This window comes from Cupriavidus lacunae (assembly GCF_003353055.1).
Lineage (GTDB): Bacteria > Pseudomonadota > Gammaproteobacteria > Burkholderiales > Burkholderiaceae > Cupriavidus > Cupriavidus lacunae.
Genome location: NZ_QKWJ01000024.1, coordinates 1 through 108,698, shown reverse-complemented (window position 1 = coordinate 108,698; position 108,698 = coordinate 1). Strand labels below are relative to the sequence as shown.

The following is a 108,698-nucleotide window of genomic DNA, read 5'->3' as shown; positions in this document are numbered from 1 at the left end:
GTCCCTCAAATCTCCCAGGATTCGAATCAGATTCATATTCGATCTGGGAGTTCGGCACGCAGCGAAATTCTTGCTAAGCCTTGCTGCGTCTTACTCTTCGGCATTCCGCAGGGACGACTATTTATTTATTTTGAAAGCGGGCTCCTTCGCAAGATCAGAATGCGTAAGAGACAGATACCCCAAACAGCAAGGCCCTTCGGTACGCTGGCGGACACGCAGGCAAGGCGTGGTACGCAAGGGGGAGAGTCGCATGCATTGAGCCTTCCGACCGGATCTGACCATAAACAAATAAATATCGCGGACTGTTCGCTGGCGGACGGCGCCCGACTCAGGTGTGAACTATATATAAATTCGATGCAGTGCTCGCTGCCGAATGGGCCTACGCAGAATCCGTATTCAATACTGGTCGGCAACACTCCATTATTTACACTCCGGATTAATATGGCCAGATCATTCACATGACTGGCCAGTCTCTTTGCACTGGACCTTTATGCCTATATGAAGTGATTTCCCCCGCGGTCTACGGGTATCGTATCGCCCCCCTTGAAATGGTAAGGAAAATGCCAACAGATTATCCCACTACCGTCATCGTCATTTATCACGACAGCCCCCGCAATTGGTACTTTGCGGAGGTTGACCCGACGGCGTGCATCTGCCGGCTTGGCCCGTTCGACAGTGAAAATGCAATTCGTGAAGTCCTTTCTGTCATCTACCCTGCTGATCTGCGCCGTGAAATCATCGACGCCCCCGGCGACTACGACGACGTCGCAATCCTGCGCTCAGCAAAAGGGGCTGTCGCTGTCTCGTTCGTCAGCCATTGCCCGACTGGAGAAGCAGGAGCAGGGACATCCACTTCCTGGTGGAGACTTCTCTTCGGCCGTCACGCTCCCGCGCATGGCGCTCTTCCTGCACTAGGATCGAACAACTAGAACCCATCAGAAAAGGGGACGGTAATGCAACGACGTATCACTGTTGGTGACCTTTCCGCGAGCCAAAGGCACGTAACGACATTGCGACGTTATAGCCGCTACCCCGCTGTCCGGCATGCGCAGTGGTCGAAACCCCGCTTCGGATTTCAAGGCCCCGACAGGTCAGGCAACAAGCGATCGAACTCCCACTTCACGACCGCGTAGCACTCACACACTCGTTATTCCAGGCCCATCCGGTCGAGTACCGCAATATGCCCATGGCTGTAGCGGATCAGGCCTGCGGCCTGGAGCTTCAAGGCGGCCTCGGTCACGCCGGAGCGCCGCACCCCGAGCATGTTGGCAATGAGTTCCTGTGTCATCGTCAGGTCGTTGGAGGGCAGTCGGTCGATGCTCAGCAGCAGCCATCGGCACAGTTGCTGGTCGATGGAGTGATGGCGGTTGCATACCGCGGCTTGCGCCATCTGGGTGATGAGCGCCTGCGTATAGCGCAGCAACAGGCGCTGCAGCGATCCGCCCCGCACGAACTCCTGCTTCAGGATCGTTGCGCTCAGACGGTATCCATGGCCGGCGCTTTGCACGATGGCGCGGCTCGGGGTCGTTTCGCCCCCCATGAAAATGGCAATCCCGACCATCCCCTCATTGCCTACGATTGCAATCTCGGCGGAGGCCCCGTCTTCCATCACGTACAGTAGCGAAATGATCGAATCGGTCGGGAAATAGACGTAGCCCTGTTGATCTCCTGACTCGTACACGACATGGGCCAGCGGCAGCGACACCAGCGTCAGTTGTGGTGCGAGGCGCTCCCAGTCGACGGCCGGCAGCGCAGCGAGAAGGTGATTGGACTTCGGATCGTGCGTGACGCGCATGACTGCATCTCACCGCTCAGAACAGGTTGATATCGGTGCCTCCGACCTTGCCCAGGGCCTGGCGCCCAGGCTACGGGACGGTAGAGGATCACTTGCCTTTGTCAATACAGGTCAGCGACTGGACAAGGCAAATGCCGGACAAGGGTGCACTGCACAGCATGCTGACTTGAGCGGATGTGCGCTCTCGAGTTCTGCCCTGCGCGCTCGGGCGATCCGACTGCAATGGAATAAAAGTCCCGGTCCGTACGCCTGCGGACGGCATTTCCCCTCTAGCTGGCTCATATTCCACAGCGACACGCATCGTTCAAGCATCCTGAAATAAGGCCAGGGCTGACGCAAAGCTCCCGCGGCAACAATGGTGCCACGGCGTCTTTTTGCTTCCCGGACCGCTGAATGGTCTCCTCCATGAACCTGAAGCTGAATCTCACCTTCCCGCTGCGCGCATTCGACGCGCCCGGCGTGCCGTCACCCTGGGACAGCACAGCGCCGGTACGAGAGGAATTGTTCGGCATTGAACGGCTGGAGCAGCACGCGCAAAGCCTCGCCGCGGCACAGGCAATCACCGCGCAGCCGCCACACGTTTTGCCCCTGCGCAGCCGGCTCAGGGACAATGCCGCTGTCCTGCTGGCCGCCTATAGGGCAAGCGCTGCCGAGTTGGAAGGCGGCACCGAGGTAGCGCCGGCGGCGGAATGGCTGCTGGACAACTATCACATCGTCGAGGAACAGATCCGCGAGATCCGGGACGACCTGTCCCCCGGCTACTATCGCCAGCTGCCCAAGCTCGCCGAGGGGCCATTCACGGGCTATCCGCGCGTCTTCGGGCTGGCCTGGGCCTTTGTGGCCCACACGGACAGCTACCTCGATCCAGACATACTGCGCCGCTTTATAGCCGCCTATCAGCGCGTCCAGCCGCTGACGATTGGCGAACTGTGGGCGGTGGCGATCACGCTGCGCATTGTGCTGGTCGAGAACCTGCGCAGACTCACCGGGCAAATCACGGCCGGCCGGGTTGCGCGCGCCGATGCGGATGCGCTGGCCGGGCGGTTGCTAGCTACAGGGGGCGCCCGCACGGCACTCGAAACGGATATTGCCGCACGCCCCGCTGCGCCACTGTCCGAACTGTTCGCCGCGCAACTCGCCAGACGCCTGCGTGACCAGGACCCGAGAGCCATGCCGGCACTGGGCTGGCTCGAGGAGCGCCTCGGACTGCAAGGCACTTCGGTCGACGAGGTGGTGCTGCACGCGCAGCAGCGGCAAGGCGCCTCGAACGTGACGGTGCGCAACATCATCACGAGCATGCGGCTGATTTCTGATATTGACTGGGCTGAGTGGTTCGAGAGCGTCAGCCTGGTCGACGCGCAGCTGCGCGCCGGCAGCGACTTTGCCGAGATGGATTTTCCGACCCGCAACCTGTATCGCAATGCCATCGAGGAACTCGCGCGCGGCGCCTCGTGCCCGGAGCTCAGGGTTGCCGAGCTGGCGCTCAGCGCCATGCCAATACCGGCGTCCTCAGCGGACGAAGTGACTGATAGGGTCGACGCGACCGAGGACGCCCGTCGAGTCGATCCGGGCTATCACCTGATCGGCGCAGGCCGCAGTGCGCTCGAACGTGCCATCGGGTTTCGTGCGCCGCCCCGCTTGTGGGTCAGCCGCTGCTGCAAGCAGCTGGGCCTCGGCGGCTATGTCGGCGCGCTCGTGCTGGTCATGGCCGGCCTGCTGGCGCTCGCGCTATGGCTCTTGCCTGCCGGCCTGGCGCTCGGCTGGCTTGTGCTGCTGGTGCTGTGCTGGATCGTGCCGGCCAGCGAGGTCGCCAGCACGCTGGTCAACCGCGCGCTTGCCGGGCGGCTGGGGGCGACGATCCTGCCCGGCCTGGAGCTCAAGGCCGGCGTTCCGCCCTCGCTGCGGACGGTGGTGGTGGTGCCGACCCTGCTGACCAGCGAGGCCGACCTGTGTGAGCAGATTGAGCGGCTGGAGGTGCATCACCTCGCCGGCGCAGGCGGCAACCTGAGCTTTGCCTTGTTGACCGATGGCGTCGACGCGGACCAGGAGGTGCTGCCTGGCGACGCCCATCTGCTTGCCGTGGCCAGCGCGGCGATCGCCCGGCTAAACCAGCGCCATGGGCCGGGTCCGGCCGGCGATCGCTTTCTGCTGCTTCACCGCCGACGCGTGTTCAACACCGAGCAAGGCCAGTGGATGGGTTGGGAGCGCAAGCGCGGCAAGCTGCATGAACTGAACCAGCTGCTCCGCGGCGCCAGCGACACCAGCTACGTGGCCGTCGACGGCCGGGCACCGCAAGTGCCGGCCGGCGTGCGCTACGTCATCACCCTCGACGCCGACACGCGGCTGCCACGCGACGCCGCGTTGCGGCTGATTGGCAAGATCGCCCATCCGCTGAACCGGCCACGGTTCGATGCGGCCCGGCAGCGCGTCGTGGGCGGCTACGGCATTCTCCAGCCGCGCGTCACGCCATCGCTGCCGATTGGCCGTGAGGGTTCGCTCTACCAGCGGGTCTTCTCCGGGCCGGGCGGCATCGACCCCTACGCGGCGGCCGCCTCCGACGTCTACCAGGATCTCTTTGGCCAGGGTTCCTATACGGGCAAAGGCATCTATGATGTCGATGCCTTTGAAGCGGCGCTCAGCGGCCGGGTCCCGGAGAACACGCTGCTCAGCCACGACCTGTTCGAAGGGGTATTTGCCCGTGCCGGGCTGGCCTCCGATGTTGAGGTAGTCGAGGAGTTTCCCGCGCGCTACGACGTGGCGGCCAGGCGCCAGCATCGGTGGACGCGTGGCGACTGGCAACTGCTTGGCTGGATCTTCGGGCAGCATAAGGGCATCCACGCGGTGCCGGCCATCGGCCGCTGGAAGATGCTGGACAACCTGCGCCGCTCGCTGCTCGCGCCCCTGTTGCTGCTGAGTCTGGTGCTGTGCTGGCTCCTGCCCTGGCCGGCGGGGCCGCTGGCGACTGCCCTGCCGCTGGCTGCGATTGCGATTCCGGCCGTGCTGCCTGGCGTCCTGTCCGGGCTGCGACACCGCAGCGGCATGCGCCTGCGCAACCATATGCAGGCGCTGCTCGCAGACCTGCGGCTAGCCGCCACACAGACCCTGCTGGTGCTCGCGTTCGTGCCCGACCAGACCTGGCGCGCGGGTGACGCCATCGCCAGAACGCTGGCACGGCTGTATTCCACGCACCGCCACCTGCTCGAGTGGACCACGGCTGCGCAGTCCGCCACGCGCCCGCGGCTGGACCTGGCCGGCTTTTACCGGCTGATGGCCGGCGGCACTCTGCTCGCGCTGTCGATGGCCGCCGCCGGCGTGGGACTATTGCCATCATCATGGCCGCTTGTGCTGCCCTTTGTCCTGCTATGGCTGACGGCGCCGGCCCTTGCTCTATGGGCCAGCCGCGCGCCGGCCGTTGCGCGCCGGCTCGCCCTGCCGGAGGCCGACGCGCTGGCGCTGCGCCTCACGGCGCGCCGCACTTGGCGCTTCTTCGAGACTTTCGTCACGCCAGTGGACAACATGCTGCCGCCGGACAACTTCCAGGAGACGCCCAGGGCCGTGGTCGCGCACCGGACCTCGCCAACCAATATCGGCCTCTACCTGCTGTCGGCCATCGCCGCACGCGACTTCGGCTGGGCCGGGACCACCGAATCGGTCGAGCGCATGGAAGCGGCGTTCGGCACGATGCGCAAGCTGCCGCGCTACCGGGGCCACTTCCACAACTGGTACGAGACGCTGAGCCTGCAACCGCTGCATCCCGCCTATATCTCGTCGGTCGACAGCGGCAACCTGGCCGCGCACCTGATCGTGGTCGCCAACGCTTGCGAGGAATGGAAAAACGCTGCCGCGCCAGATCCCCGCCACGGCCTGGCGGACACTGCGCGGCTGGCAAACGAGGCTCTGGCGGCGCTGCCCCTCGCACACAGCGAACGCGGACGACAACTTGGCGGACTTCTGGCCGAGATCGCCACCGTGCTGACCGGCGCGCCCGCCACGGAGATCCGGGCGCCGGCGCTCAGGCGCCTGACGGATAAGGCCTTCAGGTTGGTGCATGACATCCAGCCTGACGCTGACAATGACAGCTTTTCCGACCTGGCCTTCTGGGCCGGCGCGCTGCAGCACGCCGTAACCGAGCGTGAGCGCGACCAGCTGCAGCAGGCTGAAGCGCCGCAGGCGCTGGCCGGCAGGCTGACAGCGCTCGCCCACACTGCGCGCGAACTGGCGCTGGCGATGGACTTTGCCTTCCTGCTCGATCCGGCGCGCAAGCTACTGTCGATCGGCTATTCGCTTGCCGACAACCGGCCCGATGCCAGTTGCTACGACCTGCTCGCCTCCGAAGCGCGGCTCGCCAGCCTGTTCGCCATTGCCAAGGGGGACGTGTCGACCCCGCACTGGTTCCGGCTGGGGCGCATGGCGACGCCGCTTGGCAGGGGCTCGGCATTGATCTCGTGGTCGGGCTCGATGTTCGAATACCTGATGCCGTCGCTGGTGATGCGCGCGCCCGCCGGCAGCCTCATTGAACAGACCTCGCGCCTGGTGGTGGCGCGCCAGCAGGCCTATGGGCAGTCGCTGGGAATTCCCTGGGGCGTATCCGAATCGGCGTACAACGCGCGCGACAGGGAGTTCACCTACCAGTATTCAAACTTCGGCGTCCCCGGTCTCGGGCTCAAGCGGGGCCTGTCCGAGAACGCGGTGATCGCCCCCTATGCCACCGGGCTGGCGGTCATGGTCGATCCGCAGGCCGCACGCGACAACTACCGCCGCCTGGCCGAACTCGGCGCCCTTGGACGCTACGGCTTCTACGAGGCGCTGGACTACACGCGCGCTCGCCTGGCCGAGAACGAGACCGTCGCCATCGTGCGCAGCTTCATGGCGCACCACCAGGGCATGACCATCGTTGCCATTGCCAACGCCCTGCACAATGGCCTGATGCGCGCGCGCTTCCATCGCGAGCCGATGATCCAGGCCTGCGAACTGCTGCTGCAGGAACGCATGCCGCGCAACGTCGCCGTGGCGCATCCCCGCGCTGAGGAAGTGAAGGCCTCGGCCGCGGCGGTACTGCCCCAGGACTCTGCGGTGCGGCGGTTCACGGCACCGCCAGCTGGCAACCCAGTCACCCATTTGCTGTCTAACGGCCGCTACACCGTGATGTTGACCACCACGGGAATGGGCTACAGCCGCTGGCGAGACCTGGCAGTGACGCGATGGCGGGAAGATGCCACCCGCGACGATTCGGGCTCCTTCATCTTCCTGCGCGATACGCAGAATGGCATCACCTGGTCTGCCAGCGCGCCGATGGCCACCGATGGCGAGCGCGGCGGCGAAGTGGTTTTCACCGAAGATTGCGCCGAGTTCGTCCGCCACGACGGCAGCCTGACAACCATCCTGGAAATCCTGGTTTCCGGCGAGGACGACGGCGAGGTCCGCCGCGTATCGCTGGTCAACAACGGGCGCCGCCCGCGCGAGATCGAACTCACTTCCTATGCTGAAGTGGTGCTCGCCACGCGCGCGTCCTATGACGCGCATCCGGCCTTCTCCAGGATGTTCATCCAGACCGCTCACTTGGCCAAGTCCGGTGCGCTGACCGCGACACGCCGCCTGCGTTCGCCCGAGGAGCCGCCGGTCTGGGCCGCCCACTTCAGCGTGGTGGAAGGCGACGTTGTCGCCGATCCGCAGTTCGAGACCGACCGCGCACGCTTCCTGGAAGACCGCCGCGCGCCCGCAGCGTGCGCCGTCGTCACGGCCGGACTGCCGCTCTCGAACACGGTCGGTACGGTCCTCGACCCGATCTTCGCGCTCAGGCAGCGCGTGCGGATTGCGCCCGGGGGCAGCGCGCGGGTGGCCTTCTGGACCGTCATTGCGACGTCGCATGCCGATCTGCTGGCCCTGATCGACAAGCACCAGGACCGCAACGCATTCGACCGGGCCAAGACCCTGGCCTGGACACAGGCCCAGGTCGAGCTGCGCCACCTTGACGTCGATGCGGCGGAAGCGGCCGACTTCCAGCGCCTGGCTGCGCCACTGCTCTATGCCGATGCCCGCTTCAGGGCCCCGCCGGACGCGATCCTGCGCGGCGCGGGTCCGCAGTCGGCATTGTGGCCGCTGGCGATTTCCGGCGACTTGCCGGTTGTCCTCCTGCGCATCGACGAGGTCGAGGACATCGTCCAGGTGCGCCAGCTGTTGCGCGCCCACGAATACTGGCGCATGAAGGGGCTTGGCGTCGATCTGGTCATCGTCAACGAGCGCGCCTCGTCTTATATCCAGGACCTGCAGATGGCGATCGAGACCGCGGTACGCAGCAGCCATTCGCAAAGCCACGCGGGCGAGGAAGGGGGCCACGACTCGGTCCACGGCTCGGTCTACACCTTGCGTGCCGACATGATGCAGCCCGAAGCCCGCTCCCTGCTCCAGTCGGTCGCACGTGTCGCGCTGATTGCCCGACGCGGCTCCATCGCGGAGCAGCTCGCCCGCCTGCCCGCAGTGGCGGCCCCGCTTCCTGTACCTGTCCGGCGCCGCAAGCCCGCGCCACAGTCACTTCCGCCGGTGCCGGCGCAGCCCGGGCTAGAGTTCTTCAACGGCCTGGGCGGCTTCGACCAGGACGGCCGGGAATATGTGGTGGTGCTGAACGCGGGCCAGGCGACCCCTGTCCCATGGATCAACGTGATCGCCAATCCCGGCTTCGGCTTCCAGGCATCGGCCAGCGGCAGCGGCTACACCTGGGCAGAGAACAGTCGCGATAACCAGTTGACGCCGTGGTCCAACGATGCCGTTGCGGACCCGTGCGGCGAGGCGATCTATGTCCGCGACGAGGACAGCTTCCAGATCTGGAGCGCCACCGCGCAACCGATCCGGGACAACGGCACCTATACGGCCCGCCATGGGCACGGCTACAGCTGCTTTACACATGAAGCCAACGAGATTTCGCTGGCGTTGGTGCAGTACGTTCCGCTGGACGATCCGATCAAGATTTCGCGCCTGACGCTGCGCAATCTCTCCGGCACCCCGCGCCGGCTTTCCGTGACGGCCTATACGGAATGGGTGCTCGGCACGTCCCGGGGTGCTTCGGCGCCGTTCATCGCGACGGCGCCAGACGAAGCCACCGGCGCCATCCTGATCCGCAATCTGTGGAGCACAGCGTTCCCGGGTCGCGTGGCCTTTGCCGATCTTGGCGGCAGGCAGACCGCCTGGACCGCGGACCGTACCGAATTCCTTGGCCGGAATGGCGGCCCGGAAGCGCCTGCGGCGCTGCTCGGCAAGGCGCCCTTGTCCGGCACGACCGGAGCTGGCCTGGACCCCTGCACGACCTTGCAGTGCAGTGTCGAGCTGGCGGCCGGCGAGACCGTCGAAGTCGTTTCGTTTATCGGACAATGCGCTTCCGCGGCCGAGGCCAGCGCGCTGCTTGCGCGCTATCGCAAGACCGATCTCGACACCGTGCTGGCGACCGTAACCCGGCACTGGCAGGGCCTGCTTGGCGCGGTACAGGTCAGGACGCCGGATCGTGCCATGGACATCATGCTCAACGGCTGGCTTCTCTATCAGACGCTCGCCTGCCGCATCTGGGCGCGCTCGGCCTTCTACCAGGCTAGCGGGGCCTACGGATTCCGCGACCAGTTGCAGGACCACATGGCGCTCGCCCTTGCCAGTCCCGACGCCACGCGGCGGCATCTGCTGCGCGCCGCCGGGCGACAGTTTGTCGAAGGCGACGTTCAGCACTGGTGGTTGCCCCATTCCGGGCAAGGCGTGCGATCAAGGATCTCCGATGACCGCGTGTGGCTCGCGTTTGCGACCGCCAGCTATATCGCCAGCTCGCATGACACCGAAGTGCTGGACGAGATGGTGCCATTCCTTGAAGGCCAGCTCCTGGGTCCCGCCGAAGCCGACGCCTTCTTCGAGCCGATGGTCTCGGACAGCTCTGCCTCGCTGTTCGAACATTGCGCACGCGGCATCGACAGTTGCATGGCTCTGTCCGGCGCGCACGGGCTGCCGCTGATCGGCGGCGGTGACTGGAACGATGGCATGAACCTTGTCGGGGCCGGCGGCAGGGGCGAAAGCGTCTGGCTAGGCTGGCTGCTGGTACGCACCCTCGCCATGTTTGCCCCGCTGGCGCAGACCCGCGATGCCGGGCGCGCCCGCCGCTGGCAGGCGCATGCGGCCTTGCTGCGCGAAGCGCTGGAGCGAGAGGCCTGGGATGGCGACTGGTATTGCCGCGCGACCTTCGACGACGGCACCTGGCTCGGCTCCAAAGACCGTGAGGAATGCCGTATCGACGCCATTGCGCAGTCCTGGGCCGTGCTGTCGGGCGCGGCGGATCCCACTCGTGCCCGTGCCGCGATGGCGTCGCTGGAAAAGTACCTGGTGCGCCACGAAGACGGGCTGGCGCTGCTGTTCACCCCTCCCTTTGACAAAGCCCCCCTCGACCCCGGCTACATCAAGGGCTACCCGCCCGGCCTGCGCGAGAACGGCGGGCAATACAGCCATGCCGCGATGTGGGCAGTACTCGCATTTGCCAGGCTCGGCGCGGCAGACAAGGCCGTCGAACTGTTCTCCCTGCTCAACCCGATCAACCATGCGCTGACACCCTTAGCGGTCGCGCGCTACAAGGTCGAGCCCTATGTGGTTGCGGCCGATGTCTACTCGGTGCCGCCCCACACTGGTCGCGGCGGCTGGACCTGGTACACGGGTGCCGCGGGATGGATGTATCGCGCTGGGATGGAAGGCATCCTGGGCATCCGGAAAGAAGGAGATCGGCTGGTCGTCGCCCCTTGCATTCCAGCCTCGTGGCCAGGCTTCAAGGCCACCGTGAACGTGCTGTCGACCCGCTACCAGATCAGCGTGGAAACACCATTGCACTGCGTCGGCGGTGTCTCGCAGGCACTCCTCGACGGCGTCCGTATCCCCTGTACCAACGATCAGGTTAGCGTCCCTCTGGATGGTGCCGAGCACACGCTGGTAGTCCTGCTCTAGTGCCCTGCCCGCCCGTGTCCCCCTATGTACCTGGGGCAACGCCTGAATTTCTCTCTTCTACCCCTGCAGTTTCGTTGAGCAGGGGGAAGACCGGAATGCTGGAACGCGCCTTCCCGATGCGTACGGCACCGGACTGACTTGAGAATCCGTCACCACTATCCTCTGGGCAGGATGAGGATGTTCCTAACGATACGAAGTAGCAGCAACAAGTACTCCAGCGAATCCCTCGCATCGGTGTTCAGGATTCCATGGCATGGCCATCGACAACGCGATCCGCTAGAACGGCTGCCCTCCGCCCGGCTGAATCAGCGGAAGGCATGTTTTCTCAGAACCAGGAGCGCATCATGTCAATTGGACTCTTACTGTTGATTGTCTTGGCCATCTTCCTCGTTGGGGCAATTCCCACCTGGTCATACAGTAGCGGATGGGGCTACGCGCCATCAGGCACACTCGGGGTGCTTTTGGTTGTAGTCCTTGTCCTGTTGCTGCTAGGCAGACTCTGATGCCGGCGTCGGGAACGTTCCAGACGCCTGCCGCCATTGCAAGGCAGATTCATCGCCGGCTTCCTGAATCGCCGAAATCCAATCTGAGGAGCGCGCGCAACCGGGCACGCGCCCGGTGACAACCTGATTGCCACCTGTCATCGCGCGGCCAGGTTGCCTCAGCATCTGGCTCGCAACACCAATGAAGAGGGATACATCATGAACAAGGACCAAGTGAAGGGCCGCGTCACAGAGGCCGCCGGTAAAGTCAAGGAAGCTTTTGGCAAGATGACTGGAAACAAGCAAACGCAAGTTGCCGGAACCCTGAAGAAGGATGTTGGCAAGACGCAGGCGGCGTACGGCGACGTCAAGGCGGATATCAAAAAGGCGGAGTAACAGGATATGGAGAGGGCGACGCCGGTTCGCCGGAAGTGGAAATTGAGATTGAGATTGAGTGAGGTAACACCATGCGTACGCTGCTGTATTTCAGGCTGGAGGACGTCATCACGGCGAGGCTGGCGCAAGCTCGATTAGACGAGCTGGCCGGTACATCTGCACTAGTCGCGGGACCGTGGTTTGTCCAGCGCGACAATACCGGGCCAGTTGCTGATGATTGCCAGTTGCGACTCGAAATCCAAGGAATCCACGAAGCGGATGATCAACGAACTGGGCTGCATCAGTATTGACGAGCACAGCGACGTGATGCCGAACTTCAGGTGGGTATGATTGCCAGAACGGATCTGCCGATGTACGGCCTCGGAAATATACGGTACGCGGCTAAAACAAAGAGGGCCAGTCCGAGCTGACCCCAAGAAATTGGACGGTTAAATCGCTAGGCGCCTAAGGGCTGGATCCTGTATTTTCACGGGACTCAGCCCTTCTAGCTTCAGCTTGATGTGCTCTTGATTGTAGTGGATCTACCTGGTCTGCCTGAAGCGGGTCCAGATCGGCGATCACTGCCAAAACGCCCTCAACGTCATGGCCATTATCGCTGCCCTCGTCGGCCAACCTGGCTTCGATGATCAACCGCATGGTTTGCTCCCCCCGTTGCGATACCGATCAGCGTAGTCCACACGGAGCCGGCGCGGCGCCCCGATGCTCGAGCGGCCCTCCCTTGGGGGCCTCCCCAACTTTTGCACGCTCTCAGGCGTCAGGCGCGTCGACACGCCAAGCGAATAGCATTTCCGCACCGATCGGGGACACCTCCGAGATTGACGCCCAGCCTGATCGCGGCCCTCTACTCTTCCCGCCAGGCATGCTGTCCCCTGGCCTGATCCGTGTCGATCTGGGTCGCATGGGTCGCCGCCTGTTCGAGCCAAGGCGCATGCGCCTTGGGAACGACCAGCATCGTCAAACCCAGTCCATCCAGCACACGCAGGGCGTGCTCGAGATTGACGCCCTTGCCGTTCTCCAGCTTGGACAGCATGCCAATGGAGACCCCGCAATGCCTCGCCGCCTGATCAATGGGCATCCCTTGCCCTGCGCGCGTAGCTCGAATGCGGTCGCCCAGTTGGTGGATGCTGCGAATTGTCGCGCGCGAAGGTGGCGTCGGATCAGGTAGTGGTCGCGGCATGGAGGCCCGTCTCCGTGACAAAGGGAAGTCAGCGTGGAGGCTGCTCGCCAAGTTATTTCATGATAATGAAATTATACTCCGCAACGCTGATGGCTGTCCTCTATTCCGAGGGGGAAACCGCCTCATGCCAGCCAGCACTTGCAGACCCGGCAGCTCCTTCACGTCCTTACTGCGACACCCCCAGGAGTTGTGTAGACGATGCCTGACACAGCGGTTGCGCGAGACGGATACGTTGTTGTTCGCCGTACTGCCGCGGAATCCTCCGGCCCCGCCACCGTTCAAATATTTCGAATAAGTAGTTGACTATCGCTTTCATACACTCTCGAATTCAGGCCTATCATTCAGTCCACGCAGAGCACAGCGTCATTCACACAGTTTGATGAATGGCCTCTATCTTTGGTTAACTTTGGAGCACATCATGAATTCCGCCCCCACCCCCCTTTACCCTGCCGGCCGCGCCCTTCTTGGCGCTCTCTTCCTGATTTCCGGTCTCCTGAAGATCGGTGGATTTGGAGGGACTGCCGCATGGATGGCCAGCGCCGGCCTACCTCTCGCGAGCCTCCTGCTCGTGCTCACAATCGCGGTCGAGATTGGAGGTGGCCTGACACTCATCACCGGCTGGAACGCCCGTTGGGGCGCGCTGACTCTGGCGCTATTCCTTGTGCCGGTAAGCCTGGTCTTTCACGGTTTTTGGAGCGCTGACGCTGTGAATTACCAGAATCAGTTCAATCACTTCTTCAAGAATATCGCCATCCTGGGAGGCATGCTGGTTGTATTCGCTATGGAATCGGCACGCGCGCAGGTCAAGGCCCAATGACCGACCTGAGAGAGCTGACCCTTTCCGCGGGCCATCTCTGCCATGTGCCTTGTCTCCGCAAGGCTCATCAGCGGCGCCTGCGCTGCAAAACCAGGCGCCGCATTCTTCCGCTGGCTTGAAGACTGTTTTCCTCAAACACTATTTCCCTGCAGCACCAGGAAATATATGGTTCTGCCAATCCTACGCAATCAGCCTTTGGCAGGCACGAGATCATGCAACCTTCTCATTCATTCGTCTATGAGGCACACGCGTCCCGTGTCGTGTTTGGCACGGGCGCGTCGAACCAGGTTGCCGCCGAAGTCGAAAAGCTGGGCGCCGGCCGCGCCATCGTGCTTTGCACACCGAACCAGAAGGCCGAGGCGACACGCATATCCGATCTCCTGGGGCCACTTTCTGCCGGCATCTATGCCGGTGCAATCATGCATGTTCCGGTAGAAGCCGCGCGCGAAGCGGTTGCGCGTGCGCGTGGCGCCGGGGCCGGCTGCGCAGTGGCCATCGGCGGTGGCTCCACCACGGGGCTGGGCAAGGCCATTGCACTGGAAACTGGCATGCCTGTCGTGGCCATTCCAACCAGCTATGCCGGGTCCGAGATGACGCCAATCTATGGACTCACGGAAGCTGGCCAGAAAAAAACTGGCAGAGATCTGCGCGTACTGCCGCGCACGGTCATCTACGACCCCGCACTGACGGTTGGACTGCCGGCGGGACTCACGGTGACCAGCGGCCTGAACGCGATCGCTCATGCCGCCGAGGGCCTGTATGCGCGCGACACGAATCCCGTGATGTCGCTGATGGCCGAGGAAGGCATCCGTGCCCTGGCGAGCGGCATTCCCGCCGTGATCCGCGCGCCGGCCGATCTCGACGCCCGCGCGCAATGCCTGTACGGCGCTTGGCTCTGCGGCACCGTGCTCGGTAGCGTGGGCATGGCGCTGCATCACAAGCTGTGCCACACGCTTGGAGGCAGTTTCAACCTGCCCCATGCCGAGACTCACACCATCGTGCTGCCTCATGTGCTGGCCTACAACGCGTCGGCCGCGCCCGAGGCGATGGCCCGGATCCAGCGCGCCATTGCCGCCACGGGGCAATCCGCGGCAGCGGGTCTGTTCGACCTGGCCGCAAATAATGGCGTGCCGGTTGCATTGCGCGACATCGGCATGTGTGAGCAGGACCTGGACCGGGCCGCTGACATCGCGCTGGCCAACCCCTACTGGAATCCCCGCCCGATCGAGCGCGAGCCGATCCGGGCGTTGCTGCAGGCCGCTTTCGACGGCCTGCGGCCCGCATGACCCAAATCACCGCGAACACGCGCGAAGAACAGATCGGAGCAGACCTCATGAAGATTGGCTTTATCGGAACCGGCAAGATGGGCTTGCCGATGGCGCGCCACCTCGCCAACGCGGGGCATGACGTTGTGGCCTACGACATTGCAGGGGATCAGGTAGCGGCCGCACGCCAGGCAGGCCTCGCCGTCGCCGCATCGCTCGCCGAAGCGGTGGGTACCGCCGAAGTGATATTCAGCTCGATGCCGCACGATGCGGCGTTTACGTCGGTAGCCAGCCAGATTGCCGCGGCTGCCACGCCCGGCGCGCTCTATATCGACACCAGCACGATCTCCCCGACGGCTTCGGCAGCGGCCGCACCGCAGCTTGCCGCACGCGATATCGCCTATCTGCGGGTTACCGTATCGGGCAACAACCACATGGCAGAGGCCGCAAAGCTGACCGCGATGGTGTCGGGGCCATCCACCGCCTATGAGCGCGTCAGGCCCCTGCTGGCCGCGCTGGGCCCCACGCAGTTTTACCTGGGCGACGCCGAGCAGGCGCGCCTGATGAAACTCGTCGTCAACCTGTTGATCGCGCTGACCTCCGGCATGCTGGCAGAGGCGCTGACCCTGGGCAAGAAAGGCGGCCTCGACTGGCAATCGATGTGGAACGTGATCACCGCAAGCGCCGTGGCCTCGCCGATCGTCAAGGCGAAATCGGAGCAGTTGGCCGTGCACGACTACACGCCGACGTTTACGGTCGAGCAGATGCTCAAGGATGTCGGCCTGATCCTTGACGCGGGCGCGGACCTGCACGTACCCATGGGTCTAACCGCCCTCCTCGGCCAGATGCTGCACGGCGCCGCCGCGCAGGGCATGGCCGGGGACGACTATGCAGCGATCATCAAATCCGCCGCGCTGGCCGCCGGCACGCAGCCAGGCCAGCAATGATCCTGCCCGCCTGCCATCCACCCGGCAGGCGGATTCGTCACGACGTCCACTTGCGCTCGTAGTCCATGCGCTCGAAGTGCGATGTCAGGAACTCGATGAACAACCGCACCCGTGCAGGCATATGAGTTCGGTTCTGGAAGGCGATATTGATGGTCAGCCTGGGGAGATCCCAGTCATAGAGCACCGGGATCAGCCGGCCGGCGACGATGTCGTCATAAAGGATGTACTTGGGCTGCACCAGGATGCCCATGCCTTCCAGCGCCGCGGCGCGCAGCACCTGCCCGTCGTTGGATTCCATCTTGCTGCTCACCGTGATCACGCGCTTCTCGTCGCCCTTGGTGAATGAGAGCTCATTGGGGCGATTGGCGTACGAGTAGATCAGCATGGAATGCGCCGCGAGGTCTTCGACCGTGTGCGGGATACCGTGACTGTCCAGGTAACGCGGCGTGGCGGCCAGCACGCGGCGCGTCTGCGCCAGGCGGCGCACCGTCAGGTTCGAGTCCGGCTCGAACTCGCGCGTGCGGATGGCCAGGTCCGTGCCGCTGTCCATGATGTCGTAGTACCGGTTGGCCGCGAGCACATTGACGTTCACCTTCGGGTAGCGCGACGTGAACTCCGGCACCAGCGGCGCCAGGTGCTTCATGGCAAACGACAGCGACGCCGTGATTGTCAGCGTGCCGCCTGGTTCCAGTACGGCGGCGCTGACGTCGGCTTCCGCTTCCTTCATCTCCGCCAGCAATTCCTTGCAGCGCCTGAAGTACTGCTCGCCTACCTGGGTCAGGTAGAGCCGGCGTGTATTGCGCTCGATCAGGCGCGCCGACAGTCGCCGCTCCAGCGAGCTCAGGTAGCGGCTTGCTGCGGCGTTGGAAATCTCGAGGCTCTCGGCTGCGCGGGTGATGCTGCCGAACTCCGCGGTTTGTACGAACAATTCAATCTCGGTCCAGCGATCCATGCGTTGTCTCCACCGCTTGATGCGCCTGCCGAGTTTCTCGCCAAGTGGAAGAAAGATTTCCTCGGGCGGCGTTTTTTATCGTTCCGGGGGAGTATAGACTCGTCTCCGTCCCGTTTGCAAACGTTTGCCTAAGCGACAGGACTGCAATACACGACAAGAACAAAACGACAGGAACGCAGCAGGCGAATGCGGCGCCGCCGCTACGCCAAGGAGACAGTCTGTATGACGCGCACCCTGATTCGCGGGGCCACGCTCGTCACGATGGAAGCCGCCCATGGCGAGTTCATTGGCGACTTGCTGATCGAAGACGATCGGATTGCCGCGCTGGCGCCACATATCGAGGCGCCCGAGGCCGAGCAGATCGATGCACGCGGCTTCATCGTGGCACCGGGCTTCATCAATGCCCACATGCATACCTGGCAGACCGCGCTGCGCGGCGTGGCCGGCGGCTGGACGCTGACGGAGTACTTCCGGCAAATGCATGCGGGGCTGGCGACACGGTTCACGCCGGAAGATATCTACGTCGCCACGCTGGCGGGTGCGTGGAACCAGCTGGACTGCGGCACCACCACGCTGGTCGACTGGTGCCACAACAACCCTACCCCGGCACATAGCAATGCGGCGATTGAGGCGCTCGCGCATGCCGGCATCCGCGCCGCCTTCCTGCACGGCTCGCCCAAGCCCGATCCCAGGCCCGGCGTGGCTCCCTTCTGGGAAACACCGCATCCGCGTCACGAGATCGAACGTCTTGCGCAGCGCCTGCAGGGATCTGGCCTGGTGAGCCTTGGCCTGGCTATCCTCGGGCCGCACTACTCCACGCTGGAGGTGGCCCTGCACGATTTCGCGCTGGCGCGCGAGTTCGGGCTGCTGGCCAGTATGCACCAAGGCGGCGGCCCTGCCCGCACACCAGACGGCTGGGCGCGCCTCGAGGCAGCCGGATTGCTGGGGCCACATATCAATATCGTCCATGGTAATGACCTGAGCGATGCGCAGCTTGCACGCTTTGTCGATGCCGGGGTGAGCTTCTCGCTGACGCCCGAGAACGAACTGACGCAAGGCCATGGCTTCCCGATCACCGGCCGGCTGCGCAAGCTGGGCGTGGCGCCATCGCTCGGCGTGGACCTTGAATCAGGCTTGTCCGGCGAGATGTTCACCGCCGCGCGCGTCGCGCTTGGCGTCCAGCGCGCGCTGGACCATGCCGCCCACCGGGCCGAACACGGTGCCATTGCCCCTTGCCACGACGTGAGCTGCCGCGAGGCTCTGGAATGGATCACGCTGGCCGGCGCGCGCATGCTCGGCATGGCGGACCGCATCGGCTCGCTCGCTGCCGGCAAGCAGGCCGACCTGGTCTTGATCGACGCGCGGCGGCTCAACATGATGCCGGTGCACGACCCCATCAACGCCATCGTGATGCAGGCCAGTCTGGCCAATATCGACAGCGTGTTCGTGGCCGGCGTGGCACGCAAGCGACACGGCCGCCTGCTGGCCGACGGCGTGCCGCAGACGCTCGAAATGCTGCGCGCATCCGGCGAGCGCCTGCTCGGCGCCCACGCATAGGAGACACCCGTGAATGCAATGACCCAAGTCAGGCCGCTGCTGGAGATGCGTGGCATCTGCAAGACGTTTCCCGGCGTCAAGGCGCTGGACGACGTGTCTTTCGAGATCCACCCCGGCGAGGTCCACATGCTCCTCGGCGAGAACGGAGCCGGCAAGTCGTCGCTGATGAAGGTGCTGTGCGGCGTCTATGTGGCGGACGCCGGCGAGTTTCACCATCAGGGCGAGCGCGTCGAAGTAGCCGGCCCGGCCGACACGATGCGGCTCGGCATCGCCGTGATCTTCCAGGAGTTCTCGCTGGTGCCTTACCTGGATATCGCGCAGAACATCTTTCTGGGACGCGAGCCCCGCGGACGCGTACCCGGTTCGGTCGACCATGCCCGCATGCACGCCGAGGCCCGGCGCCTGCTCGACACGCTGGGCATGGACCTGAGCACGCACACGCCCGTGCATCGCCTCGGCGTGGCGCAGCAGCAGATGGTGGAGATTGCCAAGGCGCTGTCGCAGAAGGCGCGCATCCTGGTGCTGGACGAGCCCACCGCTGCGCTTTCCGAACGCGAGACCGAGAAGCTGTTCGGCGTCATCGCGCGGCTCAAGGCCGACGGCGTATCGATGATCTACATCTCGCACCGCATGGCCGAAGTCTTTGCGCTGGGGGACCGGATCACCGTCATGCGCGATGGTCGCAAGGTTGGCAGCTACCTGCCCGGCGAGGCCACGCCCGATGAACTCGTGGCGCGCATGGTCGGACGCAAGGTCGACATGGGCTATACCCGCACGCGCGGCGGCCCTGTCGGCGAGGTCGCACTCGAGATGCGTGGCGTCAGCGCCGACCACGGTATTGAAGACGTCAGCCTTCAAGTGCGCGCCGGCGAAATCGTCGGCCTGGCCGGCCTGGTCGGATCGGGGCGCAGCGAGGTCGCGCGCGCCGTGTTCGGCGCCGACCCGGTTCGCCAGGGCGAGATCCGCATCTTCGGCAAGCCCATGCGGGGCGGTCCCGACAAGGCGCGCGCGCTCGGCGCGGCACTGATTCCCGAGAGCCGCAAGACCGAAGGCCTCGCGCTGATCCGCTCGGTGCGCGACAACCTGCTGCTGGCCGGCCTGCGCCGCGCCTTCCCCGCGCATTGGTACCGCAGCGGCAAGGCGGCCGAACTGTCCACGCGCGAGATTGGCCGCCTGCGTATTGCCACGCCGAACGGTGAGCAGCTCGCGCAGTTCCTGTCGGGCGGCAACCAGCAAAAGATCGTGATCGGCAAATGGCTGGTCGCCGAGTCGCGCCTGTTCATTTTCGATGAACCCACACGCGGGATCGACGTCGGCGCCAAGGCCGAGATCTTCGCGCTGATCGACGGACTGGTGAAGCAGGGTGCCGCAGTGCTGCTGATCAGCTCCGAACTGCCCGAGATCATCAACGTGTGCGACCGCACCTATGTCATGCGCGGCGGCCGCGTCGCTGGCGAAGTCGCGCATGAAGACATGACCGAGGAAAGCATTCTGCAACTGGGGATGAACGATGCCTGATACCACCGCTACCCGCGCCCTGCCCTTGCCATTCGCGCCGCTGCTCGGCAGGCTGCCCGGCGCCGCCTGGGTCCTGCTGCTGCTCGCGCTGGCCTTCGCGGTGCTCGGCCAGGGCTTCCTGTCGACGGCCAACCTGCTCAATATCGGCACGCAGTCCACCATCCTGCTGCTGATCGCACTGCCCATGACGCTCATCATCATGACCGAGGGGCTGGACCTCTCAATGGGCGCCGTGCTTGCGCTCTGTGGCGTGGTGCTGGCCATGGTGATGGTGGCCACGGGGTCGCTGCTGCTTGCGCTGGCCGCGGCAATCGGGGTCGGGCTGGCCTTTGGCCTTCTTAACGGCCTGCTGGTGGCCCGGCTGGGCATCCCGCCGTTCGTGTCGACGCTGGGCACGCTGGGCGTAGCCCAGGGCCTGGCATTGGTGCTGACCGACGGCCAGAGCGTGGTCGGCGTCGGCGACACGATCCCGCTGTTCTATTCGGGCGAGCTGCTGGGCATTCCGGTGCCGCTCTGGCTGGCCGTTGCCACCTACGCCCTCTTCCACTGGCTGCTGTACCGCACGCGCTTCGGCGCCTATGTCTTCGCGCTGGGAGGCAACCGCGAGGCGCTCAAGTTCGCCGGGGTTTCGGTCAATCGCTGGCTGGTGGCCGTCTATATGCTGGGCGGGGCCATGGCGGGGGTTGCGGCGCTGCTGCTGACGGCACGCATGAACGCTGGGCACCCGACCGCGTCCATCGGGCTGGAATTCGAAGCCATTGCCGCCGTAGCGGTGGGCGGGACGACCTTCGACCGCGGCAACGGCTGGCTACCCGGTACGGTGCTCGGCGTGCTGGCGGTTGGCGTGCTGCGCAACGGCCTGAACCTGATCGGGGTGCAGTCCTCGGTGCAGGTGGCGGCCATCGGCCTGCTGGTGCTGGTCGTCCTGCTGATCGAATCTTTCAAGGGGAAAGCATGAACTCCGCCCTCCTGAACATGCCGCTGTCGGCGGATTCCCGTGCCTTTGCCGGCCGCTTGCTGGCGCTGGCGGTCCTGTGCGCCCTGCTATCCGTGTCGTCGGACGCGTTCCTGACGCTGGGCAACCTTCTCAATGTGCTGCGCCAGGCCAGCCTGCTGTTCCTGCTGGCTTCCGGGCTGACGCTGGTGATCCTGACCGGTGGCCTCGACCTGTCGGTAGGCGCCAACGTGGCCATGTCGGCCTGCCTGGCGGCCAGTGTCATGAAGGCGACCGGCTCGACCACGCTCGGCGTGGGTGTCGGGTTGGGCTGCGGTGTGCTGATCGGCCTGGCCAACGGCCTGCTCGTGGCCGCGCTGCGCATCCCGCCGTTTATCGCAACGTACGGCATGCTGTGGGTGCTGCATGGCCTGACGTACTGGTTCATGGCGGGTGAGACCATCCACGGCTTTGCGCCTGAATTTCGCGCCATCGGCAGTGGTTACCTCTGGGGCGTACCGGTGCCTGTGTTCCTGATGCTGGCTTTCCTGATGGCCGGCACGGTGATCTCGCAGAAGACCACGTACGGCCAGGAGATCTACGCCATCGGCGCCAACCCCGTCGCCGCAAGGCTTTCGGGCGTGCCCGTGACGCGCCGCCTGCTGCTGGTCTACGTGGTGAGCGGCGCCATGGCCGGACTGGCCAGCCTCGTGTTCCTGGCGCGCCTGAACTCGGCCGAGGGCGATATCGGCGAAACGCTAACGCTGCCGGCCATCGCGGCCGTGCTGATCGGCGGCACCTCGTTGTTCGGGGGCGTGGGTCGGGTGTCGGGCACGCTGGTCGGCGCCATCATCCTGACACTGGTGCTCAACGGCATGAACCTGCTCACGATCAGCGCCAACTGGCAGCCGCTGGTGACCGGGGTCATCGTGGTGCTGGCAGTTTTTCTCGATACGCTGTCCCGCCGCCGTCTCGGCAAACAGTAGCGCAAGACCCGGCAGTGCAACGCGCCAGCCCGTGCCGGACCGCACCGGACCGCAACCACGGGCGGCATTCCAAAGACCAAGGAGACAAGACATGCAATCACGCAACCTGACATCCCTCTGCGCCCTGCTCGCCTTTGGCCTGCTGGCAACGCCCGCCGCCCATGCCGACGGCGAACGCATCGCGGTCTTCACGAAGAACCAGACAAACCCCTACTTCCAGGTCCTGCGCCAGGGGGCCGACGCGGCCGCCAAGAGCATGAACGCGCGCGTCACCCACTACATCCCGACCAAGCCCGACAGCATTCCGGAGCAGATGAGCCAGATCGAGGATGTCATCGTGAAGAAGGCCGACGCCGTGGTATTCGTGCCGGTCGACTACAAGGCGATGGGGCCCGGCGTGAAGAAGATCAATGCCGCCAACATCCCGGTGGTCAACGTCACCGACCGCAGCGACGTGGGCAATTTTGTTTCATTCGTCGGGGCCAGCGACTATGACCTTGGCCTGAAGACCGCCACTTACCTGTTCAGGACCATGGGGGGCAAGGGCAACGTGGTGGTGCTCGAGGGCATCAAGGGTTCGCTGACCAATGTCGACCGCATCCGCGGCGTGCAGGACGCGCTCAAGGCCTTCCCCGGCATCAAGGTCCTGGCGACCCAGCCCGCCAACTACCAGCGTCTGCAGGCGCTGCAGGTCATGGAAAACCTGATGCAGTCGTTCCCACAGATCGATGCCGTCTTCGCCGCCAATGACGCCATGGCCATCGGCGCCATCGAAGCGCTGCAGGGCGCCAACCGCAAGGCGCTCGTGACCGGCATCAACGGCACCAAGGAGGCCATCGACGCCGTCAAGGCCGGCACGCTGCTGGCCACGGGCGACTATAACGGATTCATGCAGGGGTGCCTTGGCACCATGGCCGCCATCCGCAAGCTGCGCGGCCTGCCGGTTAAGCATGACATCGTCTTGCCCGCCACTGTGATCGACAAGACCAACTACCAGCCTCTCGACGTGCCCGCCGACAAACGCGCCTGCCCCCGCTGGGAAGACGCGACCAAGGCCTGACACGCGCGCGGGCTTCCCCAGGAGTCAACACGATGCGCAATCTCGACGAAGAAACCATCACCCAGGCGGTGCTGGCACGCAATGCCGATATGAAGGACCGGCGCCTAAAGGAGGTCATGACGAGCCTGATCCAGCACCTGCACGCCTTTGCGCGGGACGTCAAGCTGACCGAGGAAGAATGGGCGGCGGGCATCCAGTTCCTGACCGAGGTGGGCCACACCTGCAACCCCAGCCGGCAGGAGTTCATCCTGCTGTCGGACACGCTTGGCCTGTCCACGCTGGTGACCGCGCAGAACCACCGCAAACCGCGCGGCTGTACCGAGGCCACGGTGTTCGGCCCGTTCTATGTGGACGATGCACCTGAGTATGAACTCGGCGACGACGTGGGCAACGGCATGCACGGCGAGCCATGCTATGTCAGCGGCCAGGTTCGCAGCATCACCGGCGAGGCCGTGCCGGGCGCGAAGATCGAGGTCTGGCAGGCGGATGCCGAAGGCTTCTACGACGTGCAGAACCCCGAGCGCGCCCACGCACAAGGCCGCGGCACGCTGACCGCCGATGGCGCCGGCAACTTCCGCTTCAAGTCCATCGTGGCCGAGTGTTACCCGATCCCGCACGACGGCCCGGTCGGCCGCATGCTCGACGCCATGGGGCGGCACCCGTGGCGCCCGGCCCACCTGCATTTCATGATATCGGCCCCGGGCTACGAGACGCTGGTCACGCATGTGTTCCGCAACGGCAGCGACTACCTCGATTCGGATGCGGTGTTCGGCGTGCGTTCATCGCTGGTGGCGGACTGGGTCCGTCATGAGGCGGGCAGCACGCCCGACGGCGGCGAGACTGCCGTGCCCTTTTATACGCTCGACTACGACTTCGTGCTCAACCCGGCTGCGCCGGCAACGGCAAATACCCATCACACAGCGAGATAATTTCCATGCTCTATGCGTTTCACCTCATCGACAAGCCCGGTGTCGGCGAACTGCGCCTGCAGGTCCGCCCCGAACACAAGCTCTACCTGGGCGCGGTCAAGGACCAGATTGCCTTTGCCGGCCCGTTGCTTGCCGAAGACGGCGAGACCATGGTCGGCAGCCTGCTGGTGATCGACTTCCCGTCGCTCGCGGCAGCGAGCGAGTGGCTGTCCGGCGAGCCGTTCACGCGCGCTGGCATCTATGCCACCAGCAGCGTCCTCGCCTTCAACAATATGTGGCCGCAGAAGACCGGCTTTCCCGCCGTCTGAGCCGCGCGGCGCCCCAAACCTTCCATCAGCCAGGGAGTCGATCTTGGAAGTCGTCAAACATATCGTGATGTGGAACCTGCGCGGGGAAACCGAGCATGAGAAGCGCGATGCCATCGCGCAGCTCAAGGCCGCTTTCGAGAGCCTGCGTGGCCGGATCCCGGGCATGCGCCATCTGGAAATCGGCGTGGATTCCAGTCGGGTCGACTATGCCTGCGACGTGGTGCTGTACACGGAATTCGATTCGCATCATGCGCTGGAGGCGTACACGAGCCACCCGGAGCACCTGCGCGTCAAGCGCGAGCTTGGCGACCTGCGCATTGCCCGGCATCAGGTCGACTACAGCGCCGGTCCGTGCAGGCGGAGTGAGTCCACGATCCTGCCCATCAAAAATCAAGACAGCGAGGAGACAGATCGTGAACGTTGCCGTAGCAGGCCTCGGGTGGTGGGGCAAGCAGATCATCCAATCGCTGGCGACCAGCGAGAAGCTGAATGTCGTGGTCGCCGTTGACCCGGTTGTCACGGAAGAAGGCACGGCATTTGCCCGCGACGCCGGCGTGGAGCTGGTGGCCGACCTGGCCGAAGCACTCGGTCGCAGCGACATCGATGCGGTGATCCTGGCCACGCCGCACGCCGTCCATGAACAGCAGGCGCTGTCCGCGTTCGAGGCCGGCAAGCACGTGTTTTGCGAGAAGCCGCTCGCCATGACGGCGGCAGGCGCACAGCGCATGGTCAATGCGGCCGCGCGCAGCGGCAAGGTGCTCGGTGTCGGGCACGAGCGCCGTTTCGAGCCGGCCATCGCCGAACTGATGCGCATGGTGCGTGCCGGCGCGCTCGGCCGGCTGCTCCATTTGGAGGCCAACGTCAGCCACGACCTGTTCCGCAAGCTCGATCCGTCGAACTGGCGCCTCGACGCAAAGCATGCGCCGGCTGGCATGCTGACGGCGGTCGGCATTCACGTCACGGACATATTCGTGGCATTGGCCGGCCCGGCGCGCGGCGTGCAGGCACGTTCGGAATCGCTCGTCATGCCGGCGCCGGTACGCGACTTTACCACCGCCACGCTGGCTTTCGGGTCCGGCGCGCGGGCCACCATCAGCTTTCTCTCGGTCACGCCGTTCCATGGACGCATTGCGGTGTTCGGGGACCAGGGTTGGGTGGAGATCGTATCGGAGGGCAATGTCGACCAGGGCCTGCCGACGCGCCTGATCCATTGCAGCGGCACAAGCCTGCCACGCACGGAGCGCGTTTTCGAGGCGACCGACGCGGTGCTGGTCAATTTCGAGGCGTGGGCGGATGCGGTCGCGGGCACGCGGTCCTACCCATTCACCGCTGCCGAGCTGGTCGGCAACATCCAGTTGTTCGAGGCGATCGTGCAATCGTGCGAACGCGGTGGGGAAACCGTGCTGCTGCACTGAACGGCGCATCGTACGCAGGAAGCTGCCCGGCCTTGGCGCCGGGTGGCTCCCTTTTGTCCCTGCAGTCCCTACTCCGCGCGAATGTCGGCCCGCGCCGCCACCGCCCGCATTTCAGGGAGAGTTCCCGTTTCGTCCCGCGCTCTGGTGACGCGGCCATCCAGGCGCGAACGAAGCAACTCCTTGAGCCGGCGCACCTGCCAGGGCGCGAGCGTAGCGCCGGCCAATACCGGACCGTAGTGAGCCACAGCTGTGCAGCAAGTGCGAATGGAGCGCCAGCGCCATGTGGTCTATGAGCAGCGCGCCGACTCGCTCGGGGTTTTCCAACCCAGGCAACAGGCTCAGACCGATGTGGTGGACGACAGGATCCCAATGCTCAGGTGGGGCGGAGGCCCGTCGCCCAAGGCCTGCGAAACGATGGTCTGGCGCACGTCGGTACGCATGAACTCCGGATAGTGATGCGGTACTTGAGCAGCAACCGCATGCGCTGCAGTAAGAGTAAAAGCGCGGGCTTCGCAGCCTCGCCTTGCCAAATGCGGTGCGATAGACCAAGGATTTTGTGTCCTTGATGCCAAGCCTGCCCCCGCACAGTTGACAGCGACCGGTAATCCGGATGAACTGGTCCACCTGCTCGGTCAAGACCACAGTCTGAGGCTGTCGCAGGATCTCTTGTGACTCGCGAATGAACAGGCCCAGTCCTGAGGCCGGAGCGACATCGGCATTGCGCTCGATGACCGCAACTTCAATCACCTTAGAGGGCTGTTCGCCCGCCCGCTCAATACAGGCTTGGATCGAGATGCGCATGGCGGTCTCCGGTAGTCTCAGTACACCATAGACCCCTTTCCTGACGGATTTGCCCCCCGTTTTTGGCCACTCCCAGGCGCTGCGTTCGGCCCTCCGGCCAAAAGGATGGTGCCCGAGTATTGGCTTGCCCGCCTATAAATATAAATATCTAGCAATCAAGAAAAAAAGGCGGGGGCATAAGGATCATTGCGGAGTGTCCTACCGTCGCCAGTCTGCAGTCCTTCCACGAAGGCCAGCGTCGGAATGGTAGATGAGGCTGCGACCCGGCAAAAGACATCGATAGCAAGGCCGTCACCGTGGAGGTGGTATAGATGTATCAACTAACGAATTTGCGGAAAAATCTGTGGGCAACGATCCTTGGTGCGTCATTGGTCGCTCCGCCCATTGGCGCGACACCAAGCATCAACTCTGATAATGACGCCTGCTCAAGCGCAGCAGCGGAAGCCAGGCTGAAGCAGCGAGAAACCGCTCTGTTAGGCCCGAGCCACGCCGAGGCTCATGCCAAGGCACGTGCCTATAAGTGCAGAGTGGCAAAGGGCCTGGAAACGGTGGCCACGCCGGATGCCCAGGTGCTTGCCGCCGCCAGAGCCCAGCCGGGCAATTCGACTGGCCAGTGGAGCGCACCTTTCGTAATCCCTGTGGTAGGAATTACCTCGGTGTTACTAAATAACGGCAAGGTTTTGTTTTGGTCGTATGAGCCGACGCAGTACCTGAACCCGAACGCAAGTAATACGGGTGTCGCCTACATTTGGGATCCTGTTACCAGAACAGGACACTCCATTACGCCGCCGGAGAACATCTGGTGTGGCGGACAGACGATATTAAGCGACGGCAGGGTGTACGTTGCCGGTGGTAATTTACGATATCCAGACCCGAATGCGGCACCGGGGCAGGACGGTTTCCAAGGGTCACTTAGTAACTATACTTTCAATCCTGTTACGGAGACCTGGACCGCGCAGCCAAATATGGCAACAGGCCGATGGTATCCGACTGTCACTCAGCTCGCCGACAACAGCGCCGTAGTCACCAGCGGTTTCGACCAAACCGGTGCCGGGGATATTACGACGGTTGTAGAGTTGTTCACGCCTGCGGCGAGTATGGATGGAGTCGGCTCCATTAGCACTATTTCTTTTCACGATCCGGCGGGCCTCTATCCCTACCAGCAGCTGATATTGTCCGGTCAAATGCTGCAAGCTGGCCCCGGCTCAACCAATACCGCGCTGCTGACGCCGGGTACCTGGTCATGGAGCAACATCCCAAACATGCTTAGCTCACATTATGGCTTGGGAAACGGTATTCTTTATACCGATGCCTCTGTGACGCCCATAGGGCAAGTATTCATGATTGCGGGTGGCGCTGAGGGCAGCACGGTAATCGCCAATAACGAATGGTTTGATGTCGCCAATCCCGACGCAGGCTGGAGGCAGTATCCGCAATGGCTGCAGGCTCGGCATAACGCTAATACGGTTATTTTGCCGGATGGCACGCTGTTCACGGTAGGCGGGAATAGCCTGACTTCGAGCTATGACGCACCGCTCTTCGAAAGCGAGCGCTACAACAAGCCAGCCAATGATCCAACCGGCAGCTGGGTACAGATGAGTCCAAATACAATACAGGCTGCGTACCACTCGAGTGCCATTCTCTTGCCTGACGCTACGGTCTTGCTGTCCCAGGATGACAATGATCCCTCGGCAGCCAGCACGCACCAGGCACAAATTTATTCTCCTCCATACTTGTTCTACGGCACTCGTCCAAATATCACCAACGTACCGAGTACATTAAGCCTGGGACAAACATTCTCCGTCACGACGAGCACCTCCAATATTGCCAGCGTCGCGTTAGTTGCCCCCGGTGCTGTAACGCATGGTAATGACATGCATCAGCGCTTCATCAAATTGCAATATAAAAAAAATGGCCCCAAAGGTCTGAGGGTTACCCTACCCAAATCCAGTTCATTGGTGCCACCAGGTTACTATATGCTTTTTATTGTCGACTCCCTTGGGGTACCGTCTGTCGCAACATTTGTTCATATTTCTTGATGTCGGCGGGCGGGCGCGGCGGCTGCCCGAGCCGGCCGCCGCGCACATCTAGTGTCCTGAGTCAGAAATTCGTATACAAAATCGCCTGATGCTGGCGAGGATGTCATCGGCCGAAAGGACTTACATACACACAGATCCGCGAGACTCATTGCGGCGATAAGCCTTGCCAGAGGCGGCCGCGAGCCCTGCTACCGCCATTTTTTACACGGAAAGTACGATCCCCTTACTTGGCCCGCCGGTCGCCTCCACGCGGATCAACGATGATCATTGTGCGATCCAGTACCCCCCGGTCATCAAAGTAGGCACTGAAGTGAGCCGGCTGATAGCCACTCGCATAGAGCCGGTACGACCAAGCCTCGCGCTTCATAAGCGCGTAGTACTGGACAGGCTCGCGCGGCAGGCCGAAGCGCTCGGCCACGTCGCGCTTGGTCCAGACGCCCGGCTTTGCCTCGTAGATCTCCTTCTCGGTCAACATCTGACGGAAGCTGACCAGCTTTCCGTTCGCGTCAAAATCTGCGGCATATACGTCATACCCCAGAGGCTGGTGCGAATAGATCCAGCGGCTGGTGCCGTTGGCAAACTGATAGGTCTCCGTGGGCGCGCCAAAGGTCTCACGCACGGAGCTTGCCGGACTGCCGATCATTTTCTGTGCAGTCTGGAGCGGTTGCAGGGACGCACAGGCAGCCAGCGCAACCGCGCTGCTGGCCAGCCACATGGCGAAACGATATTGCATGACCATCCTCCAATACCGAAAGGTGCAGTTTCTGTCGGCTGGCATTCGATCCAAGCATGATCCACCGGCTACATTCCGGACCCGGACCCTGCCCCGCCGGCGCCTGCGCCACCACCGCCGCCCCCGGTGCCTGGCGTAGGCTGGGATCCGGGAGCGCTTCCCGACGAGGCGCCGCCCGTCATGCCCGCCCCCGACCCGGCAGTGGTGCCGGAATCGTCCTCGCCTCCACCACAAGCCGCAAGAAGGAGCGCGGCAAGCAACGCCGCAACAATTCGGGTCGACATACAGTTCTCCTGTGTTGCATTGGTGAACAAACCCCTGGTACTGCTCAGCCCGTCAAGGTCCATGCACGAACTCCACCTGGATATTCATGTGCACGGCATCGCCCACAATAGGGAACCATGCTGACAGCCCAAACTCCCGGCGGCTGACTTCCCCGGCCGCGGAGAAGGCAAGCGTGCCGTCGCGCCGCGGGCTTCCGATGGCGCCGCCGGGTGTCACGAGAAGTCTGACCGGGCGCGTAGTACCGTGGATAGTAAGGTTGCCGAAAAGCCACCCACTGCCTTCCCCGGTCCGTACAAAGCGGGTACTGACAAAGCGGATCTCCGGATAGCGGGCCACATCGAGCATGCCGCCGCCCCGGATGATCAGGGACAGAAAGCGCGGGTGCGCCTCAACGCTTGAGGCATCGATCGTCACCGTCACGCGGCCTGAGTCAAGGCCGGCCTGCGTCCCTTCAAGCTGCGCATGCATGCGGTGAAAACGCATCTTGATATGCGAGTCCGAAAAGGCGTCGACGTCGAACGTGACGCTCGAGCGTTGTGGCTCCAGCACGTACTGATCTGGCCACCCGTCCGCTTCGGCTGGCTGGGCCTGGCAGACGGCACCCGTTATCGATGCGAAAATGGCGAGCACAAGTTTGGCAATCGCGTGTCCGCGAGTGGCCAGGAACCGGTGTGGCGAATCGCGCACGACCCCTCCTCGGCAGAAAAACGATGGTCCATTTGACTAAACGCCTGGCGGCCATGATTTATTCCATTGCGCGCCGCTCAGGGCTCTGGTGCAAATCAGAGGGGCCGGCGGGTTACGTTCTTGTTTTTGACAAGCACGAGCCAGCAATGAGTACGCTGAGAGACATCGACTAGTTGGCATCGCATTCGAAAAGGTCGGTTCAACCTCACAAAGCTGCGCCTCGAAGATGCCGCTGCGCCTGCTGTTTGGAAGGCAGTCCTTTCAGCAGGACGATGTAGCGGCGAATACGCCGTTTTTCAATCGCGCCAGTAATTTGCACCAGAGCCCAGGAGGCTGGATGCGTGCGCAGAAAGTGCTACCGTAAGAACAGGCCCGGCACTTAAGCCACTTGCGCCAATCTTGCCGGCAGACCTGCGGGCGAGCCGGTTCGTATGCGCACGATGGCATTGGCGGCGACCAAATCCTGCGGTGGCAAGGGCGTGTCGCCGCAGGTCTCGTGGTCGAAGCCTAGCTTGCCAATGCTCATGCCTGCCGCCATCCATTCCCCCTTGATTCCGTACTTATAAGTACGGAATTTAGAGTAACCCTTGGGCAAACAGGTTCAAGGAGACGGGCGTGGAAAAACTCCCGGGAAAAGGCTCGCTGATTGCAAGCGTGCTGGCCGCCATCGGCGCATCTGTATGCTGCGTGGGCCCGCTCGTGCTGCTCGCGCTCGGTATTGGCGGCTCATGGGTCAGCATTCTGACAACGATGGAGCCGCATCGGCCCTTCTTTGTCGGGCTGACGCTACTGTTCCTCGCGCAGGCCTTCCGCAAGCTCGGCGTGGCACCACAGATGTGCGCATCCGGCACGCCCTGCGGCAATCCGCACACGATTAGGCGGCAGCGACTTCTGTTCTGGATCGTCGCCGCGCTACTGCTCGCGTTGCTGGCCGGGCCGTGGCTCGCCCCAGAGCGGTGTGGAGGCAAACAGGTCTCACAAGGCTTCATCCTACCAAGGTGGTGATTGCTACAGCACGCGACAAGCTCAGCTAGTCATGCCGCCATCCACCGACAAGGTTGCACCCGTGACATAGGCTGCCTTGTCCGAGAGCAGCCACAAAACGGCTTCGGCGACTTCCTCCGGCTGACCGATCCGCTGCATCGGAATCATGTCGTCAAGCAGATGCACATCGCCATTGGTCGAGCGCATGTAGTTTGGCGTCTGCGTCGCACCTGGGCACACCGCGTTGATGCGGATACCCTGGCCGGCATACTCCTTTGCGACAGCCTTTGTGAGGCCGACAACCGCGTGCTTGCTCGCCACGTAATGGGCGATTCCATTCATTCCGCGTAGCCCGAAAATCGAAGCGTTGTTGACGATGGCGCCGCCGCCGTGGCGTAGCATCGCTTCGACCTGGTATTTGACGCCGTAGTAAACGCCCTTGAAGTTCAGGTCGATCACCCACTCCGATTCATCTACCGAAGTCTGGTCGATGGGCTTGAAATCGGCATGGCCACCGGCGTTGTTGAAGGCGAAGTCCAATCGCCCGAAGCGGGATTCGATAAACGCTACGAGCTGTTCATTGTCTTCGCGACGCGATGCGTCGGTGATCCTGATCTCAACCTGTCCCGCGTTCCTGAGGATCTCGTCGCGTACGGCGGCGAGCTTTTCTTCGGAGCGTCCTGCCAGCACGACATGCGCGCCTTCACGCGCCAGCGCCAGCGCAGCCGCCCGCCCCATGCCTGAGCCACCGCCGGTCACCAGGCCGATCTTTCCCTTCATTAGCATGTTCGCCTCCTATTGACAAACCAACTGCTGCCAGTCTGCATTGATTCACACATACGACAAGGACCAGGCCGGCGGCTTCATCACGGCTAACGGTCGACGGCCAGGTCCGAGTCTTCGGGGCCACCACAAACTTGCGCCCTCCCCACGCCGCAGGAGGCTTCAATGGGCGAGGAAATCAACCACCATCCGGTTGAATGCCTCGGCATGCTCCCATTGCGCCCAATGCCCGCACCGGTTGAAGATATGCATCCGCGCATCCGGAATACCGGCGAGCAGGCGCAGGCCCACATCCATCGGCACGAAGCGGTCGTCCCGGCCCCAGACGACAAGCGTTGGCGCGGCAATCTCGCCCAGACGCGCACCGTAGTCGTTGAACTGCCTGGGATTCGCTACCAGGCTCTTGACGAAGTTCTCGAGGTGATCGCGCCGCGCCAGCATATTGTCCAGGCGGGCCCGAGCTGGCGCTGGACCGCGAGCGAGGTCAGCCCGATCCGGGCGGCGGCCTGCGCACGCTCGACTTCAGCAAGAATCTCCGGCGCAGGGTCGAAATAACCCGTGCAGCGGGGTGTGCGAGAGGCATTCAAGGTGAAGTGGCATGCTTAGGCTCCTGCCTCGGCGTGACGCTGGTCTGCGTGGAGATCGCGCCGGAGCACGACCGGTGCACCACCGTAGGTCTTCTTGTTGACCCAGGCGGACAACGCCGAATCCATATAGGCTGCGTGCGCGGGAAACCAGTCCGCCAACGCCTTGGCCAGCCGCCTGATGTCCTGCAGCCCGAGTTCGCCGAGCAGCAGCTTGGCGTTGACTTTCTGCACGGCGTCGATGACACGCTCGTGCTCGTCGATATGGCAATCGGCGGCTGGGAAATCCGTCTTCTCCATCCACGCCTTCTCGACGGCGAAATGCGAATGCACGTGCGCCTCCAGGTCCTGCAGGCACGCTGCCGCCGTGTCCGCCGAGCAGTTGGCCAGTGCGTTCACCACCTCAACGAACTCCTGGTGCTCCGCGTCGATCGGCCCATGGCCCACCAGCATGGCATCCGTCCATGCGAGTTCCAGGCACTCGTCCGCGGTGGGCGGCGGCGTGCCGATATCCGATGTATCTTTCATTGCAAACCCTCCCGGCAAGCTCGCCAGCGGCACCGATATGCCGCGGCTTGGGATCGGTGGCACTGGCGCCACCGATCCCAACGTGAGCTGCTTCAGCCTTTACCTCTTTACCTGTCGGCCCCAACCAGCACCGCCACCATGACGGCTGGCTGCTCGCTGCGGTTGCGCCAGGCGTGCCGCGTGCCGTTCTGGATGACGATATCGCCCGCCTTGAGGTGACGGGTTTCCCCGCCATCCACTTCCAGCCAGAGCTCACCCGAAACGATGATGTCGTAGTCGACCGACCGGGTCTTGTGCATGCCGGAGCCATCCGGCTCGAAGGCTTCTGCCAGCCCGGGCAGGTGGCGCGCATATTCCTCGCCTGCCGCCACGGGATCGAACTGCGGCGATGCCATCACGCTGTCGGGCGGGAACTGCACGACGATCAGGCGCGTTCCGTGCGGGTCGGGCGTGACCGACCTGACCGTCGCGACCGGATCGGTGCCGTCCTGCGGCAGCGACGGCACGGCCTGCGTGGCCCACGCCAGCGTGGTCTGGAAGCCGGGGACCGCGGCATAGTCGTGCGTCGTGGATACGGGGCCGTCCGAGACAATCACGGAACGGCCGTCGCGCTCGCCGGTGACGATGCGTCTTACCATTGCTTGCTCCTGAATCCGTTGAAGATCGGTTGCCGGTTCATTGCACGACAACCACGTTGACAAACCCGCCCGCGCGCTTCTCGGCGGTGGAGAGGGCTTCGTTGACCTGGTGCAGGCCGAAGCGCTGGTGCTCGAAGACCGTGAGGTCAAGCGTGCCTGCCGCAGCCATAGCGGCGAGTTCCTGGCCTTCGGCCACCGAGAACCAGAGTGATCCGACCAGGCTGACCTGCGCGCACATCAGTTGGTGCAGGTTGACGGGCAACGGGTCTGACATCGCCCCGATTTCCACCATGCGGCCGCCACGCCGGAGGCCCGCAATACCGTCCAGCGTGATCTGGTGCGAGGCGCCGGGGCCAATGGCATCGACAAAGGCATCGGCGCCAATGCCGTCCGTCTCGGCGCGAACCCAGTCGGCGAGCGGTTGCGTGCCATAGGAAAGGATGCGAATACGCTGCGGGTCCAGCGCGCGGACGCGTTCCAGCAAGTCGACATTGCGCGCCACGCACAGGATCCGGGTAGCACCCATGGCCCGCGCGATCTGCACGGCGCCGAGCCCGAGCGTGCCGGTAGCGCCGCTGATCAATACCGTGCGGCCTGCCGCAACGCCGGCCTTGCGCAGGCCGGAGTACGCCGTACCCAGGTAGCCGAAACGCGCGGCCTGTTCGAAGGTGATCGCGTCGGGCAGCTTGACCAAGCCATCCGCAGGCGCGGTGGCGAATTCACTGAAGCCGCCATATGGATACTGCTGGTACATCCGCTTCGACTCCGGCCCGAAGCCGAAATAGCCCTGGAAGGTGTAGGCCGTGCAATTGATCGGCTCGCCGGTCCGGCACGCATGGCAGGAACCGCACGAGCGCCCCGGGTTGATATAGACGCGGTCGCCGGGGACCACGCCGGTTACCTGGCTGCCCACTTCCGCCACGACGCCGGCGGTATCCAGGCCGTAGATCGCGGGCAGGTCCGGTACGGTCAGGTAGGCGCGTTCGCCGTAGTTGCTCATCACGTTGCGGAGGTTGGGCACCAGGCCCGCCGCCTTCACGTCGATCAGCACATCGGTGGGTCGCAGCAAGATTGGGCGTGCAATCGTGTCGAGCCGGAACCGGCCACCCGGTTCATGGACACGCGCGGCCTGGATGGTGGACTGATGAGGGTCCTTCATTCGTTCATCTCCTCCAACGTTATCCAAATGTTTATCAGTTGAATATCAATTGATTGTCGACTGATGCAGTCAAAAAAATTTGACCGGTCAGAACGCATGCAGCACGCCAATATTGGCCGCCACCTGCGTGGCGCCGGACGAAGGTCCTGGGGCCAGGCTGATCCAGGCCTTCCCCGCTCCCGATGCCTTCTGATAGACGAGATCGGTGTAGACGCTGGTGCGCTTCGAGAACGAATAAAGCAGGGTCAGTGTTCCCTGCATGGCGCTCTGCCGGTCCAGCGTGTCATTGCCTTTCATGTACTGGTAGGCGGCATTCAGGTGCCAGGCGGGGGAAAAAGCCCAGGTCACATCGCCCTCATAGACCGCAACCCGTGCGCCGGTCGCCGTGTTTTCCGTATTGGTGTACATCAGCGCGGCCACCGCGGGCCCGATCACGTAGGAGGCGCCTAATCCGAAGTTCCTGATGCCATCGTTGCCGGCATTCAACTGCGGATATTTGACGTACGTGTAGGCACCGTTCAGCCGCAGGTTGCCGACGTGGTAATTCACGCCGGCACTCTGGCCACTGCTGTTCCCAAACGAACCGGGCTGCCCGCCAAGACTGTATTGCGCACCGACCGACAGGCCGCCGAAGTCCGGGCTCTGGTATTTGACCGAGTTCGGCATGGCAAGGCCCGCCACCCGGTCAAAGTCGAAGGAGCCGCCCGGCGTGTTGGGCACGCCCAGGCCGGAGAACGGCCCCTGCCGAAGGCTGATGCAGTTGATGAACGGAAACGCCGAGCCCCAGTGATCGAGCGCCAGCGAATAGAACATGAAGTCGATCTGATTCCCGAGCGTGAGCGTCCCGAGCTTGTCGTCACGCAAGCCGACATAGCTTTCGTGCCCGAACAGGTTCCCGATGGACTGGCCGTTCTTCATGGAAAACTGGCCCTGCAGTTTGAACACGGCCTGCAGGCCGCCGCCAAGCGCTTCCGTGCCCCTGAAGCCGAACAGCGTTGGCGCCTGGGTTCCCGGATCCGCAACCAGGTTGCTGCTCCCGCCCTGGTTGGACACATACATCACACCGGTATTGACGATGCCGTATGCCTGCACGCTGCCCTCTGCATGCGCCGCGCCCACCAGGCCAACGCTGCAGGCGGCAATCGCCTTCAGTCTCCTCATTGGATGTCTCCCCGTTTCTTGATTTGGAAGGCAGTGTCTGGCGTATTCGATCAGGGTTAACCCTTGGCGCGCGCCAATCCACCGCTTTTGAGCGTCTATCTCTACACAATCAATCATTTATCGATCCATTGTGAATCGAAGTTTGATTGAACTTCGATTGACAGTCAATTCGAGATTTCGGTAATCTTCGATCGCGCCCTTGGCACACGACCAGGGTTGCAGCCCACCAAGCCCATATCGAGGAGAACCTGAAGATGAGCGACAAGCCCGTCATCCGCCGGCGCAGCAGCGAGACAAAAAACGAGATCAGCAACGCACGCGTCAACGACGCCAAGGTGCAGAGCCAGTACCAACCCTACAAGGACGCGGCCTGGGGGTTTATCAACCACTGGTACCCGGCCCTGTTCAGCAAGGAACTCCCGGAGGACGGTGTGGAGGGCATCCAGATCTGCGGCATTCCGATCGTGCTGCGCCGCGTGGACGGCAAGATCTTTGCCCTCAAGGACCAGTGCGTTCACCGCGGCGTCCGTCTCTCGGCCAAGCCGATGTGCCTCACCAAGGACACCATCAGCTGCTGGTACCACGGCTTTACCTTCGACCTGGAGAGCGGCAACCTGTCGACCATCGCCGGCAACCCCGATGACAAGCTGATCGGCACCACCGGCCTCACCACCTACCCGGTGCAGGAAGTCGCCGGCATGATCTTTGTTTTCGTGCGCGAGGACGATTACCCGGACGAAGACGTGCCGCCGCTGTCGCATGACCTGCCGTTCCGCTTCCCCGAGAACAGCGAGAAATTCCCGCACCCGCTGTGGCCGTCGGCGCCGAGCCTGCTCGACGAGAACGTCGTCGCCCACGGCATGCACCGTACCGGCTATGCCAACTGGCGCATCGCCTGCGAGAACGGCTTCGACAATGCGCACATCCTGGTCCACAAGGACAACGCCATCATCCACGCCAAGGACTGGGTGCTGCCGCTGGGCATCGTGCCGACCGCCGACGACTGCATTGCCGTGGTCGAGGACGACAACGGCCCCAAGGGGCTGGTGCAGTGGCTGTTCACCGAGAAGTGGAAGCCTGTCCTCGAAAACGAGAAGGTCGGCCTCAAGGTGGAAAACCTGAACGCGCGTCCTTATCGCACCTCCGTTGTCCTGCCGGGCGTCCTGATGGTGGAGAACTGGCCGGAAGAGCATGTGGTCCAGTACGAGTGGTATGTGCCGATCACCGACGACACCTATGAATACTGGGAAGTCCTGGTCAAGGTCTGCAACACGGAGCAGGAGCGCAAGGACTACCAGTACCGCTTCGACTATCTGTACAAGCCCCTGTGCCTGCACGGTTTCAATGATTGCGACCTCTATGCGCGCGAAGCGATGCAAGACTTCTACGCGGATGGCACCGGCTGGGATAACGAGCAGCTGATGGCAACGGATATTTCCCCGATCACCTGGCGCAAGCTGGCATCGCGCTGGAACCGTGGCATTGCCAAGCCGGGGCGCGGCGTGGATGGCGCCGTCAAGGCGTCGGCCATGCGGCTGAAGAAGGCGTCGGAAGGCAAGCAGGCCACGGCGTACTTCGTCACGAAGATCGAAGCAGACGAGTAATCCAGGCGGCAACCGAGGTATCTGAATGTCTACTGTCAAGAACGTCGCACTGCGTTTTCGCGACGGAACCACCCGATCGGTTGCCGTGCCGCACGGCGAGAGCGTGCTTGACGCCGCTCTCGCCGCCGGCGTGCCGCTGATCCACCAGTGCCGCTCCGGCAGCTGTTCAAGTTGCACGGCGCGGCTGGCCGAAGGCCAGGCGGGCATGCGCGCCGGCGCCAGCTCGACGCTGCTGCGCAGCGAATACGAGGCGGGCGAGCGCCTGCTGTGCCTGATCGAGCCCGAAACCGACTGTACCTTCGACCTGAACTACGAGAGCGATGCCGGCGCCGGGCGTGCTGTCAAGGTCAACGCCTTTGTCGACAGTGTCGAAAAGGTCGCGCCCAATGTCGTGCGCCTCACGCTGGAGCTGGCCGAAGGCGAGACCTTCGACTTCAAGCCGGGCCAGTTCATTCAGGTCCGCGTTCCCGGCACCGACATCGTGCGCAGCTATTCGCCTGCCAGCACTGCTGCGGAGCTGCCGAAGATCGAACTGCTGATCCGCCTGCTGCATGACGGCGTCATGTCCGGCTATCTGGAACATCGCGCCGCGCGCGACGACGTGCTGGAGCTTGAAGGTCCTTATGGCAGCTTCTTCCTGCGGGAGAAGGTGCGGGCGCCGCACATCATGGTGGCGGGCGGGACCGGCCTGGCGCCGATCCTGTCCATGATCGACACCATCCGCAACACGTCGGGCCGCAAGCCGCCTGTGATGCTCAGCTTTGGCTGCGCCACGCCGGATACGCTGTTCTGCCTGGATGACATCGCGCTGCGCGAGCAATGGCTGCCCGGCCTGTCGGCGCGAATCTCGGTGGACCGGGGTGCGACGGGAGACTTGCTGAGCGGCAACCCGGTCGATGCCATCCGGGAAGACGATGCCATGCACGCCGACACCGTCGCCTATCTGTGCGGCCCCCCCGCGATGATCGAGGCGGCCACGCGCCGCCTCGCCCAGATCGGGGTCCGCCCGGAAAACATTTACGCCGAGCAGTTTGCACCGTCGAACTAGCGGATCACCACAGGAGACAGCCATCGTGGAGCCCACCATTGCCCTTCCCTTTTCGCCAGAGCAGCAAGGCTGGTACGAAAAGGCCTGCGCCCGGATCGATGCCAGGCGCCTGCAGCAACTTCTGTCCAACCTGACGGACATCCATAGCCCGACCGGCGCTGTGCGCGACATCAACCAGTTCATGGCCGGCTATATGTCCAGCGTGGGCCTGAGCTCGGCATACCGCCCGATGAATGCCGGTACGGGCAATGCCGTCGGGGAAAAGCGCGGCAGCGGCGGCGGCGCCGCGCTGATGCTATACGCACCGATCGATACACATCTGGAAGGCGATGCCAGTGACCAGCCATGGACAGGCACCACCGCCGACCATGTCGACCTGCAGCCTGCCGCAAAAACGGTGGGAGACTGGGTCTATGGCCTCGGCTCGTCCAACCCGAAGGCCATGGTGGCGACGCTGACGGAGGTCGCGGCGGCGCTGATCGAGGCCGACGTGCCACTGGTCGGCGACCTGATCCTGGCGACGGCCGACGGCGGCATGCCCGCCGATATCGCCGACCGGGACCATGCCGGCATGTCAGGGGGCATCACGCACTTGCTGTCCCGCGGTGTGGCGCCGGACTTCGCCATCATCATGAAGCCGTGGAACTGGGTCTACCACGAAGAGCCAGGAATGGGCTGGTTCAAGCTGCGGGTGAAGGGGACGCTGGGCTATGCGGGCGTTCCGCGCGGCACGCCGGGCTTCCGCAGCTCGGTGGTGCCGGCCGCGCATGTCATCCTGGAACTGGAGCAATGGCTGGTCGACTACGCGGAACGCAATACCTCCGGCGTGGTCAAGCCGCACGGCTGGATCGCCGGCGTGCGCGCCGGCTGGCCAGAGCGGCCGGCGTTTCCTTCGGCGGTCACCGAGATCTTCTTCGACGTTCGCATCAATCCGCGCACCAGCCCGGGCGAGGTCAAAGCCCAGTTCGCGCAGTTCGTTGCGGACTTGCGTGCCCGGCATCCGGAACTGGATCTGGACTGGGAGATGTACGGCTCCGTTCCGGGCGGCACCACCTCGCCCTCCAACTGGATCGTCCAGTCGGCCAGGCGCGGATGGGAACATATCGAAGCGCGCCCTCACGGCATCCCTGAACTGCTTGGCGGACAGACCGACGGCGCGGCCCTGCGCCGCTTCGGCATTCCAACCGCACGCATCGGCTGGCCATGGCCGGCGCAGGGTTCGCCCGAAAGCGTGGCCGAGGGCCTGGGCGGCATGGGTGCCACCTATGTCCCGGACCTGCTGCCTTGCGCGCGCAAGATCATGTACGCCGTGATCGATACGCTGACGCGCGGACGCGCGGAACTCGGCTTGCGCTGAGGACTCCCGACAAACTTCCGACCCATTGCTTATGCCGAACGCAGACCTCCACTACTGGGAAGCCGCGGAGCTTGCACGCAAGATCCGCGCGCGCGACATCTCGCCTGTAGAAGTTACCGAAGCCATCCTTGAACGAATCTCCGACCTCGATCCGGCGCTGCACAGCTACGCCCTGGTCCTGCCTGAACAGGCGCTGGAACAGGCACGCGACGCCGAACGGGCGCTGATGCGCGGCGGCCCGCTCGGCGCGCTGCACGGCGTGCCGGTGGCGGTCAAGGATCTCTGCTGGCAGGCAGGATCGCCAACCGCCGCCGGTACCACGATCCATAAGGACTTTATCCCGACGGAAGATGCCACCGTCGTGCGCAAGCTGCGGGATGCCGGCGCCATCGTGCTGGGCAAGCTGCAGCTGACCGAAGGCGCCTTCGCCACCCATCACCCGAGCATACCGGAGCCGGTCAATCCCTGGCACCCCAACCACTGGGCCGGCGCCTCTTCCAGCGGCTCCGGTGTCGCCACGGCCGCCGGGCTTTGCTACGCATCGATCGGCACGGACACCGGCGGCTCGATCCGCTTCCCGGCGGCAGCCAATGGCCTGACCGGCATCAAGCCGACGTGGGGCCGGGTCAGCCGCCACGGGGTATTCGAGCTCGGTGCGAGCCTTGATCATGTGGGTCCGATTGCACGCAGCGCAGCCGATGCCGCGCTGATGCTAGGGACCATTGCCGGCCACGATCCACTGGATCCGACTTCGCTGCCACCCTCGCACCTCGATTTACCTGCCGAGGGGAGCGACCTGCGCGGTCTGCGCATCGGTGTCGATGTGCAATGGAACAGCGATGGCACGGATGACGTCATCAGCCAGGCCATCGACCGGGCCATCGACGTGCTCAAGGCGCTTGACGGGCAGGTCCGGGAGGTTCGCTTTCCCGCAGTGCGCACCGTGGTCGACGAATGGGAAATCAACTGCGGCGTCGAAGTCGCCGTGGCGCATGCGGGGACGTTCCCGCGCCTGTCGGCGGAATATGGGCCAGCGCTGACCCGGCTGATCGAGATTGGTCGCAATACCAGCGGCATGCGCTATCAGCAAGCCTTGCTGAACCGTGCTGCCTTCCGTGGCAAGGTCAACAAGCTGATGCAGGACATCGATCTGCTGATCGTCCCGGTACAGCCTTTCGCCGCACCGACGCATGAACAGCTGGGTGCGCTGGCGCAAGATCCGGAACTGAACAGCCGGCTGATCCAGTTCACGGCGCCGTTCAACTCCACCGGGCATCCCGCGATCACGCTGCCATGTGGATTCACGGCGGACGGCATGCCGATCGCATTCCAGCTGGTGGCGCGCCATAGTGAGGAAGCGCTGCTGTGCCGTGCCGGCATGGCATTCCAGCAGGCCACCGACTGGCACCGCTACCATCCGGAGATTGGCGTCAGGCGCGCTGACGCTGCGTGATGAGATCAGGCCGGGCAATGCCGGCCTGATCTCAATCCTGCCCGTCTTCCCGCAACGGTGTGATCGTTGCCGAATCGCGCGCGGCTTCCTCATAGATGCCGGTCAGCAGCGAAAGGAAGCGTGATGCCCTTTCAAATTTCTCCGACACCTCGCTGATTTCTTCCAGCCGTTTCACCAGGATCTCGGCCCTGACCTTGTAATACTCGTCTGTCAGCTTGACTCCCAGCGCACTGACGGTGTACGCAAAGGTCTTGCTGTTCTTTTCTCGCTGCTTTTCGATCAGACCGGCTGCTTCCAGCTTGCGCAAGCTGTACTGAATATTCGGGATATCGTCGCGGTTCATCAGGCGCGCAATGGTGGCACTATTCTTTGGCCGGTCCTGCATCCTGATGACGTGGAGAATGACGTGCTCCTCGTACTTGATATCCACGTCGGCGGCAATCGTCACCATCCCGGTGGACAGCACGAACCTGGAAAACGATTCATGGAACCGGATCAAGGCCCACTCGAACTCGGTGGCCTTCTGCTCCAGGTCGGTTTTTGCGAGATGCCACCCGCGTTGAAATTTCGGTTCCATGAGTTGACTGCGCCTATTGATTTCAGAGCCGCCTGGCGGAGGCGGCAGAAGAGCAAGACTGGATTATCCCACAACGCTGAGGCGTACTTGGAAGCAGACAGGCTGCCGGACAGCGGATTGTGCCGACCGCCTTTCATTGCACCTGATAGAGTTTGATAGAGAACACCCAGGTGAATTGATGCTGAACACCAGGCACTGGTCATCCTCAATGCGGCTCACCGAGGCGGGCAACTTGCCGGCAAGCCGCTCGTCCTCGCCCGCCGCCGGCGCAACCCAACCCACCCGCGCAGTGCTGCTGCGCAGCGGTGAAACAGCAAAGGGCGTGTAGGTTGTCACAGAGGACTCTGGCACCGAAGTCCTGCCGACCATCAAAGCCCTCCAGAGCCTGGCCGACCCACTTCCCACGCCGCTCGAGCGCCTGCATCTGCCACCAGTGCTGTCCGGCGCCGCCGGCACCAACCGCGCGCCGCCTGTCGGCGCCCGAATCGCCGCGGGCGATGATCTGGCCGCCGTGACGGTGTGGCTGGCACGCTATGCCGACAGCACGGCGACGCTGGCCACCTATCGCCGCGAGGTCGAGCGGCTAATCCTGTGGGCCGTGCTCCAACTGGGCAAGCCTTTGTCCTCGCTGACCCATGAGGACCTGCTCGCCTACGAGCGCTTCCTCGCCGATCCGCACCCGGCCGCGCGCTGGGTGCTGGCCGGCAACAAAAAGCTCGCACGCAATTCATCGGGACTGGCGCCCGTTCGCCGGGCCACTATCGCCTGGCAGCGTGCGCCAGGCGATAGTGATCCTGAACGCGCTGTTCGCCTGGCTGAGCGAGGCGGGCTACCTGGCCGGCAACCCGCTCGCCCTCGCCCGTCGCCGGCGCGCCCCCACCCAGGCGCGCATCGCCCGCTATCTGAGCCACGACCTGTGGGAGACGGTCAAAGACACCGTCGCGGCAATGCCGACCGAGACGGCGCGGGAACGCCTGCACGCGGCGCGCTGCCGCTGGGTGCTGACGGTGCTCTATCTGGGCGGCTTGCGCGCCTCCGAGCTGACAGCCACCACCATGGGCGCGTTCTTCTGCCGGCGCAACACCAAGGGGGGCGAGCGCTGATGGCTGGAGGTGACCGGCAAGGGCAACAAGCTCCGGCTAATGCCGGCCACCAACGCGACGCCAATGAAGCCGACCGTGACGCCAGCCATCCTGCAACTGGAAGACCTGAGCTGACATGCACGCTCGGAATTTTTCACTTTGGGGACTGTCTTATCGGTGCCTATTCTCTTGTCAGGCAGCATGGGAGACAGCGGAGGTCCAGGATGACCACCTACAGAAAAGAGACGCAGCAACCACCGGATACCGCCGAACTCTATCCGGACACCGCGGTCTATGCGCGCGTGGATTCGGTGGACCTGACGACCAAGGTGGCCTATGGCAATTGGTCGCCGAATGCCGATCTGGCCGCCCGGCTCGAATGTCCGATTTCGGCGCTCAACCCACAGGATTATCACTTCCTCGTCGTACCTCCCGAGGCCACCATCCTCGGCCAGAGCCTGGTGCGCGCCGTGCCGAAGTAACGGCAGACTGTCATCGCAGGTTTCAGCCAGGGCGGCATCATGAGCGCCGGCCTGGCGCTGACGCAGCCACGCCAGGTCAGCGGCTTCGGCCTGCTGTCCGGGCGGATCCTGCCCGAGATTGCGCCGCTGATCGCCGCGGCTGGGGAACTTCAGGCCATCGAGGGCTTTGTCTCCCATGGCGAGCGCGACGACAAGCTGCCGCTCGAGTGGGCGCACAAGGCTGACGCCTGGTTGCGTCAACTCGGCGTGCGAAAACGGCTTCGCCTGAATAAGTGGGATATCGGGAAGCAACCGCGGTGGCGTAGCGCCGCCCTAGCCGGGCAAAAGGCAGGCGTCCAGATACCTGCCCGGGCTGCCTACGCCGCCATGGCGCGGCGCTCATCGTCGTCCAGTTGCGGGCCATCCAGCGTGACACGCGAATGGTCTGTGCGGAACTTCTGGATAATCGGCTTGAGCTCTTCCTTCACGTGCGCCTCGCTGTAGCCGTTGAACAGGTGGCCGATCAGGCCGCGGCGCAGGTCCGTCGTGTCCATCAGCCAGTCGGCGATCGGGAAGGTGAGGTTCATGTTGTACTTCATCATGATCCCCATGTTGTGGTGCGCCGTATGGTGGCGGCGAATCGTATTGATGAACGGCGTGTTGCGCACGAACCAGTTGTCATGGACGTGACAGCAATAATGGAATGTCTCATAGATGAGGTACTGCCCCACCATCGTGCTGAACACAACGTAGCCGGCGTTGGTATTGATCAGCAGTGACACCAGATAGCCCAGGCCGCCGCCGCCCACGCCGAGCGTCACCAGCACGCGCCATGGGAAGAACACGATGCGGAACTCGCGCGTAGTATCGATCGTCGCCTCCTGGTCCGTGAAGTACTGGTGATGCTGGCGCGTATGGCGCTCATAGATGGCGCGCAGCGCGAACACGTCGATCCGGCGATGCATGACATAGCGGTGCAGGAACCATTCGACAAAGTTGCCGGCCAGGAATACCGGCAGCACCAGCGCCCACTCCCACGTGGCGTGCTGTAGCCGGCCGATCGCGTAGTACAACGCGGCAATCCCCACGCCATAGATCACGGTGATGTGGAGCAAGCCGTTGTAGAGCGGGCTGATGTCCGCCTTGTATTGCTCGCGGAACTTGCGTTGGCGTTCGGTCATCATGATGCGTCTCCGAGATCGTAGAGATCGTTAATTTTCAGGGTTGACTGAGTCGATTCACAACTAATATATTAGTAGGATATCTGTAGAAATCAGGGCTAAAAAAGCCCCCGACATGCCGAGGGCTGGGACAAGGGCTTGGGACGACTAACGGGACACCTCCTCCAGCGCCTTGCCCCTGGTTTCCACGCCGAGCACCAGCACAGCCAGCGCCGCCACCACGAACGACAGAGCGCCAAGCGTGAACACCCCGCCTTGCCCCGTCAGCGGCAGCAGCACGCCGACAAGATACGGCCCTGCCAGCGAGCCGATGCGCCCGATTGACGATGCGAAGCCGGAACCCGTCGCACGCGTGCGCGTGGGATACAACTCAGGCGTGTAGGCATAGAGCACCGACCACATCCCGAACAGGAAGAACTGCATGCAGAGCCCGGCGGCAATCAGCTGCTCCACTGGCACGCGGTGCACAGCCGCCTGGCCATAGACGAACGCAGCTGCGGCACTACCAAGCAACATCAGTGCGCAGGTCGGCTTGCGGCCCCATTTTTCGAGCAGCCATGCCGAAAAAATGAAGCCCGGAATACCCGCCAGCGAGATGTAGACCGTGTAGAGCACCGACTTGGTCACGGCGTAGCCCGCCTGCTGCAGCAGCGCACCAAGCCACGTCGTCAACCCATAGTAGCCAAGCAGCGCAAAGAACCATACCGACCACAACATGACCGTGCGGCGGGCATACGGCCCGGTCCACAGCGCCGCGAAGCGGGCCTTGCGGCTGCCTGTCTGCGGCGGTGGCGCATAGCTGTCGGCCACGGGCGGCAGCGCGCGGCCCCAGGCACGTTCCACATGGCTTTCGATGCCGGCCATCACGGCATCGGCCTCGGTCTTGCGGCCGACGTCTTCGAGCCAGCGAGGCGACTCGGGCACGCGGCGCCGCACCACGAACACAAACACAGCCGGCAGTGCCAGCGCCATGAAGAGGCCACGCCAGCCGATCAGCGGCAGCAGCGCGTAAGTCAGTGCGCCGGCCGCGATGAAGCCGATTGGCCAGAAGCCTTCGAGAATGGCCACATACTTGCCGCGCTTTTTTGCGGGGACGATCTCCGAGACCATCGAAAGCCCGATTGGAAATTCCATGCCCATGCCGAATCCCAGCAGTACGCGAAAGAGCATCAGCGTGGTCACGTTTTCCGCCAAGCCGCACATCAGGCTGCCAACGCCCCAAAACACCATGCTGACCTGGAACACCGGCTTGCGTCCGAAGCGGTCAGCCAGCAGGCCCGCCACGGCGGCACCGAGGAACATGCCGAGGAAGCTCGAACTGGCCAGCAATCCGGCCTGTGTGGCCGTGAGACCGAATTCCGCCTTGATCGAGCCGAGCACGAAAGTCATCAGCCCGAGATCCATCGAATCGAAGAACCACGCTGTCGCGATGATGCCGAACAGCGAGCGCTGATAGCCCGTCATCGGTAACCGCTCGAGACGGGCTGCGATACCCGCCTCCAGCCTGAGGGCGCCTGTCGACATATCCATGTCTGTCTCCTGTATGGGTGAGACGCGCTCTAGCCGGCGCGCTTGAGTAATATATTAGTTGGATAATACAAGCATTCAAGTGATAAACAGCTAGACCAGGGAAAATCCGGAGTTCGCGAAAATCGGGGTTGCAGGACGGCAGCCCCAGAGAAATCAGGCCACGCGTCGGGTGTCGTCTGCAGCCAGATCGTCGAAGGACAGGTGGCCCTGCCATGCATTGGCGACGACTTGCGCGTATCGCGCGGGCACATCGGCCACAGGGAAAGCCGTTGCCAAGCGTGCGACGCCAAGCGCATCCCCTGTTAGCCGATCGAGCTCGGTTCGGGCAACGCCGAATCTCCGGATATCGGTCGGAATGCCCAAGGCACCGACCAGGTCGCGGACTACGGCTGGCAGGCGTGCCACTGCGGTGTTCACATCAGCGTCGTCCACGCCGAACATCCGCGCGATAGTCAGCAGCTCCTCGCCACGTTCGTCCCGCAAGGCATCGAGCACGTACGGGAGCATCACCGCGTTGGTACTACCGTGCGACTGGTGTGTCATGCCGGCCACCGCATAGGCAATGCCGTGGACCGCGTTCAGCCCCGCACTGCCGTATGACAGCGCGGCGTAGACACTTGCATAGCTCATGCCGATTCGCGCTTCCGTGTCGGAGCCATCCAGGTAGCTGCGCATCAGGTATCGTGCGCACAGGGCTATCGACTCGCGCGCGAACAGCATGGTCAGCGCATTGCGGCCGCTGTAGCCCGGATCGGGCTGCCCGCCCCGATCGAAGCGTACAGAATCGAGCGTCAGGTAGGATTCGATCGCATGCGTCAGCGCGTCGATGCCCGCATCGGCCGTCACACGCGGCGGGCAGGTATAGGTGAACTCCGGATCGATCAGCGCGATACCCGGGCGCAGCCGGTTGTCCATCACGGCGACCTTCGTCGCATTGGCGGGATCAACGAGGATCGCACCCGGCGTCGCCTCCGATCCGGTGCCAGCCGTGGTCGGTAGCGCCACGAGCGGCAGAATCGGCGTGGCGGCGTCGATCATACCGACGAAACTACCGACCGGCTGCCCCGACGGCAGCGTCAGGCACAGCGCCTTGGCGAGGTCGATGGTGCTGCCACCGCCCAGGGCAATCACGTGGTCGACAAGCGCACCGGCCAGACGCTCCCGCACCACCGCCGTGGCCGCATCGCAGAGCGTGGTCGTAGGGTCGGCCATGCCGCCGTCGTACACGAGCAGGTCGATACCCTCTGCACGCGCCCCATCGACCAGTTCCTTGACCCATGGCGTATGGGCCGTGAAGAAGGTATCGGTCACCAGCAAGCCGCGCCGGTAATTCAGCCGCTTAAGCAGTGCGGGAAGCTGCGCGCGGGCTCCCGTGCCGACGATCAGCCGCGCAGGCGCGCAGAAGTAAACAAGGTCCTCGACTCTCATGACGTCTCCAGTGGGGCATGTTGTTCTGTGAGGGAGATGCGCCGGGTCAGGTGCGGCCAGTGCGCACGCAGCGTGGCAGCGACTTCCCCCGTGTTTTGCGTCAGCACGCTGTGGCCAGCGCCATCCAGCACGACAAGCACCGCGTCGGGGATCTTTTCCGCCATCGCAGCGGCGTGGCTGACCGGGCAGTCCTCGTCCTCGCTGCCGTGGATGATCAGCGTGGGGCAGTCGATCGCGCACAAGCCAGCGCGCTGGTCGGTCTCGCGCAACGCGCGCCAGGTCCAGGCAACGCTCCGGTGGTCCGCCGCTTCACGGAGCCCGAGCCGGTGTTCCCGGGCCGCGATTTCCTCAAGGAGCGGATCGGGCGCGAAGGACTCGAACCACTGCACCGCATTTAGCTGGGGCGTACCGGACACCAGCACCAGCCCGACGGGGTTCGGCAACGACGGCGTCTGCCGCGCCATAGCGAGGTAGGCCAGCACCACGGAGACCCCCATGCTCCAGCCGGCCAGCACGAACGGGCCATCTGCCGCGTGATCGGCAATCGTCTGCCGGAGCAGAGCAGCGAAGGCGTCGAGCGTGTAATCCTCGGGGCACCGTGGCCGCGGCGCGTGCCCTCTCCCCGGAAGGTTCGGCAGCACGAAGGTACAGGTATCGGCCATGGAATCGGCCAGCGGCAACCATGTGGACCGGGTGCCCTGGATGCCGTGCACCGCCACGACCCGGACGGGTCCCCAGCCGACCTCCACTACATCGCAGCCTTCCACATCCGCCCCCGAACACATCTAATATATTAGTAGCGTAATAGTAGAATCCAGGAGAAACGCAACTGTTCCCGGGAGAACGCACAGATGATACGTACAACCCATATACAATCGGTATTTCGTGATTCCGGATGCTCAGCAATGATTGGCAAGACCGCCTCCCGCGCCAAGGCCGCGCCTGCGCAGGACACCGAAGACATCCCCGAAGCCGCCGGCCAGCGCGGCAAGCTCACGGACCTGGCTTACGACCAGATCGAAGAGGCCATCGTCACGCTGCAACTGCAGCCGGGCAGCTCGATCTCCGAACTCCAGCTCAGCGAGCTGACCGGCATCGGCCGCACGCCGATCCGCGAAGCGATCCAGCGCCTCGCGCGCGAGCATTTGATCATCGTCCTGCCGCAACGCGGCCTGCTGATTTCGCCGATTGACGTGGCCAAGCAGTTACGCCTGCTGGAAACCCGACGTGAAGTGGAACGTCTGATCTGCCGCAACGCCGCCCGCCGTGCCACTCAGGAGCAGCGCGAGCACTTCAAACGGCTGGCCAGCGAATTCGCGCATTCGGCACGCGGTGGCGACGATGTCGCATTCGTCCGCGCGGACCGTGAGTTCAATGAACTGTGCCTCGTTGCAGCGCGCAATGAGTTCGCCGAAGGCGCCATGCGCTTAATGCACGGGTTGTCGAGGCGCTTCTGGTACCTGCACTACAAGGAAGCGGCCGACCTGCCGATGATGGCCAAGCTGCACGCCGCCGTGGCCGCAGCCATTGCGCGCGGCGACGTCGATGGCGCCGGCCAGGCGCTCGACGCCCTACTTGACAACATTGAGGACTTTACGCGCGCCACTGTGCTCGGCGACCGCCGCTAACCGCCCTTGAAAGATTGAAACCACGCTAGCAAATTAGGGAGAGAGCCCGCGAAATTGGAGGCCACCGGCTACTTGACGCAGGCGGCGAACACTACAGGCTGGATCACGATCAACCAGGCACGCCTAGTAGTCCGTCGACCTCGTCGTGGTTTCCCACGCCTGGAACGTCTCGCTCAGCGCCGACAGCCGCTTCATGACCAGATCATAGGCATCGTTGCCCAGTAGCAGGTTAACTGGTGGGTCGTCGTTCCCGACCAGTTGCAGGAGCACCGCCGCGGCCTTGGCCGGGTCTCCGGCCTGTCGGCCACTCTTGGCCTGGCGTGCCCGGCGAATCGGCCCGAAGATTGGGTCGTAGTCCTCGATGGTGTGTTCCGAGCGCACCATCGAGCGACCGGCCCAATCCGTGCGGAACGAACCCGGGGCCACGGACGTTACCTTGATCCCGAGCGGGCCAACCTCGCGCGCAAGCGATTCCGAAATGCCCTCGAGCGCGAACTTGCTACCGCAGTAGTAGGCAACGCCGGGCAATCCCACGTGCCCCGCCATCGACGTGATATTGACGATATGTCCCGTGCGCCGTGCCCGCATGGAAGGCAACACAGCCTTGATCATCGCGACGGCGCCAAAGACGTTCGTGTTGAATTGGCGAATCAGCTCTTCGAGTGACGACTCCTCGACGGTGCCTTCGTGCCCGTAGCCGGCATTGTTCACCAGCACATCAATCGGTCCGACTCGCGCCACAATGTCATGGATCGCCGGCTCAATCGCCGCAAAATCCGTCACGTCGAGCACCACGCCGTATGCATTGTTTTCATGCAGGCGCTCAAGCGCCTCCTTGGCCTCGACGCTTCTGACCGTACCGATCACCGTATGGCCATTGGCGAGCGCAGCTTCGGCCAGCGCGCGACCGAAACCGGAATTGGCACCGGTGATCAGGAGAACACTACGGTTGTGTTGATTCATGAAAGCCTCCTTGCAAGCGAACTCGTCAACGCATCGGCATCCGCTCAGTGTCCGGCGCTCTGGCCGCCGTCTACATGCAGAATCTCGCCGGTAACGAAGGGCGCTGCGTCCAGATAGAGGACGGCATCGACAATATCGCGCATCTCGCCCATATGGCCCATCGGGTGCAGGGCGCCAAGCGCTTCGTGGGTTTCCGGCGCATGCATCGGCGACTTGATGATGCCAGGGGCAACCGCATTGGCGCGAATGCCTGTCTTGGCATACTCGATCGCAAGCGATTTGGTGGCAGCGTTCAGGCCACCCTTGGTCAGCGAGGCCAGCACCGACGGCACCCCATTGATCGCATGATCGACCAGGCTGGTCGTGATGCTGACCACGTGGCCGCTGTGATTCTTCTCCATTTCGGCGATGGCCAACTGCGTGATATGGAAGAAGCCCTTCAGGTTAATGCCGGTCACGGCTGCGTAATCCTCGTCGGTATAGCTGGTGAACGGCTTGGCGATAAAGATGCCGGCGTTGTTGACCAGCGTATCGATGCGGCCGAACTTTGCCACGGCTTCGGCGATGACGCGGCGCGCCGTAGACGGATCGGCGATATCGCCAGGGACTGCCAGGATGTCCTGGTCGTCGGACTGCTTGATGCTGCGTGCCGTGGCGACAACGCGATGACCACGCTCCCGGAAGGCCTTGACCAGTTCAGCGCCAATGCCTTGCGACGCGCCTGTTACGACTACGACTTTCTGTGATGCACTCATTTTGGACCTCAATGTAAGTTTGAATCGGCTTGCTTGCCGGTCGGGCCCGGCGGCTCCGATGGGTTCCAATCTAGGCGATTCACTTTCGCATTCGAAGACCTTGGCGGCACAAACAGTCTTGCGCGGCAAGTACAAATAGAGCAGGCGAATCTTCCGGCGGAAATGGCGCACGTAACCTCCCGGTCACTTTGCCGCACGCCAGGAATCGACTTCTGCCGATGGCGCACATTTGATGGATACATCGCTTGGTCCTGAGCGACACGCTGTCACTATCGAAAGCAATGAAACGGCAATTCGATGACCTCCAGCTTGGTAGCATCGAGCTACTCTGCCTGGCCGCCAAACTGGGCAGCTTCACAGCAGCTGCGATAGCCGACGGCGTGACACCGCCAGCAGTCAGCCGCACTGTGCAGCGGCTGGAAGAACGCCTGGGGGGTACGTCTGTTTGTGCGGACCACCCGACCCGCGCTCGGCGGAAGACTTGTTGGATCCATCCATGTTCGGCGGTGCATTGGACACGAGGGAGCCATATGGCACTCCGTTCTACGAACTGGACCAGATTGTCGACTTCGCCAAGGTGCTCCAACTGGAGGTGCAGTTGGACGTCGAGAGGGATGCGCTGCTTGAGCGGCGCGTCATCGCCACCCGTAACATGCGAACGGGCGAGGAGCGCCCGGCATCCTATTTCGATGAGTATCCGGAGCAACGAGCGCTTCGGCCAGCAATCTCCACAACATATCTGCCCGCCATCCCTTCGCAACCCGCGCCGCCGGTGTATCGCGCAACCCGTCACGCAGCGGGTTGTCGTCAACCAGCGCGAGCAGGCTGGTGATTACCGACTCAAGCTCCCCGTTCGGGTTGTAAGTCGGTTCGATCTTCTTCAACAGCATGCCAGTCCTCTCTCTGAAGATCGCACTGTTGGCACCTTTCTCACTCACTTCACCGCTGACCGCAACGCACACGGTCACCGTCTATCCGAGCAGCCGCAATACGCATCAGCTATTTGGCTTGACGCGCCGCCGAAATGATCGCTGCTGCGACTTGATCAGGCTTTGAGATCATCGCCACGTGACTCGCATCCACGTTGACGACCGTTGCACCGATCTGCTTTGCCATTTTGGCCTGGAAGTTTGGGTCGACCATGTGATCCTTGCCGGTCGCTGTGATGACGAATCAGGAAGGTTTGTCGTGCCATGCAGCGTGTGCAATCTTTTCGTCGAGGGAACCGGCGAACCACGGTTCCTGCGTTGCCGCTAGCAGATGTGCTTGTGCCAGCGAGAGATCTGGGGCGAAGTCTTCCGCAATTGCCTTGTCCGACAAGGTCAAATAGCCCGCTGCATCCTTGTGCAATTCGGCAGCCCATGATGGCGCAGGAAGCTCCCTTCTAATCTCGTTCGTCGATTGCCCGCTGTCAGGCGCGAAGGCAGCAACATAGACCAGCACTTTGACCTTGTCGTTGTTGCCAGCCTGTGTGATGACAGAGCCAGCCCAGGAATGTCTGACCAGAATTACTGGGCCAGTCTGCCGGTCGATTGCTCGATTTGTCGCCGAAACGTCGTCGTTCAACGAGGTCAAGGGATTCTGCACGGCCGTTACATGCAGCCCCTTTGATTCGAGAATGGGGATGACTTTATTCCAGCTCGAACCGTCCGAGAAGGCGCCGTGCACCAGCACGACGTTCTTGCCTGCCAGATCAGGATCGAGGGCCGCGTGAACGGTCGCAGTGGACAGGAAGCTGGTAGCTATGACCATTGACAACGACAATTTCCTCATGAACATGTTCAAAGCTTGCCTCTTCGATTAGTAAGGTGTGACGTGAGGATATTCTTGCGCAGCACATCATTGGATGTTCTCGATCCAAATCAGGGTTAGAACAAGAGAAGGCATCAGATTCAGTATTCGGGAGAATTGGGCGGCTTGGCCCCTAAATCTTGGGAACGCATCAAAAGGAGCGGGCCAGTGCGCGGGCTTCTTGCGCTGCCTCGAATCGTCCGGATTGCCCGTGCGCCCCCAGCAGGGTCTTCTCGACCAGGATGCCCTGCACGTCGGTGACCCCGACAAATTTCAGCCACATCTCGACATAAGGCCGCTGCAGGTCATATTCGCGTGCTGGTGTAAAGGATCCCGGCGACGAGTAATCGAGCCCGCGCGCATAGACGACCGCCGCTTTCTTGCCTGCGAGCTTGCCGGCGAAACCCGTGCCGTCGAAAGTGAAAAGCACATCCTTGTGCGAAATGACGTCGATCAGGTGCTTGAGCTTGTACGGAATGCCGAAATTCCACAGGGGTATGCCGAACAGAAATTTGTCCGCCGCGTGAAACGGCGCCGCAAGTTCCTCGATGCGCCTCCATTCCGACTCCTGAGCCGGCGTCCGCGCCGTGACGCCAAGGCCAGCGTACTTCGCCGCCATCGCATGGCTATCGAATTCCGGCATCGCCAGGTTCCAGACGTCCAGCGTCTGGATGGTGTCCGCCGGATTGGTCTCTCCGTAGGCATCGAGAAAGGCGCGGCAGACTTCGATGGAAGCTGAGTCCTGCTTGCGCGGCGAGCATTCGATGTAAAGCAGTTGAGCCATGTCAGCAAATTCCTGTGGTGGACATGTGGAAGCGAAGCACTTAGTGAAACTTGCCAGCCGAGACGGAGTTTCGTCGACGAGTTCCCTCGGTACGGTCAACGCCACTCTAGTCCCGGGCAAAACCGCCAAGAACACCCTCGCTGTAAAAAGAGTTGTTCCGGACGGAACAAAGTCCCTGGTGTAGCCTGGAGGCGAGCGTTGCAGCACGGCAACATGCGGTGGATCTTAGGACAAATTCACGAGTTGCCGATCCAAAATCCCTCATCGACGAGCGGTTTGGAATTGCCGGGCCATGCCTGGGGGGCAGGGTTCGATCGCTCGGTTACCGTTCCAACTCACGCGACGTTGTCGATGCGATGTCCTCCGCCCGAATGCGCGGAGGGCAAGCTGGGATCAGCTGGGTATCATGACGGGCAGCAGATATGCCTGCATCACGGTCATGATGCCGAAGGTCCCTTTACGTAGCGAGGAATCACGTTGACGCCGATGCCGCTCGCAACCATTGCTCGGCGCCATCGATCAACTGCTGCGCGAGCAGACTGGCATGCGGCGTCAGCGCGGCAAAATCGCGCGCGCAAAGATGAAGCCGCCTCGCGGCCCACGGCTCCGAAAGCGGCAAGATCGCAAGACTTCGGCGGCGCAACGTCTTAGCCGTGGCGGCGGACAGAATCGAGATGCCGATACCCGCTTCGACCAGCATCCCCACATGCTCGATGCTGCGCATGTGAATGCGGTAATAAAGCTGGCGGCCAAGACGCGACGCGCGCTCCGCGAGATGCGTTTCCAGCGCCGTGTCTGCCAGACCGACAAAAGCCTCGTCGAGAATATCCGCAAACGCCACGGACGCTTGTGATGCTGCGCGATGCGAACGGCTGGCCACTACGACGAGTTGGTCTTGTACTATCAGATGCGTTTGCAAGCTCGCGAGATCCGTGATGTCGGCGACGATGCCGAGATCCGCCCGCCCCTCCGCCAACGCCTGGACGATGTCCGAACTGGGACGCTCTTCGAGATCAATCGAAAGATCCGGATAGGCCGCCAGGAAGCGGCTGAGTTGTGGCGGCAGAAACGCAGCCAACGCGGCGGTATTGGATAGCAGCCTGATGCGTCCCTTCAGACCCGTAGCGTACGTACGCAATTCGCCGCGCATCTGTTCGACCTGGCCGAGGATCGAGCGGGCGTGACGGACCAGCGCCTCGCCGGCCGCGGTTGCGCGCACGCCGCGACGGTTACGCTCCAGCAACGGCGCTCCGAGCGCCCTCTCCATGCCGGCGATGCGCTCACTGACTGACGCGAGAGCCAGATGCGTCGCCCGTGCGCCCTGTGTCAGGCTGCCGCATTCAACCACGGTCAGGAATAGCCGCATATCGGTCAAGTCGAAGCGCATGACTGGATCTCGTGATTTCGGTTTTTCCGAAGTCTAGCACCGGAAATGCCAGATTGCGGGAACGCAGCCTCGTGGCTAGCATCCTTCCCATGCATCCAATTCTTTTGGTTTCCTGTGCAGGATTACTGGCTGGCGCGATGAATGCGCTGGCAGGCGGTGGCACGTTCGTCACCTTGCCAGCGCTTATTGCAGCGGGCGTGCCACCGGTTCAGGCGAATACTTCGAGCACGGTCGCGCTCTTCCCCGGCGGCCTCGCAAGCGTGTGGGCGTATCGCGACGGACTCGGGCCGGTAGGTTCGGCGTCGATGCGCTCGCTGGCGATCGCGACGCTGTGCGGCGGATTCGCTGGGGCGATCCTACTGCTGCGGACGTCGTCGGCAGCATTCCCTTTCGTGCTGCCATGGCTGCTTCTGATCGCGACGTTTGCGCTTGCATTCGGGCGACGGCTCGGCGAGGCGCTGCGTGCTCGCTGGCGCATTGGCAGGAACGCGGTACTGGCGATTCAATTCGCGCTCGGTGTGTACGGCGGCTATTTCGGCGGTGCGGTCGGGATCATGATGATTGCGATTTGGGGATTACTCGACAGCCGCGATCTCAAGAGTTTCAATGCACCTCGCACGCTGCTCGTCAGTGCGGCGAACGCAGTCGCCGTTCTCACGTTCATTGTCGCGCATGCGGTGCGCTGGCCAGAGACGCTTGCGATGCTGGTCGCGGCGGCCATCGGCGGATATGGCGGCGCGCGGATCGGGCGACGAGCGTCGCCGGTAATCATCCGCTCGGGCACGTTGCTAGCGACCTTCTGCATCACGCTGGCGTTCTTCGTGCGAGCCTATGCGCCCACCCTGTTGCACCATTGATCGATGCCCTGTTGATTTGCGCTTCGTCCTGAGCGAACACCATGATCTCTGCCTTGTTCGAGACGATCGGTTCGATCGCCATACTTGCCAGCATTGCCGCGCATGCCCTGATAGACCGACGAGTACGTGTATGCGTCGCTCGCGACAGCGCAGCTGAGTCCCCGACCGCGTGGACCGCCCACCCGATACCGTCGACCGGTAGACCAGTTTGCTCGCGGATTCGATGGCGCCGCCGCTCGCGGCGCCATCCCTAGCGCCATTGGCGCGAGAAGCCGGGGATTTGCTTGCGTCGGTGGTGGCTGAAGTCGCCTTGCCGCAATCGACATTGTTGCCCTGCGATCTATTCCACGCAGGTACAAGCCTTGTACCGCACTGCATCTTTCTTCGTCGCATCGGTACTTATAGGGTCTTCGACGGCGTAGCGTAGCGTTTATCTCCCTTTGTGATTCTTTCGCATGAGACTGCACATTCAGAAGATCGAAGCGAGTCATTCATCAGCTGAATTTCCACGCGCGACGTTACGCTGATCACTCCGCTCACGGTGGCAGGAATGAACGCTGTTTGAGCACACCGCTACCAGCGGTAACTAAGTAGAGCAGAAATGGGATTACAAGAAAAGCTGGATGCCTTCAAGGCGAACTTCGAGGGAAAGGTTCGCCACCTCACGTAGTGGAAATCTTTCACCGGGCCACCGCCGAGCCCCTCGCGACGCGGCTTAATGTTAGTGCGGACGAATAGTTAACTTATTGATTTTCCGAGTTTTGTGCGCAGATTTGGCAGAGTATCTTTATTTCAGGCTGACCGATGTTCAGCGTGGCGGCCGCGCGCCTGTGGGCGCGCTGGCCGAAATGAATCTATCGCCAGCGAAGTTGGGGGCCACCGGACCATCAGGGCGGCGGGCCCGATCTTTTCCGCCGCCCTCAGTTGTACAGTCGTATTGACCTTCCCGTCTCCTCGAGCTTTCGCTGCGTTTTTGCATTTGACGTTTGTTAGGTAACGAGCCTGGCAGGCGCACTCAATCTTGCCGGGTTGCGACGACCAATCGCTAAACGTCAGTCGTAGAATGCGGGGAGCAGCTTAAGCTTGTCGGATTGTTGCTTGTCATGATTGATGAAAAGTTTCGCCTTGTATGTCGCTATCAGCTGCCTGACTTTTTCCATCGACGCGATTGATTCTGCATTATTTGTATTCAGGGACGGGACTATGCTTCTCTCGAAATTCGCTTCCAAATGAACGACGTCGCCGGACAGGATAATGAAGCCAGAATTCTTGAGATGGACTAGCAGCGACTGGCTACCGGGAGTGTGCCCTGGCGTGGAAACCAAAATAACGCTCCCGTCGCCGAATACATCGGAATCACCATCGATAAGCTGGAGGTTCTTCGGCGTCCCCAAGAGCTTACGCGCCAGTGCCATCAATTGATTTACATTGTCGTTCGACCCGTTGGGCGAATGTATCCAGCTATACTCAGCCCGCTGCATCAGAATTGTGGAGTTGGCAAACAAGCTCACGTTACCAATGTGATCTCCATGCGTGTGCGATATCGCAACCCGATTGATATCGCCTGGCTTCAGCCCGATTTCGGCGAGTTGATCTGTCAGCGTCTTGTCGAGGTGATAGACGATCAATTTCGGTAAAGTGGACCAACCTTTAGGGTCGTTGAACGCTACTTCAGGAACACCCGTATCCCAAAGCAACCATTCGCTTCCATGCTTTATGAGCCAGCAAGTAGATGAGAACTCGATACTGTGTCCAGCGTTCTCGCCCGGCGTCCATACGGACTCGTCGTTTGCAAGGGAGCGACCACAATCCAACCGAAAGAGCTGTTCGGCGACACCGGCCTTGACGGGATCCGGTAGTTTGGAACCTGCGAACGCATCTGGCGCTCCTTCCATTATGGACAAGAAGGCAACCAAAAGGAACGACACCGCTACTTTTGTTTGTCTCAGCATGACTACTCCTCTTCTGAGAAAATACACCACTCATCACCGCGCAGCGCTTTACATTGCGCAAAACGTAACAACTGAAAAACTGCCGAGGCAAACCAATCGGGTTTCTGTTGCAGCAATCTGTCGAATATCACGGAGCACGTGATACCAATGGCTTGTCCTTTTCAATAATATAGTGGGCGAGGGCCTTGAACGGCTTGCCTCCGACATTACACACGTTATGCACTTCACCGGGCGCGAACTGCAGCGGTTGTCCGGCTTTGAGAATCAAGTCCGGCTTACCATCGAACTTCGCGACAGCCTCTCCCTCCAGAACATAGGCGCTTTCAAACCCTGGATGAGAATGCCGGCCGGTGCAGCCACCTGGCTCAAGTCCTGCAATCACACTCACTATCTGGTAGCCCGACGGGAAGTCGATCGTCTGTAGTGGCGTTCGCGTCTGAGCAAGTAAGTTGGTTCCGGTAGCAGCAAGCAAGATAATGGCAGTCGAAAATACCGCCAACGGTCGCGTCACAGATGACATTTGTCTCTCTTCCTAATGAAATTGTTGAAAGATCGGGGCCTCTTTCGAGTCTTTCGTGACCATTCTGACGGAGCTTGCACGCGAGCTTTTGCCGCGTGCTGAGAATCTTTTCCTAAATCAATTCGGCTCCTGACATTATCGGGTCGTTGCCCTCGGGAAAGACTTTAGAGCCTGAGCCGCCATCCTGAAAGCGAAAAGACGGCATAGGGGTATCCCGCCCAGCGATAACCGCCCCATCGCGCGCGCTCCTGCACTTCCCGATCTGTTCCCGCCACGCACAACTGTTTGTGCGTCGCCGGTATTCGTCTGGGCGAAAGGTGGTCCTAAATTTGGACCACTCCCATCGATCCAGAGGTTTCAAATGAGTGCATCCCACGAAGTCGCAACCATCACCGGCGCATCCCAGGGCATCGGTGCCGAGCTGGTCAAGGCGCCCTTCGGGTTAACGATAGTTGCCCCATCTTCGCTCGATAACTAGGCTGACAATTAATTGTTAACAATTGATTGTTGTCAAAAATCAGCGAGAAGACCATGCGTATAGATCACTTCGAGACCCTGTCCTGCGATGCTGGATGGCGAAACTATTACTTCCTCAAGGTAGTGACCTCCGATGGAACCGTCGGCTGGAGCGAATACGACGAGTCGTTTGGCCCCCCGGGGCTGACCGGTGTCATTGAGCAACTGGGGGCACGCCTGATCGGCAAATCCGTGTATGACCACGAGGAGGCCTATGGCCGGCTTGCCGCCTCCTTGCGCCCTGCCCCCCATGGGCTTAGTGCGGAAGCGATCGGCGCCATCGAAAATGCCCTGCTCGATGCGAAAGCCAAATCCCTTGGCGTACCGGTCTATCAACTGCTGGGCGGGAAGCATCGGGACAGCGTCCCGATTTATTGGTCGCACTGCGCAACCTGGCGTATCAGCCATCCCACGCTTTATCCGCCTGCCATCGTCGACCTGGACGGTGTCAAGAAGGCAGGCGAAGACGCACGAAAATCCGGGATTTCCGCGCTCAAGACGAACCTGTTCGTCAATGAGGATGGCAAGCCGCGCCAATGGATGGCAGGTTTCGGGTCGCCCTACGCGCCGTCCCTCAATGTCGACAAGGCGTTGCTGCGCAACCTGCGCGCGCACCTTGAAGCGCTTCGCGACGGCGCCGGCCCCGACGTCGATATCCTGGTGGACCTGAACTTCAACGCGCGTACCGAGGGCTATCTCTCGCTGATCAAGGCCATCAAGGACTTCGATCTGTTCTGGGTGGAGCTCGATATCTACAACCCGGAGGCCATGGCGTACATCCGCCAACGCAGCCACGCACCGATTGCCGCGTGCGAAACGCTGTTCGGCATCCGTCAGTTCCTGCCCTATTTCCAGGCCCAATCCATGGACGTGGCCATCATCGATGCCGTCTGGAATGGCGTGTGGCAGGCCATGAAGATCGCCAACGTGGCGGACGCCTTCGACGTCAACATCGCGCCGCATAACTTCTACAGCCACCTGTCGACGATGATGAACGTTCATTTCGCCGCAGCGGTGCCGAACCTGCGCGTGATGGAAGTCGATGTGGATCGCCTGGCCTGGGACGACCAGTTGTTCACCCGGACGCCCGAGATCGTGAATGGCGCCATCCAGGTCCCGGAAGCTCCGGGCTGGGGCTGCGACCCGATCGAAGAGGTTCTGCGCGCCCACCCCCCGAAAGTCCGCCGGAGCCATTTGGGTCTGTAATCCCACTCCTGGCGACCTTGCGCAACAGCAGGCGTGGTCTCTTCCCGCCACGCCTGTATCACCAGTCGAATCGCCTTCCGGGCGGAGTGGAAACCTGTCGTGGGTGGCCACGCCGGACTCCCCCGGAAGCTACCCCATCACATGACGATCTGAAAGGATGGCGAGATTATGAAGACGATTTCCACCTCTGCGGCGCTGCCAGGCTCGGCACCCGCGCACGCGGTCGATGAAGTCCAGCGAGCCTTTTCCAAGGTGACGTGGCGCATTATCCCGTTCCTTTTCATCTGCTATGTGTTCGCCTATCTGGACCGCGTAAACATTGGCTTTGCTGCGCTCCAGATGAAGCAGGACCTCGGTTTTTCAGATGCCGTCTACGGTCTTGGCGCCGGCATCTTCTTCATTGGGTATTTTCTGTTCGAGGTGCCCAGCAATCTTCTGCTCGAGAAGATTGGCGCACGCAAGACGCTGATGCGCATCATGATGGTCTGGGGCGTTATTTCGGCAAGCTTCGCGTTTATCACCACGCCCACTCAGTTCTACCTAGCCCGCTTTCTTCTTGGCGCCTTTGAGGCCGGATTCTTTCCGGGCATTGTGGTCTATCTGACCTATTGGTTCCCCCCAATGATGCGCGGGAAGATCATCACGGTCTTCATGTCGGCCATTGCCGTGTCGGGCGTCATTGGCGGTCCATTGTCCGGCTGGATCATGGCCAATATGGGCAGCACTTCGGGATTCGCCGGCTGGCAATGGCTGTTCATCATCGAAGCCGTTCCCTCCATCATCCTGGGAATTTTTGTCTTCTTCGTACTCTCCGACAAACCGGCCGACGCCAGGTGGCTGTCCGCCAGGGAGAGGGAGGTCGTCATCCACGCAGTGGGTGCCACGGGCGGCCATGACCACGATGCCTCCTTCTGGAGAACGCTGCGCGATCCGCGGCTGTATGCGCTGTCGGCGATCTACTTTGCGATTGCGGCCGGCCTCTACATCATCAGCTTCTGGCTCCCCGCGATGATCCGCAGCTACAACGTGACTGACCCCCTGCATATTGGCATTCTGACGGTGATTCCCTACGGCATCACCACCGCCGGCATGGTTGTCATCGGCAAGCATTCGGACAAGACACGCGAGCGCCGCTGGCACGTCGCGCTGGGTATGATCGTCGCGGCGCTCGGTTTGGTCACCGTGACCTTCGTGCATGACAGCCTCACCGCAGCACTGACTGTGCTCTCGATCACCACCTTGGGCATCCTGACCGCCATGCCGCTGTTCTGGACGATCCCGACGTCGTACCTTTCCAGTTCTGGCGCTGCGGGCGGTATTGCCGTCATCAACAGCATCGGTCTGATCGGCGGCTTTGCTAGCCCGTCCGTTATCGGGTGGGTGAAGACCACAACGGGCTCGCTGGACTACGGCTTGTACACCTTCGCCACAATCCTGGTGCTCGGATCGATTCTTCTGCTCGTCGCCATGCCACAGCGTTTGCTTCGAGAAGACATCCGGCACTGATCGCCGGTCCATTTCCTCAGGGACTAATGAAAATTCTTCCCTGTCTGCGCGGAAACGATTGATTGAGAGCTTTATGCGAATTCTAGTGCTTGGCGCCGGTGCAATCGGCGGCTATTACGGCGGTCGTCTGGTCCAGCAAGGGGCCGACGTCACCTTCCTCGTGCGTCCCGCCCGGCGCGCAATTCTCGAACGCGACGACTTGAACATCCGTAGCCAGTATGGCGATTTCCATGCCCCCGTGAAAACCGTCACGCAAGAGCAACTCAGCGGTCATTGGGATATCGTACTGCTGACCAGCAAGGCCTATGATTTGGATTCAGCGATCGAAGCCATCCGTCCTGCCGTGGGGCCCAATACGGTCGTGCTGCCTCTTCTGAATGGCATGGCCCACATCGAAAAGCTGAATGCCGCTTTCGGTGCCGGGCGCGTGCTCGGTGGCCTGGCGAAAATCATAGTCACGCTCGATGACGACGGAACTATTCAGCATCTGAACGATTGGTGCTATATCAAGTTCGGCGAACAGTCCGGCGTCATGAGTGAGCGTGTACAGGCGCTTCAACGCGCGTTTCCCACGGGGAGCGTGGTAGCGAGTGCCGTCCCCGATATCATGCGCAACATGTGGGAAAAGCTTGTCCACCTGTCCACCGTGGCTACGGTCACAACCCTCTTGCGCGCGAGCGTCGGAGAGATTGCCCGGGTACCAGGAGGCACGGATCTCTTTTACCAGGTGCTATCGATCCATGCCGAGGTTGCCGCCCGCGAGGGGTATCCGATGACCGAGGCCTTTCTCGCCGAGTACCGCCAGTTGTTTGCCAACAAGGCATCCGCTTATGTCCCGTCGATATTGCGTGATTTGGAAAGAAAATCGTCGATCGAGGGTGAACATATCGTGGGGTATATGTTGGGCTGCGTCAGAGCTCATGGGCTGGACGATACCGTGCATCGGCTTTGCTGGATGAACCTGAAGGCATATGAATTGCGGCTTGCGGCCGGAAGGCTCTGAGCGTTCCAAGTGCGTGTTGGTGTCGTGGCCCCGACACGACCTGGCCCCCTGGCCGACGCGGAGAGTGCCAACAACTAATTGCCTACAATTAACAAGAGTCCCGGACCCGTCGCGGTATGATGCGATCAACGGTTGCTCCGGGACAGGAAATGAAGCGGACCGTGTCCATGTGTGGCGATTAGGCCACAATTACACTTGCCAGAGTAAGCAATACATGACTACTCGCGTTGAAATCGACAAGCGGAGCCTGGACCGACAGGCTGCCGACTGGATTCGCGACGCCATCTTTTCCGGAGATCTGGCGCCCGGTTCCAAGCTCACGGAAATCTCGCTAGCGACACAAATCGGCCTTTCCCGCTCGACGGTTCGCGCTGGCATGCAGCGACTTGCCAACGAAGGCTTGTTGATCCAGCACGCCTATACCGGCTGGGAAGTCGTCTCTCTCTCCGCAACGGATGCTTGGGAACTGTATACGCTGCGCAGCAACCTTGAGGGAATGGCCGCACGCCTGGCCGCGGCGAACATCGACGAGGCGGGCCGCCAGCGCCTACTCGACGCCTTGGCGGAATTGAAGTCTGCTATCAAGGACAAGGACCGCAGACGCATCGCCCAGGCCGACCTGGCCTTTCACAAGACCGTAGTTGCGTTGTCGCGCCATCGCCGCCTCATTGTCCAGTACGGTCTAATCAGCGACCCGGTCTTACTCTATATCTTACTGACCACAAGGTTGATGGAGTATTCCGAAGCCATATATGCCGAGCACGAGCAGATGGCTGCGGCAATCTTGAATGGCGACGCCGCGCAAGCGGAGAAACTTGTTTGTGATTCTGCAAAGATGCATGGCGAGCGCCTTGTGAAGGTACTACAGACACAAGGCGAGATTCAGGAGGCTTGAGCGGCCGGCACCACGGAGCCATCCAGCACACCCAGCTCCGCCTTGCCGCCAGCCGTCCTACTGAACGATGCCACGTCACTATCGTGCGCCATCCTGCCCGAGGGGTTGTACGTCCACAATAGCCTCGTCGCTGACGCAATCACGATTCACGCGTTCGCCGTGCGTTACCCGCGCATCACGTTCAGCGTTCGGGTCGGCATCCCGGCCAACCTCCTGCACGCGAGGGATCAGGGCGAATTCGACGTAGTAATCGGCGGACACGGCCGGCACGCCCGTCCGGGACGTGTGCTTTGGCGCGAGCCGTTTGCCTGGGCCGGCGCTGAGTGGGTAGCGTTCGCGGCCAGCGCGCCGGTGCTGCTAGCGCTGCTCCCGGACCCTGCCCATATCGCGAAGCCGCACTGGCTGCGCTCGCTAGACCTGGCCGCGGCTATCGCATTGCGATGGTATGTTCAAGCGGCGCCGGGCTGCGACCCGCCGCGAAGGCTGGCTTCGCCATCACCCCGATCGCGCATACACAAGTCGTGCACGGCTTGCACGTGATAGCGCCCGATGGCGGGCTTCCTGCACTACCGGATGTTGAATTCACGATGTTCGCGACGCCTGGTCCATCCGCGAATGTCGCAGACGAAGTGGGCATCGCCATCGTGCTGGCGTTTGCGCACAAAGGCGAGGCAAACGACGCGAGCAGTCACCGAACCACGCAGACTGCACTCTACGAGCGTACACAAGAATAGTTGGATGCATTGGATTCCCCCCTCCGGTCGGGACGTCCCATTCGTTACCATGGCGCACAACTGTTTATGCGCCGATGGTATTCGCCGATTGAAGACCTTCCTATAGATTTCCACCTACGGACCCATTGGTCAAAGGGCAAAGTCGCCGACGCCAGCCAATTGCGACGCGGCTACTGCAGCAGGACAGAGCGCAATGAATCAGATGAATCCCGCCTTCGTGATGCTAGATGTGCAAAGTCCGATCGACACTCGTCAAATCCCGATCCAACGCGTCGGTGTCAAGGGGGTGCGTTATCCGCTAGCCGTCTGCACGTCCGATGGCGCGATCCAGCTCACCATAGGCACCTGGAATCTCGATATCCAACTGCCGGCGGAGCAGAAAGGCACACACATGTCGCGCTTTGTCGCGCTACTCGAAGAAAGTCGAGCACCGCTCGGGCTTGTACGTTTTTCGCACCATGCTGGAGAAGCTGGACGCCACCGCCGGCCGCATCGAAGTTTATTTCCCCTATTTCATCAGCAAGACCGCGCCGGTCTCGGGCGTCAAGAGCCTGCTCGACTACGAAGTGACGCTGATCGGCGAGAAGCGTGACGCTGCCACGCGTTTCTCCGTGCAGGTACTTGTTCCTGTTCCAGTGACAAGCCTCTGCCCCTGCTCCAAGGAGTACGGCGCGCACAATCAGCGTTCTCATGTGACGATCACCGCCGAGGTGAAGGGCAATCTGCAAATAGAAGCCCTGACCCGTATGGCCGAGGAGGAGGCGTCCTGCGCACTGTGGGGGGCTTCTCAAGCGCTCCAACGAGAAGTTCGTAACCGAGCGGGCCTACGAGAATCCGAAGTTCGTGGAGGATCTCGTGCGTGACATCGCCCAGCGTCTGATTCAGGACGACCAGATCGTCGCCTATGTGCTCGAGGCCGAGAACTTCGAATCCGTCCACAATCACAGTGCCTATGCACTCATCGAACACGACAAGCGCAGCACCAGCGGCCAAGCGTGATTAGGCAAGAACTGTCACAAGAGGATAACGGGCCGGCAACTGCCTAACGGCGGCGCCCCTGGATAGAGTCACCAATTTCGCATGGGAATCAAAGTCGTGCAGTCTCCCCAACAATCTGCCCCACGTGGGATCGAAAGCCAGCAGGCATCGGTGAAGAATCTGCCAGTCAGCCTTTTTGCTTCAGTAATGGGCATCGCCGGCCTTTCGCTTTCCTGGAAACTGGCGTCGCATCAGTTCGGAATTGGCACCACGGTTTCGGCCCTGGTCGGGCTCCTCGCAGAAATCGTGTTTGTGGTTCTGGTGATCGCTTACGGGGTGAAGACCGCCAGGTACCCAGAGGCGGTAATGAACGAGTTCCGACATCCCGTTGCCGGAAACTTCTTTGGAACCGTCGCCATTGCCATGCTGCTAGTCTCGGCTGTCATGGGACACGCCACCCCACGTCTCGCCGAAGTGCTGTGGACCCTGGGTTCGATTGCGGCGATTGCCCTGGCGTTTTCGGTCATCCATCGACTGTTTCAGGGCAAGTTGGACCCGGGACATGTCCTTCCCGCCTGGCTGATTCCGGGGGTGGCAAGTCTCGATATTGTGGTAACCGGGGCAGACATGCGCATGTCGTGGGCCCATGAGTTGAATGTCTTCGCGCTTGCAATTGGCACGGTACTCGCGCTGGTGTTCTTCACGATGATCGTCTCCCGGATCGCTCATCACGAAAGGCTGCCAAACCATCTGGTTCCTTCCTTCATGATTCTGATTGGACCATTTGAAGTTGGATTTCTTGCCTACACGAATTTCACGCAAGACGTCGACGTATTTGCCGCCATCCTGTTCTATTTTGGACTGTTTCTGTTCTTCGCGATGGTCTTCAAGGTCTTCCGCCGCGGCATTCCGTTCGGCGCGGGATGGTGGGCGATCGGCTTCCCGCTCGCGGCACTGTCGAGTGCGGCATTGAAGTACTCAGCGACAGCACATGTGTGGGCAATCTCGGCGCTGGCGGTCTTTCTACTGGGATTCCTGTCCGCAGTCATCACCGTGCTTTTCATTCGCACTCTGCGCCTGACGTTCAGTGGCCAACTTCTGGCGGGGAAGTGAAGGGCAACGGAATGTGGCAACCGCGCGAATGCGCGGCCGGCACCCGCGGTGCCTGGTGATCGCCTGATTGGTTCAATTCATGGCCTTCACAGGTTCGCTAGAAACAGTATGACCAGTGATCCTGTAGATATTGCAGCGGCGCTTATCTCAAACCGGCAGTCTTTTGTCCTCGCACTGGTGATGGGCTGTGCCGGGCGCGCAGAAGAGTGCGTGGGTGATATGACAATCTTCGCGGCTAACGGCATTGTGCTTGCCGGGAAAGCATGTCGGCTCGGCTCGGGGGCAGTGCTTCAGAGAAAAGTCCAGGAGTGCTTTGCGAGTGAGTCTCGCATTGTGCTGGATATCGACGTAACCGGGCGCGCGGTCGCAGATGGCGATGCTCGGCCCGGCAACTCGCTGAAAATATACTTGGAGGCCGTGGTGCCGCGTACGGGGGACCGGTAAGCGCCCCTGGGACAGGTTGTCGCCACCAAAAGGACGCGGTACGGTCCTCATATCGACCAGCCAACAGGCCCGGCAGAGCGGGGACGCCCCCATCAGGCAGGGGTATGGATGCGCGGATCAAAAACGAATTCGAGCCTGAGGCCACCGGGTTCGTAAGCCATCGTGTGTCGCTTGGGCCCGCTGCCCGAAACCTCCGGGGCAAACTCGACCATGACACCGGGCCACCCGGTGATTCGCGCAAATACGTCCTGAAGCGCCGCCTCGCTGCCCACACGCAACGCAAGATGGTGCAAACCTACATTCGTCTTGCGATCGAACCCCACCAGGTTCGCCTGATTGGTAACTTCCCAGAGTGTCACGATTGCCCGCCCGTCCGACATAAAGGCGGCAGGGTACTCTGGCCGCTCACCAACCTGCGACCAGTTCAGACAGTTCAGGAAGAAATCGCGGGTACGGTCAAGGTCGCGAACGACCAGTCCAACATGGTCGATGCCTAGCGTTAGCGGTTGATCACTCATTCTGTGGCTGTCCAGTTCAGTTTCCGGAATGACCGCGCTTGCCTGCATGGCGCTGCAAACAGCCTCGATATCGAAACTGGTTCGCGGTCAATCCGGAGTATAGGCTTGAAGCCGTGCCCGGTGCTCCGGTCCGCCTGTTCCCCGCTGGCACAAGTGTTGTACCAGTGCGCGCATTTACGCCAGATGCCGGCCTGCGGATACTGCTTTCGTCCAGGCTTGATGCCAAGAGGAGCTAGTATGCAAAACGATATCCATCCCGAGACTCCGTCGCGCCGTAGTTTCATTGGCATGGCGGCGGCGACCATGGCCGCGGGCTCATTGAGTCGGCTCGCTTTCGCGGAAGCGAATGAGGTCATCACCGAAGTCGTGACACTAGCAGGTGGTGACAAGACTGCTATCCGCTCACTACGTGTGGATGTCCCGGAGTCGCAGCTTGTCGAACTGCGTAGGCGCATAAAGGCGACCCGGTGGCCCGAGCGGGAAACGGTCAGGGATGCTTCGCAAGGCGTGCAGCTCGCGACGACGCAGAAGCTCGCGCGATATTGGGCGACGGATTACAACTGGCGCAAAGTGGAAGCGAAGCTGAACGCGCTTCCGCAATTTATTACCGAGATCGATGGGCTCGACATTCACTTCATCCACGTTCGCTCAAAGCATGCGAATGCGCTTCCGGTCATCGTCACGCACGGGTGGCCCGGTTCGATCATCGAGCAGTTGAAGATCATCGATCCCCTGACCAATCCGACAGCCCACGGCGGCACCGCTTCGGACGCGTTCGACGTCGTGATCCCGTCGCTGCCAGGTCACGGATTCTCGGGTAAGCCATCCACCACCGGCTGGGATCCCGCCCGCATCGCACGCGCCTGGGTTGTACTGATGCAGCGACTCGGATACACACGCTACGTGGCACAAGGCGGGGACTGGGGCAATGCGGTCACGGAGCAGATGGCCCTTCTGACTCCGCCGGGACTGCTCGGCATTCACACCAACATGCCGGCTACCATCCCGGACAACATTGCAAACGCCCTCAAGTCCGGCGACCCTGCCCCTGACGGCCTGTCAGCCGACGAGAAGCACGCGTATGCTCAACTCGATTTTTTCTACAAGCATGGCCTCGGCTACGCCCTGGAGATGGCGAACCGCCCGCAGACGCTGTATGGACTTGAGGATTCACCAGTCGGCCTGGCAGCCTGGATGCTCGACCACGATGCCAGCAGCCAGGCACTCATCGGTCGCGTATTTGACGGCCGATCCGAAGGACTTACGCGGGATGAGCTCCTCGACAATATCACGCTCTACTGGCTGACTCGAACCGCAATCTCGTCCGCGCGTCTGTACTGGGAAAACAAGTTCAATTTCTTCGCGCCGAAACACGTCACCATTCCGGTTGCCGTGAGCGTGTTCCCGGATGAAATCTACGCCTCGCCGCGGAGCTGGACGGAGAAGGCGTATCCCAGGCTGATTCACTTCAACCGCCTTCCCAAAGGTGGGCACTTCGCAGCATGGGAACAACCGCAAGCATTCTCGGAAGAGGTTCGCGCGAGCTTCCGCTCGCTGCGGTGAATGCGATGACACCGACGCGAGGACTATGCGGCCGTCACGGGCGTGAACTTCTCGGGCTTCTTCTTCATCACCCAGCTGGCCATCGCCGAGATGCAGAAGCAAGGTAGCTGTCACGTGATCAGCATCACCGCCAGCCTGGTCGATCACGCGATCAGCGGCGTGCCGTCGGTACTCGCTTCGCTGGCCAAGGGCGGGCTGAACTCGGCCACCAAGTCGCTGGCCATCGAATATGCCAAGACCGGCATTCGCGTGACCGCGGTGGCACCCGGCATTATCAAGTCGCCGATGCACCCGCCCGAAACCCATGCGGCACTGGGCGCGCTGCACCCGATGGGCCATATGGGCGAAATGCAGGATATCGCGCAGGCCGTGCTGTACTTGCAGTCCGCGCCGTTCGTGACCGGGGAGATCCTGCACGTCGACGGCGGCCAGAGCGCCGGCCACTAAACGGGTACCTGCGCAGTAATGAAGGGCGCCCGCGCTGGGGGCGCCCTTGTGTTTCTGTTGTCCTCAGGCAGCTCGCGCCAGCCCGCCGAACCGTGTCCGCGCGGCCTTGACGAACGCCTCCATGGCGCTAGACAGGTAGGCATCGTTGCGCCGGATGAAAAGCGTCTCCACATGCGCCTTCTCCGGCGGCAGGTCGTGGATCACGACGGCGTCCTGCTGCGCCGCGGCAGCGACGACGCTCCTGGGCAGCAACGTGATGCCGATCCCGCCCGCGACGCACGCGACGATGGCATCGAGCGAGCCGAATTCGAGCGGCATCGCCACGTGCACACCCATCTCCCCTAACAGGCTCTCCAGGCGCTGCCGGTATGAACAGCCCATGCGGAATACGATCGTGTTCAGATCCTGCGCCGACTTCAATACTTCGAGCGACCGCATCGTCCGTGGGGTCACCAGCACAAGCTCCTCTTCGAAGATCGCCTCACAGTGCACATCGGGGTGATCGAGTGGGCCGGCCACAAACGCCGCATCGAGACGGCACTCGACCACGTCGGTCGTCAGGCTACAACTCGTTCCGGTAGTCAGCGAGAGCCTTACGTCCGGGTACATGCGTGCGTACGTACCGAGTAGCGGTGCCAGCCGCAGCGCGGCGGTCGTCTCCAGCGTCCCCAGCAACAACGATCCACTCGGCGGGCCATCGTCCCTTGCCGCCTGACGCGCATCCGATACCAGCTTCCCAACGCGCGCGGCATAGGGAAGCATGCGTTGCCCCGCCGGCGTCAGGCTGACGCCGCGCACATGCCGCTGGAACAGCGCGACGCCGATTTCCCTTTCGAGCGCACGAATGCGGGCTGTCACATTGGATTGCACCGTATGCAATTCGCTCGCGGCCTTGTTCATGCTACCCAGACGCGCCACGGCTTCAAAAAACCTCAGATCTGCCACATCCATGTCCCGCTCCTTTGGCGTCATGTGGTCACCTGCCCGCAGTGTATGCCACGGCCACCTAAATTGCAGGGACAATCTCACAGCGGTAATCACTTCCAGAGATACCTGCATCTCGATAAAGCGTTTATTGATCCGCAAATCCGTTGCTAGGATTTTCCCTAGTGAATCCATCCGGTAGTGCCCACACCATGAACAGATCCGCCGCTGTCCTCCCCATGCCGCCATCGCTCGACACCGGCGAGAGCTACGCCACCCGCAATGCCTCGTACTGGAAACGAAACCTGATCATATGCGTATTCGGCTCGTTCACGACGCTGGTCAGCCTGAGCATGCTGTTGCCGTTCCTTCCTCTCTACGTCGAGCAGCTCGGCGTCAAGTCGTCGGCGGACATCGTGCAGTGGTCCGGGCTGGCGTTCGGCGTCACGTTCCTCGGCACCGGACTGACCGCGCCGATTTGGGGTCGGCTGGCCGACCGCTTCGGCCGCAAGCCGATGCTGATCCGCGCCGCCGTGGGCATGGCTGTCGTGATGTCGATGATCGGCCTGGCGCACAACGTCTACGAACTGGTGGCCCTGCGTCTGGCCGCCGGCCTGGTCGGCGGCTATGCGTCGGCGGCGATCGTGATGATCGGCACGCAGGCACCCAAGGAGCGCGCCGGCTGGGCATTGGGCGTGCTGTCGACCGGCGTACTGGCCGGCAACCTGATCGGCCCGCTGATCGGTGGCCTGCTGCCGAACCTGATCGGCATCCGTGGTGCGTTCTTCGCTGGAGGGGCGATGATCTCGGTGGCCGCTTTGCTGACCATCGTATTCGTCAAGGAAGACTTCTCGCGTCCGGTGAAGCGCCAGACCAAGTCGGCGCAGACGACAGACGCCCTCCGCAAGACCAACCGCATGACGATCGCGGCGCTGCTGGTAACGGCGATGATGGTACTGTTGGCCAACATGTCGATCGAGCCAATCATCACCGTGTATATCTCGCAGCTTGATGTCGCGCATGACCGCCTGGCCACGGTAGCCGGCATCGTGATGGCCTGCTCGGCGTTCGGCAGCATGCTCACCGCACCTAAGCTCGGCGCGCTGGCCGACCGGATTGGGGCGTGGAACGTCATCATCGGCTGCCTGGTCGCCACCGCGATCGTCATGATTCCGCAGGCATTCGTGCAGAACTGGTGGACGCTTGCGATCCTGCGCGGACTGATGGGCATGACGCTTGCAGGACTGCTGCCCAGCATCGCCAAACTCGTGCGCCATTCGGTGGACGACAACCAATCGGGCAAGATGCTGGGCTATCTGCAATCGGCCCAGTTCGCGGGCCAGGTGATCGGCCCGCTGATCGGCGGCCAGATCGGCGTGCAAGTGGGCATGCGCTCGGTATTCTTCGTGACTAGTGCGCTGTTGCTTGCCTGTGCAGTGCTGGACCGCTGGGCCAAGTCCCGCTGATCGCATGCCGACCACGGGCAGATAGCCGCGGCTGGCCGCCGCTTCAGTCAAGCGCGTACTTCCCGCGCACCAGATGGCCGATACCGAGTCGATCGAGTACGGCCAGCGGACACAGGAAGGTCACGCGTACGGTCCCGGGTAGCCGGCCTCGATCGAGCCGGTAATCGTGGCGCGATTGAGCACTTCGTCATAGGCCAGACCCGTCCCTTCAGACGCGCGCTACAGCCCGTTCTTCGTCGCCCATGACGCTGGAGATCACGCGCGCGCGCCCGGGCCACAAGAGCAAAGGATCGATCATGGCATATGCCACCTGCCAGTTGGTGCGGGATTGATGCTGATTGCCGGCATGCCCGGTGCTGGCGTCACACACGCGGCCGGCCTGTCACCCGCGAACGCGGCGATCCCGCAGGAAGAGATCCAGTGGGGTTCGTTTCCGGCGTTCCGAAACGCGCGCAATTGGCGGTGCTGGTCGGCAACCCGGCCCTACCCGGTCCGTACGTCGTGCGCGTGAAGGTACCGGGCGGCGTAAAGCTGATTCCTCCCATGGCTTTGGCAGTATGTCATCGCCGCAGACGTGTTTAGAATGTGTTGCGCGGCCACTGCCGGACGCGTCGCCAACCCTCACCAGAAGGTGTCAACGCCCATGAAGCGCCAATTCGACGACCTGCAACTGGGCAGTATCGAACTGTTCTGCCGGGCGGCGGAGCTCAGCAGTTTCACCGCCGCCGCGGTGGCCGCTGGGGTCACGCCGGCGGCGGTCAGCCGCAGCGTGTCACGACTGGAGGAACGGCTGGGCGTTCGTCTGTTCGTGCGCACGACGCGCCAGATCCGGCTCACTGACGAAGGGCGCGCCTATTTCGAGCAGACACGCAGCGCTCTGGCGCAGCTCGTGGACGCCGAGCGACAGGTCAGCGGCCAGCATGGGACGCCCGCGGGGCGGCTCAGGATCAGTTTGCCTACGCCCTATGCGCACTATCGCGTATTGCCGGTCTTGCCAGAGTTCCGCAAGCGGTTTCCAGAGGTGGACATCGACACGCACATCAGCAATCGCAATGTCGATTTTTCGGATGATACCTATGACCTGTCGGTCCGTGGACGTGCGCCTGACGATTCCACGCTGATCGCGCGCAAGCTCGAAGACGCCGAGATGGTGGTGGTGGCCACCCCCGAGTACCTGCGACGCAGCGGCGTGCCGAAATCTCCGGAGGACTTGGCCTCGCACGAATGCATTCAGTTCGAGCGGCCCAGCAGCGGCCGGCGTCTAGCATGGACATTCAAGCAAGATGGTGAGGAATTCGATGTGGTTACCAGCGGCGCCTATGCGACCTCGGAGGACGCGCTCGGCGGCGCAACGCTGGCGCGCGCCGGAGCGGGCCTGTTTCAGACCTATCGCTTTGTGGTGGAACAGGACCTGCGCGAAGGGACGCTGGTGGAGGTTCTGCAGGAATTTGGTGGTAGCACGCGCCCGTTTGTCCTGCTGTACCCACACGCCAGGCACGTATCACACCGGGTGCGCGCCTTTGTCGAATTCCTGGTGGACAAATTCGCGCCGTAACGCCGACGGCCGCCTTACTTCCGGCGCGGGTCGTCTTCCTCGTGCACGTAGTCGATGCCCAGTGGGCCCGTGCCACTCACCTGAGTGACATATTCCCCCGACCGGGCCCAGTGGAAGTGCGGCGTGCCGCCCGGCAATCGGCTTCCGCCTCGCGGGCAAGACGGACGTGATCCTTCATTGTTGGCGCGTCGCCGGCATAGGCCTCGATCGCGAACAGCACGCCAAGCGTAAGCCGTCCTGGTGCAAACATGCGCGCGAACCCCGGGTTGGAATGTGGTGTGGACTGGGGAACGGGTATCAGCATGACTGCCTCCGTGGATGGGTCGATGTGGCCATTCTGGCGCACCGTCGCCCTCGGATCATCGGGGTTCCCAGCAATTCAATTGTTCTCCGGCGTTGACAGTGCTCGGGCCAATCCAGCGGTTGTTACACCGTGTATGGACTCATGTTCCGCCCGCACGGTTTTTCAGGCCCTTTTCGCCGCCTACATTGCTTTCCAACGATGCATCCGCGCGTTACTGGAACCACCCAATGTTCAAACTCATCAAGCAACTGCTCGTGTCGGCCTTCAACCAGGCTCACGCTGCAAAGGAACCCGAAATGAAAGCCAAAGTCCTCGTGCTCTACTACTCGACCTACGGCCACACGGAACACCTGGCCAACGCCATCGCCGACGGTGCACGCAGCGGCGGTGCCGAAGCCACGGTCAAGCGCGTGCCAGAGCTGATGCCTCCCGAAGTCGCCAGGCAGGCTGGCGCCAAGACCGAGCAGACAGCTCCGATAGCAAAACCGGAAGAACTGGCCGACTACGACGCGATCATCATCGGCACGCCGACGCGCTTCGGCCGCGTCGCCGCCCAGGTTGCCAACTTCCTCGACCAGACTGGCGGCCTGTGGGCCGGCGGCAACCTGATCGGTAAGGTAGGCGGTGCCTTTGTCTCGACGGCCAGCCAGCATGGCGGCGCCGAGACCACGCTGTTCTCGATCCTGACCAGCCTGATGCATCACGGCATGATCACCGTGGGTCTGCCGTACTCGTTCAGTGGCTTGACACGCATGGACGAAGTCACGGGCGGCGCCCCGTATGGCGCAACGACGCTGGCCGGCGTGGATGGCGCGCGCCAGCCAAGCGAAAACGAGCTGGCGGGCGCACGCTTCCAGGGTCGTCATATCGCCGAGGTCACTACCGCACTTCTGCGCGGCCGCAACCAGTAAGCCTATACAGCCGGGCGGCGCGATCATCCCGCCGCCCATCCCTCAGGAGAACGCATCATGTCCCGCAGAAACACCCTGCCGTCCGTCGACGATGACCATCAGCGGATCCTGGAACTGCTGCAAACCTACCTCGATGCCCTCTACGACGGCGATGCCCGCACGCTGCGATCCACGTTTCATCCCCAGGCATTGCTGTTCGCCGAAGTCCGCGGCGAAATCGTGCAGAAGACGATCGACGTCTACGTGGACGGCGTGGCCAATCGCGGAAGTCCGGCGTCGCGCAATGATCCTTATGGCATGTCGATCCTCTCGGTCGAGGTGATCGGCGAGATCGCCTCGGCTAAGGTCCGCGTAAAAGTGACCGGCAACAACTATTTCAATTTCCTGTCGCTGCTCAAGACCGGTGGCAATGAATGGCGCATCGTCAACAAGCTCTATACCCATCTCGACGAGTAGTACCATTCTTGACTTACCGTTCTCGATTCACAATACTATCTACACTTTAATTCGTTATTGGAGAACGACACGGATAGTGTCGTGGACGACGTGGAACTCGCTGAACTTGAGATCTTTCGAGCCGTGGCGCGGGAACAGAGCATCACCCGCGCGGCAAAAACCCTTGAAAGAGTCCAGTCCAACGTCACAACGCGCGTAAAGCAGCTTGAGGAAAGCCTCGGCGTAGCCCTGTTCCAGCGCGACAGCAAGAAGATGACCCTGACGCCAGAGGGACAACGGCTGCTCGGCTATGCGGAACAGTTGCTGACACTGGCCGAAGAGGCGCGCCAGTCGATGCGTGCCGGAACGCCGAGTGGGAAGCTGCGCATTGGCACAATGGAAAGCTCGGGCGCAACCCTGCTGCCGAAGCCGCTCGCGCGCTATCACGCAGCATGGCCGGACGTCGAACTGGACGTGACGACGGGCACCACGCAAGGCCTGGTCGATGCCGTGCTGGGCTACCGGCTCGACTGCGCCGTGGTGGCGCATCCGGGTACGGCATCGGCAAGCCGCGTCGCAATCGGTGAACTGGGCGAGGGCCTCGAAGGCACCTTCCTGAAGACCGAGGAGCTAGTGCTGGTATTGCCCGCCACGCACCCGAAGGTGCGCCGCCCGGAGGATGTGACGCTGCGCCGTCTGACCGCCTTCACACGTGGATGTACCTATCGCCGTTGCGCCGAGGAATGGCTGGAGCAGGCCGGCGCCGAGATCCGTCGCACGCTTTCCGTCGTGGAGATGCCTTCCTATCACGCGATGCTGGCCCATGTGGCGGCCGGCTCGGCCGTAGCGATCGTGCCGCGCTCGCTGCTGGCATTGCATTTGGATGCGGCCGAGTTCCAGACCGTGCCCGTGCGGCCGGTCCACACCTTTCTCGTGAAGCGCTCCGGCTTCACAACGTCAGCCTACGAAGCGTTCCTGCGGGAGTTGCGTCATGTCTAGCAGTACCCAATCACCGTCCGCGACCTCGGGGGTGCTTGCAACCGCCCGCGGCGCATGGCAGGAGCCCTTTGCAGCAGCGCTTTCACTGGCCGTAGTCATGGGGTTCGGGCGTTTCGCGTTCACGGGGATGTACCCGCTGATGGTGCAGGAAGGCATCATGTCCGTATCGACCGGATCGCTTTCGGCTTCCGCGAATTACGCGGGCTATCTGGCCGGCGCGCTGATCGCGACGAAGATCCCTCCGCGTGCCGCCAGCTCATGGACACGCGCGGCGCTCGTGGCAAGTGTGCTTTGCATGCTGGCACTGGCCGTGTCCGCCTCGCCCGCCGTCCTCATTGCACTGCGCTTAGTCGCGGGCGTGGCCAGCGCGATCGGCCTCGTCTGTGCCTCGGTCTGGCTCCTGAATGTCATCGGTCGCCACGACGGCGCGCCGGTGCTATTCGCCGGCGTGGGCACCGGCATTGCCGTGTCGGCCGAACTGATTGCCGTCGGCAACATGACCCGGGCAGGCAGCAGCAGTCTCTGGATTGCCCTGACGGTAGGCGCCCTTGCGCTTGCACTTTTCGCATGGCGCCCGATCCGCCACCCTGAAACCGAGTCGGTCCGGCCTGCGGCCGGCAGCCTTGCCCAACCGCAGCACGTGCTCGGCGCCTGGTCGCTGGTTGCCAGCTATGGCCTGGCCGGCCTCGGCTACATCATCACCGCCACCTACCTGCCCCTGCTGATTCATGGGGCCCTGCCTGACGTCAATTCGCTGCATGTCTGGGCGATGTTCGGGCTCGCGGCGGTGCCGTCGTGTTTCCTCTGGCACGCGGTGCATGAACGTCTGGGCACACGGCGTGCGATGCAATGGAACCTGGTCGTCCAAGCCATCGGCGTAGCGTTGCCGGCCGTCGATCATTCGGCTGCTGCGTACGTTGGTAGCGCGATCCTGGTAGGCGGCACGTTCGTAGGCACCGTCACCATTGCCGTGCCGGCTGCGCGTCATGCGGCACGTGCCATTCGCTTCAACCTCGTTGCCGCCATGACCGCTTCATACGGCGTGGGTCAGATTGTCGGCCCCCTGATGGCATCGGCGCTGACCGCCCACGGCAGCAGCTTCAACAGCTCGATGGAAATCGCCTCGGCTGCATTGCTGTTCGCGGCAGTCATCTGCCAGATCTAGTCCACTCGTATTCAACTGGAAGGTCTCAAATGAACACGACACAAACCCGGTATCTGCGCGGCACCCTGCTGTCGGCGCTGAAGCTCGCGACGCCCATCATCCAGGCGCCGATGGCCGGCACCAGCACCCCTGCAATGGCGGCCGCTGTCTCTGAGGCCGGCGGTCTCGGCTCGCTTGGCGTCGGCGCGATGGAAGCCGAAAGCGCACGCACGGCGATTCGCGAAACGCGTGCCCTAACCGGAAGGCCGTTCAATGTCAATCTCTTCTGTCATGTCCCTGCCGCTGCCGACGCGGACCGGGAGAAGGCCTGGCTTGACTATCTAGCACCGGAGTTTGCGAAGTTCAATGCCACCGCTCCGACCAGCCTGCGAGAGATCTACAAGAGCTTCGTGGCCGACGATGCGATGTACGAGATGCTTCTGGAAGAGAAACCCGCCGTGGTGAGCTTCCACTTCGGCCTGCCCGCACACGAAAAGATCAACGCGCTGCGCGCCGCCGGCATCGTGCTGTTGGCCAGCGCCACCTCGCTACGCGAGGCGCGTCTTGTCGAAGCAGCCGGCGTCGATGCCATCGTTGCGCAGGGGATTGAAGCCGGCGGGCATCGCGGCGTTTTCGAGCCCGGCGACTACGACGAAGGTCTTGGCACACTCGCCCTGGTGCGTCTGCTGGTCGAGCGTACCAATCTGCCGGTGATCGCATCCGGCGGGATCATGGATGGTGCCGGTATCGCTGCGGCACTGGCGCTTGGCGCCGATGCCGCACAGCTTGGCACCGCATTCGTGGCCAGTGCGGAATCGGCTGCCGACGCGGCCTACCGCGCGGCGCTTGTCGCCAGCGATACGCGCCCGACCACCCTGACTCGCTCGATCTCGGGGCGTGCCGCGCGGGGCTTCACGAACCGGCTCACCGAGCTCGGTATTGCACCGGATGCCCCTCCCCCGCCCGACTATCCAATCACTTACGATGCGGGCAAGGCGCTGAACGGCGCCGCCAAAGCCAAGGGCAACAGCGACTATGCGGCCCAGTGGGCCGGCCAGGCCGCACCGCTGGCCCGCTCGCTTCCCGCTGGCGAGCTGGTCGCCCAGCTGACAGCGGAACTGAAGGCCGCCATCGAACGATTGAACGCCCTGCGGGCTGCCATTGGCTGATGCACTGCCCGGCGGCCGGTCTGCGCCACGATTCGACGAGACCGGCCCCCGATGCGCAGGACATTGATCAACGCTTTCGATCTGATGCACAACACTGTGATAGCCGTGGGCAATACAGGGGCGACAGTAGCGAAGCACTTCACTGTAGCGCCGCCGTCCACTGGGCGCGAGCAGCGCAGCACGCAAGATGCTCGTCGGCAGGCCGAGGCTACCGTGCAATCGGCTCTCTCCACGGATGCCGCAGTTCATCGAAACATTTGGCGATGTGGTCGTGGTAGCGTCTCGCTATTCCGTGTCGTCCAGCTTGACCGTAAAACCGCGCTGCACGCCAGGACGCGCCCATAATGTCTCGTACCAGCGCTTGACGTTCGGGAATTGACTGAGGGAAACCTGATGGCGCTCATGCCGCCATGCCCAGCCGAGAATTGCAAAATCGGCCACGGACAGTTCGCCGGCGACGAACTCCACATCTGCAAGCCGGCGGTCCAGCACCCCATAGAGGCGGTACGTTTCCTCCGAGTAGCGCTTGAGACCATAATGCCGGTCGACTTCGGACTCGAGCATGCGGAAATGATGGACCTGGCCGGGCATGGGACCGAATCCGCCCATCTGCCACATCAGCCATTCGAGCACCGGTACGCGCTCGCGCAAGCTTGCCGGCAGGAATCTGCCAGTCTTCTCGCCAAGGTAAAGCAGGATCGCGCCGGATTCGAACACACTTATCGGCTGCCCGTCGGGCCCATTGGGATCGACGATTGCCGGGATCTTGTTGTTCGGGCTGATGCGCAGGAACTCAGGCGCAAATTGCTCACCCTTCGAAATATTCACCGTCTTGACCGTATAGGGCAAATTCATTTCTTCGAGCGCGACGCTGATCTTGCGTCCGTTTGGCGTATTCCAGGTGTGCAGCAGGATACTCATGAGTTGCAATCCTTTGGATCGGGCGCGCCGATGGCACGTTCAGTACCACTTTAATCAGCTAGCCAGATGAGTGGGAGAACGGCTTCGAGCGCTCAACCCTCGCCCCTGGCGTGGCGGGCGGCGGGCGGCGGGCGGCGGGCGGCCGTCATGTTCGCAGCATACCCGCGCCTCAGGCCACCGCCAGCATCATGTCGATGATTGCCAGCGTTCGAACAGAGGCAGACCTGACAGCGGCCCGGGATTGACACTGGTGCCATTGCCCCTTGCCCCGCTCCCGCTCAGTGCCCTGCGCTCTGGCCACCGTCGACGTGCAGGATCTCACCCGTGACGAACGGCGCCGAATCGAGATACAGCACGGCATCGACGATGTCGCGCATCTCCCCCATATGGCCCACCGGGTGCAGAGCGCCCAGCGCCTCGTGGGTTTCGGGCGGATGCATCGGCGACTTGATGACGCCGGGCGCAACCGCGTTGGCGCGGATGCCAGTCTTGGCGTACTCGATGGCCAGCGACTTGGTCGCGGCGTTCAGGCCGCCCTTGGTCAGCGAGGCCAGCACCGACGGCACGCCACTGTTCGCATGGTCGACCAGGCTGGTAGTGATGCTCACCACATGGCCGCTGCGGTTCTTCTCCATCTCCGCAATGGCCAGTTGCGTGATATGGAAGAAGCCCGTCAGGTTGACGCCGGTGACCGCGGCATAGTCCTCGGCCGTATAGCTGGTAAATGGCTTGGCGACGAAGACGCCGGCGTTGTTGACCAGCGTATCGATACGGCCGAACTTTGCTACGGCCTCGGAGATGACACGGTGCGCGGTTGCCGGATCGGCGATATCGCCAGGCACCGCCAGGATATCCGGGTCATCCGACGACCGGATGCTGCGGGCCGTGGCGACCACGCGGTGGCCGCGCTCGCGGAATGCCTTGACCAGTTCAGCGCCAATGCCTTGCGATGCGCCCGTGATAACTACGACTTTCTTTGCTGCGCTCATGTCTTGAACCTCGATGTAAGTTGGTTCGGCCGTGTTGCCGATCGGGCCGGCGGCTCCGATGGGTTCCAATCTAGGCAATTCCGTGCTGCGTTCGAAGACCTTGCGGCAACAAACAGTTATGCGTGGCGGGCACAAGTCAGTCGCGACACCGGCCCGCTGCTGAGAGCGTAAAGCATCCCTTTCGCCACTGGCACAACGCTTCCTTCAGCATCGACTGCCTCCGATGACACACATACGACCCTTAGATCGCATGAACCGACAGGCCACATCGCACATGGGCCGATGGCACATGCGGAAATTCCCGGACGCTCTCGTGCCAGGCGATTGTTGCCATGGCGAACCAACAGTAGTTACCGCGGTTGTCTTCCCCCCCGGGGCTGCCCCAAATACATTGAAGCAATGCGTCGGGCAACGAATGGGCCCCACGCCACGGCAATGCCGGGGCTTGCCGGTCGCTTCAGCCCCCGATTTCAGCCTCGATTCTGGAAAACCCATGGAAGACCAACTGCTGGTCCTGCACCTGCTGCAGAAATACCTCGACGCCCTGCACGAGGGCGATGCGCCATCGCTGGCGAAACTCTTCGACCCGGAGGCCGCCGTATTCGGCATGGTCCGCGGCGAGGCGGTGCACAAGCCGGTGGCGACCTACCTGGATGGCGTCGCAAACCGAAACAGCCCGCGGGCGCTGGGAGAACCCTACCGCATGCGGATACTGTCCGTTCAAGTCGTGGGCAATATCGCATCGGCAAAAGTCCATGTGCCCCTACTCGGCAACAACTACTACAACTTCCTCTCGCTACGGAAGCGGGATGACCGCTGGTGGATTATCAACAAGCTTTATGCGCATGTCGACGCCTGAAGCGAGCCACATGCCCGCATGACCGATGCCGGCCATCCGGCCGGCATCACTTCCCTGAACTGACTGGATAGAAGAATGGAACTGATTTTCGTCGGCGACCCGATGTGCTCCTGGTGCTACGGCTTTGGCAAGGAGCTTTCCGCGCTTACCGCGCGCTTCCCGCAACTGCCCCTGCGCATCGTCGCGGGCGGGCTCCGTGCCGGTGCGACCGATGTGCTGGACAACGCGGGAAAGCAGATGCGACTGCAACACTGGGCGCGCGTGGAGCAGGCCAGCGGCCTGCCGTTCAACCGGCAGGGCCTGCTGGACCGCACCGGCTTCGTCTACGATACCGAGCCCATCTGCCGGGCAGTGGTGACCGCGCGCGACCTCGCACCGGACGCCGACCTGCTGGCAGTATTCCGTGCGCTGCAGCACGCCTTCTATGTCGACGCCCTGGACACGACCGATGGCCGCGTGCTGGCCGAGGCCGGATCGCAGGCGCTGACGCGTCTGGGCTTTGCCGTCAGGGCCGACACCTTCCTCGCACGCTGGCAGGCGCCGGAGATCCAGGCGCAAGCCCAGGCGGATTTTGCACTGGCGCGGTCCTGGAACATCCGCAGCTTTCCGGCACTGCTGCTGCGCGTCGGCAACGAGCTGCATATGATCGCCGGCAGCTATTCGGCGGCGGAAATGCTCGAACGCCGCCTGCATGCCGTGCTTGAAGAGACGGCAGCACGCACCGGAACTTAAGTGCCGCAACTTGCCGGACCCGCCGGATCCGCTGGACCCGACGACGGGTCCGGCGGGAATCATTCAGCCAGCGGCTCGTGGCTGAATGCATCCAGCTCGCGGGCGAGACTCTGCGCCGCCTGCCTGACCAGCGCGGCGCCCTTCTCCGGCGTCGCCAGCCCCGGGTCGGAGCCGATGCGGCCGTCCGGATAGCGCGCGCGGAAGTCCAGCGCTTCACGGATCGGCCCAGAGGGGGCGATCTTCGGCGCATAGTCCGCATGTTTCACGGCGTCTGGAAAGGCCCACTGGGTGATCGCGATCTCGGAAGGCGTGGCGTGGGCGCCATGGCCCACCGGGAACTGGTCGCGCGCCAGTTCGCCGACGCCCTCCAGGTCCCACCAGTTGCAGAGCTTCAGCGCAAATCCCGCGCGGCGCCTGCCGAAGCTGGCTTCGGCATAGAGTTCGGAAAACGCGGCATCGATCGAGGACACGTTGCCGCCGTGGCCGTTCAGGAACAGGATCTTTTCAAACCCGTGCCCCGCCAGCGAACGGACCCAGTCCCCGATCGCCGCGATAAAGGTCGACGGACGCAGCGAGATGGTTCCCGGGAAGCCGAGGTGATGCTGGGCCATGCCGATATTGAACGTCGGCGCCACCAGAATGTCGGCACTCTTCTCGGCTTCATGCGCAATGATTTCCGGACACAGCCAGTCGGTGCCCAGCAGCCCGGTCGGACCGTGCTGCTCGTTCGAGCCGATCGGGACCACGATGGTGCGGCTGCGCGCCAGGTATTGCTCGATCTCCGCCCAGGTTGAAAGATGTAGTCGCATAAGTACTCCTGTTTTGGTCCGTGCGCCGGACGTCATGGATGGCGTTGTGTTCCGCGGCGCGGGATCACCGTTTCGCGGGAAGCTTGTTGGCGAGGATGATCATGGCTGCCAGCAAGGGCAGGCAGGCCATCAGCAGCACGCCGAGATGGAGGTTGCCGGTTGCCGTCTTGGCCCAGCCGATGATGGCGGGGCCCCAGAATCCGCCCGACAGCCCGATGGTGTTGATCAGCGCAATGCCGCCGGCCGCCGCGGGGCCCTTGATGTATTCGGCAGGCATGGCCCAGAACACGGTGTAGGCCATCCAGAGCCCCATGGTGGCGAGGGTGAGCAGCACCAGCGACACGGTCAGGTTGCCATCCGCCAGGATCGATGCGGCCAGCAGCGCGCCGGCAGCCAACGCCGGGATCGCGCTGTGATAGCGCCGTTCTCCCGAGCGATCGGACTTGCGGCCCATGTAATACATGCCGAATGCGGCCGCCACGTAAGGCACGGCTGAATACCAGCCCAGCTGCACCGTATCCGCGACGCCCTGCGCCTTGATGATGGTCGGCAGCCAGAAGCTGATGGCGTAGATGGTCGCGATGATGCAGAAGTACGCCAGTGCGAGCACATAGACCCTGACGTCCTTTGCGACCGCCTTGAACGAGTGCTTGTGCGCCGCCGCATGCCCGACGTCCGCTTCCAGCAGCCGCCGCTCCGGCTCGCTGAGCCAGGCCGCCTGTGCGGGACGGTCCGGCACCAGCCGGAGCGCGAGGATGCCCAGCAGTACACAGGGAAGGCCCTCGATCAGGAACATCCACTGCCAGCCGGCCAGGCCGGCATGGCCGGAGAGCGCGGTCATCAGCCACGCCGAGGCCGGGCCACCGACAATGCCGCCGATCGGGCCCGCCAGGAACACAATGGCAATGGCGCGGGCCATGCGCTGCGGCCCGTACCAGCACGACAGGTAGTAGATCATGCCCGGCGCAAAGCCGGCCTCGAAGATGCCGAGGAGGAAGCGCATGGCATAGAACATCGGCACACTATTCACGAACAGCATGCAGGAGGACGTGATGCCCCACAGCACAAGGATGCGGCTGAACGTCTTGCGTGCCCCGACCCGCGGCAACAGCAGGTTGCTCGGCAGTTCGAACAGCACATAACCCAGGAAGAAGATGCCGGCTCCCACGCCATAAGCCGCGTCCGAGAAACCCAGGTCGCCTTGCATCTGCAGCTTGGCAAAGCCGATGTTGACGCGGTCCAGGTAGGCGAACAGGTAACAGATCAGCAAGAAAGGCAGCAAGCGCCAGTTGATCTTGCTGTAGAGCGCTGAGGCGTCGTCGACGGTGCTCGGGGTGGGGATTGCCAGCATGCTGCCTGTCTCCGTATGGTTACGTGTCGATGGTTCTTTTATGGCATTGATATTGGCAGCGGCGGCGATGCGGGCAAAGAGCAACTAAGTCCACGTTCCGTTCCCTCTTGGGCAACACCCCCTCCGGGAGCGGCGCGAACGCCCCTCCCGGAGTCGTGTCGTGCTCCGCACCGCACGTGGCAGACAAGGGGAAACCAGGTTCGGGTATCGTTATTGCCCGGCCACCCACGCCCTGAACAGGCGGTTCGACATGCGAGAGATCAATCAGCAGCGGCTGCGGTACTTCCGCGAAGTGCTGGCACACGGGACCATCCGCGGGGCCGCGGCCAGCCTCAACACCTCGCCATCGGTGATCACCCGGCAGATCCGTCTGCTCGAGGAAGAGCTTGACGCGACGCTGTTCGAGCGCGAACCGCGGGGGCTGAAGCCGACCGCGGCGGCCACGCACCTGCTCGAGTTCTGGCGGGGCTATCGTTCGCACCAGGAGAGGCTTGAGGACCAGTTGCACTCGCTCAAGGGACTGCAGCAAGGCGAGGTCCGCCTGGTGCTGAGCGAGGGCTATGTGGATCTTCTGGTCAACGAAGTCCTGGCGCAGTTCTGCGCGCGCTACCCCAGGCTCGATATCCACATGGACATCCTGGCGGTGGATGGCGTACTGGAGGAAGTCGCGGAGAGCCGCGCGCATATCGGCCTGGCCTACAACCCGCCGCCGCATGCGCGCATCGAATACCGCGCCAGCGCGCCGCAGCCGGTGGTGCTGCTGCTCCGCCCCGACCACCCGCTGGCCCTGCGCGGCGGCGCGGCCAGCGTCCAGGACCTGCAGGCCTATCCGCTTGCGATGATGCCGGCATCGTTTGGCGTCGGGCATGCATTAAGCATGGTCGAGTTCGCCGAGAACATCTCGATCCGCGCGACGCTGGTCAGCAACTCGCTGACGGCGCTCAAGCAGTTCGTCGCCTACGGCGATTACATGACGCTGATCGGTGAGTTCGCTGCCTACCGCGAGATCGCGGCCGGAACCCTCGCCGTCGTGCCCATCGATCACCCCCTGCTTCTGGGCACCCAGGCCCGGCTGCTGGTGAAGGCCGGCAGGCCGTTGCCGGCGGCGGCACTCGAACTGCTGGACCACATCACCCGACACATGTCGATGTTCGCGCGGCACGACCCCGGCGGGAATGGCCGGTAGTCCTGCCGTCCAGCGCCGGGAAGCGCGGCAGCACGTGCGTGGCAAGCTCGTCCAGTACCGCCTCGGCCGGGCGGCTGCCGTACTTGAGGTTGAACAGCACATGGTTCGCGCCAGCACGCTCGAGCCCCTCCAGATAGCGCATCAGCCAGCCGCGGCCAAGGCGGTGGCCGCCGTGGATCGGCGTGGGTGCGGCATCGGGATCGGCCACCAGGTCGATGTGATATGGCTGGGCAAAGGGCTTGAAGGCGTCCGGCGCGGCGGCCTCGACGCTGGCATGCCACTGGCGGATCCGCCCGGCCTGGATCTCAAGCTCGCGCGCATAGGTGATCCACCCGTCGGCCTCGCGCGCGATCCAGTCGATCGATTGCTGGCTGTTGCCGGTGACAATCAGCGGGACGCGCTTCGACACCGGCTTGGGCACCGGGTCCGCCGCCTGCAGCGTGCCGTAGGAGCTGCGGATCTGCGGGTAGGTCTGGCCCCAGACGGTGTCCAGGTACTCCACCTGCTCGCGGAACATGGCCCCACGTGCCTCGTGTTCGATGCCAAAGGCAGGAAACTCAATCGCGCGGTCCCCGGATGCGATGCCCAGCACCAGGCGGCCCCCGGTAAGCTGGTCGATGCTGGCCGCCGCCTTGGCAGTATGCAGGGGATGGCGCAGCGGCAGCACGATGGCCGCGGTGAACAGCGCGATGGAGTCGGTCTGGCCGGCCACGTACCCAAGCCAGGTCCAGGGGTCGTAAATCTGCCCCAGGTCGCCAAAGCCGGGATCGCGCAGCGGCACGTCGCGCACGCCGAGCGCGGCAAAGCCGGCCTGTTCGGCGCCGCGCGCGAGGCTGATCTGGTCGCGCATGGTCGGGGCATCGCCAGGGTACGACTCGATCGCGAACAGCACGCCCAGGGTCAGCCGGCCCCGTGCGAACATGCGCGCGAAGCCCGGGTTGCGCTGCGGCACATACGGGGACGGCGTCAGCATGACGGCCCCCACGGAGACGGCACAGCCAGGACCCGGTGCCTCAGGAACGTGTAGGGAATCTCGATCAGTTCGGCCGCTTCGAGCGTGAGGTCCCTGGGCAGTTCGTCCGCCCAGTGGTCCGTGCTGTCGCCGGAGCTCAGCGACGCGAAACGATGATGGGTGTCTGGCTTCATGGCAATGACCTGGCAAGGTTCAGGAACCGCGTGAGCGTTGTCACGCGGGGATGCCTTGAATTCTGGACAACCGCCGCCGCAAGATCATTGGGGCGCGCTGCATTTCACTTGTTCCGCCGCATTCACAGTGCGTGGCGGCTTCCCGGCCCCCGGCGGGTAATTCGCGCTGCCCCGACCCGAGCCGCCTCAGTAGTCGACCAGGCGCTTGCCGTCGACTTCCGTCAGCAGCTAGGCGGCCTGCAGTTCCGCGCCCCGCGCCATGCGCCGGATGGCCTGCGGCGGCTGGCCGAAGGCCCGCAGGAAGGCACGGCGCATGCGCTCGCGATCGCCGAAACCGGTGTCCCGCGCGACCACGTCGATGCTGTGGCGACCGCTTTCCATCATCAGCCTGGCCGCCTCCACGCGCAGGTGCTCGACGGCTTTGGCGGGCGTCTGCCCCGTCTCGTCCCGGAATGCGCGGGCGAACTGGCGCGGGCTCAGGTGCGCCGCATCCGCGAGCTGGTCCACCGAAAGCTCCTGCTGCAGGTTTTGCCGCGCGAAATCCAGCGCGGCACGAATGCGGTCGGAGCGGGGCTCGAGATCCAGCAGGGCCGAGAATTGCGATTGCCCGCCGGCCCGGCGGTGATACACGACCAGTTGCTTCGCGACATCGCGCGCGACGGCGCCACCGGCATCCTTTTCCACAAGCGCCAGCGCCAGGTCGATGCAGGCTGACATGCCCGCCGAGGTCCATACCTCGCCGTCAATGATAAAGATCCGATCCTCCTCCACCTGAACATGCGGAAATCGCCGGCGCAGCAGCCCCGCGTAGTACCAGTGCGTCGTGGCCCGGCGGCCATCGAGCAGCCCCGCTTCGGCCAGGTTGAAGGCACCGGTGCAGGTCGCGCCAATCCGCCGCGACGTTCTTGCCGCCCGCTGCAGGAACTCCACCAGCGCGGGCGACGTAGGCAGCACATCGTTGTCTCCCACGACCAGCACCGTATCAAAGCGGCGCCTGCCAAACGGCTCCGTGCTCACAGCAAAGCCGCCAGACGACAGCACCGGCCCGCCATGCTCGGACAGCAGGTGAAGCTGGTACAGCGGCTGCCCGAGCGAGCGGTTGGCAAACTCAAGCACCGTCGAAACCGCAAGGTTCATTGCCTGGAACCCGGGATAGAGGGCAAGTGCTACGTGATGCATATCGATCTCCAGTTTGCAGTCAGGGGCACCCCACGGGTGATGGCAGAAAAAGTTGTATCTATGACATTGGCGCCACTCCATTGTGCACCTAATCTTCGTTTCGCGCAGCCGCCGCATCGATCGCCGGCTGCCAGAAACCATCCACATTGAATCTGGAGCATTGACATGACAACGCACTCGTACGCCGGCACCGCCCTGATTACCGGCGCCTCTTCCGGCATTGGCGCCATTTACGCAGACCGCCTGGCCCGCCGTGGCCATGACCTGATCCTGGTGGCACGCAACCGCAGCCGGCTCGAAGCGCTGGCCCGCCGGATCACCGACGAGACCGGCCGATCGGTCGAGATCGTGACGGCAGACCTTGGCCAGGCTGCGGATGTACGACGCATCGAAGAGGTGCTTCGCACCGACGCCAGCATCACCACGCTGGTCAACAACGCCGGCTTCGGCGGCGCGGGGCAGCTGCTGCAGTCGGATGTCGACAAGATGCAGGAAATGATCGAACTCAATGTCACCGCGCTGACGCGGCTGACCTATGCCGCAGCCCCCGCCTTCGTCGCGCGCGGTCAGGGCACCATCATCAATATCGCCTCGATTGTCGCGGTGGCGCCCGAGATCCTGAATGGCGTCTATGGTGGTTCGAAGGCGTTTGTGCTGGCCTTCACCCAGTCGCTGCAACATGAGCTTGCCGGCAAGGGCGTGCGGGTCCAGGCCGTGCTGCCGGGCGCGGTCCGTACAGAGTTCTGGGATATTGCCGGCCAACCGGTGGAGAACCTGCCGCAGGCCTGGGTCATGAGCGGCGACGACCTGGTCGACGCCGCCCTGGCAGGGCTGGACCAGGGCGAGGTGATTACCGTGCCGTCATTGCCCGACGTTGCCGACTGGCACGCTTTCGAGGCTGCCCGTGCGGCGCTCGGCCCCAATCTTTCCCGTGACCAGCCTGCGGCGCGCTACGGCATCACGCGCTGACAGATTCGCCCACGCGAGCCCATTCCGGCACGCCCCGCCTGAAACGCAGGTATCCGGCAATGTGCCGGATACCGCGCGATTCTCTTCCGCATCCCGCCTCACAGGCCCAAAGGCCCCCGCCAGGCGCCGCCCGTTTGTACCACTATGTATCAGGCGCAGCGAACGATACGTGCCCTGACAGAAATGGTGTCCTGACACTATAGGACAGATACACCGGTTTCCTTTAATGCATCTCGTGGACCGGCGGCGTACGTCGACAAGACGATCCCCCGGCCGCGCCATCCAATGCAGACCTCCAGGAAACCGACCATGACTACCCATCTTACCAAGCGCGTTGTCTTCGCCATCGCCCTGCTGGCCGCGGCGGCCGGCGCCCAGGCCGCCGCCTCCAGCGCGCGCGACCCGTTCACCGAAGGCGCACGCGCCGTGCAGGACGCACGCAACCCGTTCGTCGACGGCGCCCGCGCCGTGCGGGACGCACGCGACCCCTACAGCGAGGGCGCGCGCAATGTCGACCCGTTCGACAAGGGCGAGCGCTTCCTCGCCGGCTGGGACCGCACGGGCCCTTCGGCTGATCCGGCCCGCAGCTTCGATCCCTTCCAGGACGGCGCCCACGCCTGATGCCGCGCATCGCCGCGATTCCCCTTTCGCTGGCTTTACTTCTTAGTTCTCAATGCAGGATTTTCCTATGAAGCGCTCGAACGCTATCGTTGCAGCCACCCTCGCCCTGTCGATCAACGCCCTCGCCTTTGCCGCCCACGCCGCCGAGCCCCCCAAGGCTCTGGAAAAGTGTTACGGCGTGTCCCTCGCCGGCAAGAATGACTGTGCCGCGGGTCCCGGCACCAGCTGTGCCGCCACCTCCAAGACTGACTACCAGGGCGATGCTTGGACCATGGTCGAGAAGGGCACTTGCACGACCATCAAGACGCCCAAGGGCTATGGCTCGCTGAAGCCGATCCTGTAATGTCGCGCGCCAGCCCGTACGCAAGCGCCCCTGGACGGGTCCCGGCCGCGGTGAACGCCGCGCTGCTGCTGGTGGCCCGCCTGGGTATTGCCTCGGTGTTCTTCCTGTCGGGTCGGACCAAGGTGGAAGGGCTGCTGGCGATCAAGGCGTCCACCTATGCGCTGTTCGCCTCGGAGTACGCCTTGCCGTTGCTTCCGCCAGACCTGGCCGCCGAGCTCGCCACCTGGTCCGAACACCTGTTCCCGGTGCTGCTTGTGCTTGGCCTGTTCACGCGGTCCTCGGCGGCGGCGCTGCTTGGCATGACGGCGGTGATCGAGATCTTCGTCTATCCCGCTGCCTGGCCCACGCACCTCACCTGGGCGGGCCTGCTGCTGCCGCTGCTGGCATACGGCGGCGGTGCCTGGTCGCTCGAAGGGGTGTGGCGCACCTGGGTGCGCAAGGTCTAGCCGGGCACCGCCCCCACCCTTATCTGTTTTCCCACAACAACTTTGGCCCCGCCCTTGGGGCCTACCGGAGATTCGCATGCGGTTTATTCCGTTGATTGCCACCACGGTGGCACTGGCCACCCCTGCACTCGCCCCGGCGGCTACGCCGCCGGCGCCGCAGGGCGCCAAACACGTCGTCCTCGTGCACGACGCCTTCGTGGATGGTTCAGGCTGGCGCGTGGTTCATGACAGCCTGAAGCTCAAGGGCTACAAGGTCAGCGTGGTGCAATTGCCGCATACCACGCTGGGTGAGGACATTGCTGTTGTGCGCGACCGCGTCGCCGTGCAGGACGGTCCGGTCGTGCTGGTCGGCCACGGCTACGGCGGCCTGGTCATCACCGAAGCCGGCGCCCGGCCCAAGGTGAAGGCACTAGTCTACGTCGCCGCCATGGAGCCCGACGTTGGCGAAGGCATGAACCAGCTCAACGCCTCCATGCCGCCAGCCGCCGCGGCCAGCGTGCGGTCGACGCGGGATGGCCACCTGTATATCGATCCCGACCGGTTCAACGCCGACTATGCCGCCGACCTGACGCCGAACCGCACCGGCTTCCTGGCCAATTCGCAGGCACTGGTGCCCGACGCGCTGTTCCGCGGCAACGTCTGGACCGCCGCATGGCACGACAAGCCGAGCTACGGCATCGTCGCCACCGAAGACCGCCTCCTGAATCCCGACCTGCAGCGTCAGATGTACAAGCGCGCCGGCGCCCGCGTGACTGAGATCAAGGCCAGCCACGCAGTTCAGATCTCCCAGCCTGAGAAGGTTGCGGAAGTCATCGAAGAAGCCGCGCGCAACGTCCAGTAGCGCCGGCACCTGTTTCCCCCAACCCAACCCAACCGGAGTTTCAACATGACCATGACCAAGAAGTCCCGCATCAGCTTTGCCACTGCCGCCGCCTTTGTTGCGCTGGCCTCCCTGTCCTCGATCTCGGTGCCGGCACAAGCCGCCGGCGGCGACGAGCCCGGCCGCTGTTACGGCGTCAATGCCTGCAAGGGCAACAGCCTGTGCGCCACTGCCAGCAATGACTGCGCCGGCCTGAACGAGTGCAAGGGCAAGGGCGTCGTCGTCAAGCCCGCCTCGGTGTGCCTGAAGGAAGGCGGCACGCTGACCGAGCCGAAGTAAGCGCCGGACCGGTCCCGGGTGGCACAGGCCGCCCGGGTCCCGCCAGCACGTTTGCAAACCGACGAGTGTGACCATGCCTGTCCTCAGCCCTCCCTTCTCCGGCTACGGCCTCGGCCTGCGCAAGGAGCACTACCAGGAATTCCTCGAAACGGATGTTCCGGTCGACTTCGTTGAAGTCATCTCCGAGAACTTCATGGTCGACGGCGGCAGGCCCCGCCATATCCTGCGCGAAGTGCGCAAGCGCTATCCGGTGGTACTGCACGGCGTGTCGATGTCGATCGGCTCCTCGGACGGGCTTGACCGCGACTACCTGCGCCGCCTCCGCGCCCTGGTCGACGAGACTGCCCCCCTCTTCGTCTCCGACCACCTGAGCTGGTCGCGCATTGGCGGCTTCAACTCGCACGACCTGTTGCCGGTACCGTACACCAACGAGGCGCTGGATATCGTCTGCGCCAATATCGACCTGGCGCAGGACGTTCTGGGCCGCGCGATGCTGTTCGAGAATCCCTCAAGCTATCTCGCCTTCGACGACGCATCCATGACCGAGTGGGAGTTCCTGGCCGCGATGTGCCGGCGCACCGGCTGTGGCCTGCTGCTGGACGTCAACAATATCTACGTCAGCGCCACCAACCACGGCTTCGATGCGAACGCGTTCGTCGACGGCATTCCCGCCGCGCACGTGCGCCAGATTCACCTGGCCGGGCACAGCCAGGGGCCCGAGCTGCTGATCGACACTCACGACAACGCCGTGTGCGAGCCAGTGTGGCAACTCTACGCGCGGGTGCGCGCACGCCTCGGCGCCGTCGCCACCATGATCGAGCGCGACGATAGTATCCCGCCGCTGGCCGAACTGCTCGACGAGCTCGCCATCGCGCGGACCCTCGCGGGAGGCGCAGCATGAAGCTCGCCACGCTGCAACAGGACTTCCACACCTGGCTGACAACCGCATCGCCGGAGGCGGCGCTCCGCCTCGGCCCCGCTACCGCGGCGGGCCTTGCGGTCTACCAGAACAACTACCGCGCGCAGCTGGTTGGCTGCCTTGAAACGTCATATCCGAACGTCCACGCATGGCTGGGCGACGAAGCCTTCCTTGCCTCGGCCGTCGCACATGTCGACAGACAGCCCCCGCACGCCTGGACGCTCGATGCCTATGCCGACGGCTTCGACACTACGCTGGCCGCACGCTATCCCGACAATCCGGACCTGCATGAGCTGGCGTGGATCGAGCACGCCATGTCCGTCGCCTTCGTCGCCGCCGATGCGGCACCGCCGTCCGCGCAGGCGCTGGCGGGCGTCGACTGGGAGTCGGCGCGGCTGGTGCTGGTGCCATCGCTGCGGATGCGCACCGCCACCACCAACGCGCAGGACCTCTGGACTGCGCTCAACGATGGCACGCCGGTGCCCGACAGCGAGATGCTGGAAGCACCCGCCGGCCTGATCGTCTGGCGCCGCGCCTTTGGCTGCTACCTGAACCTGGTCGACGCGCTGGAACTTGACGCGCTGCGCCAGGTGCAGGCCGATGGTCGCTTCGAGGCGCTCTGCGAATGGCTGGTGACACGGCTTGGCGAGGACGAAGGCATCGATGCCGCCGGCGCCATGCTCGCCCGGTGGCTAGGCAACGGCCTGGTCGCCGCGGTCGAAAGTGAAAATGAAAGCGTCTGAGCCATCCGCCGCATCCCATGATCCAACCCTGAGAAACGACATCGTGTCAGATCACATCTCTTCCCGGCGCGCGTTCCTGCGCGCCGGCATTGCCGGTGCGGCGGTGCTTGCCGCCGCGCCGTCGTTCGCGTCTCCGTCCGCCGGACCCAGCACATCCGGTGCCACCGCATCGCCGCTGCCGCGCATGCCGGTGCGGCAGGTGCGCACGGACTATCTCGATATCGGCTATCACCAGGCAGGCCCGGACAACGGCCGCCCAGTGATCCTGCTACATGGCTTCCCGTACGACATCCACAGCTATGTGGACGTCGCACCGATCCTGGCCGAGCGTGGATTCCGCGTCATCGTGCCCCACCTGCGCGGCCATGGCACGACACGCCTGCGCGATCCGGCCACGCCGCGGGCCGGCCAGCAGGCGGCCATCGGCGAAGACGTGATTGCGCTGATGGATGCCCTGCACATCCCCGAGGCAGTGCTGGCCGGCTACGACTGGGGCGGCCGCGCCGCGTGCGTCGTTGCCGCGGTCAAGCCCACGCGCTGCGTCGGGCTGGTGTCCGTCAACAGCTACCTGATCCAGGACATCGCCCATGCCACCGCGCCGCTAGCGGCCCCCGTCGAATGGGGACTCTGGTACCAGTATTACTTTCAGACCGAGCGCGGACGCGCCGGGCTCGAGGCCAACCGTCGCGACATCGCCCGCATCCTGTGGAAGAACAACTCCCCCACCTGGCACTTCGATGAGGCGACCTTCGCGCGCGCCGCCGAAGCTTTCGACAATCCGGACTATGTCGATATAGTGATTCATTCCTACCGGCATCGGCTCGGCCTGGCTCCTGGCTATCCGCTGCATGAGGCCACCGAGAAAAAGCTGGCGGCCCTGCCTGCGATCTCCGTTCCGACGATCACTCTCGACGGCACCGCCGACGGCGTCGTTCCCGCCACGGACGGCCAGGCCTCGGCTGCGCGCTTTACCGGCCCGCGCACACATCGCCAGATCCCGGGCGTGGGCCACAACCTGCCGCAGGAGGCGCCACAGGCGTTCGCTGACGCCGCGACAGAGCTCGTGCGCGGCGGCAAATGGCGCACCTGATCCCTTGCCCCCCTCGTCGTCACGGGCGATTATGTCTGGATGGCAAGACAAAGCTGCTCCTGATTGACGGACAGCATGTGCCGTCCACCTCAGGTAAGTCTTTCCAGACCACGAATCCAACGGACCGGCAGCTGCTGGCCGATGTCTCACTTGCCGAAGAAGAAGACATCGAAGCCGGCGGCAACGTCAAGGCCAACTGGGGCATCGAAGCCGAGACAGAAATCGACTGCAAGGGCAATGTCCGCGCTGGCTGGGATGTCACCGCCGGCGAGCGCTTATCGGTGAGCGGCAACCTGCGAGCCGGGGGGGACATCGTGGCGCAAGGCGCAGTCCGCTGCGGTCAGGGCATCAAGGCGGGTGGGAATATCGAAGGCCAGCACGACATCGTCGCCGGCTGCGGCATCGAGGCTGGCGGCGCAATCCGTGCCGGCCAGCACCTGGTGGCAGGCTGGAGCATCAAGGCCAGAGAGACCATCGCCACCGAAGGCGCCATCAGGGCCGGTGCAGGCGTGCAGACCGAGGAAGACATCCTGACCGGGCCGGGCTACGGCGTCTACGCCGGCCTGAACGTGCGCGTCGACATCTGGGCATTGCTCATTGCCGACTGGCTGGAGCATACCATTCCTCCGATTAAGCTTTTATGGGAATGAAATTGCAATTTCTAGCGAAACGAAACTGCGGTTCGCATACCTGTGCTCCCGGCACATCCATATTATGGACCCTCTGTCAACGCCAACGAGCCTGTCATGCCAACCGGAGCGCCACCGATTCCCGCATGTTCCGCAGTTTCACCTTATCTCTCCCTGCCCGTCACACCGCTCGACCGGCTGGCGCTCGACATCGAGGCCACCGTCGCCGACTGCGCGCGGATGGTAGCCAGCCACGTCGCGGCCCATCTGCATGACACAGACGCGCTGCTTGCTACGCTGCCGCCGGGCGCGCTGCTCGGCAATCCGGACACCTATGCTCGCCACCTTGTCCATGTCGATCCACTGGGCCGCTTCTCGGCTATGGTATTGGTCTGGCGACCGGGCCAGTCGAGCCCGATTCATGGCCACCGAACCTGGTGCGCCTACCGGGTGCTGCGTGGCACGCTGCGCGAGCAGCACTACCAATGGGACCCCGCCAGCCAGCGAGCGGAATTAACCACTACTGTCGTGCGAGAAACCGGCAGCACCGTGAGCGCACCCCATGGCCTGCAGCATATTCATGCGCTAGGCAATGCCAGCGACGACATCGCGCTCTCCTTGCACCTCTACGGCGTGCATCACGACCACATTGCCACCGGCGTAAACCTCGTGGTACAGACAGCGGACGCCTAGCACGCACCGGAGCGTAGCTCTACCGTGCGCGGGTAACCGCTCGATCCTGACATAGCCCCCTAATGGACATGGACCGCTACGACAAACAAATCCTTGCCATCCTGCAGGAAGACGCCACCGTCCCCGTGGCCGAAATCGGGGAGCGCGTCGGCCTGACCGCGACGCCGTGCTGGCGCCGCATCCAGAAACTGGAAGAGGCCGGCCTGATCCTCAAACGCGTTGCGTTGCTGGACGCGGACAAGCTCAATGCCGGCGTGACGGTCTTTGTCTCAGTGCGCACCAGCCAGCACAACCTGAAATGGATCAGGCAGTTTCATGGGCTAATGGCATCGATCCCCGAAGTGACCGAGCTTTACCGTATGGCAGGTGACACCGACTACCTGTTGCGTGTGGTAGTGCCGGATATCACCGCCTACGATCGAGTCTACAAGAAGCTGATCCAAGGGGCGGAACTGGCCGACGTCAGCTCCAGCTTCGCAATGGAACAGATCAAGTACACCACGGCGCTACCGTTGGACTACGCGTAGTCAGGTGCTGCCCGTCATCCCGGACCGGCGCCTGCAGCCAGCCGTCATTCATCCGCAACCGGCTTCATGTAGCTCGGATGAACTGAACCGATGCCGGTTGTATCCGGGGCTGGTTCCAAGTCGGTTCCGGAAATGATTGCGCAATGTGGCCGCAGCGCCGAACCCGATTTGTACCGCGATTTCATCCACGGATAAATCCGCTTCTTCGAGTAACGCCTTGGCCCCGCTTAAACCTTCCGTGAGCAGCCACTCCCCAGGCGGCATACCTATCGTACTGACGAAGTGACGCTGAAAGGTTCTGGCACCCATTGCCGTTTGCTTCGACATCCTGACAATCTGCCAGTCTTCGCCCGGGGTTGAGCGCACCGCGTCCACCAGGGGCGCCAATGAAGAGTTGCTACGCGCGTGACCGTCTCACGCAGCGTCGAAGCCCAAAGGCCCAAGGTCGCAGACCTGATCGACGGCACGGCCGCATTGCTCGACGTCGAGGTGCCGGCCGAACTATGGGTCGAACTGTGGGACGAATACTTCGCACCGCGCTACGGCGAACCCAACCAGGCTGGGCTGGCGGCCATCCGCTTGCTGGGCGGCACTGAAGGTGTGTTGCTGGATCCCGTATATACGGGGAAGGCGATGGCTGGTTTGTTCGACGGCGTCACACGCCAACGCTTCGAAGGCAACGGCCCGCCGCTATTCCTGCATACGGGCGGCGCACCGGCGCTGTTTGCCTATCGGAAGGCAATCGAGGCGGATCTCCTATAGTCATCCAGCGGTGATCACAGAGGTAGCAGCGCCGATGGATGCCCCGATGTGCGCCAACATCCGGACTCATGGGCTCAGATACCGAAGAATCCCGCACCAGCATCCGGGACCGCTTCATATCTTCGACGAAGTCACGAGCAGGTTCCGCCCATGAGTCTCGCGCGAAGGCACCTGTCTTCAGATCGCATTCAGAGGAACTTTGACATAGCGCACGCCATTGTCCTCCGCTGGCGGAAATTTCCCGGCGCGCATGTTTATCTGCACAGAAGGCAGCATCAGTGCAGGCATGGCCAAGCCCGCATCGCGAGCCTGGCGCATGGCAACGAAGGCAGCCTCGTCGATGCCGTTGCGCACATGGATGTTGTGCTCGCGCTGCTCGGCTACCGTACTGATGAAGCGTAGCTCACGGCATCCCGGCTGATAGTCGTGGCACGTGTACAGGCGAGTCTCCGGCGGCAGGCTCAGTACCCTCCTAATGGAGTGGAAAAGCGCTCGCGCATTGCCGCCAGGGAAATCGCAGCGCGCTGTTCCGTAGTCCGGCATGAACAAGGTATCGCCGACAAAGGCTGCCGTTTGCCGCCCGTCATTGACGACATAGGTCATGCAGGCCGGAGTATGTCCAGGTGTATGGAGAGCCTGGACCTGCAGGCCACCGATCATGAACGTCTCGCCATCTTCCAGCAGACAGTCGAACTGCGTGCCATCCCGGGTGAAGCTGCCGTCTGCGTTGAAGAGTGCTCCAAAGACGCGCTGCACGGCGGTGATGTGGCGGCCGATGGCCAGCGTTCCGCCGAGCGTGCGCTGCAGATAAGGGGCAGCCGAGAGGTGATCGGCATGCACATGGGTCTCCAGAATCCATTGCACCCGTACGTCGAGTTCGCGCACGCGGGCCACGAGCCTGTCGGCGCTGACGGTCGAGGTGCGGCCGGTCGCCGGGTCGTAGCCCAGCACGCTGTCGATGATCGCGCATTGGCGGCTCGATGCGTCCAGCACCAAGTAGCTGATGGTCCGAGTATCGGAATCGAAGAAGCCTTCGACCTGAAGTGCGGAGTTCGAGCGCATCCTTGCTTCCACAAGCGGTCCCTCAAAGTCAGGCCGGGAATGGTCTTTTCGGCTCATTTCGCTATCGGGCACACCACCGGCGGTTCAAAGGCTTTAACCGCCGGCGGCTCACCCTCCTCCGACCATGGCGCGATCTCGACCAGCGCGGAAAGGGCGCTGGACGCCTGCGCCAAACTGGAGGTACCACGGTCCATCGTCAGAACGTTAGGATTGCCATGGTGTTCGAGCGAACTGTCGCTCGCATCGAACCAGGCACCGGTGGCCATCACTACGACACCGCGCATCAGCGCATCATCCATGCATGCGCCGGCCAGACATGCGCCGCGCTCATTGAACACTCGGACGATATCGTTCTCCATAATGCCGCGTTCGGCAGCATCCAGCGGATGAACGCGGATCGCCTGCCGGCCCCGGACCTTCATGGCCATGGAGTGGCTGCCGGCGTCCAATTGGGAGTGCAGCTTGTCCGGCGGCTGCGATGTGATGAGGTGCAAAGGCCAGTGCCGGGCAGCCGCGCCACCAAGCCATTCAGCAGGCGGGAGCCACGCAGGGTGCGGTGGGCAGTCCTCATAACCGAACTCTCTAATTCGCTGGGAGTAGAGCTCGATCTTGCCGCTGGGTGTCTTCAGGGGATGCGCCTGCGGATCGGCACGGAAATCCGAGAGCAGCACGAAGGGCGCGCCCGGCTCCGGAAGTTCGGTGTACCCCTGCTCCCAGAACCGTTCAAATGGCGGCGCGTCGAAGCCCGCATCGATCCAGCGCGCCGCCATGCTGTCGTAGATGTGGCGGATCCACCCGAACTCGTCACGGCCTGCGCTGAACGCGGGCTCGCAGCCGGCGCGCAGCGCCAGATCACGGTAGATGTCAAAATCGTTGCGGCTGCTGAACTGGGGCGGCAGCGCCTGGTGCATCGCCAGCACGTAACGGTCCCTTGACGAGCCTCCGATGTCGTTGCGCTCCAACGTCGTCGTGGCCGGCAGAACAATGTCCGCACGTCGTGCGGTGGGAGTCCACCAACTGTCATGCACCACGATGGTCTCCGGCACCTGCCAAGCACGTGCCAGCCGGTTCAGGTCCTGATGGTGGTGGAAAGGATTGCCTCCCGCCCAATAGACCATGCGGATATCCGGATAGATACCTTCGCGGCCATTGAAATCGTAGCGATCCCCCGGGCTCAGGAGCATATCCGAGATTCGCGCCACAGGGATCGAGCTGCGCGCAGGATTGGTGCCAGCACTCATCTCCGGTGCCGCAACCTCGGGCCGAGGTGTTCCTGCGCCGTTGATGGAACCATGTCCGAACGCGAAACCACCCCCCGGAAGGCCGATCTGACCGAGCATGGCCGCCAGTGCGATGCAGGCCCAGTAGGGTTGCTCGCCATGGTGAGCCCGCTGCAATGACCAGGTGCAGTTCATCAGCGCGCGATGGCTTGCGGCCTCGAGGGCCAGTTCGACGATAGTCTGGGCAGGAACGGCGCAGATCGATTCCGCCCAGTGGGCGTCCTTGGCCTGACCGTCCTCGCGGCCCAGCAGATAGGCCGCGAAAGCGTCGAAGCCCTCGCAATAGCGGGAGACAAAGTGCGCGTCATGCAGGCCGCGCGACAGCAGCGTATGTGCCATGCCCAGCATCAGCGCGGTATCGGTGTTCGGCCGGATTGGCACCCACCGGGCCTTCAGGCCGTCGGGTATATCTGCCCGAGTCGGGCTGACGACGACGAAGCGCACACCGGAACTCTTTGCGCGCTCGATCCACTGGTGCGAGCTGTGCAGGCCCGCTCCTCCCGAGGTGATCTGGGTATTGCGCAGCGGCATGCCGCCAATGGCGATGAACAGCTGCGTGTGCTCAAGGATGCTACGCCAGTCGGTCACCCTTCCGGTTACCGGCGCGTAGGTGCCGATCACGTGTGGCAGCAGGAACTGGGCTGCGCCCCAGCTATAGTTGCCGGCCTGGGTCGTGCATCCGCCACCGGCGAACAGAAAGCGATGCGTCAGCGTGCGGGCATGATGCAAGCGGCCTGCAGATGACCAGCCATACGAGCCGCCGAAGATCGATGCAGGACCATAGGTGGCGCGCACCCGTGCCAGCTCGCCTGCCACCAGGTCCAGGGCAGTGTCCCAGTCCACCTCGATGAAGTCATCAGTACCCTGCCGGCTGCGGTCTGCCCGCTCCCGGTCGCGGAGCCATCCGCGCCGTACTGCCGGTCGCTGGATGCGCAACTCAGAATGCACCATCCCCGGCATTGACCGCAGGATGGGCGAAGGGGCGCTGTCGTATGGAAACGGCTCACACTCAACGAGCTTCCCGTTCTCTACTACCGCCGTATATGCGCCCCAATGGGAAAGCGTCGGAAATCGGGTAGTGGTCACGGCTGGAAGCAGGTGCCGGTGTGGTCAAAGGGCAGCGCCGTTGTCATTTTCTTGATCTCCTCAGTTGGATTGCAGGCGTTCATGTCGAGTAACTCGATCACTCACGATTGTGTTCGCAGGAAGGGAAATTTTTTTCTTTTTTTGGACTGATGGTCCCCCGAAAAGAAATTAATTTGCTCTGGCGGTCTCCCTATGCTGATCGACATTCCAGCGGCAATCACAAACATGAATGCCGCACAGTACAACCATGGAGATCCGATGAAGGAAAGCACCAAATTAGTATGTGCCGGCCGCCACCCAGAACGCTTCGGCGGGGTCGTCAACACCCCGATCTTCAGGGCATCGACCATCCTCGCGGGGTCGATGGCCGAATGGGAAGAGATGAAACGCGCCCGCGCCGCGGAAGAACCGGGGGCAACTACCTATGGCCGCTATGGCACACCCACCACCCATGCGCTGGAAGAAGCCATTGCCGCGCTGGAGGGCGGATACCGATCGCTCGTGTTCCCGTCCGGCCTTGCCGCGGTCAGTACTGCGCTCACCGCACTGTTGTCCGCTGGTGACCACATTCTTGTGACCGACAGCGCCTATTCGCCAACGCGTTCCTTTCTGGAGCGAGTGATGACGCGTTTCGGTGTCGAGGTCGAGACCTACGATCCCGTTGGCGGCAAGTCGATCGAAGAGTTATTGCGGCCCAACACACGTGTCGTATATGTCGAATCGCCCGGGTCCGAGACCTTCGACATCCAGGACATTCCCGCGATCTCCGCCGCGGCACATAAGCACGGTGCTTATGTGGTCATGGACAACACCTGGGGGACCCCGCTTTACTACAAGCCCTTCGCGCAAGGGGTCGACGTTTCGATCCAGGCCGCCACGAAGTACATCGTGGGTCATTCCGATGCAATGCTCGGCGTGGTCACCTGCAATCGGGACACCTGGCCGCTGGTCAAACAGACTACCCAGGACATGGGGCAGACCGCCGGCCCGGATGACATCTATCTGGCACTGCGCGGCCTGCGTACGCTGGAGGTCAGGCTGCAGCGTCACGGGGAATCGGGGCTGCGTGTCGCCCAATGGCTGGAGCGGCAGCCGCAGGTAGAAGCGGTTCTGCATCCCGCCCTGCCCTCCCATCCGGGACACGCGCTCTGGAAGCGTGATTTCACCGGTGCATGCGGCCTCTTCTCGGTGGTGCTCCGGGCGAGTTCAAAAGCATCGCTCGAAGCCTTCGTCGATGCCCTTGAGCATTTCGGCCTGGGTGTTTCCTGGGGCGGCTATGAAAGCCTGGTGATCCCTTTCACGCCAGGAAAGGGATGCACCGGCGCCCGCTGGCCCTACCAGGGGCAGGCCGTGCGCCTGCACGTGGGCCTCGAAGATCCGCAGGATCTCATCGACGATCTCCAGCGAGGCCTGCTGGCGCTCTCTGCGCGTGAATCCCGGGCACAAGATCAAGAAGCCAGCGCTGCCCAGGCCTGCTCGAGCTGACGCACCGAACTGCTTCGCCAGTTTGATTCCTGCCGGCACTTACACCTATCTGACTTAACCACGGAGACATGACATGAGCAAGATGAAGATTGAAGGGTCCTTTGTCGCCCTCATCACCCCCTTCAACAAGGACGGCAGCACCGACTTCGGCGCCTTCCGCGAGTTGCTGAAGTTCCAGGAGGACAATGGCACTGCCGCGGTGCTGATCATGGGGTCCACCGGTGAAGTCTCTATGCTTTCGCAAGCAGAGCGCCAGGCCATCATTGTCGAGACCGCAAAGATGAAGACCGGGAAGATGAAGCTGTTCTATGGCTGCACCGGTAACAACACCGAGGCAACCAAGGACTATCTCTCCTTTGCCAAGGCCAACGGCGCGGATGGTGCCATTCTGGCGGCGCCCTCCTACATCTGCGCATCGGAGGCCGACATCGAGCGCTACTTCCTTGAGGTCGCCGACGCGACCGACCTGCCGCTCGGCATCTACAACAACCCGCCTCGGGTAAAGACCGATCTGCATTGGGACAGCCTGCTGCGCATCTTCAAGCATCCCAACTATGTCGTCCACAAGGAATCAACCACGCGCGTGGGACAAGTGGCACAGGTGCTGCGCGGCGCGCCGGATGTCTCCGTGATGTGCTGCGACTCGCCCAACCTGGGACTCGTCGTCCCGACGATGAGCCTGGGCGGCCACGGCACGGCGAACATGACCGGCAATATTGCACCCGCGGAGCTGGCGGAGATTTCCCGGCCCTGGACCTCGGCGGACGTCTCCGTCAGCTTCCGCAGCGCCTACCTGCGAAACCTGCAATTGCTGCATTACGCCTACTCGGCAATCAACCCGGTTGCCATCAAGTCGCTGATGAAAGCGGTCGGGCTGCCTGCCGGCGACCTGCGCAAGCCCCTCACCGGCCTGGAAGGGGCACCGCTCCTCAATGGCCTTCGGGTCATCAAGGAACTCGAGCTCGATCAGAAGTACGGCTGGTCCTCGCCAATGCTCAAGGCAGCCTGAACCGCAACGGGAGAAGCCAATGGATCTAAACATCGCTGGGCGCCATGCTCTCGTCTTCGGCGGGAGCAAGGGCATGGGGCGCGCTTGCGCGCATCAGCTAGCCTCGGAAGGGGTACATGTCGTGATTGCCGCGCGCACCGAGAGCACACTGGCCGCGGCATCGGAGGAAATCGCTCGCGCGACTGGCGGCGTCGTTAGCTACGTGGTGGCTGACATCACCAGGGACAGTGGGCGAGAAGCAGCGCATTCGGCGTGCCCTGCCCCGGACATCCTGATCAACAACGCGGACGGTGCCCCGCCGGGGGATTTTCGCCAGTGGACACCGGCGGACTGGCATGCCGCCATCGATTCCATGATGCTTGGGCCGATCGATATGATCCGGCGCGTTGTCGACGGAATGATGGAACGCCGCTTCGGCCGCATCGTCAATATTGTCTCGCGCAGCGTGAAGACGCCGCAGCTGGAACTGGGCTTGTCTAACGGTGCGCGTTCCGGCCTCGTCGGTTTTGTCGCGGGCCTCGCGCGCCAGACGGTGGCCCACAACGTCACCATCAACAACCTGCTCCCAGGCGTGTTCGCGACCGATGCGCAGCGCCATCACATCGAAGGCATGCTGGAATCGATAGGCAAGACCTTCGAGCAGCTCTGGCGCGAACGTGGAGCGAACAACCCGGCTGGCCGCTACGGCCAACCAGAAGAGCTGGGTGCGCTCTGTGCCTTCATCTGCTCAGAACAGGCGAGCTATATCTGTGGCCAGAGCATTCTGATTGACGGCGCCGCCTACCCAGGCACCTTCTGAGACGGGGCTTCGTCGAAGCCCACCCGTTGCAGCGCTGCCCTCCGCAGGTCCCCACTTTGCAGAATGTGGAGACCTGCCTCCCTTGATCTTCAAACCTAAGCTGAATCAGGTATGCGACTACACCATTCTCGCCTGACCCGCGCGCACCTCTTCCTCGGTGTGCGCATGGGTGTCACGCTCCTGGCGACCTTCATGGCATTGGGCGTGGCCAGAGCACAGTCCAATGCCGACCGCCCCTATCCGTCCCGCCCGATCACCATCGTCGTGCCGCATGCACCTGGCGGCTCGGTAGACGGCCTGGCGCGCGTATTTGCGATGAAGCTCGGTGAAGAGCTGAAGCAATCGGTCATCGTCGACAACCGGCCGGGTGCTTCTGGCCTGGTCGGGGCCGGTATCGTTGCGCGCTCGGCGCCGGACGGCTATACGCTCTACATCAACGCATCGATCCACAACATCAATCCGATGCTCTATCGGAAAACGATCAAGTTCGACGCGGTCAAGGATTTCACGGCTGTCAGCATGCTGGCGCAAGGAGCTCTGATCTTCAGCGTGAATCCGCAAGTGCCGGCAAAGTCTGCGCGAGAACTCGCAAGCGCCGTCAAGGCGAATCCCAAACAGTACAACTTTGCCACGAGCGGCAACGGTTCGGCCGGTCACCTGGCGATGTCTCAGTATATGTATGACAGCGGCATCGCGGATCTGCAGGTACCCATTGCCTTGTACAAGGGCGGCGGGCCCGCACTCGCCGACCTGATGGGGGGGCAAGCCCGGGCGATGATGGATCCGATGCTTTCGTCACTGCCAAGTGTCAAGGCAGGCAAGCTTCGTGCAATCGCGGTCACAGGGCGCACGCGCAGCCCATTGCTGCCCGATGTCCCGACCATGCAGGAGGCGGGATACAAGGACTTTGAATTCTATTCGTGGTACGGCCTGTGGGCACCGGCGAAGCTGCCCAACGAGATCGGGAAGACGCTTGATGCGGCATCCGCGAGGATCATGGCAGCGCCAGACCTCAAGGCTCGCCTGGCCGGGCTGGGATTCGAAAGCGCTTACAAGAATGGCGGCGACTTCGAGAAGTATATTGACAGCGAAACCAAGCGATATCGCACGATCATCGATCGGGCGCACATCACCGCCGATTGAATCAGTGGAACGAGGCAGGAGATATGCGCGTCCTAGTGCTTGGTGCCGGCGTTGCCGGAGTATCCGTTGCCTATCATCTGTGGCGCGACGGCCACGAGGTGACCGTGCTGGACCGGGAAGCTGGTCCGGGGCAAGGAAGCAGCTTTGGCAACGCCGGCGGTCTTTGTCCCGGCTTTGCCGGCCCCTGGGCAGCCCCCGGGATGCCGGGAAAGGTATTGCGCATGGCTCTGCAAAGGCATGCGCCAGTCCGCTTCTCCGTCCGGCCAGATGTCGAGCGCCTGCTCTGGGTGGCCAAGTGGCTCGACCAATGCAAGGCAGCGCGCTTTCGCATCAACAAAGCGCGCATGCAGCGCGTAGCGCACTACAGCATGCGCTGCATGCAGGAGCTGATCGACCACGTGCCGGGCCTCTCATTCGACTATCACAGCAGTGGCACGCTGCAATTGCTCGAAACCGACCAGGAGCTCGAGTTGGCACACCTGGCCTCCAGGACGCTGGATTCGTTCCAGGTGCCATGGCGCATGATGGGCCGGGACGAAGCCGTTGCGCTCGAACCCTCCCTGCAAGCGGGAGACTCGACATGGAAAGGCGCGCTCTATCTTCCTGGGGATGCATCGGGGGACAGTTCCAGGTTCTGCACCGGTCTTGCCGACTACATCGCCAGTCACGGTGTCTCGTTTCACTACGGCGTTTCCGCAACACGGCTCGTTCAGGCCGGTGGCCGCCTTACCGGAATTGAAGTCACGAATGCCGGGCAAAGAGAGCGGTGGGAGGCTGATGCTTGCATAGTAGCCCTGGGCTGCCAGGCGTCTGCGCTGCTCTCGACGGTGGGCTTGCGGATTCCCGTGTATCCCCTGAAAGGGTACTCGATCACGATCCCGATCACCGATGCAGAGGCGGCTCCCCGCATGGCGATCATGGACGAGCACAACAAGATCATGCTTACCCGGCTTGGAGACAGGTTGCGTGTCGCGGGAATGGCCGAACTCGTCGGATACGATCTGACGCTTCATCCCGATCGTACAGCGTTGCTGTCGAAACTGACACGGCGGCTCTTGCCACGAGGACTCGACTTTTCCGCTGCCTCGCCGTGGGCCGGACTCCGTCCGATGACGCCAGATGGGCCGCCGATCCTTGGCGCGACACCATTGAAGGGCCTGTACCTGAATGCGGGCCACGGATCCAATGGCTGGACGCAGGCCTGCGGGACCGGCCGCCTCGTTGCCGACGCGGTATCCGGCAGACCGCCGGCGATCGACATGGACGGACTGACAGCCGAGCGCTTCGGTATGAAGGCCTGGGCTTGAACCGGTTTGCCCCGGCTGGGCATTTCCTGGCCGTGGCCGGATCCTTCATATCGGGCATGTTTTCTGACAACGCGTAATCGACGCATGCGTTGCCGCCGGCTCAAGGCCGGTCAAGGCCGGTCAAGGTCACCCACTGTATCCGATGCCACGAGCCGCGAAGGCGCGCACATGGGGGTGCTCCACGGATTCCAATACTTCGCTCCGCTGGAAGTCGGGAACGTGACGGCTCAGATAAAGAATAACGAGAGGAGAACGATGAAAACAAATGGGAAGTACTTGGTCGCGGCAGCGATGGGCGGTTTGCTCACCGGTGCGGCAGAGGCACAGTCCAGCGTCACGCTGTATGGTGTCATGGATGCCGGCATCGAATATGTCAGCCATGCCGGCGTGGACGGCTCCGGCTCGGCATACCGCGTCACATCCGGCAATACGGCCGCTTCACGGTGGGGGCTGCGCGGCAGTGAGGATTTGGGTGGAGGCGTGAGCGAAATCTTCGTTCTCGAGAGCGGCTTCTTCGCGGATACCGGCATGGCTGGACTCGGCGGCCGCCTGTTCGGCCGGCGAGCTTTCGTCGGTATCGCGGGTCCTTGGGGCCAGGTGACTCTTGGGCGTCAGAACAACACCTTGTTCGACTTCTTTATTCCCTTTGACACGAACCGCTATGCACCCTACTCCGTGCTTGCCCACGATGCGCAATTCTCAGGCCGGGCTGACAATGCTATCAAGTACACCGGAGATTTCGGCAACCTGACGATCAGCGGGCTCTATAGCGCCGGATACGACTCAACCATTTCCGGAGGCAGCGAAGTCCCGGGTGTACCGCGCGTCGGCCAGGAAATCGGGGCGGGTGCGTCTTATACGGCCGGCAAGCTCGGAATGGCTTTCGTCTATGACCAGCGCCGTGGCACATCGGTAGCCAGTGCCGGAAACGTGGAACGTCGCTATGCTGCCGGACTTATTTACACCAGCGGCCCCTTCACCGCAATGGCCGGCTATCGCTTCCTGCAAAGCGGACTTGTCAATCCCACAATCCGCTCCAATCTCTATTGGCTGGGGGGGGCCTACGCGATGAAGCCCGCGCTGACGCTGCGCGCCGGAATATACCGTACGGATGTGCGCGCCTCAGATGACGATGCCATCAGTTACACGCTGCAGCTTGCCTACAACCTGTCGAAACTCACGGAGGTCTACCTCAACGCCTCCTACATGGACAACAAGGGACGCTCAACGCTAGGCGTGGCAAGCGCGACCAAGGCTGCGCAGGGTGTTGGACAGACCGGCGTCGCAGCCGGAATCAAGCACATCTTCTAGGTATAGGGGGGCACGGCGGGTGAACTGCGCATCGCCGCCATACCCACTTGGCAGCAGAACCGAGCAAGATCCATGTCAGTCGCGATGCATTGCCTGAGGCGAGGCAATTGAGAGCACCCATTCCAAGGGTACGGGCCGTGCGCGCATCGAGGCAGTTGAAAAGCAGAGGAGAAATAGATGTACATCGGCATCCCGCAGGAGACGCGGGCCGGCGAGACTCGCGTCGCCGCCACCCCGGAGACCGTCAAGAAATACGTCGCCCAGGGCCACAAGGTAGTCGTGCAGGCCGGTGCCGGCCTGAGCGCCAGCCAGCCCGACAGCGCGTATGAAGCGGTCGGCGCCACCATCGGCAGCGCCGCCGAGGCATTCGGTGCGCAACTGGTGCTCAAGGTGCGCGCACCGGACCCCGCCGAACTGGCGCAGATGAAGCCAGGCACCGTACTGGTCGGCATGCTCAATCCCTTCGATGCCGAGAACAACGCGCGCATGTCCGCCGCGAACATCACCGCCTTTGCCCTCGAAGCCGCGCCGCGCACCACGCGCGCGCAGAGCATGGACGTGCTGTCGTCGCAGGCCAACATCGCCGGCTACAAGGCCGTGCTGGTGGCCGCGCACCACTACCAGCGCTTCATGCCGATGCTGATGACCGCCGCCGGCACCGTCAAGGCCGCGCGCGCGCTGATCCTGGGCGCCGGCGTGGCGGGCCTGCAGGCCATTGCCACGGCCAAGCGGCTGGGCGCGGTGATCGAGGCCTCCGACGTGCGCCCCGCGGTCAAGGAGCAGATCGAATCGCTGGGCGGCAAGTTCCTCGACGTGCCGTTCCTGACCGATGAAGAGCGCGAGATCGCGCAGGGCGTGGGCGGCTATGCCCGCCCGATGCCGCCGGACTGGATGAAGCGCCAGGCCGAGCTGGTGCACCAGCGCGCGATCCAGGCCGACATCGTCATCACCACGGCGCTGATCCCGGGCCGCAAGGCGCCGGTGCTGCTGCAGGAAGCGACCGTGCAGCAGATGAAGCCGGGCTCGGTGGTGGTGGACCTGGCCGCCGCGCAGGGCGGCAACTGCCCGCTGACGGTGGCCGACGAGGTGGTCAACCACAACGGCGTCATCATCATCGGGCACACCAACCTGGCCAGCATGGTGGCGGCCGACGCCTCGGCGCTCTATGCCCGCAACGTGCTGGATTTCCTCAAGCTGGTCGTCGACAAGGACGCCCAGTTCACGTTGAACCTTGACGACGACATCGTCGCGGCCTGCCTGATGACGCGGCGCGAAGAACTGGCATTGGCCAGCTGAACGGGCAATCAAGGAGATATCGATGGAAATGGTTAGCCACACGGTGATCAACCTGATCATCTTCGTACTGGCGATCTACGTGGGCTACCACGTGGTCTGGACGGTCACCCCCGCGCTGCATACGCCGCTGATGGCGGTGACCAATGCGATCTCGGCCATCATCATCGTCGGCGCCATGATGGCCGCCGGCCTGACCGAGGGCTATGTTGGCCGCGCGATGGGCACGCTGGCGGTGGCGCTGGCGGCGGTCAATGTGTTCGGTGGCTTCCTGGTCACGCAGCGCATGCTGGAGATGTTCAGGAAGAAGGCACCCAAGGTGCGGCCCGAAGCCAAGGCGCAGCCTGGCGGCAGAGTGGCGGAGGTGGCGCAATGAACGGCCTGTCGATGAATATGGTGACGCTGTCCTACCTGGGCGCGTCGGTCTGCTTTATCCAGGCGCTCAAGGGGCTGTCACACCCGACGACGGCGCGGCGCGGCAACACCTTCGGCATGGCCGGCATGGTGGTGGCGGCGCTCACCACGGTGGCCCTGATCTTCAAGCTGAAGAACGAACTGCTTGCCGGCGGGGCGGACCCGTCCGCGCCGGGCACCGGCGTGGCGCTGATCCTGGCCGCGCTGGTGGTGGGCGGCGGCATCGGCGCCTACGTGGCGAAGCAGGTCCAGATGACCAAGATGCCCGAGCTGGTCGCGGCGATGCACTCGCTGATCGGCCTCGCGGCGGTATTCATCGCGGTGGCTGCGGTGGCGGAGCCTGCAGCGTTCGGCATCACGGCTGCCG

The 108,698-nt window shown here is 63.0% G+C and carries 99 protein-coding genes and 11 pseudogenes; 71 read left to right on the top strand and 39 right to left on the bottom strand.

What is annotated here, in order from left to right; genetic code table 11:
- The first annotated feature begins 560 nt into the window (after positions 1-560).
- Complete coding sequence (locus DN412_RS43045; protein WP_133303064.1) at positions 561-929, top strand: hypothetical protein; 369 nt, start codon at positions 561-563, stop codon at positions 927-929.
- A 146-nt stretch (positions 930-1,075) separates the two neighbouring features.
- On the opposite strand, the pseudogene DN412_RS19920 reads toward DN412_RS43045, so the two are convergent.
- Positions 1,076-1,795, bottom strand: a pseudogene (locus DN412_RS19920) (Crp/Fnr family transcriptional regulator).
- A 405-nt stretch (positions 1,796-2,200) separates the two neighbouring features.
- On the opposite strand from DN412_RS19920, the gene DN412_RS19915 reads away from it, so the two are divergent.
- The 4 genes from DN412_RS19915 (at position 2,201) to DN412_RS19900 (ending at position 11,924) form a co-directional block, all read left to right on the top strand.
- Entirely contained in the window at positions 2,201-10,756 is an 8,556-nt protein-coding gene (locus DN412_RS19915; RefSeq protein ID WP_115213161.1) for a glycoside hydrolase family 94 protein, read from the top strand.
- Between the two features lie 248 nt (positions 10,757-11,004).
- On the top strand, positions 11,005-11,259 hold the full coding sequence (locus DN412_RS45865) for a DUF3309 domain-containing protein (protein ID WP_425267429.1): 255 nt from the start codon (positions 11,005-11,007) through the stop codon (positions 11,257-11,259).
- Between the two features lie 198 nt (positions 11,260-11,457).
- Positions 11,458-11,634, top strand: a complete 177-nt coding sequence (locus DN412_RS19905; RefSeq protein WP_115213160.1) for a CsbD family protein — start codon at positions 11,458-11,460, stop codon at positions 11,632-11,634.
- A gap of 71 nt (positions 11,635-11,705) precedes the next feature.
- The gene (locus tag DN412_RS19900; protein WP_244222707.1) at positions 11,706-11,924 is read left to right on the top strand and encodes a hypothetical protein; all 219 of its coding nucleotides are present in this window, start codon (positions 11,706-11,708) and stop codon (positions 11,922-11,924) included.
- A gap of 154 nt (positions 11,925-12,078) precedes the next feature.
- On the opposite strand, the gene DN412_RS43040 is transcribed toward DN412_RS19900, so the two are convergent.
- Positions 12,079-12,270: a hypothetical protein gene (locus DN412_RS43040; protein WP_133303063.1), complete on the bottom strand. Its 192-nt coding sequence runs from the start codon at positions 12,268-12,270 to the stop codon at positions 12,079-12,081.
- A 205-nt stretch (positions 12,271-12,475) separates the two neighbouring features.
- Positions 12,476-12,811 (bottom strand): helix-turn-helix domain-containing protein, encoded by a 336-nt coding sequence (locus tag DN412_RS19895; protein WP_115213159.1) that lies wholly within the window; start codon positions 12,809-12,811, stop codon positions 12,476-12,478.
- 418 nt (positions 12,812-13,229) lie between these two features.
- On the opposite strand from DN412_RS19895, the gene DN412_RS19890 reads away from it, so the two are divergent.
- From DN412_RS19890 to DN412_RS19880, 3 genes are all read left to right on the top strand, one after another.
- Positions 13,230-13,628: a DoxX family protein gene (locus DN412_RS19890; RefSeq protein WP_115213176.1), complete on the top strand. Its 399-nt coding sequence runs from the start codon at positions 13,230-13,232 to the stop codon at positions 13,626-13,628.
- Positions 13,629-13,840: 212 nt separating this feature from the next.
- Positions 13,841-14,914 (top strand): maleylacetate reductase, encoded by a 1,074-nt coding sequence (locus DN412_RS19885; protein WP_115213158.1) that lies wholly within the window; start codon positions 13,841-13,843, stop codon positions 14,912-14,914.
- The gene (locus DN412_RS19880; RefSeq protein WP_244222705.1) at positions 14,911-15,840 is read left to right on the top strand and encodes an NAD(P)-dependent oxidoreductase; all 930 of its coding nucleotides are present in this window, start codon (positions 14,911-14,913) and stop codon (positions 15,838-15,840) included. The genes DN412_RS19885 and DN412_RS19880 overlap by 4 nt, the downstream gene beginning before the upstream one ends.
- 37 nt (positions 15,841-15,877) lie before the next feature.
- Here the strand turns inward: DN412_RS19880 and DN412_RS19875 are convergent, their stop codons facing one another.
- Complete coding sequence (locus DN412_RS19875; RefSeq protein WP_115213157.1) at positions 15,878-16,792, bottom strand: LysR family transcriptional regulator; 915 nt, start codon at positions 16,790-16,792, stop codon at positions 15,878-15,880.
- Positions 16,793-17,014: 222 nt separating this feature from the next.
- On the opposite strand from DN412_RS19875, the gene DN412_RS19870 reads away from it, so the two are divergent.
- The 9 genes and pseudogenes from DN412_RS19870 (at position 17,015) to DN412_RS19830 (ending at position 25,499) form a co-directional block, all read left to right on the top strand.
- Positions 17,015-18,349, top strand: coding sequence for an amidohydrolase family protein (locus tag DN412_RS19870; RefSeq protein ID WP_115213156.1), 1,335 nt, complete (start codon positions 17,015-17,017; stop codon positions 18,347-18,349).
- 18 nt (positions 18,350-18,367) lie between these two features.
- On the top strand, positions 18,368-19,867 hold the full coding sequence (locus tag DN412_RS19865; RefSeq protein WP_167471107.1) for a sugar ABC transporter ATP-binding protein: 1,500 nt from the start codon (positions 18,368-18,370) through the stop codon (positions 19,865-19,867).
- A complete protein-coding gene (locus tag DN412_RS19860; protein ID WP_115213154.1) occupies positions 19,860-20,825 on the top strand; it encodes an ABC transporter permease in 966 nt (321 codons plus the stop codon). The genes DN412_RS19865 and DN412_RS19860 overlap by 8 nt, the downstream gene beginning before the upstream one ends.
- Positions 20,822-21,787 (top strand): ABC transporter permease, encoded by a 966-nt coding sequence (locus DN412_RS19855; protein ID WP_115213153.1) that lies wholly within the window; start codon positions 20,822-20,824, stop codon positions 21,785-21,787. The genes DN412_RS19860 and DN412_RS19855 overlap by 4 nt, the downstream gene beginning before the upstream one ends.
- 91 nt (positions 21,788-21,878) lie before the next feature.
- Positions 21,879-22,847 carry a sugar ABC transporter substrate-binding protein gene (locus tag DN412_RS19850; RefSeq protein WP_115213152.1) on the top strand — a complete coding sequence of 323 codons (969 nt, stop codon included), beginning with the start codon at positions 21,879-21,881 and terminating at the stop codon, positions 22,845-22,847.
- A 32-nt stretch (positions 22,848-22,879) separates the two neighbouring features.
- The gene (locus tag DN412_RS19845; RefSeq protein ID WP_115213151.1) at positions 22,880-23,776 is read left to right on the top strand and encodes an intradiol ring-cleavage dioxygenase; all 897 of its coding nucleotides are present in this window, start codon (positions 22,880-22,882) and stop codon (positions 23,774-23,776) included.
- Between the two features lie 5 nt (positions 23,777-23,781).
- Positions 23,782-24,084 (top strand): YciI family protein, encoded by a 303-nt coding sequence (locus DN412_RS19840; RefSeq protein ID WP_115213150.1) that lies wholly within the window; start codon positions 23,782-23,784, stop codon positions 24,082-24,084.
- A 43-nt stretch (positions 24,085-24,127) separates the two neighbouring features.
- Positions 24,128-24,427: pseudogene (locus DN412_RS19835) on the top strand (Dabb family protein); the annotation flags it as partial.
- Between the two features lie 70 nt (positions 24,428-24,497).
- Positions 24,498-25,499 carry a Gfo/Idh/MocA family protein gene (locus DN412_RS19830; RefSeq protein WP_161564016.1) on the top strand — a complete coding sequence of 334 codons (1,002 nt, stop codon included), beginning with the start codon at positions 24,498-24,500 and terminating at the stop codon, positions 25,497-25,499.
- A 111-nt stretch (positions 25,500-25,610) separates the two neighbouring features.
- Here DN412_RS19830 and DN412_RS19825 read toward each other — a convergent pair whose 3' ends face one another.
- Positions 25,611-26,300, bottom strand: a complete 690-nt coding sequence (locus DN412_RS19825; RefSeq protein WP_115213148.1) for a hypothetical protein — start codon at positions 26,298-26,300, stop codon at positions 25,611-25,613.
- Between the two features lie 311 nt (positions 26,301-26,611).
- Between DN412_RS19825 and DN412_RS19820 the strand changes: the two genes are divergently transcribed.
- On the top strand, positions 26,612-28,339 hold the full coding sequence (locus tag DN412_RS19820; protein WP_115213147.1) for a galactose oxidase early set domain-containing protein: 1,728 nt from the start codon (positions 26,612-26,614) through the stop codon (positions 28,337-28,339).
- 223 nt (positions 28,340-28,562) lie between these two features.
- Here the strand turns inward: DN412_RS19820 and DN412_RS19815 are convergent, their stop codons facing one another.
- The 3 genes from DN412_RS19815 to DN412_RS43440 all read right to left on the bottom strand — a co-directional run bounded on the left by DN412_RS19815 (position 28,563) and on the right by DN412_RS43440 (position 30,570).
- Positions 28,563-29,072 (bottom strand): hypothetical protein, encoded by a 510-nt coding sequence (locus DN412_RS19815; RefSeq protein WP_115213146.1) that lies wholly within the window; start codon positions 29,070-29,072, stop codon positions 28,563-28,565.
- Between the two features lie 336 nt (positions 29,073-29,408).
- A complete protein-coding gene (locus DN412_RS19810) occupies positions 29,409-30,044 on the bottom strand; it encodes a YceI family protein (RefSeq protein WP_115213145.1) in 636 nt (211 codons plus the stop codon).
- 379 nt (positions 30,045-30,423) lie between these two features.
- The gene (locus DN412_RS43440) at positions 30,424-30,570 is read right to left on the bottom strand and encodes a hypothetical protein (RefSeq protein WP_161564015.1); all 147 of its coding nucleotides are present in this window, start codon (positions 30,568-30,570) and stop codon (positions 30,424-30,426) included.
- An 89-nt stretch (positions 30,571-30,659) separates the two neighbouring features.
- On the opposite strand from DN412_RS43440, the gene DN412_RS19805 reads away from it, so the two are divergent.
- On the top strand, positions 30,660-31,049 hold the full coding sequence (locus tag DN412_RS19805) for a mercuric transporter MerT family protein (protein WP_115213144.1): 390 nt from the start codon (positions 30,660-30,662) through the stop codon (positions 31,047-31,049).
- A 21-nt stretch (positions 31,050-31,070) separates the two neighbouring features.
- Here DN412_RS19805 and DN412_RS19800 read toward each other — a convergent pair whose 3' ends face one another.
- The 7 genes and pseudogenes from DN412_RS19800 to DN412_RS19770 all read right to left on the bottom strand — a co-directional run bounded on the left by DN412_RS19800 (position 31,071) and on the right by DN412_RS19770 (position 35,998).
- Positions 31,071-31,808 carry an SDR family NAD(P)-dependent oxidoreductase gene (locus tag DN412_RS19800; RefSeq protein WP_244222704.1) on the bottom strand — a complete coding sequence of 246 codons (738 nt, stop codon included), beginning with the start codon at positions 31,806-31,808 and terminating at the stop codon, positions 31,071-31,073.
- 165 nt (positions 31,809-31,973) lie between these two features.
- Positions 31,974-32,270 (bottom strand): annotated as a pseudogene (locus DN412_RS19795) (alpha/beta fold hydrolase); the annotation flags it as partial.
- Between the two features lie 35 nt (positions 32,271-32,305).
- A pseudogene (mhpB, locus tag DN412_RS45860) lies at positions 32,306-32,411 on the bottom strand (3-carboxyethylcatechol 2,3-dioxygenase); the annotation flags it as partial.
- 2 nt (positions 32,412-32,413) lie between these two features.
- On the bottom strand, positions 32,414-32,923 hold the full coding sequence (locus DN412_RS19785; RefSeq protein WP_115213142.1) for a bacteriohemerythrin: 510 nt from the start codon (positions 32,921-32,923) through the stop codon (positions 32,414-32,416).
- 107 nt (positions 32,924-33,030) lie between these two features.
- Positions 33,031-33,561 (bottom strand): cupin domain-containing protein, encoded by a 531-nt coding sequence (locus DN412_RS19780; protein ID WP_115213141.1) that lies wholly within the window; start codon positions 33,559-33,561, stop codon positions 33,031-33,033.
- Between the two features lie 37 nt (positions 33,562-33,598).
- On the bottom strand, positions 33,599-34,720 hold the full coding sequence (locus DN412_RS19775; RefSeq protein WP_208647623.1) for an alcohol dehydrogenase catalytic domain-containing protein: 1,122 nt from the start codon (positions 34,718-34,720) through the stop codon (positions 33,599-33,601).
- 87 nt (positions 34,721-34,807) lie between these two features.
- Complete coding sequence (locus DN412_RS19770) at positions 34,808-35,998, bottom strand: porin (protein WP_244222703.1); 1,191 nt, start codon at positions 35,996-35,998, stop codon at positions 34,808-34,810.
- Between the two features lie 137 nt (positions 35,999-36,135).
- On the opposite strand from DN412_RS19770, the gene DN412_RS19765 reads away from it, so the two are divergent.
- The 4 genes from DN412_RS19765 to DN412_RS19750 are packed head-to-tail and all read left to right on the top strand — an operon-like array spanning position 36,136 to position 41,343.
- On the top strand, positions 36,136-37,485 hold the full coding sequence (locus DN412_RS19765; protein ID WP_115213139.1) for an aromatic ring-hydroxylating dioxygenase subunit alpha: 1,350 nt from the start codon (positions 36,136-36,138) through the stop codon (positions 37,483-37,485).
- A 25-nt stretch (positions 37,486-37,510) separates the two neighbouring features.
- Positions 37,511-38,533 carry a ring-hydroxylating dioxygenase ferredoxin reductase family protein gene (locus tag DN412_RS19760; protein WP_115213138.1) on the top strand — a complete coding sequence of 341 codons (1,023 nt, stop codon included), beginning with the start codon at positions 37,511-37,513 and terminating at the stop codon, positions 38,531-38,533.
- 25 nt (positions 38,534-38,558) lie between these two features.
- Entirely contained in the window at positions 38,559-39,890 is a 1,332-nt protein-coding gene (locus DN412_RS19755; RefSeq protein ID WP_115213137.1) for a M20 family metallopeptidase, read from the top strand.
- 31 nt (positions 39,891-39,921) lie between these two features.
- Positions 39,922-41,343, top strand: a complete 1,422-nt coding sequence (locus DN412_RS19750; RefSeq protein WP_115213136.1) for an amidase — start codon at positions 39,922-39,924, stop codon at positions 41,341-41,343.
- Between the two features lie 31 nt (positions 41,344-41,374).
- On the opposite strand, the gene DN412_RS19745 is transcribed toward DN412_RS19750, so the two are convergent.
- Positions 41,375-41,920, bottom strand: a complete 546-nt coding sequence (locus DN412_RS19745; protein ID WP_115213135.1) for a winged helix DNA-binding protein — start codon at positions 41,918-41,920, stop codon at positions 41,375-41,377.
- 358 nt (positions 41,921-42,278) lie between these two features.
- Here DN412_RS19745 and DN412_RS19735 point away from each other — a divergent pair.
- The 3 genes and pseudogenes from DN412_RS19735 to DN412_RS19725 all read left to right on the top strand — a co-directional run.
- Positions 42,279-43,020 (top strand): annotated as a pseudogene (locus DN412_RS19735) (tyrosine-type recombinase/integrase); the annotation flags it as partial.
- 206 nt (positions 43,021-43,226) lie between these two features.
- Positions 43,227-43,484 (top strand): hypothetical protein, encoded by a 258-nt coding sequence (locus tag DN412_RS19730; protein ID WP_115213134.1) that lies wholly within the window; start codon positions 43,227-43,229, stop codon positions 43,482-43,484.
- A gap of 12 nt (positions 43,485-43,496) precedes the next feature.
- Positions 43,497-43,721 (top strand): annotated as a pseudogene (locus DN412_RS19725) (alpha/beta hydrolase); the annotation flags it as partial.
- Positions 43,722-43,840: 119 nt separating this feature from the next.
- Here the strand turns inward: DN412_RS19725 and DN412_RS19720 are convergent.
- The 4 genes from DN412_RS19720 to DN412_RS19705 all read right to left on the bottom strand — a co-directional run bounded on the left by DN412_RS19720 (position 43,841) and on the right by DN412_RS19705 (position 48,369).
- Positions 43,841-44,647 carry a sterol desaturase family protein gene (locus DN412_RS19720; RefSeq protein WP_115213133.1) on the bottom strand — a complete coding sequence of 269 codons (807 nt, stop codon included), beginning with the start codon at positions 44,645-44,647 and terminating at the stop codon, positions 43,841-43,843.
- Positions 44,648-44,791: 144 nt separating this feature from the next.
- On the bottom strand, positions 44,792-46,174 hold the full coding sequence (locus tag DN412_RS19715; protein WP_115213132.1) for an MFS transporter: 1,383 nt from the start codon (positions 46,172-46,174) through the stop codon (positions 44,792-44,794).
- A gap of 153 nt (positions 46,175-46,327) precedes the next feature.
- Positions 46,328-47,602 (bottom strand): iron-containing alcohol dehydrogenase, encoded by a 1,275-nt coding sequence (locus DN412_RS19710; RefSeq protein WP_115213131.1) that lies wholly within the window; start codon positions 47,600-47,602, stop codon positions 46,328-46,330.
- Positions 47,599-48,369, bottom strand: coding sequence for an alpha/beta fold hydrolase (locus DN412_RS19705; protein ID WP_244222702.1), 771 nt, complete (start codon positions 48,367-48,369; stop codon positions 47,599-47,601). The genes DN412_RS19710 and DN412_RS19705 overlap by 4 nt, the downstream gene beginning before the upstream one ends.
- A 138-nt stretch (positions 48,370-48,507) precedes the next feature.
- Here DN412_RS19705 and DN412_RS19700 point away from each other — a divergent pair, with 138 nt between their 5' ends.
- A complete protein-coding gene (locus DN412_RS19700; RefSeq protein WP_115213129.1) occupies positions 48,508-49,230 on the top strand; it encodes a GntR family transcriptional regulator in 723 nt (240 codons plus the stop codon).
- Positions 49,231-49,353: 123 nt separating this feature from the next.
- Here DN412_RS19700 and DN412_RS19695 read toward each other — a convergent pair whose 3' ends face one another.
- Positions 49,354-50,193 (bottom strand): oxidoreductase, encoded by an 840-nt coding sequence (locus DN412_RS19695; RefSeq protein ID WP_115213128.1) that lies wholly within the window; start codon positions 50,191-50,193, stop codon positions 49,354-49,356.
- A gap of 44 nt (positions 50,194-50,237) precedes the next feature.
- On the bottom strand, positions 50,238-50,948 hold the full coding sequence (locus tag DN412_RS19690; protein WP_115213127.1) for an SDR family NAD(P)-dependent oxidoreductase: 711 nt from the start codon (positions 50,946-50,948) through the stop codon (positions 50,238-50,240).
- 281 nt (positions 50,949-51,229) lie between these two features.
- On the opposite strand from DN412_RS19690, the pseudogene DN412_RS19685 reads away from it, so the two are divergent.
- Positions 51,230-51,410: pseudogene (locus DN412_RS19685) on the top strand (helix-turn-helix domain-containing protein); the annotation flags it as partial.
- 34 nt (positions 51,411-51,444) lie between these two features.
- Complete coding sequence (locus tag DN412_RS43810; RefSeq protein ID WP_167471106.1) at positions 51,445-51,780, top strand: hypothetical protein; 336 nt, start codon at positions 51,445-51,447, stop codon at positions 51,778-51,780.
- Positions 51,781-51,947: 167 nt separating this feature from the next.
- Here DN412_RS43810 and DN412_RS19675 read toward each other — a convergent pair.
- The 3 genes and pseudogenes from DN412_RS19675 to DN412_RS19665 form a co-directional block, all read right to left on the bottom strand.
- Positions 51,948-52,700, bottom strand: a pseudogene (locus DN412_RS19675) (alpha/beta hydrolase).
- Positions 52,701-52,890: 190 nt separating this feature from the next.
- Positions 52,891-53,523, bottom strand: a complete 633-nt coding sequence (locus DN412_RS19670; RefSeq protein ID WP_115213125.1) for an FMN-dependent NADH-azoreductase — start codon at positions 53,521-53,523, stop codon at positions 52,891-52,893.
- Positions 53,524-53,995: 472 nt separating this feature from the next.
- On the bottom strand, positions 53,996-54,910 hold the full coding sequence (locus DN412_RS19665; protein ID WP_115213124.1) for a LysR family transcriptional regulator: 915 nt from the start codon (positions 54,908-54,910) through the stop codon (positions 53,996-53,998).
- Between the two features lie 89 nt (positions 54,911-54,999).
- Here DN412_RS19665 and DN412_RS19660 point away from each other — a divergent pair, with 89 nt between their 5' ends.
- Complete coding sequence (locus tag DN412_RS19660) at positions 55,000-55,767, top strand: sulfite exporter TauE/SafE family protein (protein WP_115213173.1); 768 nt, start codon at positions 55,000-55,002, stop codon at positions 55,765-55,767.
- A gap of 1,052 nt (positions 55,768-56,819) precedes the next feature.
- Here the strand turns inward: DN412_RS19660 and DN412_RS19655 are convergent.
- Positions 56,820-57,719, bottom strand: a complete 900-nt coding sequence (locus tag DN412_RS19655; RefSeq protein ID WP_115213123.1) for an N-acyl homoserine lactonase family protein — start codon at positions 57,717-57,719, stop codon at positions 56,820-56,822.
- 127 nt (positions 57,720-57,846) lie between these two features.
- Positions 57,847-58,239: a cupin domain-containing protein gene (locus DN412_RS19650; protein WP_115213122.1), complete on the bottom strand. Its 393-nt coding sequence runs from the start codon at positions 58,237-58,239 to the stop codon at positions 57,847-57,849.
- 531 nt (positions 58,240-58,770) lie between these two features.
- Here DN412_RS19650 and DN412_RS19645 point away from each other — a divergent pair.
- The 7 genes and pseudogenes from DN412_RS19645 to DN412_RS19610 all read left to right on the top strand — a co-directional run bounded on the left by DN412_RS19645 (position 58,771) and on the right by DN412_RS19610 (position 66,634).
- The gene (locus DN412_RS19645; RefSeq protein ID WP_115213121.1) at positions 58,771-59,961 is read left to right on the top strand and encodes a mandelate racemase/muconate lactonizing enzyme family protein; all 1,191 of its coding nucleotides are present in this window, start codon (positions 58,771-58,773) and stop codon (positions 59,959-59,961) included.
- Positions 59,962-60,129: 168 nt separating this feature from the next.
- Positions 60,130-61,467 carry an MFS transporter gene (locus DN412_RS19640; protein WP_115213120.1) on the top strand — a complete coding sequence of 446 codons (1,338 nt, stop codon included), beginning with the start codon at positions 60,130-60,132 and terminating at the stop codon, positions 61,465-61,467.
- A gap of 73 nt (positions 61,468-61,540) precedes the next feature.
- Positions 61,541-62,470 carry a 2-dehydropantoate 2-reductase gene (locus tag DN412_RS19635; protein WP_115213119.1) on the top strand — a complete coding sequence of 310 codons (930 nt, stop codon included), beginning with the start codon at positions 61,541-61,543 and terminating at the stop codon, positions 62,468-62,470.
- 214 nt (positions 62,471-62,684) lie between these two features.
- Positions 62,685-63,365 (top strand): GntR family transcriptional regulator, encoded by a 681-nt coding sequence (locus DN412_RS19630; RefSeq protein WP_115213118.1) that lies wholly within the window; start codon positions 62,685-62,687, stop codon positions 63,363-63,365.
- 927 nt (positions 63,366-64,292) lie between these two features.
- A pseudogene (gene folE2, locus DN412_RS19620) lies at positions 64,293-65,098 on the top strand (GTP cyclohydrolase FolE2).
- A gap of 81 nt (positions 65,099-65,179) precedes the next feature.
- Positions 65,180-66,190, top strand: coding sequence for an SLAC1 anion channel family protein (locus DN412_RS19615; RefSeq protein WP_115213117.1), 1,011 nt, complete (start codon positions 65,180-65,182; stop codon positions 66,188-66,190).
- Positions 66,191-66,298: 108 nt separating this feature from the next.
- Positions 66,299-66,634: a hypothetical protein gene (locus DN412_RS19610; RefSeq protein ID WP_115213116.1), complete on the top strand. Its 336-nt coding sequence runs from the start codon at positions 66,299-66,301 to the stop codon at positions 66,632-66,634.
- 92 nt (positions 66,635-66,726) lie between these two features.
- On the opposite strand, the gene DN412_RS19605 is transcribed toward DN412_RS19610, so the two are convergent.
- Positions 66,727-67,152, bottom strand: a complete 426-nt coding sequence (locus DN412_RS19605; protein WP_115213172.1) for a VOC family protein — start codon at positions 67,150-67,152, stop codon at positions 66,727-66,729.
- A 237-nt stretch (positions 67,153-67,389) separates the two neighbouring features.
- Between DN412_RS19605 and DN412_RS19600 the strand changes: the two genes are divergently transcribed.
- Both DN412_RS19600 and DN412_RS19595 read left to right on the top strand, forming a co-directional pair.
- Complete coding sequence (locus DN412_RS19600) at positions 67,390-68,715, top strand: epoxide hydrolase family protein (protein WP_115213115.1); 1,326 nt, start codon at positions 67,390-67,392, stop codon at positions 68,713-68,715.
- Between the two features lie 18 nt (positions 68,716-68,733).
- Positions 68,734-69,162, top strand: a pseudogene (locus DN412_RS19595) (SDR family NAD(P)-dependent oxidoreductase); the annotation flags it as partial.
- 63 nt (positions 69,163-69,225) lie between these two features.
- Here the strand turns inward: DN412_RS19595 and DN412_RS19590 are convergent.
- Positions 69,226-70,113 (bottom strand): LysR family transcriptional regulator, encoded by an 888-nt coding sequence (locus DN412_RS19590; RefSeq protein WP_115213171.1) that lies wholly within the window; start codon positions 70,111-70,113, stop codon positions 69,226-69,228.
- A 185-nt stretch (positions 70,114-70,298) separates the two neighbouring features.
- On the opposite strand from DN412_RS19590, the gene DN412_RS19585 reads away from it, so the two are divergent.
- The 7 genes from DN412_RS19585 to DN412_RS19535 all read left to right on the top strand — a co-directional run bounded on the left by DN412_RS19585 (position 70,299) and on the right by DN412_RS19535 (position 78,069).
- Complete coding sequence (locus tag DN412_RS19585) at positions 70,299-71,552, top strand: MFS transporter (protein WP_115213114.1); 1,254 nt, start codon at positions 70,299-70,301, stop codon at positions 71,550-71,552.
- Positions 71,553-72,195: 643 nt separating this feature from the next.
- Positions 72,196-73,107, top strand: a complete 912-nt coding sequence (locus tag DN412_RS19570; RefSeq protein WP_115213170.1) for a LysR family transcriptional regulator — start codon at positions 72,196-72,198, stop codon at positions 73,105-73,107.
- Positions 73,108-73,707: 600 nt separating this feature from the next.
- Complete coding sequence (gene wrbA / locus DN412_RS19555) at positions 73,708-74,322, top strand: NAD(P)H:quinone oxidoreductase (protein ID WP_115213169.1); 615 nt, start codon at positions 73,708-73,710, stop codon at positions 74,320-74,322.
- Between the two features lie 57 nt (positions 74,323-74,379).
- Positions 74,380-74,778 (top strand): nuclear transport factor 2 family protein, encoded by a 399-nt coding sequence (locus DN412_RS19550; RefSeq protein ID WP_115213113.1) that lies wholly within the window; start codon positions 74,380-74,382, stop codon positions 74,776-74,778.
- 90 nt (positions 74,779-74,868) lie between these two features.
- Positions 74,869-75,756 carry a LysR family transcriptional regulator gene (locus DN412_RS19545; protein ID WP_115213168.1) on the top strand — a complete coding sequence of 296 codons (888 nt, stop codon included), beginning with the start codon at positions 74,869-74,871 and terminating at the stop codon, positions 75,754-75,756.
- The gene (locus tag DN412_RS19540; RefSeq protein WP_115213112.1) at positions 75,749-76,921 is read left to right on the top strand and encodes a YbfB/YjiJ family MFS transporter; all 1,173 of its coding nucleotides are present in this window, start codon (positions 75,749-75,751) and stop codon (positions 76,919-76,921) included. Before DN412_RS19545 ends, DN412_RS19540 begins: the two co-directional genes overlap by 8 nt.
- A gap of 29 nt (positions 76,922-76,950) precedes the next feature.
- On the top strand, positions 76,951-78,069 hold the full coding sequence (locus DN412_RS19535; RefSeq protein ID WP_115213111.1) for an NAD(P)H-dependent flavin oxidoreductase: 1,119 nt from the start codon (positions 76,951-76,953) through the stop codon (positions 78,067-78,069).
- A 285-nt stretch (positions 78,070-78,354) separates the two neighbouring features.
- On the opposite strand, the gene DN412_RS19530 is transcribed toward DN412_RS19535, so the two are convergent.
- Complete coding sequence (locus DN412_RS19530) at positions 78,355-78,990, bottom strand: glutathione S-transferase family protein (protein ID WP_115213110.1); 636 nt, start codon at positions 78,988-78,990, stop codon at positions 78,355-78,357.
- 278 nt (positions 78,991-79,268) lie between these two features.
- A complete protein-coding gene (locus DN412_RS19525; RefSeq protein ID WP_115213167.1) occupies positions 79,269-79,979 on the bottom strand; it encodes an SDR family NAD(P)-dependent oxidoreductase in 711 nt (236 codons plus the stop codon).
- Between the two features lie 493 nt (positions 79,980-80,472).
- Here DN412_RS19525 and DN412_RS43435 point away from each other — a divergent pair, with 493 nt between their 5' ends.
- Together DN412_RS43435 and DN412_RS19515 are read left to right on the top strand one after the other, a co-directional pair.
- Positions 80,473-80,838 (top strand): nuclear transport factor 2 family protein, encoded by a 366-nt coding sequence (locus DN412_RS43435; protein WP_161564014.1) that lies wholly within the window; start codon positions 80,473-80,475, stop codon positions 80,836-80,838.
- A 75-nt stretch (positions 80,839-80,913) separates the two neighbouring features.
- The gene (locus DN412_RS19515) at positions 80,914-81,570 is read left to right on the top strand and encodes a DsbA family protein (RefSeq protein ID WP_115213108.1); all 657 of its coding nucleotides are present in this window, start codon (positions 80,914-80,916) and stop codon (positions 81,568-81,570) included.
- Positions 81,571-81,629: 59 nt separating this feature from the next.
- Here the strand turns inward: DN412_RS19515 and DN412_RS19510 are convergent, their stop codons facing one another.
- Both DN412_RS19510 and DN412_RS19505 read right to left on the bottom strand, forming a co-directional pair.
- Positions 81,630-82,379, bottom strand: coding sequence for a creatininase family protein (locus tag DN412_RS19510; protein ID WP_115213107.1), 750 nt, complete (start codon positions 82,377-82,379; stop codon positions 81,630-81,632).
- Positions 82,380-82,443: 64 nt separating this feature from the next.
- The gene (locus DN412_RS19505; RefSeq protein ID WP_115213106.1) at positions 82,444-83,730 is read right to left on the bottom strand and encodes an MFS transporter; all 1,287 of its coding nucleotides are present in this window, start codon (positions 83,728-83,730) and stop codon (positions 82,444-82,446) included.
- 250 nt (positions 83,731-83,980) lie between these two features.
- Between DN412_RS19505 and DN412_RS19500 the strand changes: the two genes are divergently transcribed.
- Complete coding sequence (locus DN412_RS19500; protein ID WP_115213105.1) at positions 83,981-84,916, top strand: LysR family transcriptional regulator; 936 nt, start codon at positions 83,981-83,983, stop codon at positions 84,914-84,916.
- Here DN412_RS19500 and DN412_RS19495 read toward each other — a convergent pair.
- From DN412_RS19495 to DN412_RS19485, 3 genes are all read right to left on the bottom strand, one after another.
- Positions 84,861-85,889, bottom strand: coding sequence for an LLM class oxidoreductase (locus DN412_RS19495; protein ID WP_115213166.1), 1,029 nt, complete (start codon positions 85,887-85,889; stop codon positions 84,861-84,863). The genes DN412_RS19500 and DN412_RS19495 overlap by 56 nt on opposite strands.
- Positions 85,883-86,062, bottom strand: coding sequence for a hypothetical protein (locus DN412_RS19490; RefSeq protein WP_115213104.1), 180 nt, complete (start codon positions 86,060-86,062; stop codon positions 85,883-85,885). The genes DN412_RS19495 and DN412_RS19490 overlap by 7 nt, the downstream gene beginning before the upstream one ends.
- 228 nt (positions 86,063-86,290) lie before the next feature.
- Positions 86,291-87,241 carry a GlxA family transcriptional regulator gene (locus DN412_RS19485; RefSeq protein WP_115213103.1) on the bottom strand — a complete coding sequence of 317 codons (951 nt, stop codon included), beginning with the start codon at positions 87,239-87,241 and terminating at the stop codon, positions 86,291-86,293.
- Between the two features lie 165 nt (positions 87,242-87,406).
- Here DN412_RS19485 and DN412_RS19480 point away from each other — a divergent pair, with 165 nt between their 5' ends.
- The 12 genes from DN412_RS19480 (at position 87,407) to DN412_RS19425 (ending at position 95,380) form a co-directional block, all read left to right on the top strand.
- Positions 87,407-88,210: an SDR family NAD(P)-dependent oxidoreductase gene (locus DN412_RS19480; RefSeq protein WP_115213102.1), complete on the top strand. Its 804-nt coding sequence runs from the start codon at positions 87,407-87,409 to the stop codon at positions 88,208-88,210.
- A gap of 309 nt (positions 88,211-88,519) precedes the next feature.
- Positions 88,520-88,831 carry a hydroxyquinol 1,2-dioxygenase gene (locus tag DN412_RS19475; RefSeq protein ID WP_115213101.1) on the top strand — a complete coding sequence of 104 codons (312 nt, stop codon included), beginning with the start codon at positions 88,520-88,522 and terminating at the stop codon, positions 88,829-88,831.
- Between the two features lie 67 nt (positions 88,832-88,898).
- Entirely contained in the window at positions 88,899-89,174 is a 276-nt protein-coding gene (locus DN412_RS19470) for a BufA1 family periplasmic bufferin-type metallophore (protein ID WP_115213100.1), read from the top strand.
- Positions 89,174-89,620 (top strand): DoxX family protein, encoded by a 447-nt coding sequence (locus DN412_RS19465; RefSeq protein ID WP_115213099.1) that lies wholly within the window; start codon positions 89,174-89,176, stop codon positions 89,618-89,620. Before DN412_RS19470 ends, DN412_RS19465 begins: the two co-directional genes overlap by 1 nt.
- Before the next feature lie 76 nt (positions 89,621-89,696).
- Positions 89,697-90,461, top strand: a complete 765-nt coding sequence (locus DN412_RS19460; RefSeq protein ID WP_115213098.1) for an alpha/beta hydrolase — start codon at positions 89,697-89,699, stop codon at positions 90,459-90,461.
- Positions 90,462-90,506: 45 nt separating this feature from the next.
- A complete protein-coding gene (gene bufA2 / locus DN412_RS19455) occupies positions 90,507-90,779 on the top strand; it encodes a BufA2 family periplasmic bufferin-type metallophore (RefSeq protein ID WP_115213097.1) in 273 nt (90 codons plus the stop codon).
- Positions 90,780-90,852: 73 nt separating this feature from the next.
- Positions 90,853-91,680 (top strand): MNIO family bufferin maturase, encoded by an 828-nt coding sequence (gene bufB, locus DN412_RS19450; protein ID WP_115213096.1) that lies wholly within the window; start codon positions 90,853-90,855, stop codon positions 91,678-91,680.
- Positions 91,677-92,441: an HvfC/BufC N-terminal domain-containing protein gene (locus tag DN412_RS19445; protein ID WP_115213095.1), complete on the top strand. Its 765-nt coding sequence runs from the start codon at positions 91,677-91,679 to the stop codon at positions 92,439-92,441. Before bufB ends, DN412_RS19445 begins: the two co-directional genes overlap by 4 nt.
- A gap of 43 nt (positions 92,442-92,484) precedes the next feature.
- On the top strand, positions 92,485-93,531 hold the full coding sequence (locus tag DN412_RS19440; protein WP_425267428.1) for an alpha/beta fold hydrolase: 1,047 nt from the start codon (positions 92,485-92,487) through the stop codon (positions 93,529-93,531).
- The gene (locus DN412_RS44570; protein WP_244222700.1) at positions 93,519-94,181 is read left to right on the top strand and encodes a hypothetical protein; all 663 of its coding nucleotides are present in this window, start codon (positions 93,519-93,521) and stop codon (positions 94,179-94,181) included. Before DN412_RS19440 ends, DN412_RS44570 begins: the two co-directional genes overlap by 13 nt.
- A gap of 96 nt (positions 94,182-94,277) precedes the next feature.
- Positions 94,278-94,853 carry a cysteine dioxygenase family protein gene (locus tag DN412_RS19430; protein ID WP_115213093.1) on the top strand — a complete coding sequence of 192 codons (576 nt, stop codon included), beginning with the start codon at positions 94,278-94,280 and terminating at the stop codon, positions 94,851-94,853.
- A 68-nt stretch (positions 94,854-94,921) separates the two neighbouring features.
- Positions 94,922-95,380 (top strand): Lrp/AsnC family transcriptional regulator, encoded by a 459-nt coding sequence (locus DN412_RS19425; RefSeq protein ID WP_115213165.1) that lies wholly within the window; start codon positions 94,922-94,924, stop codon positions 95,378-95,380.
- Between the two features lie 48 nt (positions 95,381-95,428).
- Here the strand turns inward: DN412_RS19425 and DN412_RS19420 are convergent, their stop codons facing one another.
- Positions 95,429-95,707 (bottom strand): helix-turn-helix domain-containing protein, encoded by a 279-nt coding sequence (locus tag DN412_RS19420; protein WP_115213164.1) that lies wholly within the window; start codon positions 95,705-95,707, stop codon positions 95,429-95,431.
- Positions 95,708-95,785: 78 nt separating this feature from the next.
- Between DN412_RS19420 and DN412_RS19415 the strand changes: the two are divergent.
- Positions 95,786-96,142, top strand: a pseudogene (locus DN412_RS19415) (pyridoxal-phosphate dependent enzyme); the annotation flags it as partial.
- Positions 96,143-96,319: 177 nt separating this feature from the next.
- Here the strand turns inward: DN412_RS19415 and DN412_RS19410 are convergent.
- Together DN412_RS19410 and DN412_RS19405 are read right to left on the bottom strand one after the other, a co-directional pair.
- Entirely contained in the window at positions 96,320-97,204 is an 885-nt protein-coding gene (locus DN412_RS19410) for an MBL fold metallo-hydrolase (RefSeq protein WP_115213092.1), read from the bottom strand.
- 53 nt (positions 97,205-97,257) lie between these two features.
- Complete coding sequence (locus DN412_RS19405; protein WP_115213091.1) at positions 97,258-99,570, bottom strand: molybdopterin guanine dinucleotide-containing S/N-oxide reductase; 2,313 nt, start codon at positions 99,568-99,570, stop codon at positions 97,258-97,260.
- Between the two features lie 258 nt (positions 99,571-99,828).
- Here DN412_RS19405 and metC point away from each other — a divergent pair, with 258 nt between their 5' ends.
- The 9 genes from metC to DN412_RS19360 form a co-directional block, all read left to right on the top strand.
- Positions 99,829-101,055 (top strand): cystathionine beta-lyase, encoded by a 1,227-nt coding sequence (gene metC, locus DN412_RS19400; protein WP_115213163.1) that lies wholly within the window; start codon positions 99,829-99,831, stop codon positions 101,053-101,055.
- 73 nt (positions 101,056-101,128) lie between these two features.
- Positions 101,129-102,064 carry a 4-hydroxy-tetrahydrodipicolinate synthase family protein gene (locus DN412_RS19395; protein WP_115213090.1) on the top strand — a complete coding sequence of 312 codons (936 nt, stop codon included), beginning with the start codon at positions 101,129-101,131 and terminating at the stop codon, positions 102,062-102,064.
- 19 nt (positions 102,065-102,083) lie between these two features.
- Complete coding sequence (locus DN412_RS19390) at positions 102,084-102,863, top strand: SDR family oxidoreductase (RefSeq protein ID WP_115213089.1); 780 nt, start codon at positions 102,084-102,086, stop codon at positions 102,861-102,863.
- Between the two features lie 165 nt (positions 102,864-103,028).
- Complete coding sequence (locus DN412_RS19385) at positions 103,029-104,006, top strand: Bug family tripartite tricarboxylate transporter substrate binding protein (protein WP_115213162.1); 978 nt, start codon at positions 103,029-103,031, stop codon at positions 104,004-104,006.
- 23 nt (positions 104,007-104,029) lie between these two features.
- Positions 104,030-105,313 carry a D-amino acid dehydrogenase gene (locus DN412_RS19380; RefSeq protein WP_115213088.1) on the top strand — a complete coding sequence of 428 codons (1,284 nt, stop codon included), beginning with the start codon at positions 104,030-104,032 and terminating at the stop codon, positions 105,311-105,313.
- 168 nt (positions 105,314-105,481) lie between these two features.
- Positions 105,482-106,624 (top strand): porin, encoded by a 1,143-nt coding sequence (locus DN412_RS19375; protein ID WP_244222698.1) that lies wholly within the window; start codon positions 105,482-105,484, stop codon positions 106,622-106,624.
- A gap of 177 nt (positions 106,625-106,801) precedes the next feature.
- Complete coding sequence (locus tag DN412_RS19370) at positions 106,802-107,920, top strand: Re/Si-specific NAD(P)(+) transhydrogenase subunit alpha (RefSeq protein ID WP_115213086.1); 1,119 nt, start codon at positions 106,802-106,804, stop codon at positions 107,918-107,920.
- Between the two features lie 22 nt (positions 107,921-107,942).
- Entirely contained in the window at positions 107,943-108,293 is a 351-nt protein-coding gene (locus DN412_RS19365; protein WP_115213085.1) for an NAD(P) transhydrogenase subunit alpha part 2, read from the top strand.
- A partial coding sequence (locus tag DN412_RS19360; RefSeq protein ID WP_208647622.1) for an NAD(P)(+) transhydrogenase (Re/Si-specific) subunit beta occupies positions 108,290-108,698 on the top strand: 409 nt, incomplete at its 3' end. The genes DN412_RS19365 and DN412_RS19360, both read left to right, overlap by 4 nt.

What these genes read in the sequence shown, in the direction of transcription:
- DN412_RS19615 (WP_115213117.1), top strand. Translation starts at nt 65,180, where the DNA reads ATGGGAATCAAAGTCGTGCAGTCTCCCCAACAATCTGCCCCACGTGGG.
- DN412_RS19510 (WP_115213107.1), bottom strand. Translation starts at nt 82,379, where the DNA reads ATGCGACTACATCTTTCAACCTGGGCGGAGATCGAGCAATACCTGGCG.
- DN412_RS19825 (WP_115213148.1), bottom strand. Translation starts at nt 26,300, where the DNA reads ATGCGCATCTCGATCCAAGCCTGTATTGAGCGGGCGGGCGAACAGCCC.
- DN412_RS19500 (WP_115213105.1), top strand. Translation starts at nt 83,981, where the DNA reads ATGCGAGAGATCAATCAGCAGCGGCTGCGGTACTTCCGCGAAGTGCTG.
- DN412_RS19865 (WP_167471107.1), top strand. Translation starts at nt 18,368, where the DNA reads ATGACCCAAGTCAGGCCGCTGCTGGAGATGCGTGGCATCTGCAAGACG.
- DN412_RS19840 (WP_115213150.1), top strand. Translation starts at nt 23,782, where the DNA reads ATGCTCTATGCGTTTCACCTCATCGACAAGCCCGGTGTCGGCGAACTG.
- DN412_RS19850 (WP_115213152.1), top strand. Translation starts at nt 21,879, where the DNA reads ATGCAATCACGCAACCTGACATCCCTCTGCGCCCTGCTCGCCTTTGGC.
- DN412_RS19550 (WP_115213113.1), top strand. Translation starts at nt 74,380, where the DNA reads ATGTCCCGCAGAAACACCCTGCCGTCCGTCGACGATGACCATCAGCGG.
- DN412_RS19420 (WP_115213164.1), bottom strand. Translation starts at nt 95,707, where the DNA reads ATGTCGAAGCAAACGGCAATGGGTGCCAGAACCTTTCAGCGTCACTTC.
- DN412_RS19660 (WP_115213173.1), top strand. Translation starts at nt 55,000, where the DNA reads ATGCATCCAATTCTTTTGGTTTCCTGTGCAGGATTACTGGCTGGCGCG.
- DN412_RS19645 (WP_115213121.1), top strand. Translation starts at nt 58,771, where the DNA reads ATGCGTATAGATCACTTCGAGACCCTGTCCTGCGATGCTGGATGGCGA.
- DN412_RS19875 (WP_115213157.1), bottom strand. Translation starts at nt 16,792, where the DNA reads ATGGATCGCTGGACCGAGATTGAATTGTTCGTACAAACCGCGGAGTTC.
- DN412_RS45865 (WP_425267429.1), top strand. Translation starts at nt 11,005, where the DNA reads ATGGCATGGCCATCGACAACGCGATCCGCTAGAACGGCTGCCCTCCGC.
- DN412_RS19870 (WP_115213156.1), top strand. Translation starts at nt 17,015, where the DNA reads ATGACGCGCACCCTGATTCGCGGGGCCACGCTCGTCACGATGGAAGCC.
- DN412_RS19490 (WP_115213104.1), bottom strand. Translation starts at nt 86,062, where the DNA reads ATGAAGCCAGACACCCATCATCGTTTCGCGTCGCTGAGCTCCGGCGAC.
- DN412_RS19425 (WP_115213165.1), top strand. Translation starts at nt 94,922, where the DNA reads ATGGACCGCTACGACAAACAAATCCTTGCCATCCTGCAGGAAGACGCC.
- DN412_RS19800 (WP_244222704.1), bottom strand. Translation starts at nt 31,808, where the DNA reads ATGAAGGGAAAGATCGGCCTGGTGACCGGCGGTGGCTCAGGCATGGGG.
- DN412_RS19515 (WP_115213108.1), top strand. Translation starts at nt 80,914, where the DNA reads ATGGAACTGATTTTCGTCGGCGACCCGATGTGCTCCTGGTGCTACGGC.
- DN412_RS19885 (WP_115213158.1), top strand. Translation starts at nt 13,841, where the DNA reads ATGCAACCTTCTCATTCATTCGTCTATGAGGCACACGCGTCCCGTGTC.
- DN412_RS19890 (WP_115213176.1), top strand. Translation starts at nt 13,230, where the DNA reads ATGAATTCCGCCCCCACCCCCCTTTACCCTGCCGGCCGCGCCCTTCTT.
- DN412_RS19845 (WP_115213151.1), top strand. Translation starts at nt 22,880, where the DNA reads ATGCGCAATCTCGACGAAGAAACCATCACCCAGGCGGTGCTGGCACGC.
- DN412_RS19395 (WP_115213090.1), top strand. Translation starts at nt 101,129, where the DNA reads ATGAGCAAGATGAAGATTGAAGGGTCCTTTGTCGCCCTCATCACCCCC.
- DN412_RS19670 (WP_115213125.1), bottom strand. Translation starts at nt 53,523, where the DNA reads ATGGCTCAACTGCTTTACATCGAATGCTCGCCGCGCAAGCAGGACTCA.
- DN412_RS19815 (WP_115213146.1), bottom strand. Translation starts at nt 29,072, where the DNA reads ATGCAATATCGTTTCGCCATGTGGCTGGCCAGCAGCGCGGTTGCGCTG.
- DN412_RS19385 (WP_115213162.1), top strand. Translation starts at nt 103,029, where the DNA reads ATGGGTGTCACGCTCCTGGCGACCTTCATGGCATTGGGCGTGGCCAGA.
- DN412_RS19430 (WP_115213093.1), top strand. Translation starts at nt 94,278, where the DNA reads ATGCCAACCGGAGCGCCACCGATTCCCGCATGTTCCGCAGTTTCACCT.
- DN412_RS19745 (WP_115213135.1), bottom strand. Translation starts at nt 41,920, where the DNA reads ATGGAACCGAAATTTCAACGCGGGTGGCATCTCGCAAAAACCGACCTG.
- DN412_RS19630 (WP_115213118.1), top strand. Translation starts at nt 62,685, where the DNA reads ATGACTACTCGCGTTGAAATCGACAAGCGGAGCCTGGACCGACAGGCT.
- DN412_RS19465 (WP_115213099.1), top strand. Translation starts at nt 89,174, where the DNA reads ATGTCGCGCGCCAGCCCGTACGCAAGCGCCCCTGGACGGGTCCCGGCC.
- DN412_RS19505 (WP_115213106.1), bottom strand. Translation starts at nt 83,730, where the DNA reads ATGCTGGCAATCCCCACCCCGAGCACCGTCGACGACGCCTCAGCGCTC.
- DN412_RS19820 (WP_115213147.1), top strand. Translation starts at nt 26,612, where the DNA reads ATGTATCAACTAACGAATTTGCGGAAAAATCTGTGGGCAACGATCCTT.
- DN412_RS19390 (WP_115213089.1), top strand. Translation starts at nt 102,084, where the DNA reads ATGGATCTAAACATCGCTGGGCGCCATGCTCTCGTCTTCGGCGGGAGC.
- DN412_RS19880 (WP_244222705.1), top strand. Translation starts at nt 14,911, where the DNA reads ATGACCCAAATCACCGCGAACACGCGCGAAGAACAGATCGGAGCAGAC.
- bufA2 (WP_115213097.1), top strand. Translation starts at nt 90,507, where the DNA reads ATGACCATGACCAAGAAGTCCCGCATCAGCTTTGCCACTGCCGCCGCC.
- DN412_RS19895 (WP_115213159.1), bottom strand. Translation starts at nt 12,811, where the DNA reads ATGCCGCGACCACTACCTGATCCGACGCCACCTTCGCGCGCGACAATT.
- DN412_RS19480 (WP_115213102.1), top strand. Translation starts at nt 87,407, where the DNA reads ATGACAACGCACTCGTACGCCGGCACCGCCCTGATTACCGGCGCCTCT.
- DN412_RS19585 (WP_115213114.1), top strand. Translation starts at nt 70,299, where the DNA reads ATGAACAGATCCGCCGCTGTCCTCCCCATGCCGCCATCGCTCGACACC.
- DN412_RS43045 (WP_133303064.1), top strand. Translation starts at nt 561, where the DNA reads ATGCCAACAGATTATCCCACTACCGTCATCGTCATTTATCACGACAGC.
- DN412_RS19915 (WP_115213161.1), top strand. Translation starts at nt 2,201, where the DNA reads ATGAACCTGAAGCTGAATCTCACCTTCCCGCTGCGCGCATTCGACGCG.
- DN412_RS19600 (WP_115213115.1), top strand. Translation starts at nt 67,390, where the DNA reads ATGCAAAACGATATCCATCCCGAGACTCCGTCGCGCCGTAGTTTCATT.
- DN412_RS19410 (WP_115213092.1), bottom strand. Translation starts at nt 97,204, where the DNA reads ATGCGCTCGAACTCCGCACTTCAGGTCGAAGGCTTCTTCGATTCCGAT.
- DN412_RS19635 (WP_115213119.1), top strand. Translation starts at nt 61,541, where the DNA reads ATGCGAATTCTAGTGCTTGGCGCCGGTGCAATCGGCGGCTATTACGGC.
- DN412_RS43040 (WP_133303063.1), bottom strand. Translation starts at nt 12,270, where the DNA reads ATGCGGTTGATCATCGAAGCCAGGTTGGCCGACGAGGGCAGCGATAAT.
- metC (WP_115213163.1), top strand. Translation starts at nt 99,829, where the DNA reads ATGAAGGAAAGCACCAAATTAGTATGTGCCGGCCGCCACCCAGAACGC.
- DN412_RS19770 (WP_244222703.1), bottom strand. Translation starts at nt 35,998, where the DNA reads ATGATTGATTGTGTAGAGATAGACGCTCAAAAGCGGTGGATTGGCGCG.
- DN412_RS19365 (WP_115213085.1), top strand. Translation starts at nt 107,943, where the DNA reads ATGGAAATGGTTAGCCACACGGTGATCAACCTGATCATCTTCGTACTG.
- DN412_RS19760 (WP_115213138.1), top strand. Translation starts at nt 37,511, where the DNA reads ATGTCTACTGTCAAGAACGTCGCACTGCGTTTTCGCGACGGAACCACC.
- DN412_RS19380 (WP_115213088.1), top strand. Translation starts at nt 104,030, where the DNA reads ATGCGCGTCCTAGTGCTTGGTGCCGGCGTTGCCGGAGTATCCGTTGCC.
- DN412_RS19640 (WP_115213120.1), top strand. Translation starts at nt 60,130, where the DNA reads ATGAAGACGATTTCCACCTCTGCGGCGCTGCCAGGCTCGGCACCCGCG.
- DN412_RS19485 (WP_115213103.1), bottom strand. Translation starts at nt 87,241, where the DNA reads ATGCATCACGTAGCACTTGCCCTCTATCCCGGGTTCCAGGCAATGAAC.
- DN412_RS19775 (WP_208647623.1), bottom strand. Translation starts at nt 34,720, where the DNA reads ATGAAGGACCCTCATCAGTCCACCATCCAGGCCGCGCGTGTCCATGAA.
- DN412_RS19765 (WP_115213139.1), top strand. Translation starts at nt 36,136, where the DNA reads ATGAGCGACAAGCCCGTCATCCGCCGGCGCAGCAGCGAGACAAAAAAC.
- DN412_RS19535 (WP_115213111.1), top strand. Translation starts at nt 76,951, where the DNA reads ATGAACACGACACAAACCCGGTATCTGCGCGGCACCCTGCTGTCGGCG.
- DN412_RS19700 (WP_115213129.1), top strand. Translation starts at nt 48,508, where the DNA reads ATGATTGGCAAGACCGCCTCCCGCGCCAAGGCCGCGCCTGCGCAGGAC.
- DN412_RS19375 (WP_244222698.1), top strand. Translation starts at nt 105,482, where the DNA reads ATGGGGGTGCTCCACGGATTCCAATACTTCGCTCCGCTGGAAGTCGGG.
- bufB (WP_115213096.1), top strand. Translation starts at nt 90,853, where the DNA reads ATGCCTGTCCTCAGCCCTCCCTTCTCCGGCTACGGCCTCGGCCTGCGC.
- DN412_RS19540 (WP_115213112.1), top strand. Translation starts at nt 75,749, where the DNA reads ATGTCTAGCAGTACCCAATCACCGTCCGCGACCTCGGGGGTGCTTGCA.
- DN412_RS19855 (WP_115213153.1), top strand. Translation starts at nt 20,822, where the DNA reads ATGAACTCCGCCCTCCTGAACATGCCGCTGTCGGCGGATTCCCGTGCC.
- DN412_RS19495 (WP_115213166.1), bottom strand. Translation starts at nt 85,889, where the DNA reads ATGCTGACGCCGTCCCCGTATGTGCCGCAGCGCAACCCGGGCTTCGCG.
- DN412_RS19610 (WP_115213116.1), top strand. Translation starts at nt 66,299, where the DNA reads ATGACCAGTGATCCTGTAGATATTGCAGCGGCGCTTATCTCAAACCGG.
- DN412_RS19665 (WP_115213124.1), bottom strand. Translation starts at nt 54,910, where the DNA reads ATGCGCTTCGACTTGACCGATATGCGGCTATTCCTGACCGTGGTTGAA.
- DN412_RS19720 (WP_115213133.1), bottom strand. Translation starts at nt 44,647, where the DNA reads ATGATGACCGAACGCCAACGCAAGTTCCGCGAGCAATACAAGGCGGAC.
- DN412_RS19900 (WP_244222707.1), top strand. Translation starts at nt 11,706, where the DNA reads ATGCGTACGCTGCTGTATTTCAGGCTGGAGGACGTCATCACGGCGAGG.
- DN412_RS19695 (WP_115213128.1), bottom strand. Translation starts at nt 50,193, where the DNA reads ATGAATCAACACAACCGTAGTGTTCTCCTGATCACCGGTGCCAATTCC.
- DN412_RS19750 (WP_115213136.1), top strand. Translation starts at nt 39,922, where the DNA reads ATGCCGAACGCAGACCTCCACTACTGGGAAGCCGCGGAGCTTGCACGC.
- DN412_RS19470 (WP_115213100.1), top strand. Translation starts at nt 88,899, where the DNA reads ATGAAGCGCTCGAACGCTATCGTTGCAGCCACCCTCGCCCTGTCGATC.
- DN412_RS44570 (WP_244222700.1), top strand. Translation starts at nt 93,519, where the DNA reads ATGGCGCACCTGATCCCTTGCCCCCCTCGTCGTCACGGGCGATTATGT.
- DN412_RS19715 (WP_115213132.1), bottom strand. Translation starts at nt 46,174, where the DNA reads ATGGATATGTCGACAGGCGCCCTCAGGCTGGAGGCGGGTATCGCAGCC.
- DN412_RS43440 (WP_161564015.1), bottom strand. Translation starts at nt 30,570, where the DNA reads ATGAGCATTGGCAAGCTAGGCTTCGACCACGAGACCTGCGGCGACACG.
- DN412_RS43810 (WP_167471106.1), top strand. Translation starts at nt 51,445, where the DNA reads ATGTTCGGCGGTGCATTGGACACGAGGGAGCCATATGGCACTCCGTTC.
- DN412_RS19605 (WP_115213172.1), bottom strand. Translation starts at nt 67,152, where the DNA reads ATGAGTGATCAACCGCTAACGCTAGGCATCGACCATGTTGGACTGGTC.
- DN412_RS19860 (WP_115213154.1), top strand. Translation starts at nt 19,860, where the DNA reads ATGCCTGATACCACCGCTACCCGCGCCCTGCCCTTGCCATTCGCGCCG.
- DN412_RS19780 (WP_115213141.1), bottom strand. Translation starts at nt 33,561, where the DNA reads ATGGTAAGACGCATCGTCACCGGCGAGCGCGACGGCCGTTCCGTGATT.
- DN412_RS19730 (WP_115213134.1), top strand. Translation starts at nt 43,227, where the DNA reads ATGACCACCTACAGAAAAGAGACGCAGCAACCACCGGATACCGCCGAA.
- DN412_RS19650 (WP_115213122.1), bottom strand. Translation starts at nt 58,239, where the DNA reads ATGTCATCTGTGACGCGACCGTTGGCGGTATTTTCGACTGCCATTATC.
- DN412_RS19655 (WP_115213123.1), bottom strand. Translation starts at nt 57,719, where the DNA reads ATGCTGAGACAAACAAAAGTAGCGGTGTCGTTCCTTTTGGTTGCCTTC.
- DN412_RS19785 (WP_115213142.1), bottom strand. Translation starts at nt 32,923, where the DNA reads ATGAAAGATACATCGGATATCGGCACGCCGCCGCCCACCGCGGACGAG.
- DN412_RS19475 (WP_115213101.1), top strand. Translation starts at nt 88,520, where the DNA reads ATGACTACCCATCTTACCAAGCGCGTTGTCTTCGCCATCGCCCTGCTG.
- DN412_RS19905 (WP_115213160.1), top strand. Translation starts at nt 11,458, where the DNA reads ATGAACAAGGACCAAGTGAAGGGCCGCGTCACAGAGGCCGCCGGTAAA.
- DN412_RS19530 (WP_115213110.1), bottom strand. Translation starts at nt 78,990, where the DNA reads ATGAGTATCCTGCTGCACACCTGGAATACGCCAAACGGACGCAAGATC.
- DN412_RS19570 (WP_115213170.1), top strand. Translation starts at nt 72,196, where the DNA reads ATGAAGCGCCAATTCGACGACCTGCAACTGGGCAGTATCGAACTGTTC.
- DN412_RS19590 (WP_115213171.1), bottom strand. Translation starts at nt 70,113, where the DNA reads ATGGATGTGGCAGATCTGAGGTTTTTTGAAGCCGTGGCGCGTCTGGGT.
- DN412_RS19445 (WP_115213095.1), top strand. Translation starts at nt 91,677, where the DNA reads ATGAAGCTCGCCACGCTGCAACAGGACTTCCACACCTGGCTGACAACC.
- DN412_RS19460 (WP_115213098.1), top strand. Translation starts at nt 89,697, where the DNA reads ATGCGGTTTATTCCGTTGATTGCCACCACGGTGGCACTGGCCACCCCT.
- DN412_RS19525 (WP_115213167.1), bottom strand. Translation starts at nt 79,979, where the DNA reads ATGAGCGCAGCAAAGAAAGTCGTAGTTATCACGGGCGCATCGCAAGGC.
- DN412_RS43435 (WP_161564014.1), top strand. Translation starts at nt 80,473, where the DNA reads ATGGAAGACCAACTGCTGGTCCTGCACCTGCTGCAGAAATACCTCGAC.
- DN412_RS19370 (WP_115213086.1), top strand. Translation starts at nt 106,802, where the DNA reads ATGTACATCGGCATCCCGCAGGAGACGCGGGCCGGCGAGACTCGCGTC.
- wrbA (WP_115213169.1), top strand. Translation starts at nt 73,708, where the DNA reads ATGAAAGCCAAAGTCCTCGTGCTCTACTACTCGACCTACGGCCACACG.
- DN412_RS19690 (WP_115213127.1), bottom strand. Translation starts at nt 50,948, where the DNA reads ATGAGTGCATCACAGAAAGTCGTAGTCGTAACAGGCGCGTCGCAAGGC.
- DN412_RS19710 (WP_115213131.1), bottom strand. Translation starts at nt 47,602, where the DNA reads ATGAGAGTCGAGGACCTTGTTTACTTCTGCGCGCCTGCGCGGCTGATC.